The 112,814-nt window shown below is 74.1% G+C and carries 108 protein-coding genes, 2 tRNA genes, 1 other RNA gene and 1 pseudogene (2 of these 112 only partly in view); 55 read left to right on the forward strand and 57 right to left on the reverse strand.

Annotation, left to right across the window (positions count from 1 at the left end; all coding sequences use genetic code 11):
• On the forward strand, positions 1 to 26 hold the end of the coding sequence (locus OKX07_RS17260) for an aminotransferase class V-fold PLP-dependent enzyme (RefSeq protein ID WP_265629222.1). Its footprint begins 1,060 nt before the window's first position; 26 of the gene's 1,086 nt are visible here — the last part of the coding sequence; the start codon falls outside the window, past its left edge; it ends in the stop codon at positions 24 to 26.
• 78 nt (positions 27 to 104) lie between these two features.
• Positions 105 to 842 carry an SIR2 family NAD-dependent protein deacylase gene (locus tag OKX07_RS17265; RefSeq protein ID WP_265629223.1) on the forward strand — a complete coding sequence of 246 codons (738 nt, stop codon included), beginning with the start codon at positions 105 to 107 and terminating at the stop codon, positions 840 to 842.
• A 56-nt stretch (positions 843 to 898) separates the two neighbouring features.
• Here OKX07_RS17265 and OKX07_RS17270 read toward each other — a convergent pair whose 3' ends face one another.
• Positions 899 to 1,462, reverse strand: coding sequence for an alpha/beta family hydrolase (locus OKX07_RS17270; protein ID WP_265629224.1), 564 nt, complete (start codon positions 1,460 to 1,462; stop codon positions 899 to 901).
• 235 nt (positions 1,463 to 1,697) lie between these two features.
• Here OKX07_RS17270 and OKX07_RS17275 point away from each other — a divergent pair, with 235 nt between their 5' ends.
• The 11 genes from OKX07_RS17275 (at position 1,698) to OKX07_RS17325 (ending at position 10,870) form a co-directional block, all read left to right on the forward strand.
• Entirely contained in the window at positions 1,698 to 2,669 is a 972-nt protein-coding gene (locus OKX07_RS17275) for an AAA family ATPase (RefSeq protein WP_265631950.1), read from the forward strand.
• A gap of 3 nt (positions 2,670 to 2,672) precedes the next feature.
• Positions 2,673 to 3,638 carry a DUF58 domain-containing protein gene (locus OKX07_RS17280; protein ID WP_265629225.1) on the forward strand — a complete coding sequence of 322 codons (966 nt, stop codon included), beginning with the start codon at positions 2,673 to 2,675 and terminating at the stop codon, positions 3,636 to 3,638.
• Positions 3,625 to 4,122: a hypothetical protein gene (locus OKX07_RS17285; RefSeq protein WP_265629226.1), complete on the forward strand. Its 498-nt coding sequence runs from the start codon at positions 3,625 to 3,627 to the stop codon at positions 4,120 to 4,122. The genes OKX07_RS17280 and OKX07_RS17285 overlap by 14 nt, the downstream gene beginning before the upstream one ends.
• Positions 4,116 to 5,102, forward strand: a complete 987-nt coding sequence (locus OKX07_RS17290; protein ID WP_265629227.1) for a VWA domain-containing protein — start codon at positions 4,116 to 4,118, stop codon at positions 5,100 to 5,102. Before OKX07_RS17285 ends, OKX07_RS17290 begins: the two co-directional genes overlap by 7 nt.
• Complete coding sequence (locus OKX07_RS17295; RefSeq protein WP_265629228.1) at positions 5,099 to 6,166, forward strand: VWA domain-containing protein; 1,068 nt, start codon at positions 5,099 to 5,101, stop codon at positions 6,164 to 6,166. The genes OKX07_RS17290 and OKX07_RS17295 overlap by 4 nt, the downstream gene beginning before the upstream one ends.
• Positions 6,163 to 7,386 (forward strand): hypothetical protein, encoded by a 1,224-nt coding sequence (locus OKX07_RS17300; protein ID WP_265629229.1) that lies wholly within the window; start codon positions 6,163 to 6,165, stop codon positions 7,384 to 7,386. Before OKX07_RS17295 ends, OKX07_RS17300 begins: the two co-directional genes overlap by 4 nt.
• Before the next feature lie 151 nt (positions 7,387 to 7,537).
• Positions 7,538 to 8,308: an HAD hydrolase family protein gene (locus OKX07_RS17305; RefSeq protein WP_265631951.1), complete on the forward strand. Its 771-nt coding sequence runs from the start codon at positions 7,538 to 7,540 to the stop codon at positions 8,306 to 8,308.
• A 100-nt stretch (positions 8,309 to 8,408) separates the two neighbouring features.
• On the forward strand, positions 8,409 to 8,729 hold the full coding sequence (locus OKX07_RS17310) for an ArsR/SmtB family transcription factor (RefSeq protein WP_265629230.1): 321 nt from the start codon (positions 8,409 to 8,411) through the stop codon (positions 8,727 to 8,729).
• Positions 8,729 to 8,989, forward strand: a complete 261-nt coding sequence (locus OKX07_RS17315; protein ID WP_265629231.1) for a hypothetical protein — start codon at positions 8,729 to 8,731, stop codon at positions 8,987 to 8,989. Before OKX07_RS17310 ends, OKX07_RS17315 begins: the two co-directional genes overlap by 1 nt.
• On the forward strand, positions 8,986 to 9,966 hold the full coding sequence (locus OKX07_RS17320) for an NAD(P)-dependent alcohol dehydrogenase (protein WP_265629232.1): 981 nt from the start codon (positions 8,986 to 8,988) through the stop codon (positions 9,964 to 9,966). Before OKX07_RS17315 ends, OKX07_RS17320 begins: the two co-directional genes overlap by 4 nt.
• Before the next feature lie 37 nt (positions 9,967 to 10,003).
• Positions 10,004 to 10,870: an aldo/keto reductase gene (locus tag OKX07_RS17325; RefSeq protein ID WP_265629233.1), complete on the forward strand. Its 867-nt coding sequence runs from the start codon at positions 10,004 to 10,006 to the stop codon at positions 10,868 to 10,870.
• A 4-nt stretch (positions 10,871 to 10,874) separates the two neighbouring features.
• Here OKX07_RS17325 and OKX07_RS17330 read toward each other — a convergent pair whose 3' ends face one another.
• The 6 genes from OKX07_RS17330 to OKX07_RS17355 all read right to left on the reverse strand — a co-directional run bounded on the left by OKX07_RS17330 (position 10,875) and on the right by OKX07_RS17355 (position 14,972).
• A complete protein-coding gene (locus OKX07_RS17330) occupies positions 10,875 to 11,633 on the reverse strand; it encodes a PIG-L deacetylase family protein (protein WP_265629234.1) in 759 nt (252 codons plus the stop codon).
• An 817-nt stretch (positions 11,634 to 12,450) separates the two neighbouring features.
• Positions 12,451 to 12,888, reverse strand: a complete 438-nt coding sequence (gene dtd, locus OKX07_RS17335) for a D-aminoacyl-tRNA deacylase (RefSeq protein WP_265629235.1) — start codon at positions 12,886 to 12,888, stop codon at positions 12,451 to 12,453.
• A 16-nt stretch (positions 12,889 to 12,904) separates the two neighbouring features.
• Complete coding sequence (locus OKX07_RS17340) at positions 12,905 to 13,891, reverse strand: asparaginase (protein ID WP_265629236.1); 987 nt, start codon at positions 13,889 to 13,891, stop codon at positions 12,905 to 12,907.
• On the reverse strand, positions 13,888 to 14,229 hold the full coding sequence (locus OKX07_RS17345) for a DUF2516 family protein (protein WP_265629237.1): 342 nt from the start codon (positions 14,227 to 14,229) through the stop codon (positions 13,888 to 13,890). Before OKX07_RS17345 ends, OKX07_RS17340 begins: the two co-directional genes overlap by 4 nt.
• 52 nt (positions 14,230 to 14,281) lie before the next feature.
• The gene (locus OKX07_RS17350; RefSeq protein ID WP_265629238.1) at positions 14,282 to 14,707 is read right to left on the reverse strand and encodes a type II toxin-antitoxin system VapC family toxin; all 426 of its coding nucleotides are present in this window, start codon (positions 14,705 to 14,707) and stop codon (positions 14,282 to 14,284) included.
• A gap of 4 nt (positions 14,708 to 14,711) precedes the next feature.
• On the reverse strand, positions 14,712 to 14,972 hold the full coding sequence (locus tag OKX07_RS17355) for a type II toxin-antitoxin system Phd/YefM family antitoxin (RefSeq protein ID WP_265629239.1): 261 nt from the start codon (positions 14,970 to 14,972) through the stop codon (positions 14,712 to 14,714).
• 298 nt (positions 14,973 to 15,270) lie between these two features.
• On the opposite strand from OKX07_RS17355, the gene OKX07_RS17360 reads away from it, so the two are divergent.
• Positions 15,271 to 15,624: a hypothetical protein gene (locus OKX07_RS17360; RefSeq protein WP_265629240.1), complete on the forward strand. Its 354-nt coding sequence runs from the start codon at positions 15,271 to 15,273 to the stop codon at positions 15,622 to 15,624.
• Between the two features lie 363 nt (positions 15,625 to 15,987).
• Here OKX07_RS17360 and OKX07_RS17365 read toward each other — a convergent pair whose 3' ends face one another.
• From OKX07_RS17365 to OKX07_RS17380, 4 genes are all read right to left on the reverse strand, one after another.
• Complete coding sequence (locus OKX07_RS17365) at positions 15,988 to 17,103, reverse strand: FUSC family protein (RefSeq protein WP_265629241.1); 1,116 nt, start codon at positions 17,101 to 17,103, stop codon at positions 15,988 to 15,990.
• A 17-nt stretch (positions 17,104 to 17,120) separates the two neighbouring features.
• Entirely contained in the window at positions 17,121 to 18,338 is a 1,218-nt protein-coding gene (locus tag OKX07_RS17370; protein ID WP_265629242.1) for a YgfZ/GcvT domain-containing protein, read from the reverse strand.
• 1 nt (position 18,339) lies between these two features.
• Positions 18,340 to 18,942, reverse strand: a complete 603-nt coding sequence (locus OKX07_RS17375) for an FABP family protein (protein WP_265629243.1) — start codon at positions 18,940 to 18,942, stop codon at positions 18,340 to 18,342.
• Between the two features lie 299 nt (positions 18,943 to 19,241).
• Positions 19,242 to 19,976, reverse strand: coding sequence for a hypothetical protein (locus OKX07_RS17380; RefSeq protein ID WP_265629244.1), 735 nt, complete (start codon positions 19,974 to 19,976; stop codon positions 19,242 to 19,244).
• 211 nt (positions 19,977 to 20,187) lie between these two features.
• On the opposite strand from OKX07_RS17380, the gene OKX07_RS17385 reads away from it, so the two are divergent.
• The 3 genes from OKX07_RS17385 to OKX07_RS17395 all read left to right on the forward strand — a co-directional run bounded on the left by OKX07_RS17385 (position 20,188) and on the right by OKX07_RS17395 (position 23,454).
• Positions 20,188 to 20,913, forward strand: coding sequence for a winged helix-turn-helix transcriptional regulator (locus OKX07_RS17385; RefSeq protein ID WP_265629245.1), 726 nt, complete (start codon positions 20,188 to 20,190; stop codon positions 20,911 to 20,913).
• A gap of 167 nt (positions 20,914 to 21,080) precedes the next feature.
• Complete coding sequence (gene nhaA / locus OKX07_RS17390) at positions 21,081 to 22,514, forward strand: Na+/H+ antiporter NhaA (RefSeq protein ID WP_265629246.1); 1,434 nt, start codon at positions 21,081 to 21,083, stop codon at positions 22,512 to 22,514.
• Between the two features lie 10 nt (positions 22,515 to 22,524).
• A complete protein-coding gene (locus OKX07_RS17395; protein ID WP_265629247.1) occupies positions 22,525 to 23,454 on the forward strand; it encodes an alpha/beta fold hydrolase in 930 nt (309 codons plus the stop codon).
• Here the strand turns inward: OKX07_RS17395 and nth are convergent.
• On the reverse strand, positions 23,444 to 24,142 hold the full coding sequence (gene nth / locus OKX07_RS17400) for an endonuclease III (RefSeq protein ID WP_265629248.1): 699 nt from the start codon (positions 24,140 to 24,142) through the stop codon (positions 23,444 to 23,446). The genes OKX07_RS17395 and nth overlap by 11 nt on opposite strands.
• A 127-nt stretch (positions 24,143 to 24,269) precedes the next feature.
• Here nth and OKX07_RS17405 point away from each other — a divergent pair, with 127 nt between their 5' ends.
• Entirely contained in the window at positions 24,270 to 24,674 is a 405-nt protein-coding gene (locus OKX07_RS17405) for a hypothetical protein (protein ID WP_265629249.1), read from the forward strand.
• A 125-nt stretch (positions 24,675 to 24,799) separates the two neighbouring features.
• Positions 24,800 to 25,477: a Crp/Fnr family transcriptional regulator gene (locus OKX07_RS17410; protein WP_322746799.1), complete on the forward strand. Its 678-nt coding sequence runs from the start codon at positions 24,800 to 24,802 to the stop codon at positions 25,475 to 25,477.
• 42 nt (positions 25,478 to 25,519) lie between these two features.
• On the opposite strand, the gene OKX07_RS17415 is transcribed toward OKX07_RS17410, so the two are convergent.
• Genes OKX07_RS17415 through OKX07_RS17425 form a run of 3 tightly spaced genes read right to left on the reverse strand, consistent with a single transcriptional unit; the run spans position 25,520 to position 26,543 of the window.
• A complete protein-coding gene (locus OKX07_RS17415) occupies positions 25,520 to 26,041 on the reverse strand; it encodes a RidA family protein (protein WP_265629250.1) in 522 nt (173 codons plus the stop codon).
• The gene (locus tag OKX07_RS17420; protein ID WP_265629251.1) at positions 26,041 to 26,199 is read right to left on the reverse strand and encodes a hypothetical protein; all 159 of its coding nucleotides are present in this window, start codon (positions 26,197 to 26,199) and stop codon (positions 26,041 to 26,043) included. The genes OKX07_RS17415 and OKX07_RS17420 overlap by 1 nt, the downstream gene beginning before the upstream one ends.
• 26 nt (positions 26,200 to 26,225) lie before the next feature.
• Entirely contained in the window at positions 26,226 to 26,543 is a 318-nt protein-coding gene (locus OKX07_RS17425; protein ID WP_265629252.1) for a WhiB family transcriptional regulator, read from the reverse strand.
• A 192-nt stretch (positions 26,544 to 26,735) separates the two neighbouring features.
• Here OKX07_RS17425 and OKX07_RS17430 point away from each other — a divergent pair, with 192 nt between their 5' ends.
• The 3 genes from OKX07_RS17430 to OKX07_RS17440 all read left to right on the forward strand — a co-directional run bounded on the left by OKX07_RS17430 (position 26,736) and on the right by OKX07_RS17440 (position 30,350).
• Positions 26,736 to 29,246: a transglycosylase domain-containing protein gene (locus tag OKX07_RS17430; protein ID WP_265629253.1), complete on the forward strand. Its 2,511-nt coding sequence runs from the start codon at positions 26,736 to 26,738 to the stop codon at positions 29,244 to 29,246.
• Positions 29,243 to 30,229, forward strand: a complete 987-nt coding sequence (locus OKX07_RS17435) for a metallophosphoesterase (RefSeq protein WP_265629254.1) — start codon at positions 29,243 to 29,245, stop codon at positions 30,227 to 30,229. Before OKX07_RS17430 ends, OKX07_RS17435 begins: the two co-directional genes overlap by 4 nt.
• A 47-nt stretch (positions 30,230 to 30,276) precedes the next feature.
• Positions 30,277 to 30,350, forward strand: a tRNA-Pro gene (locus tag OKX07_RS17440).
• Between the two features lie 61 nt (positions 30,351 to 30,411).
• On the opposite strand, the gene OKX07_RS17445 is transcribed toward OKX07_RS17440, so the two are convergent.
• Positions 30,412 to 30,840 carry a hypothetical protein gene (locus OKX07_RS17445; protein WP_265629255.1) on the reverse strand — a complete coding sequence of 143 codons (429 nt, stop codon included), beginning with the start codon at positions 30,838 to 30,840 and terminating at the stop codon, positions 30,412 to 30,414.
• Positions 30,841 to 30,921: 81 nt separating this feature from the next.
• On the opposite strand from OKX07_RS17445, the gene OKX07_RS17450 reads away from it, so the two are divergent.
• From OKX07_RS17450 to OKX07_RS17460, 3 genes are all read left to right on the forward strand, one after another.
• Positions 30,922 to 32,064: a sensor histidine kinase gene (locus tag OKX07_RS17450; RefSeq protein WP_265629256.1), complete on the forward strand. Its 1,143-nt coding sequence runs from the start codon at positions 30,922 to 30,924 to the stop codon at positions 32,062 to 32,064.
• On the forward strand, positions 32,061 to 32,726 hold the full coding sequence (locus OKX07_RS17455) for a response regulator transcription factor (RefSeq protein WP_265629257.1): 666 nt from the start codon (positions 32,061 to 32,063) through the stop codon (positions 32,724 to 32,726). Before OKX07_RS17450 ends, OKX07_RS17455 begins: the two co-directional genes overlap by 4 nt.
• 82 nt (positions 32,727 to 32,808) lie before the next feature.
• A complete protein-coding gene (locus OKX07_RS17460; RefSeq protein ID WP_265629258.1) occupies positions 32,809 to 33,525 on the forward strand; it encodes a DUF2306 domain-containing protein in 717 nt (238 codons plus the stop codon).
• 113 nt (positions 33,526 to 33,638) lie between these two features.
• On the opposite strand, the gene OKX07_RS17465 is transcribed toward OKX07_RS17460, so the two are convergent.
• The 10 genes from OKX07_RS17465 to OKX07_RS17510 form a co-directional block, all read right to left on the reverse strand.
• Positions 33,639 to 34,613 carry a DUF4097 family beta strand repeat-containing protein gene (locus OKX07_RS17465; protein ID WP_265629259.1) on the reverse strand — a complete coding sequence of 325 codons (975 nt, stop codon included), beginning with the start codon at positions 34,611 to 34,613 and terminating at the stop codon, positions 33,639 to 33,641.
• Positions 34,610 to 35,281 carry a LuxR C-terminal-related transcriptional regulator gene (locus tag OKX07_RS17470; RefSeq protein ID WP_265629260.1) on the reverse strand — a complete coding sequence of 224 codons (672 nt, stop codon included), beginning with the start codon at positions 35,279 to 35,281 and terminating at the stop codon, positions 34,610 to 34,612. The genes OKX07_RS17465 and OKX07_RS17470 overlap by 4 nt, the downstream gene beginning before the upstream one ends.
• On the reverse strand, positions 35,269 to 36,627 hold the full coding sequence (locus OKX07_RS17475; RefSeq protein WP_265629261.1) for a sensor histidine kinase: 1,359 nt from the start codon (positions 36,625 to 36,627) through the stop codon (positions 35,269 to 35,271). The genes OKX07_RS17470 and OKX07_RS17475 overlap by 13 nt, the downstream gene beginning before the upstream one ends.
• 188 nt (positions 36,628 to 36,815) lie before the next feature.
• Positions 36,816 to 39,389 (reverse strand): glycoside hydrolase family 48 protein, encoded by a 2,574-nt coding sequence (locus OKX07_RS17480; protein ID WP_265629262.1) that lies wholly within the window; start codon positions 39,387 to 39,389, stop codon positions 36,816 to 36,818.
• Between the two features lie 361 nt (positions 39,390 to 39,750).
• A complete protein-coding gene (locus OKX07_RS17485; RefSeq protein WP_265629263.1) occupies positions 39,751 to 40,602 on the reverse strand; it encodes an ABC transporter permease in 852 nt (283 codons plus the stop codon).
• A gap of 1 nt (position 40,603) precedes the next feature.
• Positions 40,604 to 41,563, reverse strand: a complete 960-nt coding sequence (locus OKX07_RS17490; RefSeq protein WP_265629264.1) for an ABC transporter ATP-binding protein — start codon at positions 41,561 to 41,563, stop codon at positions 40,604 to 40,606.
• Between the two features lie 98 nt (positions 41,564 to 41,661).
• Positions 41,662 to 42,429, reverse strand: a complete 768-nt coding sequence (locus OKX07_RS17495) for a hypothetical protein (protein ID WP_265629265.1) — start codon at positions 42,427 to 42,429, stop codon at positions 41,662 to 41,664.
• A 52-nt stretch (positions 42,430 to 42,481) separates the two neighbouring features.
• Positions 42,482 to 43,225 (reverse strand): hypothetical protein, encoded by a 744-nt coding sequence (locus tag OKX07_RS17500; protein ID WP_265629266.1) that lies wholly within the window; start codon positions 43,223 to 43,225, stop codon positions 42,482 to 42,484.
• Positions 43,222 to 44,151 (reverse strand): ABC transporter ATP-binding protein, encoded by a 930-nt coding sequence (locus tag OKX07_RS17505; RefSeq protein ID WP_265629267.1) that lies wholly within the window; start codon positions 44,149 to 44,151, stop codon positions 43,222 to 43,224. The genes OKX07_RS17500 and OKX07_RS17505 overlap by 4 nt, the downstream gene beginning before the upstream one ends.
• Positions 44,148 to 44,576: a GntR family transcriptional regulator gene (locus OKX07_RS17510; RefSeq protein ID WP_265629268.1), complete on the reverse strand. Its 429-nt coding sequence runs from the start codon at positions 44,574 to 44,576 to the stop codon at positions 44,148 to 44,150. The genes OKX07_RS17505 and OKX07_RS17510 overlap by 4 nt, the downstream gene beginning before the upstream one ends.
• 198 nt (positions 44,577 to 44,774) lie before the next feature.
• On the opposite strand from OKX07_RS17510, the gene OKX07_RS17515 reads away from it, so the two are divergent.
• The 6 genes and pseudogenes from OKX07_RS17515 (at position 44,775) to OKX07_RS17540 (ending at position 50,912) form a co-directional block, all read left to right on the forward strand.
• Entirely contained in the window at positions 44,775 to 47,558 is a 2,784-nt protein-coding gene (locus tag OKX07_RS17515) for a beta-L-arabinofuranosidase domain-containing protein (protein ID WP_265629269.1), read from the forward strand.
• Between the two features lie 166 nt (positions 47,559 to 47,724).
• Complete coding sequence (gene sigK / locus OKX07_RS17520) at positions 47,725 to 48,327, forward strand: ECF RNA polymerase sigma factor SigK (RefSeq protein WP_265629270.1); 603 nt, start codon at positions 47,725 to 47,727, stop codon at positions 48,325 to 48,327.
• Positions 48,324 to 49,154, forward strand: a complete 831-nt coding sequence (locus OKX07_RS17525; protein WP_265629271.1) for an anti-sigma factor domain-containing protein — start codon at positions 48,324 to 48,326, stop codon at positions 49,152 to 49,154. The genes sigK and OKX07_RS17525 overlap by 4 nt, the downstream gene beginning before the upstream one ends.
• Before the next feature lie 181 nt (positions 49,155 to 49,335).
• Positions 49,336 to 49,461 (forward strand): hypothetical protein, encoded by a 126-nt coding sequence (locus tag OKX07_RS17530; RefSeq protein ID WP_265629272.1) that lies wholly within the window; start codon positions 49,336 to 49,338, stop codon positions 49,459 to 49,461.
• A gap of 101 nt (positions 49,462 to 49,562) precedes the next feature.
• Positions 49,563 to 49,982: pseudogene (locus OKX07_RS17535) on the forward strand (recombinase family protein); the annotation flags it as partial.
• Between the two features lie 393 nt (positions 49,983 to 50,375).
• Positions 50,376 to 50,912, forward strand: coding sequence for a nuclease-related domain-containing protein (locus OKX07_RS17540; protein ID WP_265631953.1), 537 nt, complete (start codon positions 50,376 to 50,378; stop codon positions 50,910 to 50,912).
• A gap of 195 nt (positions 50,913 to 51,107) precedes the next feature.
• Here the strand turns inward: OKX07_RS17540 and OKX07_RS17545 are convergent, their stop codons facing one another.
• Positions 51,108 to 54,116, reverse strand: coding sequence for a tetratricopeptide repeat protein (locus OKX07_RS17545; protein ID WP_265629273.1), 3,009 nt, complete (start codon positions 54,114 to 54,116; stop codon positions 51,108 to 51,110).
• Positions 54,082 to 54,459 carry a hypothetical protein gene (locus tag OKX07_RS17550; protein ID WP_265629274.1) on the reverse strand — a complete coding sequence of 126 codons (378 nt, stop codon included), beginning with the start codon at positions 54,457 to 54,459 and terminating at the stop codon, positions 54,082 to 54,084. Before OKX07_RS17550 ends, OKX07_RS17545 begins: the two co-directional genes overlap by 35 nt.
• A gap of 449 nt (positions 54,460 to 54,908) precedes the next feature.
• Between OKX07_RS17550 and OKX07_RS17555 the strand changes: the two genes are divergently transcribed.
• On the forward strand, positions 54,909 to 56,108 hold the full coding sequence (locus tag OKX07_RS17555) for a hypothetical protein (RefSeq protein WP_265629275.1): 1,200 nt from the start codon (positions 54,909 to 54,911) through the stop codon (positions 56,106 to 56,108).
• 2,075 nt (positions 56,109 to 58,183) lie between these two features.
• Here OKX07_RS17555 and OKX07_RS17560 read toward each other — a convergent pair.
• Positions 58,184 to 58,855, reverse strand: coding sequence for a fasciclin domain-containing protein (locus OKX07_RS17560; RefSeq protein ID WP_265629276.1), 672 nt, complete (start codon positions 58,853 to 58,855; stop codon positions 58,184 to 58,186).
• Positions 58,856 to 59,057: 202 nt separating this feature from the next.
• Here OKX07_RS17560 and OKX07_RS17565 point away from each other — a divergent pair, with 202 nt between their 5' ends.
• The gene (locus OKX07_RS17565) at positions 59,058 to 60,974 is read left to right on the forward strand and encodes a cytochrome c biogenesis protein DipZ (protein ID WP_265629278.1); all 1,917 of its coding nucleotides are present in this window, start codon (positions 59,058 to 59,060) and stop codon (positions 60,972 to 60,974) included.
• 67 nt (positions 60,975 to 61,041) lie between these two features.
• On the opposite strand, the gene OKX07_RS17570 is transcribed toward OKX07_RS17565, so the two are convergent.
• Both OKX07_RS17570 and OKX07_RS17575 read right to left on the reverse strand, forming a co-directional pair.
• Entirely contained in the window at positions 61,042 to 61,881 is an 840-nt protein-coding gene (locus tag OKX07_RS17570) for a helix-turn-helix transcriptional regulator (protein ID WP_265629279.1), read from the reverse strand.
• A gap of 59 nt (positions 61,882 to 61,940) precedes the next feature.
• Positions 61,941 to 62,705, reverse strand: a complete 765-nt coding sequence (locus OKX07_RS17575; RefSeq protein WP_265629280.1) for an SDR family NAD(P)-dependent oxidoreductase — start codon at positions 62,703 to 62,705, stop codon at positions 61,941 to 61,943.
• Between the two features lie 277 nt (positions 62,706 to 62,982).
• On the opposite strand from OKX07_RS17575, the gene OKX07_RS17580 reads away from it, so the two are divergent.
• From OKX07_RS17580 to OKX07_RS17595, 4 genes are read left to right on the forward strand one after another with little or no spacing between them, the layout of a single operon-like run.
• Positions 62,983 to 63,591 carry a hypothetical protein gene (locus tag OKX07_RS17580; protein ID WP_265629281.1) on the forward strand — a complete coding sequence of 203 codons (609 nt, stop codon included), beginning with the start codon at positions 62,983 to 62,985 and terminating at the stop codon, positions 63,589 to 63,591.
• A 38-nt stretch (positions 63,592 to 63,629) separates the two neighbouring features.
• Positions 63,630 to 64,721: an amidoligase family protein gene (locus OKX07_RS17585; protein ID WP_265629282.1), complete on the forward strand. Its 1,092-nt coding sequence runs from the start codon at positions 63,630 to 63,632 to the stop codon at positions 64,719 to 64,721.
• Positions 64,718 to 65,299 (forward strand): SigE family RNA polymerase sigma factor, encoded by a 582-nt coding sequence (locus OKX07_RS17590; protein ID WP_265629283.1) that lies wholly within the window; start codon positions 64,718 to 64,720, stop codon positions 65,297 to 65,299. The genes OKX07_RS17585 and OKX07_RS17590 overlap by 4 nt, the downstream gene beginning before the upstream one ends.
• Positions 65,296 to 66,063: a hypothetical protein gene (locus OKX07_RS17595; RefSeq protein ID WP_265629284.1), complete on the forward strand. Its 768-nt coding sequence runs from the start codon at positions 65,296 to 65,298 to the stop codon at positions 66,061 to 66,063. Before OKX07_RS17590 ends, OKX07_RS17595 begins: the two co-directional genes overlap by 4 nt.
• A 92-nt stretch (positions 66,064 to 66,155) precedes the next feature.
• Here the strand turns inward: OKX07_RS17595 and OKX07_RS17600 are convergent, their stop codons facing one another.
• Positions 66,156 to 66,626 carry a MarR family winged helix-turn-helix transcriptional regulator gene (locus OKX07_RS17600; protein ID WP_265629285.1) on the reverse strand — a complete coding sequence of 157 codons (471 nt, stop codon included), beginning with the start codon at positions 66,624 to 66,626 and terminating at the stop codon, positions 66,156 to 66,158.
• Between the two features lie 78 nt (positions 66,627 to 66,704).
• Between OKX07_RS17600 and OKX07_RS17605 the strand changes: the two genes are divergently transcribed.
• The 5 genes from OKX07_RS17605 (at position 66,705) to OKX07_RS17625 (ending at position 74,656) form a co-directional block, all read left to right on the forward strand.
• On the forward strand, positions 66,705 to 68,969 hold the full coding sequence (locus OKX07_RS17605) for an LLM class flavin-dependent oxidoreductase (RefSeq protein WP_265629286.1): 2,265 nt from the start codon (positions 66,705 to 66,707) through the stop codon (positions 68,967 to 68,969).
• Between the two features lie 501 nt (positions 68,970 to 69,470).
• On the forward strand, positions 69,471 to 71,516 hold the full coding sequence (locus tag OKX07_RS17610) for a serine hydrolase domain-containing protein (RefSeq protein WP_265629287.1): 2,046 nt from the start codon (positions 69,471 to 69,473) through the stop codon (positions 71,514 to 71,516).
• 26 nt (positions 71,517 to 71,542) lie between these two features.
• Positions 71,543 to 72,823, forward strand: a complete 1,281-nt coding sequence (locus OKX07_RS17615) for a sensor histidine kinase (protein WP_265629288.1) — start codon at positions 71,543 to 71,545, stop codon at positions 72,821 to 72,823.
• Entirely contained in the window at positions 72,820 to 73,485 is a 666-nt protein-coding gene (locus OKX07_RS17620) for a response regulator (protein ID WP_265629289.1), read from the forward strand. The genes OKX07_RS17615 and OKX07_RS17620 overlap by 4 nt, the downstream gene beginning before the upstream one ends.
• 268 nt (positions 73,486 to 73,753) lie before the next feature.
• A complete protein-coding gene (locus tag OKX07_RS17625; RefSeq protein WP_265629290.1) occupies positions 73,754 to 74,656 on the forward strand; it encodes a cutinase family protein in 903 nt (300 codons plus the stop codon).
• Between the two features lie 75 nt (positions 74,657 to 74,731).
• On the opposite strand, the gene OKX07_RS17630 is transcribed toward OKX07_RS17625, so the two are convergent.
• Positions 74,732 to 75,787, reverse strand: a complete 1,056-nt coding sequence (locus OKX07_RS17630) for an aspartate-semialdehyde dehydrogenase (protein ID WP_265629291.1) — start codon at positions 75,785 to 75,787, stop codon at positions 74,732 to 74,734.
• A 1-nt stretch (position 75,788) separates the two neighbouring features.
• Positions 75,789 to 77,054 carry an aspartate kinase gene (locus OKX07_RS17635; RefSeq protein ID WP_265629292.1) on the reverse strand — a complete coding sequence of 422 codons (1,266 nt, stop codon included), beginning with the start codon at positions 77,052 to 77,054 and terminating at the stop codon, positions 75,789 to 75,791.
• Positions 77,055 to 77,215: 161 nt separating this feature from the next.
• Between OKX07_RS17635 and OKX07_RS17640 the strand changes: the two genes are divergently transcribed.
• The 3 genes from OKX07_RS17640 (at position 77,216) to OKX07_RS17650 (ending at position 80,877) form a co-directional block, all read left to right on the forward strand.
• Positions 77,216 to 78,514: a cellulose binding domain-containing protein gene (locus OKX07_RS17640; RefSeq protein WP_265629293.1), complete on the forward strand. Its 1,299-nt coding sequence runs from the start codon at positions 77,216 to 77,218 to the stop codon at positions 78,512 to 78,514.
• Positions 78,515 to 78,673: 159 nt separating this feature from the next.
• Positions 78,674 to 79,735, forward strand: a complete 1,062-nt coding sequence (locus tag OKX07_RS17645; protein ID WP_265629294.1) for an ABC transporter ATP-binding protein — start codon at positions 78,674 to 78,676, stop codon at positions 79,733 to 79,735.
• Positions 79,732 to 80,877 (forward strand): ABC transporter permease, encoded by a 1,146-nt coding sequence (locus OKX07_RS17650; protein ID WP_265629295.1) that lies wholly within the window; start codon positions 79,732 to 79,734, stop codon positions 80,875 to 80,877. Before OKX07_RS17645 ends, OKX07_RS17650 begins: the two co-directional genes overlap by 4 nt.
• Before the next feature lie 100 nt (positions 80,878 to 80,977).
• Here OKX07_RS17650 and OKX07_RS17655 read toward each other — a convergent pair whose 3' ends face one another.
• The 7 genes from OKX07_RS17655 to OKX07_RS17685 form a co-directional block, all read right to left on the reverse strand.
• Positions 80,978 to 81,559 carry a DUF5063 domain-containing protein gene (locus OKX07_RS17655; protein WP_265629296.1) on the reverse strand — a complete coding sequence of 194 codons (582 nt, stop codon included), beginning with the start codon at positions 81,557 to 81,559 and terminating at the stop codon, positions 80,978 to 80,980.
• Positions 81,560 to 81,584: 25 nt separating this feature from the next.
• Positions 81,585 to 82,184: a recombination mediator RecR gene (gene recR, locus OKX07_RS17660; protein ID WP_265629297.1), complete on the reverse strand. Its 600-nt coding sequence runs from the start codon at positions 82,182 to 82,184 to the stop codon at positions 81,585 to 81,587.
• Between the two features lie 328 nt (positions 82,185 to 82,512).
• A complete protein-coding gene (locus OKX07_RS17665) occupies positions 82,513 to 85,350 on the reverse strand; it encodes a DNA polymerase III subunit gamma and tau (protein ID WP_265629298.1) in 2,838 nt (945 codons plus the stop codon).
• Between the two features lie 79 nt (positions 85,351 to 85,429).
• Entirely contained in the window at positions 85,430 to 86,788 is a 1,359-nt protein-coding gene (locus tag OKX07_RS17670; protein ID WP_265629299.1) for an FtsX-like permease family protein, read from the reverse strand.
• The gene (locus tag OKX07_RS17675) at positions 86,785 to 87,669 is read right to left on the reverse strand and encodes an ABC transporter ATP-binding protein (RefSeq protein ID WP_265629300.1); all 885 of its coding nucleotides are present in this window, start codon (positions 87,667 to 87,669) and stop codon (positions 86,785 to 86,787) included. Before OKX07_RS17675 ends, OKX07_RS17670 begins: the two co-directional genes overlap by 4 nt.
• 137 nt (positions 87,670 to 87,806) lie before the next feature.
• An RNA gene (gene ffs / locus OKX07_RS17680) (signal recognition particle sRNA small type) lies at positions 87,807 to 87,903 on the reverse strand.
• A gap of 76 nt (positions 87,904 to 87,979) precedes the next feature.
• Positions 87,980 to 89,110, reverse strand: a complete 1,131-nt coding sequence (locus OKX07_RS17685; RefSeq protein WP_265629301.1) for a hypothetical protein — start codon at positions 89,108 to 89,110, stop codon at positions 87,980 to 87,982.
• A 138-nt stretch (positions 89,111 to 89,248) separates the two neighbouring features.
• Here OKX07_RS17685 and OKX07_RS17690 point away from each other — a divergent pair, with 138 nt between their 5' ends.
• Positions 89,249 to 90,544 (forward strand): amidohydrolase, encoded by a 1,296-nt coding sequence (locus tag OKX07_RS17690; RefSeq protein ID WP_265629302.1) that lies wholly within the window; start codon positions 89,249 to 89,251, stop codon positions 90,542 to 90,544.
• A gap of 182 nt (positions 90,545 to 90,726) precedes the next feature.
• Here the strand turns inward: OKX07_RS17690 and OKX07_RS17695 are convergent, their stop codons facing one another.
• Entirely contained in the window at positions 90,727 to 91,470 is a 744-nt protein-coding gene (locus tag OKX07_RS17695; RefSeq protein WP_265629303.1) for an AAA family ATPase, read from the reverse strand.
• Between the two features lie 51 nt (positions 91,471 to 91,521).
• Complete coding sequence (locus tag OKX07_RS17700) at positions 91,522 to 91,890, reverse strand: hypothetical protein (RefSeq protein ID WP_265629304.1); 369 nt, start codon at positions 91,888 to 91,890, stop codon at positions 91,522 to 91,524.
• 18 nt (positions 91,891 to 91,908) lie between these two features.
• Between OKX07_RS17700 and OKX07_RS17705 the strand changes: the two genes are divergently transcribed.
• From OKX07_RS17705 to OKX07_RS17725, 5 genes are all read left to right on the forward strand, one after another.
• Positions 91,909 to 92,958 carry a zinc-binding metallopeptidase family protein gene (locus OKX07_RS17705; protein ID WP_265629305.1) on the forward strand — a complete coding sequence of 350 codons (1,050 nt, stop codon included), beginning with the start codon at positions 91,909 to 91,911 and terminating at the stop codon, positions 92,956 to 92,958.
• A 4-nt stretch (positions 92,959 to 92,962) separates the two neighbouring features.
• Positions 92,963 to 94,186 (forward strand): NAD(P)/FAD-dependent oxidoreductase, encoded by a 1,224-nt coding sequence (locus tag OKX07_RS17710; RefSeq protein WP_265629306.1) that lies wholly within the window; start codon positions 92,963 to 92,965, stop codon positions 94,184 to 94,186.
• Between the two features lie 519 nt (positions 94,187 to 94,705).
• Positions 94,706 to 95,620, forward strand: a complete 915-nt coding sequence (locus OKX07_RS17715) for a hypothetical protein (RefSeq protein ID WP_265629307.1) — start codon at positions 94,706 to 94,708, stop codon at positions 95,618 to 95,620.
• Between the two features lie 60 nt (positions 95,621 to 95,680).
• Positions 95,681 to 96,541, forward strand: a complete 861-nt coding sequence (locus tag OKX07_RS17720; RefSeq protein WP_265629308.1) for a hypothetical protein — start codon at positions 95,681 to 95,683, stop codon at positions 96,539 to 96,541.
• Complete coding sequence (locus OKX07_RS17725) at positions 96,538 to 97,122, forward strand: hypothetical protein (protein WP_265629309.1); 585 nt, start codon at positions 96,538 to 96,540, stop codon at positions 97,120 to 97,122. The genes OKX07_RS17720 and OKX07_RS17725 overlap by 4 nt, the downstream gene beginning before the upstream one ends.
• A 265-nt stretch (positions 97,123 to 97,387) precedes the next feature.
• Here OKX07_RS17725 and OKX07_RS17730 read toward each other — a convergent pair.
• Positions 97,388 to 97,472: transfer RNA gene (locus OKX07_RS17730), tRNA-Ser, on the reverse strand.
• A gap of 209 nt (positions 97,473 to 97,681) precedes the next feature.
• Between OKX07_RS17730 and OKX07_RS17735 the strand changes: the two genes are divergently transcribed.
• Complete coding sequence (locus OKX07_RS17735) at positions 97,682 to 98,785, forward strand: TIGR03364 family FAD-dependent oxidoreductase (RefSeq protein ID WP_265629310.1); 1,104 nt, start codon at positions 97,682 to 97,684, stop codon at positions 98,783 to 98,785.
• A 26-nt stretch (positions 98,786 to 98,811) separates the two neighbouring features.
• Positions 98,812 to 99,465, forward strand: coding sequence for a phosphonatase-like hydrolase (locus OKX07_RS17740; RefSeq protein ID WP_265629311.1), 654 nt, complete (start codon positions 98,812 to 98,814; stop codon positions 99,463 to 99,465).
• 43 nt (positions 99,466 to 99,508) lie between these two features.
• Here the strand turns inward: OKX07_RS17740 and phnE are convergent, their stop codons facing one another.
• The 3 genes from phnE to OKX07_RS17755 form a co-directional block, all read right to left on the reverse strand.
• A complete protein-coding gene (gene phnE / locus OKX07_RS17745) occupies positions 99,509 to 101,236 on the reverse strand; it encodes a phosphonate ABC transporter, permease protein PhnE (protein WP_265629312.1) in 1,728 nt (575 codons plus the stop codon).
• Positions 101,237 to 102,043 (reverse strand): phosphonate ABC transporter ATP-binding protein, encoded by an 807-nt coding sequence (locus tag OKX07_RS17750; protein ID WP_265629313.1) that lies wholly within the window; start codon positions 102,041 to 102,043, stop codon positions 101,237 to 101,239. It abuts the gene before it with no gap.
• A gap of 84 nt (positions 102,044 to 102,127) precedes the next feature.
• Positions 102,128 to 103,057 carry a phosphate/phosphite/phosphonate ABC transporter substrate-binding protein gene (locus OKX07_RS17755; protein WP_265629314.1) on the reverse strand — a complete coding sequence of 310 codons (930 nt, stop codon included), beginning with the start codon at positions 103,055 to 103,057 and terminating at the stop codon, positions 102,128 to 102,130.
• A gap of 229 nt (positions 103,058 to 103,286) precedes the next feature.
• Between OKX07_RS17755 and OKX07_RS17760 the strand changes: the two genes are divergently transcribed.
• Positions 103,287 to 104,465, forward strand: coding sequence for an MFS transporter (locus OKX07_RS17760; RefSeq protein ID WP_265629315.1), 1,179 nt, complete (start codon positions 103,287 to 103,289; stop codon positions 104,463 to 104,465).
• On the opposite strand, the gene phnN is transcribed toward OKX07_RS17760, so the two are convergent.
• From phnN to phnG, 9 genes are read right to left on the reverse strand one after another with little or no spacing between them, the layout of a single operon-like run.
• The gene (gene phnN, locus OKX07_RS17765) at positions 104,462 to 105,076 is read right to left on the reverse strand and encodes a phosphonate metabolism protein/1,5-bisphosphokinase (PRPP-forming) PhnN (protein ID WP_265629316.1); all 615 of its coding nucleotides are present in this window, start codon (positions 105,074 to 105,076) and stop codon (positions 104,462 to 104,464) included. The two genes, OKX07_RS17760 and phnN, sit on opposite strands and share 4 nt — an antisense overlap.
• Positions 105,073 to 106,251 carry an alpha-D-ribose 1-methylphosphonate 5-triphosphate diphosphatase gene (locus OKX07_RS17770; RefSeq protein ID WP_265629317.1) on the reverse strand — a complete coding sequence of 393 codons (1,179 nt, stop codon included), beginning with the start codon at positions 106,249 to 106,251 and terminating at the stop codon, positions 105,073 to 105,075. The genes phnN and OKX07_RS17770 overlap by 4 nt, the downstream gene beginning before the upstream one ends.
• Complete coding sequence (locus tag OKX07_RS17775) at positions 106,251 to 106,925, reverse strand: DUF1045 domain-containing protein (RefSeq protein WP_265629318.1); 675 nt, start codon at positions 106,923 to 106,925, stop codon at positions 106,251 to 106,253. Before OKX07_RS17775 ends, OKX07_RS17770 begins: the two co-directional genes overlap by 1 nt.
• Positions 106,922 to 107,665, reverse strand: a complete 744-nt coding sequence (phnL, locus tag OKX07_RS17780; protein WP_265629319.1) for a phosphonate C-P lyase system protein PhnL — start codon at positions 107,663 to 107,665, stop codon at positions 106,922 to 106,924. The genes OKX07_RS17775 and phnL overlap by 4 nt, the downstream gene beginning before the upstream one ends.
• Positions 107,666 to 107,669: 4 nt before the next feature.
• Positions 107,670 to 108,470 carry a phosphonate C-P lyase system protein PhnK gene (gene phnK, locus OKX07_RS17785; protein ID WP_265629320.1) on the reverse strand — a complete coding sequence of 267 codons (801 nt, stop codon included), beginning with the start codon at positions 108,468 to 108,470 and terminating at the stop codon, positions 107,670 to 107,672.
• Positions 108,467 to 109,339, reverse strand: a complete 873-nt coding sequence (locus OKX07_RS17790; RefSeq protein WP_265629321.1) for an alpha-D-ribose 1-methylphosphonate 5-phosphate C-P-lyase PhnJ — start codon at positions 109,337 to 109,339, stop codon at positions 108,467 to 108,469. The genes phnK and OKX07_RS17790 overlap by 4 nt, the downstream gene beginning before the upstream one ends.
• On the reverse strand, positions 109,336 to 110,457 hold the full coding sequence (locus tag OKX07_RS17795; RefSeq protein ID WP_265629322.1) for a carbon-phosphorus lyase complex subunit PhnI: 1,122 nt from the start codon (positions 110,455 to 110,457) through the stop codon (positions 109,336 to 109,338). Before OKX07_RS17795 ends, OKX07_RS17790 begins: the two co-directional genes overlap by 4 nt.
• Positions 110,457 to 111,107: a phosphonate C-P lyase system protein PhnH gene (phnH, locus tag OKX07_RS17800; RefSeq protein ID WP_265629323.1), complete on the reverse strand. Its 651-nt coding sequence runs from the start codon at positions 111,105 to 111,107 to the stop codon at positions 110,457 to 110,459. The genes OKX07_RS17795 and phnH overlap by 1 nt, the downstream gene beginning before the upstream one ends.
• Positions 111,104 to 111,589 carry a phosphonate C-P lyase system protein PhnG gene (phnG, locus tag OKX07_RS17805; RefSeq protein ID WP_265629324.1) on the reverse strand — a complete coding sequence of 162 codons (486 nt, stop codon included), beginning with the start codon at positions 111,587 to 111,589 and terminating at the stop codon, positions 111,104 to 111,106. The genes phnH and phnG overlap by 4 nt, the downstream gene beginning before the upstream one ends.
• Positions 111,590 to 111,744: 155 nt before the next feature.
• On the opposite strand from phnG, the gene phnF reads away from it, so the two are divergent.
• Positions 111,745 to 112,506, forward strand: a complete 762-nt coding sequence (gene phnF, locus OKX07_RS17810; RefSeq protein WP_265629325.1) for a phosphonate metabolism transcriptional regulator PhnF — start codon at positions 111,745 to 111,747, stop codon at positions 112,504 to 112,506.
• 13 nt (positions 112,507 to 112,519) lie between these two features.
• Here phnF and OKX07_RS17815 read toward each other — a convergent pair whose 3' ends face one another.
• On the reverse strand, positions 112,520 to 112,814 hold the 3' end of the coding sequence (locus OKX07_RS17815; protein WP_265629326.1) for an LmeA family phospholipid-binding protein. The gene runs 401 nt beyond the window's last position; the window shows 295 of its 696 coding nt (coding positions 402–696); the start codon falls outside the window, past its right edge; its stop codon occupies positions 112,520 to 112,522.

The following is a 112,814-nucleotide window of genomic DNA, read 5'->3' on the forward strand; positions in this document are numbered from 1 at the left end:
GGGTCGCCGCGGCCCTGGCCGCCTGACGCCCGACGCGACCGCGCGCGTCCTACGCTCACCGGGAGCGCCCGGCCCGCCCGGGTCCCGACGCCGAGGAGGCGCCCGTGCCGCACCACGACGACCCCCCGACCGTCACCGTCCTGTCGGGTGCCGGCATCTCGACCGCGTCGGGCATCCCCGACTTCCGCGGGCCGCAGGGCGTCTGGACGCGGGACCCGGCGGCGGCGGACCTGCTCGACATCGGGCCGTACGTGCGGGACGCGGACGTCCGCAAGCGCGGCTGGCAGGCGTGGGCGGGGCACGCCGTGTGGGACGCACGGCCGACGGCGGCGCACCGCGCGCTGGTCGACCTGGAGCGGGCCGGCGCGCTGATCGCCGTGCTCACGCAGAACTTCGACGGTCTGCACCAGGCCGCGGGCAGCGCACCGGACCGGGTCGTCGAGCTGCACGGCTCGCTGGCCACCACGTCGTGCCTGCGCTGCCGGGAGACGGTCCCGACGCGCGACGTGCTCGCGCGGCTGCCCGCCGAGCCGGACCCGCGCTGCACGGCGTGCGGCGGGGTGCTGAAGCCGGACGTCGTGTACTTCGGTGAGCTCCTGCCCGACGACGCGATGTCACGGGCGATCGCCGCCGCGACGGACGCTCACACGTTCGTCGCGGTCGGCACGACGCTCACCGTGCACCCGGTCGCCGGGCTCGTGCCGCTGGCCGTGGGCGCGGGCGCGCGGCTCGTCGTCGTCAACGCCGAGCCGACGGCGTACGACCACCTGGCCGACGAGATCCACCGCGCCCCCATCGACGAGGCCCTCCCGGCCCTGGTCGCGACCCTCCTCGAACACTGACCGTGAGAGCGAGGAATCCGGGCGTACGAGTCCCGTATTCCCCGCTCTCACGCTCGTCAGGTGAGCCAGGCGCGGACGGCGGCGACGACCGGGGCGTCGGCGGGGCCGTGCGTGCCGGGGACGACGACGAGGGTCGTCGGGCCGGCCAGGCTCGCGAGGTGCGCCGCCAGCTCGTCGGGTGTGCCGAACGGGTCGGACGCGCCGCTCACGGCGAGCACGGGGACGTCGACGCGCGGCAGGTGCTCGACGCGCAGCGTCTCGGGCTTGCCCGGCGGGTGCAGCGGGTACGACAGCAGCAGCAGGCCCGCGACGGGCAGACCGTCGGCGACGGCCATCGAGCACATGCGCCCGCCGAACGACCGCCCACCGATCACGAGCCGCCCGGTCGGCACCCCCAGCTCCGCCGCGAACGCTCCGGCCTCGTCACGCACCCGCGCAGGCGCGGCAGCGGCTCCGCGCGGCAGGTCGACGCGTCGCACCGGGACGCCGACCGCCGCCAGAGCCGCGTCGAGCACGACGAGCGTGCGGTTGTCGCGCGTGGCCCCGGCGCCCGGCGTCAGCAGCACGCCCGCGACGTCGACGGGTCCCGACCCCGCCCGCAGCACCCGCACGTCCGCCATCCCCCCATCCTCCCCACCCGCGAGAGAGCAATCCAGCCCACGGCCTCCGAGCTGGACTGCTCTCTCGCAGGGAGGGGGGTGAGCTGGATTGCTCTCTCGCCCACCGGGGGGTGGGGTGGGGCACCGGTGGGCACTGCACGACGCACCCGTACGGGTGAGACATCACCCTGTGCGCGTGCTCGAACCGTCCGGACCCGCGGGTAGCGTGCCCGCCGTGAGCCGCGACACCGTGTCCATGTCCGACCGGAACCGAGCCGGTGCGCTGTGCGAGCGCATCGAGGGGGTCTTCGACCAGCGCGTCGTGGGGCAGACGCAGCTGCGCACGTCGCTCGTCGTCGCGCTGATGTGCGGGGGCCACGTGCTGCTGGAGTCGGTCCCGGGCCTGGCCAAGACGACGGCCGCGCAGACGCTCGCCGCCGCGGTGTCGGGCTCGTTCCACCGCATCCAGTGCACGCCGGACCTCATGCCGTCGGACATCGTCGGGACGCAGGTCTTCAACTACGGGACGTCGACGTTCACGACGCAGCTCGGCCCGGTGCACGCCAACGTCGTCCTGCTCGACGAGATCAACCGGTCGTCGGCCAAGACGCAGTCCGCGATGCTCGAGGCGATGCAGGAGCGGCAGACCACGATCGCCGGCGAGGTCCACAAGGTGCCGTCGCCGTTCATGGTCCTCGCGACGCAGAACCCCATCGAGGAGGAGGGCACGCACGTCCTGCCCGAGGCCCAGATGGACCGGTTCCTGCTCAAGGAGGTCCTGGACTACCCGGCACCGGAGGAGGAGGTCGAGATCCTCGACCGCATCTCCGACGGGCGCATGACGCGTGCGCTGCGCAACGACGCGCTGACCCTGGACGAGGTGGCGTGGCTGCAGCGCGTCGTCGACCAGGTGTACGTCGACCGGTCCATCCGGCGGTACGTCGTCGACCTGGTCGCCACGACGCGCGGTCGCGGGCCCGTGCAGGTCCCGGGCCTGGACCGGCTGGTGCGGATGGGCGCGAGCCCTCGTGGGTCGATCTCGCTGATGCGCGTCGCGCAGGCCGTCGCGCTGCGGGCCGGGCGCGCGCACGTCGTCCCCGAGGACGTGCACGCGATGCGCAACGCCGTGCTGCGCCACCGCATCGTGCGGACGTACGACGCGATCGCGGACGACGTGTCGACCGAGTCGATCGTCACGTCGGTGTTCGACGCCGTCCCGGCGCCCTGACCCGTGCCCGCCCGCTCCCGTCTCGCGCTGGTGCGCGCGCGCCTGCACCTGCCGACGGTGCGGCGTGCCACCGGCCTGCTCGACGGGCGGCACCGCGCGGTCTGGAAGGGTCACGGCGACGAGGTCGACGACCTGCACGTGTACACGCCGGGCGACGACGTGGGCGACATCGACTGGCGGGCCTCGGCGCGCTCGGCGCAGCCGGTCGTCAAGCGCTACGAGGCGACGTCGAACGTCGCCCTGGTCCTGGTCGTCGACACGGGCCGGCACATGTGCGCGACGTCGGCGGGCGGTGAGCCCAAGCAGGAGGTCGCGCAGCTCGTCGCGGACGTGGTCGCGCACCTCGCCCACCAGCGCGGGGACCGGGTCTCGCTCGTCGCGGGCGACGCGGGCCGCGTCGTGGAGGTGCCGGCGGGCGCGGGCACGACGCACCTGGAGGTGCTGCTGCGCCGCCTGGAGCGCACGTTCGACGCCGACGCCCCCGAGGGTGACCTCACGCGCCTGCTGGACCGGGTGCTGCGCCGCACCGCGCGCCGGTCGCTGGTCGTCGTGGTCACGGACGAGGCGCGGCCGGGTGCGGCCGACGAGCGCGCGCTGGCGCGGCTGCGCACGCGGCACGAGGTGATGGTCGTGCAGGTCGTGGACGCGGACCTGTTCGCGGGGAGTCTGGGACCGGCGCCGGGCACGCTCGCGGGCGCGTCGACGGCCACCGACCGCGGCCGGCCCGTCGTCGTGCCGCCGCGGGGCCGGGCCGTGCGGGACGTCGTCAGCGGGTGGTCCCTGCCCGCGTACCTGCGGGGGCGGCGCGGCGTGCGGGAGGCCGTCGCGGCGGCCCGCATCGCGCGGCACGCGGAGGTCCAGCAGCGCACGCGGCGACTGCGCGTGACGTCGGTGAGCGTGGAGAGCACGCACGACGTGCTGGACGAGATGGTCGCGCTGCTGGGGAGGGCGCGTCGTGCCGGGCGCTGAGCTGGTCGACCCGATCCCCTACGCCGGGTACTGGCCGTGGGTGGCGCTCGCGATCGTCGTCGCGGTGGTCGCCTGGTACGTGTGGGCGGTGCGCTCGACGCGCGCGCCCGCGGACGCCCCGACGCCGGCCGCGGCGCCGACACGGGTCGTCCGCCCGACCGCGCGCGTGCAGTCCGACCCGTACGCCGCGCTGCGCGGCACGACGCTCGCCCGTCTCGACGAGGTCGAACGCCGGTACCGCGCGCGGGAGATCGACATGCGCGGCGCGAACCTCGAGATCCGGTGGGCGCTGCGGGAGTTCGCGACAGGCCGCACGGGCGTGGACACCACGGCGATGACGGCGTCGACGGCCCGCCTGGACCGCCGCACGCGGCCGCTCGCGACGCTGCTGGAGAACACGTCGGTCCCGACGTTCGCCTCCACGTCCCGCACGCGGGTCACCCGGACCCTCGACCAGGCCCGCAAGCGGGTGCGCGCATGGTGACGCGCGCGGGCCTCGAGGTGCCGTGGCTGGTGCCGGCGGTCCTCGCCGTCGTCGTCGCCCTGGTCGTGGGGCTGCTGCTGCGCGACCGGCGCGGGACGACGCCCGTGGCCAACACCGACGACCTGCGCCGCGTGCCCGCGCTGCGCGCCTGGCGCGTGCGGTACCGGGTCCTGCGGGTGGGCGTCGTGCTGGCCGTGGCGGTGGCGGCGGTCGCCGCGGCGGTCCTCGCGGCGCGTCCCGTGACCGTGCAGGAGCGCACGCGGGAGCTCGCGAACCGCGACATCGTCCTGTGCCTCGACGTGTCAGGCTCGATGCTGGAGTACGACGAGCGGGTCGTCGCGACGTTCGAGCGGCTCGTCGAGGGCTTCACGGGTGAGCGCGTGGCCCTGTCGGTGTTCGACTCGACGTCGTCCACGGTGTTCCCGCTGACGGACGACTACGAGCTGGTGACGTCCCAGCTGCGCGCGGCGCGCGAGGCGTTCGCCGGTGAGGACGCGGGCACGGAGATCTTCCGCGGCACGTCCGGCATCGAGGGGCAGGCGTCGCTCGTCGGCGACGGCGTCGCGTCGTGCACGCTGCTGTTCGACCAGTTCGACGATGCGCGGTCCCGCTCGATAGTCCTCGCGACCGACAACGAGGTGTGGGGCACCCCGGTGTACTCGCTGCCCGCGGCGGTCGACCTCGCGACGTCCCGCGGCGTCGTCGTGTACGCCCTGTACCCCGACGAGGACGAGCGGTTCTTCAGCGCGTCGACGGCCGCCGAGCTGCGGATCGCCGCGGAGGGCACGGGCGGCACGTTCGCCGCGGTCGCGGACCCCGGTGCGGTGCCGACGATCCTCGACCGCGTGAAGGACAGCCAGCTCGCGGCCATGCAGGTGGACCCCGAGCAGGTCGTCACGGACGACGACGACCCGTGGGTGTGGCTGCTCTACGTCACCGGCCTCGCGGTCGTGGTCCTGGCCTGGCGGGTGCGCGCATGAGCGCCCGCGCGGTGGTCCCGGTGGCGCTGGTGCTCCTCACGGCGCTGCCGGTGCTGGCGCTGTGCGTCGGGCAGGCGCTGGGCCTGCAGGTGGGGCGCGGGGGCGTCCGTCGGTCCGACGCGCCGCGTGCCGGTGCGTGGACGTGGTGGCGGCGCGCCGTGCTCGTCGTGCTGCTGGCGGTCGTCGGCCTGACGCCCACGGTCGCCGCGACGCAGGCCGGCGGTGCGCGCGTCGGCATCCAGCTGTGGTTCGTCGTCGACCGCACCGGCTCCATGGCGGCCGAGGACTGGGGCCCCGGCGACGACGTCGTGCGGGCACCCGGCCTGGAGCCGGTCCCCGCCGTGCAGCGCCTCGACGGCGTGCGGCACGACGTGGTGGCGCTGACCCGCGACGTGCCCGGCGCCTTCTACTCGGTCGTCGCGTTCGCCGACGAGGCCGGCACGCAGCTGCCCCTGACCGACGACGCGACGGCCGTGCGCGCGTGGGCGCAGACCGTGACGCAGGAGGTCACCGCCGGGTCGGCGGGCACGACCCGCGACCGCGCGCTCGACGTCCTGGAGCGCTCGCTGCAGGACGCGCAGGACCGCGACCCCGGGATGGTGCGGCTCGTGTTCTACCTGTCCGACGGCGAGCAGACGACCGAGGTCGACGAGCCGGGCTCGTTCACGCGGATCGCGCCGCTCGTCGACGGCGGCGCGGTGCTGGGCTACGGCACCGCGGCGGGCGCGCCCATGCGCGTGTTCGACGGCACCGTCGACCCCGACGCGCCCTACATCCCCGACCCCGACGACCCGTCCCGCCCGGCGCTGTCCGTCGCCGACGAGACCGCGCTGCGCGAGGTCGCAGCCGAGCTGGGCGTGCCGTACGTGCACCGCGACGGCCCGACGAGCACCGCGGACCTCGTCGCGGGCGTCGACGTCGACGCGATCACCGCCGACGGCCGCACCGACCTGAGCTCACGTCGCGACGTCGTGTGGCCGTTCGCGCTGCTCGCGGGCGTACTGCTCGCCGCCGAGGCGTGGACGTGGGCGCGCGCGTCGAGCCGGCTGCGGGGACGACGATGAGCCGCCGCGCCGACGCCCGGCGCGTCCGCCGCGAGGCCGCCGACCAGCAGGCCGCCGCCTGGGCCGCGGCCGCCGAGACGAGCCGCCGCACCGCTGCCACCAAGGGCCGCGGGAAGCAGCAGACCAACGCCCAGCGTCGTGCCGCGAAGCGGGCCCGCCTCCAGGCCATGCCCCCGCACGCGCGGCGCCGACGCCGCCTGCTGCAGTGGAGCTGGCTGCCGGCGCTGCTGCTGCTGGCCTTCGCCTGGAACGTCGCGGCGGTCGGCCCCGGGTACCGCGAGGCGCGGGAGGCGTACGACGAGGGCGATCCCTGGGAGGCCGGCGAGGCGTTCGAGCGCGTCGACGGCTGGGCCGTCGTCGAGGGCTGGAAGGGCGCGTTCAACACCGGGACGGCCTACTACCGCGCGGAGCGGTACACCCGGGCGGTCCAGTACCTCGACGAGGCCCTGGCGACCGTGCCCCTCGCGCACCGCTGCGACGTCCAGACCAACCGCGCCCTCGCGCTGCAGGCCCACGAGAAGGACGCACGGGCGAACGCCGAGGAGCAGCTGGCCGAGACGCAGGCCCTCGCCGAGGCGTTCGCCGCGCAGGAGGCCGGCGAGCCGTACGACGCGCAGGTCCTCGAGCCACCGTACGAGGGTGCCGATGCGCCCGTGGTCGCCGACGTGGCCGACGAGCTGCGGTACGCGGGCTACCTGTTCCGCTTGGCCGCGGACGACGCGGCGCTCGCTGCCGAGGCGCTGGCGGACCCGGCGTGCACGCCTCCCCCGTCGGCAGGCGGCGGCGGGGGCGAGGACGAGGAGCAGGGCGAGCAGGGCGAGGACGAGGAGCAGGGCGGCGGCGAGGGCAGCGAGGGCGAGCAGGGCGAGGAGCAGGACGAGGAGCAGCAGGAGGGCGGTGCCGGCGGCACCGACCCGCAGACGGCTGCCGAGGAGCGCATGCAGGACCTGCTCGAGACGGCCGCCGAGGTCGAGCGCCTCGCGCAGGCCGCGGCGGACGGCACCCTGGAGGGCACCCCGACGCTCGGCGACGGCGAGCAGGAGACGCAGGACCCGGCCGAGGCCGAGGCCGAGCGCCAGGCGCAGCTCGCCGAGCGTAACGGTCAGGGCGGGGGCGGGGCGGGGCAGGAGTCCCCGGGTCCGGGCGAGGGGTCCGGCTCGGCGCCCGGCGGCGGCACCGAGCCCGGGACCGGCGGGGGCGGCGGCGGGCGCAACTGGTGAGCCGTCGGGTGCGGGGGTCCCGGGTGCGCGGGTCCTGGGTGCGCGGGTCGCGGGTGCGCGGGTCCCGGGTGCGAGGATCGGACCCGTGACCGACCTGCCCGACCTGCCCCGCGTCGACGTCGTCCCCGACGTGCGGCTCGTCGCCGTCGACATGGACGGATCGCTGCTGGACGACGCCAAACGCGTCGACCCGTCGTTCTGGCCGCTGCTCGACACGCTCGTCGCGCGCGGCATCGCGGTGTGCCCGGCGAGCGGGCGGCAGTACGCGACGCTGCGCCGGGAGTTCGGCCGCGACGACCTCGTGTACATCGCGGAGAACGGTGCTCTCGTCGTGCGCGGCGGTGGGGCGCCGACGGTCGACGGGCTCGACGCGGACGTCGCGCGGGACGTCGTGCGCGAGGTGCGGCGCCTCGCGGCGGGCGGCGCGGACCTGGGGGTCGTGCTGTGCGGCCTGCGCAGCGCGTACGTCGAGCGCACGGACGCGGCCTTCCTGGCGCAGTGCGAGCCGTACTACGCGCTGCTGGAGCGGGTGCCGGACCTCGACGTCGTCGACGACGTCGTCCTCAAGGTCGCGGTCTACGACTTCGGTCCCGCGGCCACGGGGGCCGGCCCGGCGCTGGCGGGCTTCGGTGACGTCGCGTCGGTCCTGGTCAGCGGCGCGCACTGGGTGGACGTCATGAGCCCGACGGCCGACAAGGGGCACGCGCTGCGCGAGGTGCAGCGGGCGCTGGGTGTCACGCCGGAGCAGACGGTCGCGTTCGGCGACTACCTCAACGACGTCGGCATGCTCGCGGCGGCCCACTGGTCCTTCGCGATGGACAACGCGCACCCGGACGTGCGGGCGGGCGCGCGGTTCGTGGCGCCGTCGAACGCCGAGAACGGCGTCGTCCGCACGTTGCGCGCGCTGCTGCACCTGTCCTGAACGAGCCCCCGGCGACCCCTTGTCGACCTCAAGGCACAGGTGTAGCTTTGACACGTAAGCAAACGCTGACAGGTGTAACGCTGACAGATGTAGAGGCCAGATGACACAGCAGAGCGACGGCGACCACCTCGTCGCGGTGCTCGCGGCGCTCGCGCACCCGGTGCGGCTGCGGATCGTCGCGCAGCTCGCCCAGGGCCGCGACTACGTCAGCCACCTGGCGCGGGAGCTCGGCATCAGCCGCCCGCTCCTGCACATGCACCTGCAGCGTCTCGAGGCTGCCGGGATCATCACCGGCAGCCACGAGATCTCCGACGACGGCAAGGCGCTGCGCTACGTCGAGCTCACCGAGCTCGACCTGCACCTCACCCCCCGGCTCGTGGCGGACGCCGCGGCCACCCTCACCCCACCGGAGGACGCCTGATGGACTGGCCCACCGTGATCCTCATCCTCGGCGTGCTGGCGATCGCCACGTTCGTCGCAGTCATCGTCGTCGCGACCCGCAACGAGTCGCGCCGCCTCGACATCGACACCGAGCGCAGCGAGGAGATCCGCCGCCTCGTGACGCGCTACGAGGAGCTCGCCACCGGGACGCGCGACGCGCAGCAGCGCGCCGCCGCCGACCTCGCCGAGCTGCACACCCGCGTCGTCGGCGTCGAGAAGCTGCTGAGGAGCGTCGAGTGACCACCACCGCGGCACCGACCACCACCGACGCCCTCGTCACGACCGCGTACGGCCCGGTGCAGCGGGTCGTGCGGCACGACACCGTCCCCGTGCGCGCGCTGCGCCGGGGCGAGGTCCTGGTCCGCACCGCCGCCGTGTCGCTGAACGCCGCGGACCTCCTGATCGCGCACGGCGAGCCGCGGGTCGCCCGCCTGGCGTTCGGGGTCGGACGACCCCGGGAGGCGGTGCGCGGGCGCGACCTGGCCGGCGTCGTGGCCGTCGTCGGACCCGACGTCACCGCGTGGGAGGTCGGTGACCGCGTCGCCGCCGAGATCCCCGGCGCGCTGGCCCGCCTGGTGCCCGCACGCGCCGACCGCCTCGCGCGCGTCCCCGATGACGTGTCGTGGACGGACGCCGCGACCGTGCCGCTCGCCGGGGTCACCGCGCTGCAGGCGGTCCGCAAGGCGGGCGTCCGCGCCGGGGACCGCGTCCTGGTCACGGGCGCCGCGGGGGGTGTCGGCTCGTTCGTCGTGCAGCTGCTGCGCGCGGCGGGCGCCGACGTGGTCGGCGAGTGCCGTCCCGAGACCGCAGCCACCGTCGTGGGCCTCGGGGCCGAGCCGCTCGACCGCGGCACACCCCTGGGCGTCGGCACGTACGCCGCCGCGATCGAGGTCGGCGGCGGGCGCACGCTGGGTGAGCTGCGGCGCGCCGTCGTCCCGGGCGGCACGGTCGTCCTGGCCTCCGGGCACGCGCCCGGACCCTTCGGGGTGCTCGGGCGGCTCGTCGGGGCGCCCGTGCTCTCCCTGGTCGTCCCGCAGCGGCTGCGCCCGCTCGCGGCGTCGTCCCGGCCCGCCGACGTCACCGAGCTGCTGGGCGCCGTCGCCGCCGGGACCCTGCGTCCGCTCGTCGGGGCGACCGTGCCGTTCGAGCGCGGGGAGGAGGCCTTCGCGCTGCTCGACACCGGTGGCGTGCGCGGCAAGGTCGTCGTCACGTTCTGAAGGTGCGGGCGTGCGCACCGCGAGGTGTCATGGGGACATGCACACACGCTTCCTCAAGGACGTCCCCGTCAGCGCGATCGGCCTGGGCGGCATGCCCATGAGCATCGAGGGCCGCCCCGACCGGGACCGCTCGATCGCCACGATCCACGCCGCACTGGACGCGGGAGTCACCCTGGTCGACACCGCCGACGCGTACCACCTGCACGCGGACGAGGTCGGCCACAACGAGGAGCTCATCGCCGAGGCGCTGCGCTCGTGGGGCGGCGACACGTCGCGCGTCGTCCTGTCGACCAAGGGCGGGCACCTGCGCCCCGGTGACGGGTCGTGGACGCTCGACGGGTCCCCCGAGCACCTGCACGCCGCGGCGCGGGAGTCCGCGCGTCGGCTCGGCGTCGAGCAGATCGGCCTCTACCACTTCCACCGTCCCGACCCGCAGGTGCCGTACGCCGAGTCCGTCGGCGCGATCGTCGAGCTGCTCGACTCCGGGCTGATCCGGCTCGCCGCCATCTCCAACGCGGACCCCGACCAGATCCGGCTCGCGAACGACCTGCTGGGCGGGCGACTGGCCGCGGTGCAGAACCAGTACTCCCCCGCGTTCCGCTCCTCGCAGCCCGAGCTCGACCTGTGCGCCGAGCTCGGCATCGCGTTCCTGCCGTGGAGCCCGCTGGGCGGCATCGCGAAGGCCGGCGACCTCGGGTCGCACTTCGACGCGTTCGCGCAGGTCGCCGACGCCCACGGGGTCAGCCCGCAGCAGGTCGCGCTCGCGTGGGAGCTCGCTCAGGCCGACGTCGTCGTCCCGATCCCGGGGGCCTCGCGACCTGCGTCGATCCAGGACTCCGTGCTCGCGGCGGACCTGCAGCTCACTCCCGACGAGCTCACGGCGCTCAACGCCACCGCGGCCTGACGGGTCAGTCCGTCCCGTCGAGCGCCGGCGGCGGCGCCTGCAGGTCGATCGCCCGCAGCGCGACCGCGTGCTCGACGCCCAGCGCCCGTCCCTGCGCGCGGGTGACCGCGGGGATCAGGTCGGCGGGGGCGGGGTGCCACGGCAGCAGCGCGAGGTACTCGCGGTGCGCCTCGAGCGACGCGATCGCGCGCTGCAGCGGCGCACCCGAGACGTCGACGGCGTGCGTCGGGTGCGGATCCTGCGCCACGAGCACCCAGCGCACCGAGCACGGTTCGAGGCCCGCGTCGAGCAGGTCGGTGAACACCCAGCGGTTGCCGGCGTCGCGCACCGCGTCGACGGCGGCGAGCCCCGCCGCGCGGTGGTCCGCCTGGTTGAGGCCGTACGGCAGCACCTCCGCCCAGGACGTGGTGAGGACCGCGTCCGGGCGGAAGCGCCGGATCGCGGCGGCGATGTCGTGGCGCAGGTCCAGGCCGTAGACGAGCACACCGTCCGGGTGCTCCAGGAAGTCGACCTGCGTGACGCCGACCGCGAGCGACCCGGCGACCTGCTCGCGCACGCGCAGCTCCGCGGCGCGCGCCGGCTCGACGCCGTCCATGCCCGCCTCCCCGCGCGTCAGCAGCAGGTACGCGACCTCGATGCCGCGCGCGGTCCACGCCGCGACCGCCGCGGACGTGCCGTACTCGAGGTCGTCGGGGTGCGCGACGACGCACAGCACGCGGGTCAACGCGTCGTCGGGCAGGTGCGGCAGGCTCGTCTCGACCATCCCCCCACGCTAGCGAGATCCCTCGGTCTCGCGAGACCGAACGAACCGGGCCCACCGGCACGGGACCCCTCGGTCTCGCGAGACCGACGGAACCGGGCTCACCGGTGCGGGATTTCTCGGTCTCGCGAGACCGAAGAAACCGGGCTCACCGGCACGGGACCCCTCGGTCTCGCGAGACCGAGGGAACCGGGCTCACCGGTGCGGGATTTCTCGGTCTCGCGGGGGGGCGTGGCGCCGGGTGGGTCCCGCCCCTCGGACGCTGTCCTCCGAGCGGTCGCCACCTCGCCGACCGGGGCCACCCGGACGGGTGATTGCGGTCCGTGTGTCCACACATCCGGTCCACAGGCCTGTGTCTGGCGGGTGGGTTCGCAGGTCGGCCTGTGGACGACGCTGTGGACGGACCGGTGGACGAAACCGGCACCCCCGACCCCCTTGTGACCCCCGGGTGACAGGGCTAGAACTGGGTGATCGGCCCTGATCGATCGCACCACCAGCGGGAACGCTCCCCAGGGGGCAGGACCGCGGCGACGGACGATCGCCGGGGACGGACCGACCGGAGAACGCGCGACCCCTCGGCGGGGCGACCCGCTGACCTGTGGATGACGCTGCAGGGCTCGCACCGGCACCGGCAGGTCGATCATGGTCGTCCCGCTCGCGGCGGACCGGTTCGCCGGCCCACCGGGTGCCGGGGCGGAGCCGCGTCGTCAACGGCGGCGTCGGTCACCGGGTCACCGGTGACCCATGACCCATGGTCACCGGAGGCCCCTCGGACGCCCTGCTCCGAGGGGCCTCCGCCGTGCCCCCGGCGTCCGGCCGCTCAGACCGTCGGCACCGACTCCACGAGGATCGTCACCGGGCCGTCGTTGACGAGCTCGACGGCCATGTCGGCCCCGAACCGCCCCGTCGCGACCTCGAGCCCGCGTCCGCGCAACGCCGCGACGACGGCGTCGACGAGCGGCTCCGCGACCGCGCCGGGCGCCGCCGCGTTCCACGTGGGGCGCCTGCCCTTGCGCACGTCGGCGTACAGCGTGAACTGGCTGACGACGAGCACCGGCGCCCCGACCTCGACGGCCGAGCGCTCGTCCCGCAGGATCCGCAGCTCGGCGATCTTGCGGGCGACGACCTCGACCTGGGCGGGACCGTCGCCGGGGGTCACGCCGACGAGGGCGAGCAGCCCGGGACGGTCGATCGCGCCCACGACCTCGCCGTCGACGCGCACGGCCGCGCGCGTCACGCGCTGCACGACCGCCCTCACGCGCGCGTCCGCCCCGTCACGCGTGCGGCCCGAACGTCGCGCGGACCGCACCCACCGGCTGCCCGTGCCCCAGCACGGGAGTCCGACCGACGTCCGCGACGAGCGCGGGGTCGACGCCCGCGAGCGCGAGAGCGGCCGCCAGCACGGCGGCGCGCGGGCGGCCCGACCCGTCGAGCACCTTGAGCGCGACCGCGCCGCCGTCCGCGAGCCCGGCGGCGTAGACCCCGTCGGCGCCGTCCTTGGCGACGAGACCCGGCACGGCCGACATGAACGCGGTGACGTCGCGGCCGCTGCCGCCGACGTGCCACGGGTGGGCTGCCATGGCCCGCCCGACGCGCGCCGGTGCGGACCCGTCCTGCCCGGCGGCGGCCGCAGCGGCCACGGTCCCGAACGCCCGCGCGAGCCCGCTGAGCGTCGTCGACAGCAGGGGCGCACCGCAGCCGTCGACGGTGACGTGCTCGACGGGCGCACCCGTGAGCTCGGCCGTCGCCGCGACGACGGCCCGCTGCAGCGGGTGCGCCGGGTCCAGGTACGTGCCCGTCGCCCAGCCGGCGGCGCGGCACGTCGCGAGCATGCCGGCGTGCTTGCCGGAGCAGTTCTGCGTGAGCGGGGCGGCCCCGTGGCCCTGCGCGCGCCGCTCCCACGCGGCGTCGGGGGCCAGCGGCCAGTCGGGGGTGTTCTGCAGGTCGGCCTCGGTGAGCCCGGCGCCCGCGAGCAGGCCGCGCACGACGTCGAGGTGCCCGTCCTCGCCCGAGTGGCTCGCGCAGACGAGCGCGAGGTCCGCGCCGGCCACGTCGAGCCCGTGCCGCAGCATCGCGACGGCCTGCAGGGGCTTGAGGGAGGACCGCGGCCAGATCACGACGTCCGGGTCCCCGAACGCGTGGCGCACCGACCCGTCGGGCGCGAGCACGACCACGTGCCCCAGGTGCACCGACTCCACGAGCCCGCCGCGGTGCACGAGCGCCAGGGGCACCGCCCCGGTGGCGACGTCGGGCGCGCTCACCACCCGCCCCGCGTGGGACCGCCGCCGCGGCGGCGCGAGTACGGCGCGACGGCCGGGCGCACGTCGACGAGGTAGACGATCGCCGCGGCCGCGCTGACCAGCGCGAGGAAGCTGGGGAAGTCCAGCGGCAGCCCCAGGGGCGGCGGGATCGAGATGAACGCGACGACGGTGGCGACGACCAGCACCCACGTCCAGAACGTGCGCGTGCGCTTGCCGGCGGTCGTGAAGGCCGCGGCGGGCCTGCGCAGACAGTCGACGAGGGCCCACGCGGCCAGCGCGAAGATCGCGACGTAGAAGACGAGGAACAGGACGACCTGCGTCCACCCGATGATGCTCACGCGCCAGAGCCTACGAGACGCCGCAGGCACCGGCCGGGTCCGCGCGTCCTGCTCACCCGCGCGGCAGGACCGTCAGCCCCTCGGCGCGCGCCGCCGCCGCGAGGTGCTCGTCCCAGACGAGGACGAGCAGGTCGTCCGACCGCAGGGTCAGCGCGGAGGCGAGGTGCACCGCGTCCGCGGCACGCAGGGCGTGCACGTCGACGAGCCGCGCGGCCTCGTCGAGCACCGCCGACGACGTCTCGACGAGCCGCAGCCCGGGTCGCAGCCGGTGCCACGCGGCGGACGCGGTGCGCGTGTCGTCGTCGTCGAGCAGGCCCGCGCGATGCCCCGACGCGAGCACCGAGCGGACCTCGGCGTCCGCGAGCCGGGACGTCGCGACCAGGTCGGCGCCGTCCCAGACGGCCGCGACGAGGTCCGTGCCGGGCTCGGCGACGCACAGCTTCACCAGCGCGCTGGTGTCGAGGTACGCGAGGGCCATCGGCTCAGCGGCGCAGCCGACGGACCAGGCCGGACACGGACCGCGCCGGGTGAGCGGCGCGATCGGGCTCGGCGGCCGGACGTTCCGCGGCGGCGGGCGTCAGCAGGCCGTCGCGCTCGAGCTGCGCGACGAGGTCTGCCGACCCGATGCCGACGAGCCGCGCGACGGGGACGCCGCGCTCGGTGACGACGACGTCCTGCCCCGCGCGTGCCGTCTCGATCCACTGCCTGAGCTCCGCGCGCAAGGCGCTGACCGCGACCTCCATGGCCCGACGCTACCGGCCCGCCACCCCGCACCCGCCACACCACACCGCGACCGGAACCCCACTCACCGCATCGGGCACCGGAAAGTGACCCAGGTTCCGGTCGGCGGGGGTGGGGGCGGCGGGGACGTCAGCTGTGACCGTCAGCACCAACTGGCGGAGTCCTAGCAGAGCTATCTGGCGGGACGGCAGGTCGGTAGCGTCTGGCGCTCCAGCGCAAGATCGGCGACGGCGGAGACAGATACTCAGTGGGCCACGCCGGGAAAGCGGCTGAGCGCTCACGGTTCGACGAGGAGGCGAAGTGCGGCGTCAGGCGATCGTCCCGTGGTGCGCGTTCGTCTGGCTGCTCGCAGGCTGCGGTGGCGTGAACGACTCAGCGTCGCTTGCGGCTGAAGCCTCCCCAGCGGTTCCTTTCGAGCTCCTCACCCACTGCGGTGTGCACGAGCTCAACACCGATGACGAGCGCTTCTTCGAGCGTGTCGACGGTCCTCTGACGGACGGCAACGGGAATCCGCCGCCCGGGTGGGGTAACCCGTTCCAGAGCGGACAGCTCGTGATTGTGGACGACTCCGCCGTGTTCACGGATGACGTCGGCCACCGCGAGGAGTTTCGGCTGCGAGAGGGTGCGACCGACTTCCTGCAGATCTGCTCGTAGCCAGCGAAGACAGGCGTGCGAGCCGCTCGGAGTCAGTGGCCGATGAGGAGTGCTTCGCGGGCGGCTTCGACGACCTCGGGCTGACGGCGCTGACGTGGTTGATATCGCGGATGCGATTGATCTGAGTGAGGAGTCGGTCGACGAGGCGGAAGGTGCCGCCGGTGTGACGCGGGCGACTGTCGTGATGGCGGCGGTCTGGGCCAGGTCGTCGCCGTCGGTCTGCTGATCCGATTGGCCCCGCAGTTCTAGTGCCGAAGGTCACAGGCGTCGGCGGCGAGTGGAACCCCACTCACCGCATCGGCCACCCGAACGGGACCCAGGTTCCGGTCGGCGGGGGTGGGGCGGCGGCGGGGGCGGCGCGCGTCAGAGCTCCGGGAGGGCGGTGCGGGCGGCGCCGGGGTCGCAGCCGGCGGCCTCCAGGAGGTCGACGACGAGCGAGCGCAGCAGCAGCGCCAGCGACTGGGTCTGCCAGTCGGCGGGCGCGAGCGTGTGCGGGTCGAGGGTCGCGGCGACCTCGAGCAGCCGCACGCGTGCCGGGTGCGGGTCACGGCCGGAGCCGAGGGCGAGCGCGAGGTCGTCGGTCCCCCGTCCTACCTCGCCGACCACGTCGGCCAGTCGGGGCAGCCCGGGCGCGACGTGCCCCTCGTCGACGGCCGCGACCGAGCGGCGCGCCAGCACGCGCGCGTTGCGCATCGCGCGGTCGAGCAGCACCGACTCCACGACGAGCCGGTCCAGCTCGCCGCGGTGCCGCCGGTGCGCGGGCGCCAGACGCACCAGCTCGGCGGCCGACCGTGCCGACTCGCGCCACTCGTCGAGCGCGGGCTGCGACGCCCGTCCCGTCAGGAGCGCGGCCTCGACGTCCTCGACGGACCGGGTCCGCAGCCCGCGCGCCAGGGCGTCGAGCACCCCGGCGAGCTCCTCCACCGCGGCCCGCGCGAGGGTGCGCGGGTGCCGGCGCGGGTCGGTGGGTGTGAGCAGCGCGAACGCGAGCGCGACGAGACCCCCGACGACCGCGTCGACCCACCGCCCCACCGGCCCCCCGCCGATCTGCGGCAGCCCGACGATGACGATCGCCTGCACGCCGGCCTGCGTGGTGAGCAGCGCGCCGCGGTCCAGGAACCGGCCGATCAGCGCGGACACCGCCAGGACGAGCGCGAGCTGCCACAGCCCGGACCCGATGACGTGCACGACGAGGTCCCCCGCGGCGACGCCGATCGCGACCCCGCCGGCCAGCTCGGCGACGCGCCGCACGGAGCGGTCGCGCCCGAAGCCCAGCGCGACCCACGCGGCGACGGGCGCGAAGAACGGCATCTCGTGCCCGAAGACGTGCAGGCTGATGCCGTACGCGATGCCCGCGGCCGCGGACGCCTGCAGGATCAGCCCCCACGACGCGCGCACGCGCGCCCACCCCGCCCGGACGCGGGACCCGACCTGCAGGCGCAGCGCCGCGAACGACGGCAGGGCGGTCGGCGCGCTCACGCCCTACGCCCGGGCCGTCACGAGCCGAGCATCGGGTGCTGGCCGAGGCCGCGGGTCAGCGGCCCGCGCGCGGCGGGACGGTCCGCCGACACGCCCTCGCCCCGCACCACGACCTCCTGGCCGGCCGAGATCGCACCGCCGTCGCTGTCGACGAGCAGCACGGCGTCCTCGGGGACGGACCTCTTGACGACGGCCAGCGCGACGGGACCCAGCTCGTGGTGGCGCGCGACCGACGTCACGTGCCCCACCTGCCGACCCTGCTCGGCCGCCTCGGCACCGCCGGCGGTCGGTGCGGCGGCGGACGGCAGCCGCACGGCCGCCCCGACCTCCGGCACCAGGTGGCCCGACCCGTCGAGGTGCAGCAGGACGAGCCGGCGCGGCGGCTTGCCGAGGTTGTGCACCCGCGCCACGGTCTCCTGCCCCCGGTAGCAGCCCTTGGCCAGGTGCACCGAGGTGCGCAGCCAGTCGAGCTCGTGCGGGATCGTCCGGTCGTCGACCTCGTGCGACGTGCGCGGCCGCCACGCCTCGATGCGCAGCGCCTCCGACGCCCACGTGCCGGCGAGCGGCCAGCCGGTGGCCTCGCGCGCCCGCACCTCCTCGACCAGCCGGTCGCGCGGCACCAGCACGAGGCGCCAGCGGCGGTCGACCCCGGGGTGGGCGTCGTCGTCGGGTCCGTACCGGGTGCCGCCGGGTGCGGTGCGCGGCCACGGGTCGCGCCAGGTGACGGGTTCGCCGTCGGCGCCCTCGGCGTCGACGGGCTCGGCGAGCGCCGCCCACGCGTCGGTGACGTCCGCGACCTCGACGCGCAGCATGAACCGCATGCGGTCGAGCCACGCGGCCAGGGCCGGTGCGGTCTCGGTGAGCAGCCAGGTCGTCGTGCCGTCGTCCACGACGCCCGCGGCGTGCTCGACGTGGCCGTGCGGGTCGAGCACGAGCAGCTCGGTGGACGTGCGCGGGGGCAGCGCGGCGACGTCCTGCGACGTCAGCGAGTGCAACCAGGTGAGGCGGTCGGGCCCGGTGACGGTGACGACGCCGACGTGCGACTGGTCGACGACCGCGCCGCCGCGGGTCAGGGCCCGCTGCTCGGCCGTCGGGTCGCCGTAGTGCCACGCGACGCCCGCGTCTGCGCCGGCCGCGGCGACCGCGCCGCGCCGCGCGAGCAGGGGGCTGCGGTGCCGCGGTGCGGGGGCCGCGGCCACGCCACCCGTCGTGCCGTCCTGCAGGTCGTCCACCATGTCAGTCCTCCACCCGGACGAGACGACCCGACGCGTACGACTGCATCGGGTGGCCGAAGGCGGCCAGGTCGTGCGCCCACATCAGGTCGCCCTCGACCAGGCCGTACAGGCGCCGGCCGGCGTTGACCTCGGCGCCCGTCGCGGTGTGCGCGACCAGGTCCGACGCCAGGTCGATGCGGCCGTTGCCGACCATGCCGACGTACACGGCGACGTGGCCGGACGGGTCGGCGAGCAGCAGCTCGACCGGGTGCTGGTCCGGTGAGAGGTCGGCGGGGCGCTCCGGCGGCACGCGCCAGTACCCGGACTCCGTGGACCACACCGGGTCGGCGGTCGGGTCCGGCAGGGTCGCGGGCGGGGAGTCGGGGTCGACGGCGACGAGGGCGTCGGGGTCGATCGCCGCGACGTCGTCCGGCGCGACGACGAGCCGGATCGTGGTGCGATAGGCCAGGTACGGGCCGCCGTCGTGGGTGACCTCGAGGTCCTGCGTGAAGGCGCGCTCCTCGATGCCGGGGTACCCGACGACGCCCTCGCCGCGCCAGCGTCCGACGAGCCAGGCGAGCGGGTAGACCTCGGGTGCGAGCCCCTCGGGCAGCACGAACGGCACGTAGCCTCCTCGGCTCGGGCGCGCGTCGGCGACGTGCCGACGCTCACGGACGGGGACGACCGGTGGGTCGCCCACGGGGCGCAGGTCAGCGCCGAGCCGTCAGCGCTGCCCCTTGTACAGGCGGTAGGCGACGAAGCACGCGAACCACCCGATCGTCAGGGTGGCCAGCACGAGCAGACCGATGAAGAAGCCCTCGAGCGCAGTCATGCACCGATCCTAACGACGCAGCGGCGCGGAATCGTCCCGGGAGGGCGCGGCCCGGGGTGTGACGCGGTCGTCGGTCGGGCGTCGGACGAGCGTCAGGCGGCGAGGACGCGCCCCGCGACGTACACCAGCAGCCCGCTGACCGTCACCGGCAGCACCGTCACCGCGAGCGACGGGATGCGGTGCCGCAGCGCGGGGAACCGGTCGAACAGCGCGTGCATCGCGACGACGAGCACCCCGACCCCCACGCCCAGCACGGTGCCCGCGAGCAGCTCCACGGACGGCAGGACCCACCCGACCAGCGTCCCGCCGCCCGTGGCGGCCGCGACGGTGATCACGTAAACGAGCCAGGTCCTGCCGCGCAGCGCGACGGCGGCCGACCCCAGGGCGAGCGCCACCGCGCCTGCGACGACCAGCTCGCGGCCGCCCTCGAGCCGCGCCGTCGCCACCCACCCGGTGACGCACGACGCCAGCACGGTGCCCGCGACGGTGCCGGACACCGACTCGACCATGCGCAGCCGGCCGTCGCGGCGCAGCAGCTCGTTGACGAACGCCAGCACGACGGCGCCGGCGAGCACGAGGGCCATGTGCTGCAGGTACGGCTGCTCGGCCGTGAACGTCACGGCCGCGACGGACCCGAGCCCGCCGAGCGCGACGACCGCGCCCGCACCGGGCCGGAACGGCAGTGCGGCCAGCGCGGGCCACCCGACCGTCAGCACCAGCACCAACGCGCCGCTGACGCCGGCGAGCGGCAGCACACCGAGGTAGCCCGCGACCGCGACGACGGCGGCGAGGACGGCGGTGAGGACGGAGCGCGTCTCGACGCTCATCGCGGACCTCGTCGGCCGACGAGCCGTCGCCGCCGCGACCGGTCGGGGCGCAGGCGGGGCTGGACGTCGTCGTGGAGCACGCGGGCGATTCTCGCAGACGAGGCGGCTCCCCCCTGCCGGACCACCGGACGGGTGCAGTCCGCGAGCCCCCGGCACACCCGGGGCCTACCACGCGGTAGCGTGTGCCCACTCGCAGCCAGGAGGTGATCAGGTGGCGGATCTGCTGCTGCTCACGCCTGCGTCCGGAGGTTCGGCACAGGTGCTGCCCGCGCTGGGGCTCCTGTCCCACCGCGTGCGGGTGCTTCCCGTCGAACCGTCTGCACTCGTGGACGCCCCGGACGCGGACATCGTCGTGCTCGACGCGCGCCGTGACCTCGTCACCGCACGGACGACCTGCAGGCTGCTGCGCGCCACCGGACTGACGGTGCCGCTGGTCCTGGTCCTCACCGAGGGCGGCCTCACCGTCGTCACCGCGGAGTGGGGCGCGAACGACATCATCCTCGAGCACGCGACACCTGCCGAGGTCGAGACACGCTTCCGCCTCGTCATGGAGCACGCCGCGTCCTCGTCGTACGACAACGCGCCGCAGGAGATCTCGTCGGGTGAGCTGACGATCGACGCCGGCGGGTACACCGCGCGGCTGCGCGGCCGGCCCCTGGACCTGACGTACAAGGAGTTCGAGCTCCTCAAGTACCTCGTGCAGCACCCGGGCCGCGTGTTCACACGCGCCCAGCTGCTGCAGGAGGTCTGGGGCTACGACTACTACGGAGGCACGCGGACGGTCGACGTGCACGTGCGACGTCTGCGCGCCAAGCTCGGCCCCGAGCACGAGCAGCTCATCGGCACCGTGCGCAACGTCGGCTACCGGTTCGACCCGCCCAAGGAGCGTCGTCAGACGGACGACCGCACGGACGTCCCGGAGCCCGCGGGCGCCTGAGGCGACACCCGCACGCCTGGACGCGCGCGACCGTGGGTCACCGGGCGGGGGGCACGTGCCGGTCGGTAGCATGGGCTCCTGGTGCGCCGGGAAGTCTGGTCGGCAACGAGTCGAGCGACCCCGAATCCCACGACCCCGTGTCGAGCCACCCTGCGAGAGGTACACCTGTGCCCACACCACCGCCCTCCCCCGCACCTGCCGCCCCGGAGCGCCCCGCGCGGACGCTGTTCTCCGCCCTGACCCCCGGCGGCGAGCGCAACCTCGCCGACACGCTGCGCGACGAGCGCACCGGCGGGCTGCTGCTCCTCGCCGGTGCGGTCGCGGCGCTCCTGTGGGCCAACGTCGCGCCCGACTCGTACGCCGCCGTCAGCGGGACGGTCGTCGGCCCGGCCGCGCTGCACCTGGACCTCGACCTCGCCCACTGGGCCTCCGACTTCCTGCTCGCGATCTTCTTCTTCGTCGTCGGGCTCGAGCTCAAGCGCGAGATCGTCGTCGGTGAGCTGCGTCACCTGGCCACGGCGGCACTGCCGGCGGCCGCGGCGATCGGCGGCATGGTCGTCCCTGCGGGGATCTACCTCCTGCTCAACACCACGATGGCCGGCGGCGCACCGCAGGGCTGGGCGGTGCCGACCGCGACCGACATCGCGTTCGCGGTGGGGGTCCTCGCGATCGTCGGGCGCGGTGTGCCCGTCGCGCTGCGCGCCTTCCTGCTGACGCTGGCCGTCGTCGACGACCTCCTCGCCATCGCGATCATCGCGATCGGCTACACCGACACGGTGACGATCGGCCTGATGCTCGGCTCGTTCGTGTGCATCGCCGTCTTCGGGCTCGCCCTGCGCCGCGGCGTGCGCTCGCCGTTCCTGCTCGTCCCGCTCGCGCTCGCCTCGTGGGCGCTGCTGCACGCGTCGGGCGTGCACGCGACGATCGCCGGCGTGCTGCTCGGGTTCGCGGTGCCCGCGCTGCCGGGGTCGGCCGTGCCCGGGTCCGCGTCGGTCGACGACGCGGACCACTCGCTCGCGGAGCGGTACGAGCACCTCTGGCGGCCAGTGTCCGCTGGCTTCGCCGTGCCGGTCTTCGCGCTGTTCGCGGCCGGCGTCACGGTCCAGGTCGCGACGATCGGCGCGACGTTCACCGAGCCGGTGGGCCTCGGCGTCATCCTCGGCCTCGTGCTCGGCAAGCCGCTGGGCATCACGCTGGCGACGTTCCTGGTGGCCCGGTTCACGCGTGCACGGCTCGCGCCCGGCCTGGGCTGGTGGGACGTGATCGGCGTGGGCATGCTCGCGGGCATCGGCTTCACGGTGTCCCTGCTGGTCGGGTCACTCGCCTTCGGGACGGGGACCGTGCTCGACGACCACGTCGTCGTCGGGGTGCTCGCGGCGTCCCTGCTCGCCGCGCTGGGCGGCGGCGCCGTGCTCGCGTGGCGCGGACGCCTGCACGCCGCACGCGCGGGCGGCACCACGGAGCCCGACGCCACCGACCGCGCCGAGCGGAGCGCGGTCGACCCGCAGTCGCCCCCGGTGGTCCAGGACACGGCCGTGCCGGCGCCGGGCGGGACGGCGTCCGACCACCAGCCGGACCACGAGCCGGGGGCGACCGGGTAGGTTGCACCCGATGACCCCCGTCGACTCCGCGGCGCTCCTGATCGAGGGGCCCTGGCAGCACCGCTTCGTGACCGCCAACGGCGCACGCTTCCACGTCGCGACGACTGGCCCCCAGGACGCGCCGCTCGTGCTGCTGCTGCACGGCGTCCCGCAGCTGTGGTGGGCGTGGCGCCACCAGCTGCCCGTGCTCGCCGCCGCCGGGTACCGCGTCGCCGCGATGGACATGCGCGGCACCGGAGGGTCGGACAAGCCTCCCCAGGGCTACGACGTGCCGACGCTCGCGGCCGACGCGGCGGGCGTCGTGCGGTCGCTGGGCGCGGGCTCCGCGGTCGTCGTGGGCACGGGCACCGGCGGCGACGTCGCGTGGGCCACGGCCGCGTACCACCCGGACGTCGTGCGGGCGATCGGCGTGCTCGCCGCGCCGCACCCCCTCGACGCGGTCACCGTGCCGCGCACCCCGCCCGGCCCGGCGGCCGCGGCCGTCCTCGCGTTCGCGCAGCTGCCGTCCCTGCCGGAGCGCGCGATGACGCAGGGCGACCTCGTGGAGCGCATGCTCACGCACTGGGGCGGCGTCCCGGGGCTGCCCGCGCGCGACGCCGTCGACACGTACCGACGCGCCGTGCGCGTGCCGTTCGCGGCGCACAGCCAGCTCGAGCAGGTGCGGTGGCTCGTCCGGTCGACCCCCCGGCCGGACGGCAGCCGCTACCGGGCGCGGCTGCGCGCCGCGCGTCCCGTGCCCGTGCTGCAGGTGCACGGCCTGCGCGACGGCATCCGGCCCGCGTCGGACGCGGCCCTGCGCCCGGGGACGGCGCACGTGGCGCGGACGTACCGGTTCGAGCTGCTGCACGGCGCCGGCCACTACCTGACGGACCAGGCGCCCGGCCTCGTGGGGGAGCTGCTCGTCGACTGGCTGACCGAGGTCGACGCCGTCAGTCCTTGACCATCTCCGCCGCCAGGACGGGGTCCGTCTCGCCGATGCCGAACGACGGGCACAGGGCGGCGACGGGGCACGCGCCGCACGCCGGCCGACGGGCGAAGCACGTCCGCCGGCCGTGGAAGATCAGCCGGTGCGACGCCATCGTCCACTCGCGGCGCTCCAGCAGCTCGCCCAGGTCGGCCTCGATCACGGCAGGGTCGTCGCTCGTCGAGTAGCCGAGGCGGTGCGCGACCCGGTGCACGTGGGTGTCCACCGTGATCCCCGGCACGCCGAACGCGTTGCCGAGCACGACGTTCGCGGTCTTGCGCCCCACACCGGGCAGCGTCACCAGGTCCTCGATGCGCTTCGGCACCTCGCCGCCGAAGCGCTCGACGAGCGCGTTGCCGATGCCGGCGACGGCCCGCGCCTTGGCGCGGTAGAACCCCGTCGGGTGCAGCACGTCCTGCAGCTCGGCCTGGTTGGCCGTCGCCATCGCCGCGGCGTCGGGCCACCGCGCGAACAGCTCGGGGGTCGTCATGTTGACCCGCACGTCGGTGGTCTGCGCGGACAGCACGGTCGCGATCAGCAGCTCGAACGGGGTCCGGAAGTCCAGCTCGCAGCGGGCGTCGGGGTACCGGACGGCCAGCGCACGGTCGACCCGGCGGGCTCGACGCGTGCGGGCGAGGGCGGTCTCCTGCACGATGGCGTCCACCGGGCGAGCCTAGCCGCCCTTGCGGTGCGTCCCGACCGGTGCGCCTGTTGCGCCTGGCGGGTGAACGGACCGTGAGGATCGGCGTTCGCCGGTCAAGTGCCGACCACAACGGGCCGAACCACCATGTATGACGTCTCGCGTCGAACCCCTGCACGACCTGCGGCTGGAGCGCCGCGCGCTGCGCGCCGAGCGTGACCGCGTCAGCTGGTGGCGGCGCGTCGTGCGCGCACGGATGGACCTCGCCGTCGCGTCCGCGGCCACGCCCGGCCCCCTGGGCGAGCAGGTCGCGTTCGCGCTGCCCCTCGACGTCTGTCTGCAGGTGCCGCGCGCGGGCGACCTGCGCGACGTGCTGCCCCCCGCCGTCTCGGGTCACGAGCTCGGTCTGCTGCCCGAGCTCCGGGACCTCGACGCGCGTCTCGCCGCGTACGCCGAGGGTGTGGAGGGTGCGTTGACGAACGCCACGTCACGCCTGGTCGAGCGGCTCGCGGACGACCCGGCGGCGGTCCTGCGGGGGAGCACCGCGGCGGGCTGAGCGACTTCGCTGCGCCTCGACGCGCGCAGCGGCCGCGATGGGGCAGACTGGCAGCGGGCGTCCGGCCCTGCTGCCGGACACGACGCGCGCCCGCGCTGACCGCGGGAAGAGGGGAAGGGACCGCCGTGGCGGAGGACATCGTGCTGACGGCGCCGCTGTTCGCGGGCATGGACGAGGAGTCGTCCGAGGCGCTCATCGCCTCGATGAAGCTGCTCGACCTGGTGCGTGGCGACGTGCTGTTCCACGAGGGCGAGCCGGGAGACCGGCTCTACCTGGTGCGCGACGGCAAGATCAAGCTGGGACGGCGGTCCAACGACGGCCGCGAGAACCTGCTGGCGGTGCTGGGCCCGGGCGAGATGTTCGGCGAGCTGTCCCTGTTCGACCCGGGCCCGCGGACCGCGACGGCCACGGTCGTCGCGGACGCCGTCGTCCTGGAGCTGGGGCACCACGACCTCATCACCTGGCTCGCGGACAAGCCGACGGTTGCCGAGCACCTCCTCCAGGCGCTCGCGCGGCGCCTGCGCCGCACCAACGAGGCGCTCGCCGACCTCGTGTTCTCCGACGTGCCGGGCCGCGTGGCCAAGGCGCTGCTCGACCTGTCGACGCGGTTCGGCCAGCAGGTCGACGAGGGTATCCGCGTCGCTCACGACCTCACGCAGGAGGAGCTCGCACAGCTCGTCGGCGCGTCGCGCGAGACCGTGAACAAGGCGTTGGCGGACTTCGCCGCGCGCGGCTGGGTGCGGCGTGAGGGCCGCGCCGTCGTGCTGCTGGACGTCGACCGGCTCGAGCGCCGGGCGCGCTGAGCGGCGCGCCGGCCTGCCCCGGGGGCATCGGCCGGGGTGACGTCAGTCGGTCTCGACGACGATCTCGATCTCGACCGGCGAGTCCATCGGCAGCACCGTGACACCCACGGCCGAGCGTGCGTGCACACCGGCGTCGCCGAGCACGTCGTGCAGGAGCAGGCTCGCGCCGTTGACCACGGCGGGCTGCGCGGTGAACGCGGGGTCGCTCGCGACGAAGCCGACGACCTTGACGACGCGCCGCACCCGGTCGAGGGCCGCCGCCGGGTCGACCGGGCCACCGCCGTGCGCGGCCGCCTCGGCGGCGAGCAGCGCCCCCACGGCCGCCAGCGCGTTCAGCGCCGCGGTCCGGGCCTGCGCGGTCGCGGTGGCCTGGTCGACGTCCGTACCGACCTTGCCGGTCACGGGCAGGGCCCCGTCGACGAACGGCAGCTGCCCGGACGTCCACACGTGGGCGCCGCTGCGGACGGCGGGGACGTACGCCGCCAGGGGGGCGGCGGCCGCGGGCAGCGTCAGGCCGAGCTCGGCCAGGCGCGCGGCGACGCGGCCCGGTCCGGCGTCCGGCATCAGGCGTTCGTGGGGCGCTTGAGGTAGGCGACGAGCCCGGCGTCGGGTCCCTGGATGACCGTCACCAGCTCCCAGCCGTCGGAGCCCCACTGGTCCAGGATCGCCTTGGTGGCGTGGATGATGAGCGGAACGGTGGCGTACTCCCACTGGGTCGACATGGGCACCACCCTAACGGTGGTAGCGCTCACACCGTCCCGCCGAGCGAGACCAGCGTGGGCTCGCTCCCACCCAGCTCGTCGCGCCACGAGACCACCTCGGGCCGACGGCGCAGCAGGGCGCGGCGCTCGCGCTCCGTCATGCCGCCCCAGACACCGAAGTCGGCGCGGCTGTCCAGGGCGTCGGCGAGGCAGTCGAGCCGGACCGGGCAGCCCAGGCACACGGCACGGGCCTCGCGCTGCGCCGCGCCCTCGACGAACAGCGCGTCGGGCGCCTGCTTGCCCTGACCGCACGACGCCTGCGTCGTCCAGTGCCCCTCGTACCCCTGCGCCCCCTGGCCTGTCACGTCTGCCTCCGCGTGTCGCTCCCTGCGTGTCGCCGCCTGGACGGTATCGGCACGAGGGAGGTCCTGACGAGACCCCGGACGGGTCTTTTCCGCCGTACGGCCGTACCGATCGGTGTGCAGGTCCCGTAAAGGACCGGCACGAAGCCTCCTGCGGCTCCCGCGCTGTCAGGTGCCCCCGGTACCCTCGCAGGCATGCCGACCTCTGCCCGCGCGCGCGGACGCCGGATCAGCGCCGTCCAGGCGCTGGCCCTGCTGCTGTCCTTCTGCCTCGTCGCCACGATCGGCGGCGTCCTCGCCGCCGGCCTGGTGCTGCCCGGCGTCGCCGTCGCCAACGGCATCACGGGGATGTCCGTGACCGCGTTCGACGACCTGCCGAGCGAGCTCGAGCAGCGGCCGCTGCCGGAGAAGTCCGAGATCCTCGCAGCCGACGGGACGCTGCTGGCGACGTTCTACGACCAGAACCGCATCGTCGTGCCGCTCGCCGAGATCGCGCCGATCATGCAGCAGGCCGTCATCGCGGTCGAGGACCGCCGGTTCTACGAGCACTCCGGCGTGGACCCCGCGGGCATGCTCCGCGCCGCCGTCGCGCAGGCGGCCGGTGACACGCAGGGTGCGTCGACGCTCACGCAGCAGTACGTGAAGAACGTCTTCCTCGACGCGGCCGAGCGTGCCGAGACCGACGAGGAGAAGGCGCGCCTGCGCGCCGAGGCCAAGGTCAGCAAGGGCCCCGAGGGCATCGCCCGCAAGCTCCGCGAGGCGAAGATCGCCATCACGCTGGAGAAGACGATGTCCAAGGAGGAGATCCTCGAGAAGTACCTCAACATCGCGGCCTTCGGCGCGTCGGTGTACGGCGTCGAGTCCGCCGCGCGGTACTTCTTCAGCAAGTCGGCCAAGGACCTCAACTACCTCGAGGCCGCGACGATCGCGGGGATCACGCAGTCCCCCAGCGCGTGGGACCCGGTCGGCCCGGCGGACGAGACGCCCGAGCAGGACACCGAGCGCTACGCGGACTCCAAGAAGCGCCGCGACAAGGTGCTGGGTGACATGCACCGCGACGGCTACATCACGGCCGAGGAGCTGGCCGCAGGCCTCGCGACACCGGTCGAGGCCACCCTGATCGTGTCCCCGCTGCGGCAGGGCTGCATGTCGGCCAACGACACCGTCCCCGGTTCCGGGTTCTTCTGCGACTACGTCACCAAGGTCATCGCCAACGACCCCGCGTTCGGCGAGACCTCCCAGGCCCGCCTCAACCTGCTCTACAAGGGCGGCCTCACCATCACCACGACGCTCCAGCCCGGTGAGCAGGCCGTCGCCGACGCCGAGGTCAAGAACGGCATCCCGATCGACGACCCGTCGGGCGTCGCGAGCGCGATCGTGTCGGTCAAGCCCGGGACGGGCGAGATCACCGCGATGGCGCAGAACCGCAACTACTCGGCCCTGCTGGTCCAGAACCCGGGCGAGACGTCCGTCAACTTCAGCACGAGCTACCGGTACGGCGGGTCCGGCGGCTTCAGCCCCGGCTCGACGTTCAAGGTCTTCACGCTGCTCGAGTGGCTCAAGCAGGGCAACGCGCTGCAGTCGTCGGTGAACGGCACGCGGCTGCAGTACAACATGAACGAGTTCACCGCCGGGTGCGTCGGCCGGCTCACGGGCCCGCCATACAAGTTCGGCAACTCCGAGGGCGGTCGCGCCATCCAGCAGAGCGTGCTCGACGCCACGAAGAACTCGGTGAACTCCGCCTTCGTCAACATGGCGACCCAGCTCGACCTCTGCAACATCATGAACGGCGCCGCCGCCCTGGGCGTCACCAAGGCGGGCAACCCCGCGGCCAACGACCCGACGCTCAACACGCCCGCCGGCGACGTCCCGTTCGACCCGCTGCCCGGCAACGTGCTCGGGTCGCAGTCGACGTCGCCGCTGCAGATGGCCAACGCGTACGCGACGTTCGCGTCGAACGGCACCTACTGCAAGCCGATCGCCATCACCAGCGTCGTCGACGCGACCGGTACCGCGCTGCCGGTCCCGACCGCCGACTGCCAGGCCGGTGCGGTCGACGCCCGGTACGCCTCGGCGCTCAACTACGCGCTCAGCAACGTGTGGACGGGCACGGCGAGCAGGGTCGGCGCGCCGCCGTTCCCGGCTGCCGGCAAGACCGGGACGACGTCCGACAACGAGTACAACTGGTTCGTCGGGTACACCCCGCTGCGTGCCACCGCGGTGTGGGTCGGTTTCAGCGACGGCATGCGGTCGATGAACCGGCAGACGATCAACGGCACGTTCTACCGCTCGGGCCCGTACGGGTCCTCGATCGCCGCACCCACCTGGAAGCGGTACATGGAGCAGATCCTCGCCGGCGCGGAGAACCCCGGCTTCGCCGCCGCGGCCGACCGCGAGATCAACGGCGAGCGCGTCGGGGTGCCGTCGGTCCTCGGTCGCAGCGAGCAGGACGCCCGCGCGACACTCGAGGGCGCCGGGTTCCGGGTGTCCGTCTCGGGTGCGCAGGTGCAGTCCCCGTACCCGGCCGGCACCGTGGCGGAGCAGTCCGCCACCTCCGCCACGCGGGGTGCGAGCATCACGCTGACGCTGTCCAGCGGGCAGCCGCCGCAGCCGCAGCAGCCGGGGCCCGGGCAGGGCGGCTTCCCCGTCGGCCCGGGGAACAACAACGGCGGGGGCCAGGTACAGCCTCCCCGCAACAACGGATGACCCACGCCCCTGCCGGCATCGGCAAGCCCGGTGCCGGCGGCAGCGCCCTGCGTGCCGTCGGCGGCCTCGCGCTGGCCGGTGCCGCGGCGCTCGCGTGGGCGTCGCTCGTCGAGGTCCGCTGGTACGCCCTGCGCCAGGTGACGGTGCCCGTGCTGCCGCCGGGGCAGGAGCCCCTGCGGATCCTGCACGTCGCCGACCTGCACCTGACGCCCGGGCAGCGCCGCAAGGTCGACTGGGTGCGGGACCTGGCGACCCTCGACCCGCACCTCGTCGTCGACACGGGTGACAACTGGGCGCACCTGGACGCGATGCCGGCGCTGCTCGACGCGCTGGAGCCGCTGCTGGGCCTCCCCGGCGCCTTCGTGCTGGGCTCCAACGACTACTTCGCCCCGGCGTTCAAGAACCCCGCGCGCTACCTGCTCCCCGACGCGCGCAGCACGCCCCCGCGCCCCCCGACCGAGCTGCCGTGGCGCGAGCTGGTCACGCGGCTGACGTCGGCCGGGTGGGTCGACCTGTCGAACCGGCGCGACGCGCTCGAGGTCGACGGTCGTCGCCTGTCGCTCGTCGGCACGGACGACGCGCACCTCGAGCGCGACGCGATGCCCCCGGCGGGCGGCCCCGACGACGTGCGCACGTCGGACGGGCGCTCCCCCGCCGTCGACCTGCACGTCGGGGTCACGCACGCCCCCTACCGGCGCGTCCTGGACGCGATGCACGCCGACGGCGTCGACCTGACGATCGCGGGACACACCCACGGCGGGCAGCTCGCCCTGCCGTTCGTCGGCGCGCTGACCACCAACTGCGACCTCGACCTGAGCCGCGCCAAGGGTCTGCACGGCTGGCCGGGCGCCCGCCCGGACCGCGCCGACGGCGCCGGGTCGTCGTGGCTGCACGTCTCCGCGGGCCTCGGCACGTCCCCGTACGCACCCGTGCGCTTCGCGTGCCGCCCGGAGGCGACGCTCCTGACGCTCACGTCGCCGTAGCGCATTTCGTCTCCGGGGACCCTGTCGGCTATCCTTGCCAGGCTCCACGGGGTGTGGCGCAGCTTGGTAGCGCGCTTCGTTCGGGACGAAGAGGTCGTGGGTTCGAATCCCGCCACCCCGACAGTGACAAGGCCCCTGATCGGCTGATCAGGGGCCTTCGTCGTGCGTGGACACGTCGTCGGCTACGGGGCCTGGACGCCCGCCGCACGGCCGCGCCGGCGGCGCACCGCCGCCGCGACGACGGCGACCACGCCCGCGCCCGCAGCGGTGCCGGCGAGCACCAGCAGAGCGCCGACGACCCAGAGGCCGGAGGAGTCGGTGGGCGCCTGGGTGAGCGACCACGCCGCCGTGAACGCCACGGCGACGGTGACCACGGTGCGCCACCTGCCGAGCATGCGCACCGCCAGGACGGTCACCAGGACGAGGCTGACGAGGCAGCCCACGACCTGCCACGCCTCGTACGGCCCCGTGACGGCTCCCGTGCCGGGGTCGGTCTGGTACTCCGTGTCCCAGCCCATCCAGGCGAACCAGCACGCGGCGCTGAGCGCTGCGACCACGGCGACGCGTGCCGCGGTGCGTCCGCGGGCGGGAGCGGTGGGGGTCGACGTCACGCGCAGGAGTCTGGCAGACCCCTGCCCACGCTCGTCCTTCTGACCGATCTGCTGGCGCCGCGCCTGACGTAGCGTCAGGCCGTGCCCTCCCAGCTGCGCGCCGCGTGGACCGATGCGGCTCCGCCGCGACCCCCGACCCGTCGGGGGCAGGAGGCGGTCGTCGTCGGGCTCCCGGCCGCGGCCGTCGTCCTCGAGGGCGTCCTGCGTCCCGAGCTCGACGCGTACCCGTGGGCGGTGGCCGCGGTCGCGGGCCTCGTCCTGACGCTGCTGTGGCGCCGCACCCGCCCGTTGCCCGCGCTCCTCGTCGCCGTGCTCGGGATGTCGGTGGTCACCGACGCCGCCGGCGTCCCCGACCTCTACAGCAGCGTGTTCGTGCTCGGCCTCGTCTACGCCGTGGCGCGGTGGGGGTCAGGACGCGCCGCCCTCACCGGTGGCGCGGCGATGCTCGGCTACGCGGCAGTCGTCTCCGTCGTCGACGGTCAGACGGCGGGCGACACCGTCGGCGGGCTGGCGGTCGTCGGCGCGAGCCTGACGCTCGGCGCGGCCATGCGCCTGCGCGACAAGGCCCGTCGCCGTGCGCTGCACGAGGTGCGCCTGCTCGAGCGGGAGCACCTCGCGCGGGACCTGCACGACACGGTCGCGCACCATGTCTCGGCGATCGCGGTGCGCGCCCAGGCCGGCCTCGCCGTCGCCCCGCAGGACCCCTCGGCGGCGGCGCAGGCACTCGTGGTCATCGAGGCGGAGGCGTCCCGTGCGCTGGCGGAGATGCGCACGATCGTCCGGGTCCTGCGGCGCGACGCGTCGACCTCCGACGCGTCGACCTCGGACGCACCGGCGTCCCCGAGCCCGCGCCTGGGCGACGTCGCCGACCTCGCCGACGACACGAGCGTCCCGCAGGTGCGGGTCACGCTCGTCGGCCCCTTGGCTGAGGTGACGGCACCCGTCGGTGCGGCGCTCTACCGGATGGCGCAGGAGGCGGTGACCAATGCGCACCGCCACGCCCGGGACGCGACCCTCGTCGCCGTCACCGTGCGCGTCGAGGCGCGGGTGGTGCACCTCGACGTGCGCGACGACGGCACACCCGCGTCCCGGGGAGAGGGCTACGGGCTCGTCGGGATGCGGGAACGCGCGGCGCTGCTGGGCGGGTCGTGCACCGCCGGCGTCGGACCCGCGGGGGGATGGGTCGTCGCTGCCACCCTGCCCCGCACCTGGCCGCCGTCATGAACGTCCGGGTGCTGCTGGCCGACGACCAGGAGCTCGTGCGCACCGGGCTGCGGATGATCCTCGACGCGCAGCCCGGGATCGAGGTGATCGCCGAGGCGCCGGACGGCCGGCGGGCCGTCGAGCTCGCACGGGCGCTGCGACCCGACGTGTGCCTGCTCGACATCCGCATGCCGCACCTCGACGGCATCGCCGCGACCCGCGAGCTCGCCGGGCCGGACGTGGTCGACCCGCTGCCCGTCGTCGTCATCACGACCTTCGACCTCGACGAGCACGTGTACGACGCGCTGCGTGCCGGCGCCCGCGGGTTCCTGCTGAAGGACGCCGGGCCGCAGCTGCTCGCCCAGGCGGTCCACGCGGCTGCGGCCGGCGACGCCCTCATCGCGCCCGCCGTGACCGCGCGGCTGCTGCGCACCTTCGCGGCCACCCCCTCCGCGCGGCGGGTCCCCCAGCCGCTCGAGCCGCTCACCGACCGTGAGGAGCAGGTGCTCCTCGAGGTGGCCACCGGGCGGACGAACGAGGAGATCGCCGGCCGGCTCTTCATCAGCCTGAGCACCGCCAAGACCCACGTCGCGAACCTGCTGACCAAGCTCGGCATGCGCAACCGGGTCGAGCTCGCCCTGTGGGCGTACGAGACCGGCCGCCTCGCCGCACGGCGCGACTGACCCCGCCTCGGCCGAAAGGACGAGCGGTGGACCGGCCGACGTGCCGATCCGGCCGACCGGCCGCACCCGCCACGCTCGTCGTATGACGACGACCGCGGCCCCCACCCCTCCGCCGGGCGGAGCGACGCCCCTGCGACCTACCGGCTCCCCGCGCACCGGCCGGTCGGGACGTGCGGGGCGCCGTCGGCGTCGGGCACCCGCGTGGGTGGTGCCGACGTCGCTCATCGCCTTCAGCTTCATCCCGATCGCCGTCGGCAGCGTGCGGATGGTCTCCCTGACCGGGGCCGTCGACGTCAGCGACACCCTCGGCGCGGCACCCGCACCGGTGCCCGCGCTCGTCGCGCACGTCGTCGGGATCACGATCTACGTGGTCCTGGGCGCGCTGCAGTTCCACCGGGGGCTGCGTGCCCGTCGACCGCGCTGGCACCGCTGGTCCGGCCGCGTCACCGCGCCCGCCGGGATCGTCGCCGCGGTCAGCGGGGTGTGGCTCGCGCTCGCCGCCGTCGGGCCGCACGCCAACTCCGTGCTCGTGGTGACGCGCGTCCTCGTCGGGGCGGGGATGGTCGTGGCGCTCGTCCTGGGCGTGCGGGCGGCGGTCGGGCGGGACTTCCGGCATCACCGCGCGTGGATGGTGCGCGCCTACGCGCTCGGGCAGGGCGCCGGGACGCAGGTCGTGGTCGTCGGGGTGGTCGGCAGCGCGATGGGCGGTGCGCTCACCCCGCTCGTCGAGGCGGTGCTGTTCGCCGCCGCGTGGGGCATCAACCTCGCGATCGGCGAGTGGTCCATCCGCCGCGGCTGACGGGCACGAGCTGGAGAAGTGTGAAGCGTTGCTGCCGGATCCCGGCAACAACGCTTCACACTTCTCCGCTCGGCGGCCGGCGGCCGCGGGCGCGGCAGCGGGCGCGTCGCGCGTCAGCCCTCCGGGCCCAGGTAGGCGATGTCGCCGTCGACGGACACGAGCTCGACGCGGACGTCCGCGTCGGGGTCGGTCGGACCCTCGACCCGTTGCCGGCCGTTCGTCGTGATCGTCAGCGCGACGGGCTCGCCGTCGCCGTGGACCGTGATGCCGGCGTCCACCGCGCGGACCCCCACGTCGCCGCCCACGCCGGCGACCCGCACGTTGCCGTCGACGGTCTGCGCCACCAGGGAGCCGCGCACGTCCCGCACGTCGAGGCGCCCGTCCGACGAGCGCACGTCGACGTCACCGGCCACCCCCGCGACGGACACGGCGCCGTCGACCGCCCGGACCCGCACGTCGCCGCCCGCGTCGACGACGCGCAGCTCACCGTCGGACACCTGGACGACCACGTCACCGCCCACGCCGTCCACGGTCACGCGGCCGTCGACGGACCGCAGGTCCACGTCGCCGGCCACGCCGTCGACGCTGACCTCACCGTCGGCGGTGCGCAGCTCGACGTCACCGGCGGCGCCCTGCACGCGGATCGTCCCGTCGGTCGCGCGGATCACCACGTGCGTGCCCTCCGGGACCTCGGCCGTCAGGCTCGCGGTGCACGGCAGCGACACGAGCAGGATCCGGCACTCGTGCCGCACGACGGTCCGGTCGCCCGTCGTCGTGACCTCGTAGCGCGGGCTCGACCAGGCGTACTCCGCGACGCGGCCCACGACGACCTCGTCGACGTCCGCCGCCACGACCTCGACGCCGCCGTCCGCGACGAGCTCGACGACGTCCGTCGGCTCCAGCGTCGCGGACGCGGACGACGTCGTGGTGAACATCCACGCAGCGAGCTGCACCGCGCCCTGCGCCAGGACCACCACCGCGAGCGTCACACCGACCCCCGTCAGGACGCGCCCGGCGGTGCTGCGCCGCGCCCGGGGGGCGCCGGGGGCCGCGGCCGCCGGCGGGTGGGTGGGCTGGGTGTCGATCATGGTCGTGCTCCGTTCGTCGGGCCGTCCTCGAGCCACCGCAGGACCGCGAGGACGCGGCGGTGGTCGTCGGAGTCGGGAGGCAGGTCGAGCTTGGTGAGGATGGACGTCACGTGCTTCTCGACGGCGGCGCCGCCGACGACGAGCCGGTCGGCGATCGCGGCGTTGGAGCGGCCCTCGGCCATCAGCGCCATGACCTCCCGCTCCCTCGGGGTGAGCACCTCGTCGACGCTGCGGCGCGACCGCGCCAGGACCTGCGCGACGACGTCGGGGTCGACGACCGTGCCGCCCCCGGCGACGCGGGCCAACGCGGCCAGGAAGTCGTCGACGTCGGCCACGCGGTCCTTCAGGACGTACCCCAGGCCGCGGGCGTCGGAGGCGAACAGCTCACGCGCGTACCGCTGCTCGACGTACTGCGAGAGCACCAGCACGGGCAGCCCGGGGTGCAGCCCCCGCAGGTGGACGGCGGCCCGCAGGCCCTCGTCCGTGTGGGTCGGGGGCATCCGGACGTCGGTGACCAGGACGTCGGGCAGGTCCGCGGCCGGGTCGCCGAGCACCGCCACGAGCTCGTCGGCCGTGCGGTACCCGGTGACGTGGTGGCCCTCGGCGACGAGCAGCCGGGTCAGCCCGTCGAGCAGGAGGACGGAGTCCTCGGCGATCACGATGCGCACGGCACCTCCACGGTGAGCACGGTGCCCCGACCGGCGGGGCTGGTGAGGTCGAACGTGCCGTCGAGGGCCTCGACGCGGCGGCGCAGGCCGTCCAGCCCGCCACCGGGTGCGGCCTGGGCCGCGCCCGTGCCGTCGTCGCTGACCTCGATGCGCAGACGGTCGCCGCGCACGGTGGCGCGGACGCCGGCACGCGTCGCACCGGCGTGCTTCGCGACGTTGGTCAGGGCCTCGGCGACGACGAAGTACGCGGCTGCCTGCGCCTGCGGGCCGACGGACGTGCCGAGCCCGTCGGCGTCGACGTCGACCGGGACGGGGCAGCGGGCGGCGAGCGCGGACAGCGCCGCGTCCAGGCCACGGTCGGTCAGGACGGCCGGGTGGACGCCGCGGACGAGGTCCCGCAGCTCGGCGAGGACCTCCTTGACCTCGCCGTGGGCGGCGTCGACGGCCGCGACCGCGACCGCGGGGTCGTGCGCCGCGGCGCGCCGGGCGACGCCCAGCTCCACGCCCAGGGCGACGAGTCGCTGCTGCGCGCCGTCGTGCAGGTCCCGCTCGATGCGCCGACGCTCCTCGTCGGCGGCCACGACGGCCGCCGTCCGCGTCTCGTGCAGGTGCACGGCGCGCCCCTCGGCGACCGTCGCGCGCTGCTCCGCGGCGCGTGCCGCGCGCTCCGCATCGGCACGCGAGCGCCCGCCGAGCAGCAGCCTGCCGAGCCGCACCTGCGCGAGCGTCGTCAGCTGCAGGACGAGCGCCGCGAGCCAGACCGCGGCCACGGCGACCGGCGCCAGCAGCGCGAGGTGCGGCACCGACACCCGGTCGGTGAACGGCGTCACCGGCACCACGAGGGCACTGGCCACGAGCGCGAGGGCGAGGCTCGCGGCCGTCCACGTGAGTGCGCACGTCAGGGCGGCGTGGGCCACGGCGGCCCACGCCTGGCCGTCACGCAGCCACGCCCACCACGTCCGCGGGTCGTACGCCCGGCCCGGACCGGGGCGCGGCTCCGGGACGACCACGCCGAGCTGCGTCCGCAGCCGCGCCCGCTCGACCGCGCCGTAGCCGCGGGCGAGGACGAGCGTCAGGACCAGGAGCGGCACGCCGACGACCACCACGAGCAGGCTCACACCGACCATGACGCCCGTCAGCAGCACGATCGACGCGGCGAGGCTCACGAAGCCGGCGATGACGGCCTGCCCGATGCCGGCCCAGGTCGCAGCCGACACGGGGGCCAGCGCGAGCGCGCGCCCGCCGGTGAGCATGGGTGCCACGTGGCGCACGTCGAGGGCGAGGGGCACGTCGTGCGGGTCTGCGGTGGGGACGTCCGCGTGGACGACCGGGGGTGGTGAGGTCATGGCACGACGGTAGGCGCGGGCGGTGGCCCGGCGCAGCGGTGCTCCCCCCCGTCCTCGGGGTAGGGGTCTCCCTACCCCGACGACGAGGGGCCGGCCCCAGGCGCGTGCCCGGGACCGGCCCCTCACCCGTCGAGCATGGGGTCACGACGGGATCTGTCGGCCTGTCGGCCGATGACTCAGCTGATCGTTCAGCCGACGGTGCAGACGTTGCCGTTCAGCGTGAAGCGCGTCGGGGCGGTGTTCGTGCCCGAGTGCGACCCGTTGAAGCCGATGTCCACGGTCCCGCCCACGGCCAGCGACCCGTTCCACGCCGCGTTGGTGGCCGTCACCGTCGAGCCGGACTGCGTCCAGTTGGCGCTCCAGCCCTGCGTCACCCGCTGGCCGTTGGCGTACGCGAAGCTGAGGTTCCAGCCGTTGAACGACGTCGGGCCGTTGTTGGTGACCCGGACCGACGCGGTGAAGCCGGTGTTCCAGCTGCTGGCCTGGTACCGCACCGTGCAGAGGTTGCTCGGCTGCTGCGTCTGGGTCGGCGTCGGCGTCGGGGTCGGGGTCGGGGTGACCGTCGGCGTCGGGGTCGGCGTCGGCGTGGGCGTGGGCGTCACGGTCGGCGTCGGCGTCGGCGTCGGCGTCGGGGTGACCGTCGGCGTCGGCGTCGGGGTGGGCGTCACGGTCGGCGTCGGCGTCGGGGTCGGCGTGGTGCCGTCCTCGAAGAGCCGCGCGTAGTCCGAGAGCGCCCCGGCGATGGCCGTCTGCGCCCAGAACCGGTGGTACTCGAACGACGGGTCGGCCCCGCCGTTCAGCGCCGTCTGGATCTTCGCCCACTGCGGGTCGTCCTTGTAGAACGACCGGATGTCGAGGAACGACACGCCCGGCTCCACGACGTCACCGTTGGGCATGGTGCCCGACCAGCCCGGAGGGATGTACACGCCGTTGCCGCCCGCGACGTACTCGTCGTCGAACCGCTGGTAGTCCTTGCGGGTCTCGACCGAGGACACACCCAGCGAGTCCTGGTTGTTGTCCCAGATCGCGTCGAGCAGGTCCTTGGCGGTGTCACGCGCCGCGGTGTTGCCCGACTTGGCCGCGTAGAACAAGAGGGCACGGGCGGTGTCGCCGGCGACGCCGACGTCCTGGCCGGAGCTCTTCATCGTGACGGTCAGACCGGCGTTGGAGCCCGGGTTGGTCGGGTTCCAGGTGTCGGGCTTGCCCGACCAGGTGAGCTCGGACGGGACGGACCAGTCCGCGCCGTCGGTCTCGATGTGGTCGACGACCCACGCGGCCCACTTGTCGAGGACGGCCTTCGCCTTGGCGTTGCCCGTCTCGTAGTAGAGCTCGGCGAGCCGCTGCACGCCCCACGCCTGCATGCCGAACCACTGGTTCGACGGCGGGTCGTTGTAGACGGGCGCCTCGGTGTAGGCCATGCCGTAGAACGTCGGCGTCCCGGCCGGGGGCTGCGCGTACGCACCGTCCCAGCTGTTCGTGACGCCACCGGCGATCGGGCCGTTGGCCGACTGCAGGAAGGTGTAGAGCTCGACCTGACGCTCGAGCGCCTTGGTCCAGTCCGCCTTCGCCGTCGCGGACTTCGGGGTCAGGCCCGGGTCGCTCGACAGCGCGTACGCCGCGAACGGGTTCTGGTAGCCGAAGTGCGCGTGCGACGAGCCGATGCGCCACGCCCAGCCCGAGCTGGTGTCGGTCGCGCCGCCCCATGCCATGTACCAGGACAGCAGGTAGTGCGCGCTCTCCTTGCCGGAACCGGCGGGGCAGCTCGGCGAGGTGCAGCCGATGGTCTTGAAGTACTTGTCGAACAGCGTGTAGCGCAGGTAGTCGCCCAGCTTGGCGGCCTTGGCGACGACGGACGCGACGTCCGCCGCCTTGCCCTGCTCGGTCGCCCACTTCTTGGCCCAGTAGATGGCCTCGACGGCACGCGCGTCGGCGTCGGACGCCGACGTGTACTTCCACTGCTTGGCGTACGTCGCGTCGCCGGTGAACAGGTCGAGGTACCCGTTCTCGCCGCCGTACGTGAAGTCGTCGCAGGTGGGGTGCGGGACGGTCTCCCACACGGACTCCTGCGGGCCGCGCTGGAAGGTGTTGACGAGCGACATGCCCTCGTGGTCCGGGCCGAGCTGGCAGCCCGCGCCGGGTGCGGCACCGAAGCCGTAGATGTTGTCGACGTCGCCGAGCCAGTGCATCTGGTAGATGTCGTTGTTGCCGTAGGACGACCGCAGCTCTGCCGCGATCGGGTCCTTGCCGACGCTGCCGCTGCTGCCGATCTGCGACGGGTAGTTGCTCGGGTGGTTGTACTCGGAGGCGTAGCTGGCGGGGGCGTCGGCCTTGTAGAAGGAGTTCGTCGGCTGATCCGCCTGCTGCGGGATCATGTACGTCTCCATGTTGGTCCACGCGTCGTTCAGCGGCTTCCAGTCGCCCGTCGCCTGGCCGTACAGCGCCTCGAGCCACAGCCAGTAGCTGTACGCCTCGGACGTCGTCATGTGCCCGTAGTCCGGGGCCTCGACCATGAGGGTCTCGACCGCGTGGTAAGGGATGCCCTGCGGGCTGAAGTACCCGTTGGACGGGTCCTTGATCTTGTCGTACTGCTCGAGGAACCGCTCCGCGAACTCGGAGTCGACCGGGACGGCCGCGGGGGCGACCGCGGACGTCGGCCCGGAGAGGGCGTAGGCAGCCTGTGCGCTGCCCGCGGCCACGAGCGACGTGGCTGTCAGGACGGCCCAGGCCGCTCTGACGGCACGCCGTCGGGTGGTTGAGGTCATCTTCCGTACCTTTCTTGGCGTCGACCACGCGCGGCCTCGGTGCCGGCGTGGAACCTGCCGTCGGCCTCGGTGCCACCGGCAGTCCTGCACGAAAGAACGGACCACGATCACCGGTGCGCAGCACTGCGCTCCCGCGGCTCGCGGTCTGGTCGTCGCTCACTCTCATCACGCGCACAGGACGCGTCCAGGCCGCGAAACGCTTAGGGAGAGCAGCTGGTGGGAGCGCGACCAGACACCTTCCCCGCCGACCGGGACGTGGCTCCCCTTCCCGAGGTCGGGAAGGGGAGCCACGTTCCGGTCGACGGGGGTTGGGGGGCGGGGAGGGTGGGGAGGGTGGGCGGGGTGTCGGGGTCGGGGACGGTCAGGTCCAGCGGAAGAGGCGGACCGCGATCGGGGTCGCGATGACCGCCCACGCCGCCATGACGAGCATCTCGCCCGTCGGGAACGGCTGGCCGACCCACGCGGCCGTCATCGCCTGCGTCGCCGCCCCCAGCGGGGTGTACCCGGCGATCGTCTGCACCACGTCCGGCATGAGCGGCAGCGGCAGCCACACCCCGGCGAAGAACAGGGACACGAAGTACAGCGTCATGCCCCAGCCGTTGGCCGCCGCGGCCGTCGGCGCGAGAGCCGCGACGAGCGAGCCGAGCGCGAACGCCGCCAGCACCGCCAGCAGGAACGCCAGCGCGACCGTCAGCGGGTCGGCCGGCATCGAGATGCCCAGCACGACGAGGCCCGAGCCCACGGCCAGCAGCGCCGCCGCCACCAGTGCCACGAGGTTGACGACGACCTGCGCGACCAGCAGGCGCGCCGGCCCGACGGGCGTCGTCGACAGGCGCCGCAGCACGCCGCGCTGCCGGTACGTCGCGACGACGGCCGGGAACGTGGACAGCGCGACCGTCGCGACGGCCAGGCTCAGGACGATCGGGGTGTACCCGGTGATCGCCGTGACCTTGCTGAGCAGCGGGTCCTCCGCGTCGTACGGCTCGTCCGCCCACGGCATCACCAGGCCCAGCACCGTCAGCAGCAGCGCCGGGAAGCCGAGGGCGAAGAAGAGCACGGACGGGTCGCGCACGAACAGCCGCGCCTCGACGAGCGCGATCCGGGCGAAGGCGCCCCCGCGGCCGGAGCGCCGCGGACCGCCCACCGCCGGGGCGAGCGGGCTGCGCCGTGCGTCGGACGGCGTGGGGTTCGTGGTGGGGGTCGGGGTCGTCATGTCACACCTCCGAGGTGGCCGTGGCGGGCTGCGGGACGGCGACGGCGTCGCCGGTGAGGGAGACGAACGCGTCCTCCAGGGACGCGCGCTCCAGACGGACGTCGTGCGTGCGCACCCCGGCGCGGTCCAGCGCGACGAGCACGTCCTGGACGACCGTGCCGCCGCCGCGCACCACCAGGGCGCGGTCCTCGACGGTCGCGTCGCGCACGTCGGGCACGCCGCGCAGCGCACCCAGCAGGACGTCGTCCGCGACGGGCTCCTGCGGGCGGACGTGCAGCACCTGCTCGCCGTGCGCGAGCGCGACGATCTCGGCGGGCGTGCCCACGGCCGCCACGCGCCCGGACGCGATGAGCGCGATCCGGTCGCACAGCCGCTCGGCCTCCTCCATGAGGTGCGTGACCAGCACGATCGTCACACCGGCGTCGCGGATCGCCTCGACGACGGCCCACGTCTCGCGCCGCGCGTGCGGGTCCAGGCCGGTGGTCAGCTCGTCGAGGATGGCGAGCTGCGGGCGGCCCACCAGCGCGAGGGCCACCGACAGGCGCTGCTTCTGCCCGCCGGACAGGTCCTTGAACGACGTGTCCTTCTTGGCGCCCAGACCCAGCAGGTCCAGCAGGTCCGCGGGGTCGGCGGGGTCGGCGTAGAACGACGCGTACAGGTCGAGCGCCTCACGGACGCGCAGCCGGTCCGGCAGCGCGGACTCCTGCAGCTGCAGGCCGACCTGCTCGTGCAGCGCGGCGCCGTCCGTCGTCGGGTCGAGCCCGAGCACGCGGACCGTGCCGCCGTCGGGACGCCGCAGCCCGGCGATCATCTCGACGGTCGTGGTCTTGCCGGCGCCGTTGCGCCCCAGGACGCCGTAGATCTCGCCGCGCTCGACCGTCAGGGACACGTCCCGGACCGCGTGCGTGCTGCCGTACGACTTGCGCAGGTGCTCGGCCTGGACGACCGGTGGTGTGCTCATGGAGGCCTCCTGGTGGGTGAGGTGCGGCGCCGGGGCGCGTGGGTGTGCGGTGCCGCGGGCCGCGCCGGGGGCAGGCTCCGTGGGGACGTGGTGCGCGGCTACGGGGTGGCGGGGCGCACCACGGTGCGGGCGGTGACGGCCGCGTAGGCGACCGCCGCGAGGGTGATGACGAGCACGCAGCCGAGCAGCCAGGGTGCGGCGGCCGCCCACGAGTCACGTCCGGCGGGGACGTCGGCGAAGCCGCCGAGCAGGGCGAGCACCAGCGGGATCGGGCCGACGGTCAGGGGCAGCGCGAGCGTGCCCCACCACCCGCCGACGCGCTGGTACACGACGCCCACGAGCAGACCGGACACCTGGGCGACGACGAAGGTGAGCGTGAGCTCGGTGAGCAGGAGCCCGGCCGGGGACCCCTCGTCCGCGAGCACCGCGTCGGCCACGCGCCAGCCCCAGCCCACGGCGTGGTGGAGCTCCCGCTCGAGCGCCGCGAGGGCGGTCAGCACGGCGGCGTACGCGAGGCCGGTGCCGGCGGCGACGACGAGGGTCGCGCGGGCGAACGTCCGGCGCGTCATGCCGGCCGCGACGTGCACCCGCTGGTACGCGGCGACGACGGTGATGGCGTACGCGAACGGGAACCAGATCGCCCCCTGCCGGGAGTACAGGACGACGGCCGCGTCGAGCTCGCCGTGGATGCGCGCCAGCACCAGGGAGAAGACGACGAAGAAGGGCAGCACGACGGCCCAGAACCACACCAGGTAGAGCAGGGCGTGCCGGCCGAGCCGGTGCACGGTGTGCGCGACGGGGCCGCGTCGGCGGCGCTGTGCCGGGGGCGGGGCCAGGGACGGGGCCGGGGGCGGCGCGGCGGTCATCTCTCCTCCTTCCTGCTGCGGGCGGCCGGCGTGGGTGGTCACGACGTCGCGGTCACGACGTCGCGGTCACGGGTGCGCGCCCGGCAACGGACGCGAAGACCAGGGCCGTCAGGACGGACAGCGCGACACCGAGCCCCGCCGCGAACCCCAGGGCCTGCAGGTCGCTCACGGTCGTCCAGACGCCCGGCAGGGACATCAGGCGCAACCCGGGGGCGTACAGCAGCACGAGCAGGGGGCCGACCGTCAGAGGCAGCGTGAGCGTGCCCCACCAGGCCCCGCCGCGCAGGTACACGACCCCGACGACCAGGCCGGACAGGTTGGCGAGCACGAACGGCACGGCCAGGTCGACGAGGAGCGCCCACGCGGGCGCCGACGCGTCGGCGAGCTGGACCTCGGTGATGGTGGACGTCCAGCCGAGGGAGTCGTGCACGGCACGCTCGATCAGCACCAGCGACGTCAGGAGGACCGCGTACACGATGCCGGCGACCACCTCGACCACGAGCGCGGCCCGGACGAACGTGCGCCGCGTCATCCCCGACGCGACGTGCACCCGCAGGTACGCGTTGACGAGCATGATGCTCAGCGAGAACGGGAACCAGGTGCACGCCTGCCGCGCGTACACGGCGATCGAGACGTCCGTGCTGCCGTGCGTGGCCCAGCCGACGACGTTGGCGAGGACGATCACGACGACCGCGATCAGCCAGAACCAGCGGGCCAGCTGCAGCAGCGCGGCGGCGAGCCGGCGGACGGTGTGGGCCGTGGGCGACGGTCGGGTCGCCAGGACGGTGGTGGTCATCGTCCCGCCCCCTGCTGCGTGGCGGACGTGCCGTCGGAGGTGCGCTGCGGGTCCGTGAGGTGGACGAACAGGTCCTGCAGCGGGACGGGCCCGAGCTCGAGGCCGGCGTCCCGTGCGCGGCGCGCCTCGCCCTCCGCGAGCGCGCCGCGCACGGTGGTCTGGGTGGTGCCGCCGAGGCGCTGGGTCGCCAGGATGTCGCGCCCGGCGACGAACCGCTCGACGGCGTCCGCGGGCCCGGTGACGGACAGCCCCTCGGCGCGCAGCGTCTCGGCGTCCTGCACGACGAGCACCCGGCCGCGGTCCAGCACGACGACGTCCTCGAGCAGCCGCTCGATCTCGCCGATGAGGTGGCTGGACAGGATCAGGGTGCGGGGGTGCGCTGCGTAGTCGGCCAGCAGCGCGTCGTAGAACGCGTACCGGCTGGGCGCGTCGAGGCCGAGGTGGACCTCGTCGAGGATCGTCAGCGGGGCGCGGGACGCCAGCCCGAGGACGATGCCGAACGCGGACTTCTTGCCCCGGGAGAGCTTCGACGGCTTGCGCTTCGGCTCGAGCTCGAACAGGTCCATGAGCTCACCCGCGAGCTCGTGCGAGAACGCCGGGCGCGCACCGGAGACGTACGCGAGGTTGTCCCTCAGCGGGTAGTCGTCGAGCACGTCGCCGGACTCCCGCACGAAGCACACGCCAGGCACCACGCGCTCGTTCTCCCACGGGTCCTCGCCGTCGACGAGCACGCGACCGGCGGTGGGCCGTCGGAACGCGGCGAGCAGGGACGCGAGGGTGGACTTGCCGGAGCCGTTGCGGCCGAGCAGGCCGGTGATGGTGCCGGGGCGGACGGTCAGGGTCACGTCGTCGAGCGCGACGACGTCGCCGTAGCGCTGCGTGACGCCCTGCAGCTCGACGCCCCAGCCGGTGGTCGTCGCGGTCATCGTGCATCTCCCTGAGGTGGTGTGGGGGCCGGTGCGGGGGCGGGGGACGTGCCGGGGGACGTCGGCCGCGACGCCGCGCGGGCCCGCAGGCGGGCCACGACGTCCTCGACGTCGATGCCGAGCACGCCGGCCGCATCGGCGACGGGGTCCACGGTGTCGGCGAAGAAGGACTCGCGGGCGTCGGCGAGCAGGCGCTCGCGGGCACCCGGCGCGACGAACATGCCGACGCCGCGACGCTTGTAGAGCACGTCCTCGTCGACCAGCTGCGCGAAGGCCTTGGCGGCGGTGGCGGGGTTGATCCGGAACGTGGTCGCGTACTGCGTGGTCGACATGACCTGCTCCTCGGCCGTCAGCGCGCCGGAGAGGACGTCCTGGCGGATCTGGTCGGCGATCTGCAGGTAGACGGGGTCACGTCCGTCGAACATGGCACCCTCCCTGCTGGTTCGGTGGTTCGTTACTCGACTAATGAACCATAGAACCGCGACGGTGGCAAGACCCGCGGCGACGGGGACGTGTGAAGCGTTTCGACGTTCCGCCCGGCGTTTACGCGGGTGACCTGACCGCCTAGCGTCGCCCGCGCACCGTTGTGATCGTTCACATCACCTCGACGGAGAGGTTCGACGATGTCCCAGCAGCCCGGACGACCCCCCGCACCACGCCCCGGGACGGCGGTCTCCCGCCGACTCCTCCTGCAGATGGCCGGCGTCGCGGGCGTGGCCGCCGCGGCCGGCCCCCACCTGGGCCCGCTCCCCCGGGCCCTGGCCGCCGAGCTGGCCCTGGCCCGCGCCGAGATCGGTACCCGGGCCCGCCCCTTCGAGCTCGGCCAGGTGCGCCTGACCACCAGCCGCTGGACCCAGAACCAGGACCGCACGCTCGCCTACCTGCGCAGCGTCGACGTCAACCGCCTGCTGTACAACTTCCGCGCCAACCACCGGCTGTCGACGCAGGGCGCCCAGGCGCTCGGCGGCTGGGAGGCCCCGAACTTCCCGTTCCGCAGCCACAGCCAGGGCCACTTCCTCACCGCGTGGGCGCAGGCGTGGGCGGTGCTGGGCGACACGACGTGCCGCGACAAGGCCACGACGATGGTGGCGGAGCTGGCCAAGTGCCAGGCCAACAACGGCGCCGCCGGGTTCACCACCGGCTACCTCTCCGGCTTCCCGGAGTCCGACTTCAACGCCGTGGAGACCGGGAGCGGGAACGTCTCGTACTACGCGATCCACAAGACGCTCGCCGGCCTGCTGGACGTCTGGCGGCTGCTGGGCAGCACGCAGGCGCGCGACGTCCTGCTGCGGTTCGCGGGCTGGGTGGACGCCCGCACCGGCCGGCTGTCGCAGTCGCAGATGCAGGTCGCCCTGCGGGTGGAGTTCGGCGGCATGAACGCGGTGTTCGCCGACCTCTACCTCATGACGGACGACCGGCGCTGGCTCACCGTGGCACAGCGCTTCGACCACGCCTCGGTGTTCGACCCCCTCGCCGCGAACCGCGACCAGCTGAACGGGTCGCACGCCAACACGCAGGTGCCCAAGTGGGTGGGTGCGGCGCGCGAGTACAAGTCCACCGGCACGACGCGCTACCGGGACATCGCCGGCAACGCCTGGGCGATCACCGTCGGGGCGCACACCTACGCGATCGGCGGCAACAGCGAGGCCGAGCACTTCCGTCCCCCCAACGCGATCTCGACGTACCTCGACCACGACACGGCTGAGCAGTGCAACACCTACAACATGCTCAAGCTCACGCGCGAGCTGTGGACGCTCGACCCCGACGACGCGCGCTACTTCGACTACTACGAGCGGGCGCTGCTCAACCACCTGCTCGGCGCGCAGAACCCGTCCGACCCGATGGGCGGCTTCTCCTACTTCACGCCGCTGCGTCCCGGCGGCCGGCGCGGCACACCCACCTCGGGCCCGGCCTGGGGCGGCGGCACGTTCTCCACGCCCTACACGACGTTCTGGTGCTGCCAGGGCACCGGGATCGAGACCAACACCAAGCTCATGGACTCGATCTACTTCTCCGAGGGCACCACGCTCACGGTCAACCTGTTCATGCCGTCCACCCTGACGTGGACCGCCCGGAACGTGACGGTCACCCAGGCCACGACGTACCCCGTCGGGGACACCACGACCCTGACGATCGGCGGGAGCCCGTCGGGGTCCTGGACGGTCCGGGTGCGCATCCCGGCCTGGGCCACGGGCGCCTCGCTGACCCTGAACGGAGCGGCGCTGGACGTCGCGGCCGCTCCGGGGTCGTACGCGTCGGTCACCCGCACCTGGGCGGCGGGCGACGCGCTCTCGGTCCGGCTGCCGATGACCGTGCGGGTCGAGCCGACCAACGACGACCCGGGCGTGGGCGCGGTCTTCTTCGGTCCCACGGTGCTGTCCGGCAACTACGGCGACCGCGCGCTGTCCGGGCCCCCGGCCCTCGACGTCGCGTCCGTCACGCGCGCCGGCGCGGGGTCCCTCGCGTTCACGGCACGGGCCGATGGGCAGGCCGTGAACCTCGGCCCGTTCTACGACGCGCACGGGCACAACTACACCGTGTACTGGCGCACCGACGGGCAGGGCGGGGGCACGCCGACGGGGACGTCGGGGCCCTACCGCCTGGTCAACGTGGCCAGCGGCCTCGTCCTCGGCATCGCCGGCATGGCGACGACCGACGGCGGACTGGCGCTGCAGTGGGGCGACAACGGGTCCGCCGACCACGACTGGGTGCTCGTGCCCGACGGCGACTCCCTCAAGCTGCGCAACGTCCACAGCGGCAAGGTGCTGGGCGTCGAGAACATGTCGACCGCCGACGGCGCGCGCGTCCTGCAGTGGGGCGACACGGGCACGGCCGACCACCGCTGGGGGCTGGTCGACGCGGGCGACGGCACCCACCGCGTCCGCAACGTGCACACGTCCCGGGTGCTCGGCATGCAGGGCAACGGGACGGCGCAGGGCGCGCAGGCCGTCATGTCGGGTGACGACGGGAGCACCGACAACCGCTGGCGCGTCGTGCCCACGGGGGCGCGGCGCATCCAGAACCGCAACAGCGGCCTGATGCTGGGCGTCACGGACATGTCGTCCGCCGACGGCGCGCGCGTGCTGCAGTGGGCCGACACCGGCACGGCGGACCACCTGTGGACGGCGACGCTCGGCAGCGACGGCCTGCTGCGGGTGCGCAACCAGCACACCGGCAAGCTCCTCGCCGTCGACGGCACCGGCAACGGCGGGCGCGCGATCTCGACCACCGACACCGGCGCGACCACCCAGCGGTGGCGGCTCCGGTACGGGTCCGGCGGGTACTTCCGGCTGCAGAGCGCGACGGGCCGCGTGCTCGGCGTCGACGCGATGTCCACGACCCAGGGCGCCCAGGTGCTGGTGTGGGACGACAGCGGCACCGCTGACCACCTGTGGCGGTTCGTCTGACGGCCCATCCGTTCGGGTGTGCGCTCCGAACCACACCCGACCACCGCGCCGACGAGCCGCCGAGCCGGGACGACCGACACTGCGAGCACCCATGCACCCCACCCCAGCGCCTGCTCTCCGGTCCCGCCGCGCCCGGCCCGCGGTCACGTGGGGCACACTGGCGCTCGTGACCACGACGCCCGGGGGACCGCCCCGCCTCGCCGGCGCGGCGGGGGTCGACGAGCCCGCGACGCTCGAGGCCCTCCTCGTGCGCGTCGGGACCGGCGACGAGACGGCCTTCGCGCAGGTGTACGACGCGCTCTCGTCGCGGGTGTTCGGCACCTGCTTCGCAGTCCTGCGCGACCGCGACCACGCCGCCGAGGTGCTGCAGGAGGTCATGGTCGAGGTGTGGCGCACCGCCGCGCGCTTCGAGCCGGACCGCGGCTCCGCCCGCACGTGGGCGCTCACGCTCGCGCACCGGCGGGCGGTCGACCGGGTGCGCGCCGTGCAGGCGCAGCGGACGCGTGACCAGCGCGTGCTCGACGAGCAGGTGGAGCGCCCGTTCGACGTCGTCTCCGAGGAGGTCGAGGACAGCATGGAGCGGGCCCGGGTCCGGCGCTGCCTCGAGGGGCTGACGCCCACGCAGCACGAGGCGGTCGTCCTCGCCTACTACGGCGGTCGGACCTACCGCGAGGTCGCCGAGCAGCTCGCGGCTCCCCTCCCGACGGTCAAGACCCGGATCCGCGACGGGCTGCTGCGCCTGCGCGACTGCCTGGGGGTGGCGGCATGAGCGCGCACGACGACCGCGACGCCGGGCAGCCGGACGTGCGGGACCTGCTCGGGGCGTACGCGCTCGACGCGGTCGACGACGTCGAGCGCCGCGCGGTCGAGCGGCTCGTGGCGAGCGACCCGGACGCGGCGCGGGAGCTCGCCGAGCTGCGGGCGACCGCGGCGCTGCTGGGCTCCGCCGTGCAGACAGCCCCGCCCGCCGACGTCCGGGGTGCGGTGCTCGAGGCGATCCGGCGCGAGCCGCAGGATCGTGCGGCGCACGGCGACGGGCGTGCGGTGCGGATCGACGACGAGCGGGCCACCGCCGCAGTGCCCGACACCGCAGGTGTCGTCTCCGGGGATCCCCGGCGGGTGACCGACCTGGCCACGCGTCGCCGTGCACCGCGGCCCCACTGGCTCGCCGTGGCCGCGATCGCGGTCGGCGCCGCCGCCGTGCCGGCCGGCGTCGCCTGGCAGCAGGCGCAGGAGGCGGACCGTGCGCGGGAGCAGGCACAGGTCCTCGCGGCGCTGCTCGCCGAGCCGGGCACCGAGGTGGTGCGCGGCGAGGTGGAGGGCGGCGGCACGGCCGTGGGTGTCCTCGGGACGGACCGGGCGGTCTTCACCGCGACGGGCCTCGACGACCCCGGCGCCGGCCGGGAGTACCAGCTCTGGGTCATCCGGGACGGCGTCGCGGTGCCCGACGTCGTGATGCCCGACGCGTCGGGCGAGGTCCGCGCCGTGACCGACGCCTTCGCGCCCGGTGACGCGCTCGCGGTCACCGTCGAGCCGAGCGGCGGGTCGCAGGAGCCGACGACCGACGTGCTGGTCGTGCTCGCCGCCGAGGTCTGAGGCCCGACCGAGGGTACGGGCACCTGGTCCGGGCGTTCCGCCGGGTCGTCGACCGCACCGCCGACCTCGCGCTGCCCGCCGGGGTGCCCGGCGCGGCCGCTCACCGGCCCGCCGGCGAGCAACTTGCCCCCAGCCCTCGTCACGCTGCACCAGCACCACGACCGCCCGTCCATCCCGATGCATGGCGCTGCCCGACCCGAACCGCGAGGGGGCGTACCTCCTGAACGGCGCCGCCGCCGAGAGCGGACTGAACAAGGCCCTCCTCGACGGCGGGTTCGGCGAGTTCCGCTGCCAGCTTGAGCACTAGGCGAAGTGGCACGGCACCCCGATAGTTTGCCAGGCTGAGCTTCAGTACGACGGCATCGTCAGGTTGAGGTACACCACCCGCCCCCAGCTCTCCGACCTCACGCGTTCGTGCGCGACGGCGACACGGTCGTCGTCCACTCGATGGACCGTCTCGCCCGCTATCTCGACGACCTGCGTCATCTGGTGCGGAACCGACCGCCAAGGGCGTGCGGGTCGAGTTCGTCAAGGAGCACCTGACGTTCACCGGCGAGGACTCCCCCCTGCCCAACCTGCTGCTGCCGGTCATGGGCGCGTTCGCCGAGTTCGAGCATGCCCTGATCCTCGAGCGCCAGCGCGAGGGCATCGCCGCGGCCAAGCAGCGCGGTATGTACACCGGGCGTCGACCTGCCCTCACCCCCGAGCGCGCGCAGCAGTTGCGAGACCGCCGCCGCCGGCGAGCAGAAGTCCGCGCTCGCCAAGGAGTTCGGCATCAGCCGCGAGACGCTCTACAACTACCTGCGGTCGGCGTCCACGGCCGGCTGACTGCGACCCCGACGACACATCCGCTGGAGGTCCACTTCACACCGGCTCGAGCCGATGAGTGGGCATGGAACAGCTGCAGGTGGTGCGCTGGCGCACCACGGCAAGGACCGGTTGTACGTCAACCAGGCTGATGGTCAGCGTCTGGGCTGGCACGACCTCCTCGACGGCACCGACCATGCCGACGCCCCCGGACCATCTCGCTGCCGTGCGGGCTGCGGCGGCCCGCTGGCGCGCCGAGCGCGTGCCAGCGACCCTGCGTGGTGACCAGAATGAGCAGCACAACGCCGTCGCACCCGGCTGGTCCGACCTGACGGGCCGGGCTCCTGGCCAGATGGCACTCGCGCAGGCGGACGCCGTGCGAGCGGCCGCACCCAAGCGAGGCTTCTGGGCACGATATTCGGACCTCCGCCCGAGGACCGAAGCTGGCGCGTCGGCGCCCGCGGTGAGCAGATCGTCGGCCAGGAGCTCGCCCGACTTGTAGCCAGCGACCCGCGCTGGACGTGCCTTCACGCCATACCCGTGGGCGTCGACGGCTCCGACATCGACCACGTCGTCATCGGCCCCGCCGGGGTCTTCACCCTGAACACCAAGCACCACCCCGTCGGACGCATCTGGGTCGGTGCACGGACCGTCATGGTCAACGGCACCCGCGTGCCCTACCTACGCAACGCCCGCCACGAGGCCGACCGGGCCTCGCGGCTCCTGACCACTGCTGCCGGCTTCCCCGTCGACGTCCAGGGCGTCGTCGTCGTGGTCGCCTCGTCGCTGACCATCAAGGAGCACCCGGCCGACGTTGCCGTCATCGGGCGACGCCAGCTGCGCCGCTGGCTCGGCTACCAGCCCGAGCACCTGGCACCCGAGACGGCCGCCGCAGTGCACGACGTCGCTCGCCGCTCGACGACCTGGTCCCCGACCCGAGGCGGTAGGTAGACGAGCGCAGCGGCCACGCCGCGCGCAGCAACCGGCCACGGGTTCCGGCCCCATCGGCCCGGGCGTGTCGCGTGGCCAGATCCATGTGGCCGCAGACGGCCGTTTACCGGCGGAACCGGCCGAGCGTTCGGCGTTGTCGACATCCGACAAGTTGCACTCGAGTTCGCCGGGAACCTTCGATCTGGCGAGCGCCAGTCAGCCATTCAGCTCGGGCTTTGGCCTTTGCCTCTGAGCGTAGGCCAGGTTGCTGCGCGCGCTCAGGGTGTGGGGGTGGTCCGGGCCGAGCACCCGCTCCATGTCGGCCAGGTTCTGCTTGTACAGCGGCACCGCCCGCGCCAGATCCCCACCCGACGCGTACGCGCCGGCCAGGTTGTTGCGCGAGATCAGGGTGTCGGGGTGGTCCGGCCCGAGCACCCGCTCCATGTCGGCCAGGTTCTGCTTGTACAGCGGCACCGCCCGCGCCAGATCCCCACCCGACGCGTACGCGCCGGCCAGGTTGTTGCGCGACGTCAGAGTGTCGGGGTGGTCCGGGCCGAGCACCCGCTGCCGGTCGGCCAGGTTCTGCTCGAACAGACGCACCGCCCGCACCAGATTCCCACCCGCCCTGTACGCGTAGGCCAAGTTGTTGCGCGCGTGCAGGGTGTGGGGGTGGTCCGGGCCGAGCACCCGCTCCACGTCGGCCAGGTTCTGCTTGGACAGGCGCACCGCCCGCGCCAGATCCCCACCCGACGTGTACGCCCCGGCCAGGTTGTTGCACGACATCAGGGTGTCGGGATGGTCCGGGCCGAGCACCCGCTCCATGTCGGCCAGGTTCTGCTCGTACAGCGGCACCGCCCGCGCCAGATCCCCACCCGACTCGTACGCGTGGGCCAGGTTGTTGCGCGAGATCAGGGTGTCGGGGTGGTCCGGGCCGAGCACCCGCTGCCGGTCGGCCAGGTTCTGCTCGAACAGGCGCACCGCCCGCGCCAGATCCCCACCCGACTCGTACGCGCCGCCCAGCTTGTTGCGCGAGATCAGGGTGTCGGGGTGGTCCGGGCCGAGCACCCGCTCCATGTCGGCCAGGTTCTGCTCGAACAGGCGCACCGCCCGCGCCAGATCCCCACCCGACTCGTACGCCCCGGCCAGGTTGTTGCACGACATCAGGGTGTCGGGGTGGTCCGGGCCGAGCACCCGCCGCCGGTCGGCCAGGTTCTGCTCGAACAGACGCACCGCCCGCGCCAGATCCCCACCCAGTTCGTACGCGCCGGCCAGGTTGTTGCGCGACCTCAGGGTGTCGAGGTCGTCCGGGCCGAGCACCCGCTCCATGTCGGCCAGGTTCTGCTCGTACAGCGACACCGCCCGCGCCAGATCCCCACCCGACGCGTACGCGCAGGCCAGGTTGTTGCACAACATCAGAGTGTCGGGATGGTCCGGGCCGAGCACCCGCTCCATGTCGGCCAGGTTCTGCTCGTACAGCGGCACCGCCCGCGCCAGATCCCCACCCGACTCGTACGCGTGGGCCAGGTTGTTGCGCGACGTCAGGGTGTCGGGGTGGTCCGGGCCGAGCACCCGCTGCCGGTCGGCCAAGCTCTGCTCGTACAGCGGCACCGCCCGCGCCAGATCCCCACCCGACTCGTACGCGCCGGCCAGGTTGTTGCACGAGCTCAGGGTGTCGGGGTGGTCCGAGCCAAGGCGTGCCTCGACAAGGCGGGCGAGTGATGTCCAGTAGGCGATCGCTGCGTGGACGAGCCCAACGTCGCCCATGGAAAGTCCACAACGGAACAGGGCGAGGTGTGCGCCGTCGGTCGCGGTGAGCAGTGCGTCCGGGCTGAGCGCGAGCAGGGTGCGGGAGTTTGCTCGCAGTGACTCCGCCATCGCGGTGTCCTTCTCGATCGCCGGCCACGCTTCGAGCAGCCCATCGGCGGCCGTGCGGGTCACCGCGGCGATGGTTGTCGGTGCGGGGAGGTCGGCGAGGATCGCGCGGCCGGTCAGGTTGTGCATGCGCACCGCCATCGGGTCCGACGGTGCTGGTCGGTGGTCGAGCAGGGACAGCCGGTGCAGCGCACGCAACGCTGCCCGTGCGTCCTCGGCGGACACCTCCTCGCGCCCGGTGCTGGCCGCCAGGAGCTCACAGGCGGCCCGCCCGGTGAGCACTCCTTCCGGGATACCGGACGGGTTCAGGCCAGCGACCAGGCACCCCATCGGTGCCGCCAGCCCGGCGGGTCTGATCTGGTCGGCGGCGTCCATCGCCAGGCGCCAGGTGCTCGCCACCGTCCTGGCGTACCCGTCCGCGTCGGCGTCCTGCGGGAACACCTCGTCGAGCCCTCGTAGCCGGTCGGCGAGCCGCCGGCGGTAGGCCGCGGTACTGATCGCGTCGTTGATCATCACCGCCGCGGCCTGTGCCAGGGCCAGCGGCAAGTTCCCCAGGTCCGCGGCCAGCTCGTTGACCTCCACGAGCGCGTCCGGCGGCAGGTCATCATACGACGGACCCAAGCGCTCGGTCAGGTAGGTTCGGGCCTCCTGGTCGGAGTAGACCCCGACCGGAACGACCGTGCGACCCCCACCAGACAGCGAAGCGTCACGCCGCCGGGTCGTGACCAGGACCCGCCCTTGCCCCTCAGGCCACAGCCCGGTGAGATCAGCGGGATCCTGCAAGTCGTCCAGCACCACCAGCCACGACCGGTCAGCTCCTGCCAGGAACCCTAGAAACGCTTCCGCGCGCGCCTCGGCCGCTTCCTCACGGTCGGCCAGATCCAGGCGCACGGCCGCCTCCGCGTATGCGTCCAGCACCGCCGCCCGGGTGCCGGCCAGTACCCACACACGCAGGTCGGCGTCGCAGTGGTGAAACTGACCCGCAGCGATCTGTGTCTTGCCCACCCCACCACCGCCGGCGACCACCTGCCGCAGCACCACCGTCCCGGCGGCCGCGTCCAGCACGTCCAGGACCGCGGTGCGCTCCTGGTACGCCGAGGCCAGCCCTGGCGCACGCCCCACGACCACCGGCCAGTTCACCGCCCGACGGGGCATCACCTGGTGGAGATGCTCGATGTTCTGGTGCTCGACGTGGGTGTTGTCACCGATGACGCCTACTCTCGCCCCAGCACCGACGTCGACGTACTTCCCGCCCTGTGCGTCGGTCCCATCTCTTACTGGCATTGCTAGGCTCCGTTCAGCTGCGAGGACGCCACTTCTAGAAGTTCTGAGTGCCGACGTGAGCGTCGTCACCGACGATGCCGACCTTGCCGCCGTCCGAGACCCGCACGCTGTACTTCGTGGCAACCCCAGCGGCCTGCGCCTGATCGAGCACCTTCCGCGCGGCCGCGAGAACCTCCTCGTCCGTCGTCGCGCCGGTCGCGCCCAGCTCCTCGGCCAGCGGCTCCTGGTACGTGGCGGGGTCGTCCTCGAACCTCCGTAAGGTCTCCTGCGCCTTCTCGTCACCCCCGAACCGCCGCACTATCAACTGCCGCAGCCCGGCGTACGCATCCCTCAACGCCGACGTCGCCACATCCCCAGCCCCACTCGCTAGACCCGCCACCAGCGCCGCAACCACCAACTCCACCGCGACCACCCCCACTCCTCCTCGACGAGCCAGCCTCATCGACTCTTATGCAGAGCACATCGCGACGACCCACGTACACACAAGCCCCCACCTCGTGTCGACCTTGACGGACCCGGTGAGCCGTGTAGCTCTCCAGGTCGCCCGTACGATCGGGGGCGCGCAGAAGTAGGAGGCCGTGGGCGACCGAAACCCGTGGCCCCGCGCAGCGGCGGCAGAAACCTTCCGAACGACGGCGCACCAGTAGCGCACCTCCCGACGGAAGGTGGCCTAGATAGCGGCCGTTTGAGTGCACGTCTCGTGCCGCGCACTGGTGGTGCGACGCTCGACCGCACGCGTCGGTGATCGTCCGGGCGAGCGCTTCGCGCTGCCGTGGCCTCGACGGTTGAGGGCTCGTGGGGTCGGTCTTCACCCACAGCGCCTCGCTGCACTCCCGACTTGCGCGCTGCTACGTTACGGGCATGGCCGCCGAGGGAGTCGATGCCCGGCCTGCCGACGAAAGAGGTTACGTCTACGTGCGGCTCACGGGTGAGCGGTTCGAGGCGGAGGGCATGCCGGCTGACGCCGCGGTCGAGTTGAAGTCACTGGCGGAACTTCTCTTCCAACTGGCCCGTCAGACTTGGCTCGACGAGCATCCGGGCCGCCAGCGTGTGCCGCCGGCCTTCGATGATCTGTTCGACCTACGGCTCGTCTCGATCGGTGAAGGCAGCGCCGTCCCGCAGCTGGTCCTCCACGTCCCGGCGGGCTTCGACCCCATGGATGACGGGGACGACATGCTTCCCGCGATGCACCGCGCACCGGCGATGTTGGTGAAGGCGCTGGAGACGGCTCGCGACGACTTCACCGTGCCGGCGACCTTCCCCAGTAGAGAGGTTGGACGCCTCGCGCGAATCGGGAAGTCGCTCGGCGAGAACGAGAGCATCCACATCGGCGTCCCGCGACCCGATGCCGAGGCAGCCCCAGCTCCATCGCCGATCGAGGTCACGTCAGAGGTGCGTGAGACGCTGGCGCTCATCGACATGGCGTTCAGGGCCGATCCCGAGCCCGAGCCCACCGTGCTGGAGGGTGTCGTCACGGAGTTCGACAGTGGAGAGCAGTCGTTCCATCTCCGCGTCATCGGCAGGCCCGGCCTGACCCGTTGTCAACTCGTCGCCGGGGACACCACTCTGGCAAGGGCGGTCATTGACGTTCTCGCGGAGGACGGCGTCACCGCCCCCGATGTGCGCGTACAGGGCTGGGCTGTCGCCGTCGGCTCTGGGCGCGTCAAGGTCCTTCACCAAGTGACAGACGTTGAGGTAGTCCGCACGACCGAGGAAAAAGCACTCATGACGCGACTCGACGAGCTGACGGCTCTCACCGATGGCTGGTGGGGCCCGAGCAGTCGCGCCGTCGTGCCCGGCGTCGCCGAGGCGACACGAGGCGTCCTCCCGGGACTGGCACGTCTCAGCACTCCTCCGCTGATCGTTCCTCAGCCCGACGGCTCTGTCGTCATCGAGAGCGAGGTCGCTGGAAGCCACTTGACCGCAGCCATCGAGGAGGACGGCACAGCGATGTTCCTCTGCGTGGACGACCCCGCCGCCGATCAGCCGGACGAGCTCGTAGCAGCGTTCAACGCAGAAGCGCTCGTGCGCTTCCTCGAGCAGGGGGTCATCGATGCCTAACCCCACCGGCCCTGTCATCAGCAACACCGACGAAGTGCTGCGGCGCAACGTGCCGAGGGTTCTGTTCGACGCCTCAGGCGTCCTGTCCAAGACGGCCTTCATGCCCTCATCCCACGACGGCATGATGTCCACTCTCCGGGCAGCAGTGCCCCCGGAAGAGGCCGCCGCTCGCTGGGAAGGCACGTCCGACCTCGCTGGGACGTGGCCGGTGCTGGTCGGAGACGCGGACGCGAACGGACTGCCGTGCTACGACGACGGGGGTCACCCCTGCGGCTGCGGCTGTGGGGAGGCGTACCCGCCTGACCACGCCAGCACCGACCACCGCAACCTTGGCAGCCGCGGCGCACAGCTCCGAGCGGCTCGAGCACTCCGTGACATCGCGACGACTGCGGGCCCGCTCCACGTCATTTGACCACTTCCGCAGGTCGAGATGCCGTCCCCGCCGGGCGCGCCACTGCTGCGCCTACGGCCATGCCCCCCGCACCTGTACGTGCGGGGGGCATGGCGTCGGAGGGCTCATCAGCCCTTGCCGAGGGTGGAGCCGGCCTTGCTCTTGGCGGACTTGCTCGAACCGTTGGATGCGAGCTTGCTGCCAGCCTTGGACAGCGCTGACTTCGACGGCTTGCCCATGTCGATCACCTCCTGCCGTGGGTTTCGAGACCGAAGCGTCCCAGCGAGCTCTAGACAGGCTGGGAACGAACCACACCAAGGCGCCGAGCATGCAGCTCGGCGCCTGACCGCGTCAGCCGCGGCGGGTCGTGGTCGTGGTCGTCGTCGTGATCTTGATGCGGATCGGTCCGCGCTGGACCGTCCGCGTGCTGCGGCGAGTACTCATGCCGGCTCCCTCCTCTCGTGGGCGTCGACACCAACGTCCATGAGGAGGGGTGCCCTAGAGGGCCCTGACGACTCCTGCTAGCCTCGAGTTTCCGCTCTCCAACGGAACCCGACGCCCTGACATCGATGCGCAAGCCCCGATGGCGGGGCGTCGCTATTTGCAGAATACATGGACCTGGGCGCTCGTCAAGTTGCTGCTGTGTGTTGTTTACAAGTCGTCCCGCCACCGAGTCGAGTCCGTGGTTCGCAATGGCCCGTCATGCAGCCGTGCGTAGCACACGGCACCGACACTCCCCCTTTCGCCCACACGCTGAGCGCACGAGTCCTCTAGTGCGACGGTCGCAAGGGGTGGGGTTGTACGCACTGGTCACCTACCACATATAGGGGTTGGGTGGGGGCAGGATGGGTCGGGGGCCCCGCGTCCACAGCCGTGTTAACAGCTTCCACGCTCAGCACGTGGGTGTGTGCACAGTTCTGTGCACACAACACGGCGAGTTATGCACCACTGCGTCCACAGGAGATCTTGCGCGCGCGCAACGGCTTGCGCTTCACGCAATAACCTGTTTAGGAACCGCAGTACCCGTCTTTCGTCCACCTGGGCGACGAGGCCGCCGCCTCGAGCCCGGTCGTGACTGAGCGGAGGTCCTCATCGGGCGATGGTCAGTCGCCCCAGTCCGCGGCCGCAGGGCGCACGGACGCTGGCTGACGCCGCGGGCGCGGGGGGTCTCACAGCCATAGCGCGCTGTCGGCGGAGCACGGCTGCTGCGCGAGGCGCCCGGGGGCGTCCGCGATGTCGGACCCGGGGTCCCTCGGCGACGGCCCGCCGCAACACGTCGTCGGGCTCGGGCGGCAGCAGCCTGGGCTGGCCGATGGGGCGGCCTGCTGGCGTGCGCGCGCCATGCCAGCGCGGCTGAACTCGCCGCGTCGGGCCCGGTCGTAGCCGCCCAGCGAGCGAAGACCGCGACGACGCCGTCGCGGCCCTCACCGGTGGCGTCGATGGTGCCGCCTACAGGGCTGATGCACGAGTAGGCGTAACTCGCCCGTGGCGCCGCAGGCGCCGCTGGAAGGCTGTGCACCTTGCGCCGGAACTCCGGCGGGTATCCACCACGTCCCGCAAGGCCCTCTTCCAATGGTCGAGTGGCACAAGAATCAGCAACCCGACTCCACGGAACCCACCACACCACCGACGACGAGGCCCCCGCTCCGTTCCCTGAGCGGGGGCCTCGTCGGTCTGGCAGGTGTCAGCTCGTGGGCATGAGCACCGAGTCGATGAGGTACACCGTCGCGTTCGCGGTGTGGACGCCGCCGCAGACGACGTTCGCGCCGTTGACCATGAGCATGTCGCCCTCGCCGGTCACCTCGACCATGCCGCCCTGCACCGTGGTCTGCTCGCCGACGACCATCTCGGGCGAGAGCTGCCCGGGCACGACGTGGTAGGTCAGGATGTCCGTCAGCATCGCCGAGTCCGTCTTGAGCGTCTCGATCGTGGCGGCGTCGATCTTGGCGAACGCGTCGTCGATCGGCGCGAACACCGTGAACTCGTCACCGTTCAGCGTGTCGACGAGGTTCACGTCGGGGTTGAGCTGGCCGGAGACCGCCGCCACGAGCGTCGTGAGCAGCGGGTTGTTCGACGCGGCGACCGCGACGGGGTCCTGCGACATGCCGACGACCGAGCCCGGACCGTCCGGGACCGCCGTGGCGTAGTCGGCACAGCCGGCACCGACGAGGTCGGCGGCGGGGTCGGCCATCATCTCGTCCTCGGTCTCCATGGGCTCGGGAGCCATGGTCTCCTCGGACATCGTGGCGTCGGCGGCCGGCTCGGCGGCCGGCTCCGAGCTGCACGCCGCGAGGCCGAGCGTCGTGACGGCGAGGAAGCCGAGTGCGGCGAACCGGGTGCGCTTCATGGTGTTCATCGATGTGTCTCCCTCGTGTGTCCGGTGCGACGAGCTGTGCACCGGTGCTGGTGAGCCCGCTCCAGCGGGGCCTTCGAGGGGGGTTCGGAGCGCGTCGGGGGGTGGATGGCTCGGATCGGAGAAGTTTTTTCGCGGCACCTCGCCCGGGTACCTCGGGGGCTGCGCGACCCATCCGCGACGGGCCGGGCGCCGAACGCAGGGCATGGACCTCTTCACGCTCGCGCTCATCGGACTCATCGGCGGTGTCATCACCGGGATCTCGCCGTGCATCCTCCCGGTGCTGCCCGTCATCTTCTTCTCGGGCGGCGTGCAGAGCGCCCGCAGGCCGACCGTCCGCTCGGGGCGCACGTCGGCGCCCGCGCTGTCGCCGCTGGGCGTCGCGGGGCTCGCGCAGCCGTCGTTCAGCACAGCGGCGGCAGGGCCTCGCGCCGGTGCGGCGGCGGCCGTCGCCGTCGACGACCGTGCGGTGCCGGTCGACGGCCCCACGGAGCCGGACGGCAGCCCCCGCGCACGCGGGTGGCGGGTGAGCGAGACGTGGCGGCCGTACCTCGTGATCGCCGGCCTCGTCACGAGCTTCACGTTGTTCACGCTCCTCGGGTCCTTCGTGCTCACGCTGCTCAACCTGCCGCAGGACCTGCTGCGCTGGTCCGGCATCGTCGTGCTCGCACTTCTCGGCGTCGGCCTGCTCGTCCCGCGGTTCGAGGCGCTGCTGGAGCGGCCGTTCGCGCGGCTCGCACCGCGCGGGAACAAGAACGCCAACCGCAGCGGCTTCCTGCTCGGCCTCGGTCTCGGTGCCGTCTACGTGCCGTGCGCGGGTCCGGTGCTCGCGGCGATCACGGTCGCCGGGGCGACGGGCGAGATCGGCGTGGGGACGGTCGTGCTGACGGTGACGTTCGCGCTCGGGGCAGCCCTGCCGCTGCTGGTGTTCGCGCTCGCCGGGCGGCGGGTCGCCGAGCGGGTGCGCGCCTTCCGTACCCACGAGCGCAAGATCCGGGCGACCGGCGGCGTCCTCATGGTCGCCCTCGCCCTGGCCCTCGCGTTCAACCTCACCGACGCGATCCAGCGAGCCCTGCCCGGGTACACCGAGGCGCTCCAGGAGCGTGTCGCGGCCAACGAGACCGTGCGCCGCGAGCTCGACCTCGGGGGCCTCGTGACGGACGAGAACGCGCAGCTGTCACAGTGCACCGACGGCGCGGTCGAGCTCGAGGACTGCGGCCCTGCACCCGAGCTGCGCGGCATCGACACGTGGCTCAACACGCAGGACGGCGCCCCGGTGACGCTCGCGGACCTGCGCGGGCAGGTCGTGCTGATCGACTTCTGGGCGTACTCCTGCATCAACTGCCAGCGCTCCGTCCCGCACGTGACCGCGTGGGACGAGGCCTACCGCGACGCAGGCCTGACCGTCATCGGCGTGCACACCCCCGAGTACGCGTTCGAGCGCGAGACGCGCAACGTCGTCGACGGCGCGCGCCGCCTCGGCATCGAGTACCCGGTCGCTCAGGACAACGCGTACGCGACGTGGACCGCCTACCGCAACCGGTACTGGCCGGCGCACTACCTGATCGACGCCGACGGCGTCGTCCGGCACGTCTCGCAGGGCGAAGGCGGGTACGAGACGACCGAGGGCCTGATCCGCGAGCTGCTGCGCGACGCCGACCCGGACGTGCAGCTGCCCGAGCCGACCGACGTGGTCGACACGACCCCCCAGGACGCGGAGATCACGCCCGAGACGTTCCTCAGCGTCGGCAAGCGGTTCAACTTCGGCGGCGACGACTACCGCGAGGGCGCCGCGACGTACACCCTCCCCGACGACCAGGCGCCCGACACGTTCGCGTTCGGCGGCGAGTGGACCACCGACTACCAGGCGGCCACGGCCGGTGCCGACGCACGCCTGCGCCTGACGTTCACCGCACGCGACGTCTACATCGTGCTCGGCGGTGAGGGCACGGTCACCGCGACCGTCCGCGACGAGGGCGGGCGCGTCGTCGAGCGGTCGACCGTCGACGTCTCCGGGGCCCCGACGCTCTACCCCCTGCTGGACGGTGACGACGTGGTGACCGGCACGGTCGACGTCGAGGTGGGCCAGGGTCTCGCGGCCTACTCGTTCACCTTCGGGTGAGCCCGACGTGATCAGGCTCTGACGCAGGCCCCGGCGCCAGGTGGCACCCGCCACCTGGCGCCGGACCTCAGTGCAGGACCGGACGCGGGCCGAGGGACGCCAGCAGACGGAGCTTGTCGTCGTCGGGCGTCCCCGGGGTCGCGGTGAAGACCAGGAGCACCTGGGCCTGCTCGACGTCGACGAGCTTCTGGCAGTCGAGCAGCATCTCCCCGAGCTCGGGGTGCACCAGGCGCTTGCGGGGCTCGTGCCGCAGGCCGACCTCGTGCTCGGCCCACAGCCGCGCGAACTCCTCGCTGCGGGCGAGCAACGACTCCACCACCTGGGACGCCCGGGACCCGGGGCCCCGGCGTGCGAGCGCGGCGCGCAGGTCGGCCACGAAGATACGTCCCCGCACGTCGTGGTCCTCCGACGGGTAGACGTCGCGAGAGTCGGGCCGGCTGAACCAGCGGTGCACCACCGCGCGGTCGAGGCCGGTCAGCGCCGAGTCGTCCCCCAGCAGCGCGGCTGCGGCGGCGTTCTGCGCGAGCGTCTCGCCGAGGTCCGTCATCACCTGCGCGGGGGTGTCGCGCAGGCCGTCGAGCACCCGCATGAGCCCCGGCGCGACGTGGTCGCGCCGCCCGACGCGCTCCGGCGCAGGCCGCCCCGCGAGGCGGAACAGGTGGTCCCGCTCGGCCAGCGAGAGCCGCAGACCCCGCGCGATCGCCCCGAGCATCTGGTCCGACGGCTGCGGCCCGCGCGCCTGCTCCAGGCGCGACCAGTAGTCGCTCGACATGTCGCACAGCAGCGCGACCTCCTCACGCCGCAGCCCGGGCGCACGTCGTCGCGAGCCGCGCGGCAGGCCCACGTCCTCGGGCTGCAGCGCCTCGCGCCGCGTGCGCAGGAAGTCCGCGAGCTGGAGCCGGTCCACGCGGGCAGTCTTCGCCCGTGGGGGGTGCGCCGCAAGGGCCGACGCGTGCGGCACCGGCGTCACAGGCGGATGCCGCCCGACGCCTCGATGCGCTGGCCCGTCACCCAGCCGAGGCCGGACGACGCGACGGCCGCGACGACGGAGCCGATGTCCTCCGCCTCGGCGACGCGCGCCAGGGCCGTCTGCGACGCGAGCACCGCGCGCAGCCCGTCGGTGTCCCGCACCGCACCGCCGCCGAAGTCGGTGGCCACCGGCCCCGGCGCGACGACGTTCACGGTGATGCCGCGGTCCCCGAGCTCGAGCGCCCAGTAGCGGGTCAGCGCCTCGACGGCCGCCTTCATCGCGCCGTAACCCGCGTGCCCGCCGGGCTGCACGAACCGCGCGAGCCCGCTCGAGACGTTGATGACGCGCCCGCCGTCGGCGAGCAGCGGGACGAGGGACTGCGTGAGCAGGAAGACGCCGCGCACGTGCACGTCGAACAGCGACTGCAGGTCGGTGGCCGTGGTCCCGCCCAGCGGCGTCGGCAGGGCGTGGCCCGCGTTGTTGAGCAGCACGTCGAACGTGTCGCGGCCCCACGCGCTCCCGAGGGTCTCGGTCACGCGCGGGGCGAACCCGTCGACGTCGGCCAGGTCGGCCGTGTCGAGGCGCAGGGACACCGCACGCCGGCCTACCGCCTCGATCTCGGCGACGACGGCCTCGGCCTCGTCGGCGTGGCTGCGGTAGGTGAGCACGACGTCGGTGCCGGTGCCGGCGAGCGCGAGGGCGCTCGCACGGCCCAGGCCGCGGTTGCCGCCGGTGATCAGTGCGATACGGGAGTCGGTCACGGTTCGTCCTCCTGGCCGGCCGCCCCGGTGGCGACCTCGTGCGACGAGCGTCGCGCGCACCCCCGCCACGCGGAAGGCAGTGCGGATCCAGGGAGTGCCGCTCCCTGGATCCGCCGCACCCGGCGCATCCACCGCACGGCGCATCCGGCGCGTCGACGCCGACGCGAACCGCCACCGACGTGACGTACGTCACCATCTCCGCGGCCCACGGCCTGCACACATCCGCGCCGGGAGGCGTCCTAGGAGCGTACGAACTCTCACAAACCCGGAGGTACCGATGAACGCCAGAACCACCCGCTCCCGCCGTCGCCGCACCGTCGCGATCAGCGTCATCGCCGCGACCCTGACCGTCGCCGGTGTCGGCGGCGGCGTCGCCCTCGCCGCACCGGAGTCCGCCGCCGGGCAGGTGCTGGGCGCCGCGCTCGACGAGCTCGGCGTCGACTGGTCGGGCATGCCGGACAACTACACCAAGGAGCAGTACCTCGCGTTCTGGGGTGCCGGGTACACCCCCGAGGACGCCGAGGCGCTGCAGGCGCTGTGGGGCACGGACTGGACCGAGACCAAGGCGCGCGCGGGGCAGATGATCCTCGACGGCGAGACCGTGCCCGTGCCGCCCAGCGGCACGACGGCCGGCGACCCGGGCGACGACACCGAGCGCACGAGCGACCCGGGCGACGGCACCGAGGAGCCCGGCAGCGAGACGGGCGACGGCGACGTGGCCCTGTACACGGCCGCCATCGACGCCGGGTACACCCCGGAGGACATCGACGCTCTCGCCGCGCTGTGGCAGACCGAGTGGATGGAGACGAAGGCGCGGGTCGGCCAGGCGGTCATCGACGGGCAGACTCTCCCCGTGGCCCCCGGCAGCTCCGTCGCCGGCTCCTGACCCCGTCGCACACCCGGACCGCCGAGGAGAGGACCGACGTGGACCAGCTCACGCTGCGTGCCGGCTTCGAGATCGAGCTGCTCGCGCCCGCCGGCTCCGACCGGCAGGCGCTGGCGGTCGAGCTGGCCTCCCGGCGCGGCGGCTCCGTGATCCGCGGCTTCCACCAGGACAGCGAGCCGTCCACGGTCCCCGGCGTGGGCGTGTTCCGGCACCTGTCCCCCGCGTTCGACGTCGCCGACGCGGGCGGCCTGCCGGTGGCACGGCTGGTCGACGACATCACGATCGAGGCGGACCTCGCCCCGGTGCCCGGCGTGCAGGCGCGCGCCGGGCACCGGGGCTGGTACCGGGTCCTGTCGGACGACGCGCGCCTGCTGCGGATCATCGCCCGGCACGCGGACCCGGACGCACCGCTCGCCACCGTCCTCGACCCCGTCGCCGCGCTCGTCGGGGTCAGGGCGGACGTGTACCCGCGGGCCGCGCGCGTCAACGACCCGACGGGCGCGACGATCGCCGTCGCGCTGCCCCTGCCCCCGGGGCGCGAGCGGCCGTGCGAGATCGTCACCCCGCCGTACGTCACGGGGCACCTCGACGCGCTGGAGGCGCTGCTGCGCCCCGCGCGGGAGCTCGGCTTCACGGTGCCGCAGGAGGCTGCCGTCCACGTGCACCTCGACGCCGCGCCGTTCCGGCAGCCGGCGGCGTTCGCCAACGTCGTGCGGCTGTTCGCGCACTGGCGCGAGCCGCTGTGGGCGGCGCTGGGGACCAACCCGGCGTGCCGGCGCCTCGCACCGCTGCCGGCCGCGCTGGTCGCGCTCGTCGAGCAGCCCTGGTCCGACGACGCGGACGGCACCGGGTGGGACCACCTGGCCGCCGCCGCACGCGGCGTCGGGCTCACCAAGTACGCCGACGTCAACCTCGTGCAGGTCGTGGCCGCCCGCCCGCTGCGCGACACCGTGGAGGTACGGATCCTGCCCGGTGACGTCGACAGCCACGCGATCGTGCGCCGCGCCCACCTCGTCGAGCGGCTGCTGCTCCGCTGCCTGGAGGGGACACCGCTGCCGGCACCCGGTGCGGACGCGGTGCACGACCCGCACGCGGCCCTCGTCGACCTCACCGCGGGGGTGCCGGCATGACCACCGCGCTGCGGGCCGTGGGCACCGAGGACTCCGGCACGGCCCCCGTGGCCGTCGTCGACGCACCGCTGCGCGCGCACGACCTCGACGAGGTCGTGCGCGTCTACCTGCCGGGCCTGCTGCGGTACGCCACCGTGCTGACGGGCGACGGGCACGTCGCCGCGGACCTCGTGCAGGAGGTGCTGCTCCGCGCGCACGTGCGGTGGCGGCGGATCTCCCTCATGGAGCGCCCCGACCTGTACCTGCGGCGCATGGTCACCAACGAGCACCTGTCGTGGCGACGGCGCTGGCACGTGCGCACCGTCCGCCCGGCGACGGACGAGGTCCTCGCCGCGCACGCCGAGGTGTACGCGGACCACGCCGACGCGGTGGCGAAGGACGACACCCTGTGGCGGCACCTGGCGACCCTGTCGCCACGGCAGCGCACCGTCCTGGTTCTGCGGTACTTCGAGTGCCTCACCGACGCCGAGATCGCGACCGTCCTCGGCACGTCGAGCGCCACCGTACGCTCCCACGCCGCCCGCGCGCTGGCGACCCTGCGCACCACCGACCTCACCACCCCACCGGAGACGCGATGAGCCAGAACCGCGGGGCCGCCGACGACCACGTGCCCCCCACCCCCACCGACGAGCTCGCGGCGCACCTCGCGCGGTCCCTGCAGGCGCACGCCGCGGTCCACACCCCGGACCCCGCCGTCGTGGCGGCGCGTCTGCGCGCCGCAAGCAGCGGGCGCGAGGGCGTCGTCGTCCCGCTGCGCCGGGGTGGCCGCGTCGTCGCCGCGACCGTCGTGACGGGCACCCTGGCCGTCGCCGGGGCGGGGGCCGCCGCGGCCGCCAACCCGTACTCCGGCGTGGCGCGCGCCGTGGAGGGCGTGGCGCAGGCCGTGGGCGTCGACTGGTCCTTCATGCCCGAGGGGTACGACCGCGAGCAGTACGAGGCGTTCTGGGGCGCCGGCTACGGCGTCGCGGACATGGAGGCCCTCGCCGAGCTGTGGCAGACCGACCTCATCGAGACGAAGGCGAGAGCCGGCCAGATGCTGCTCGACGGCCAGACGCCGCCGGTGCTGCCCGGTTCGGTGCCGGAGACGGGCGACGGCCAGCTCGACCGTCCGGGCTACCGCCCGGATGTCTCGGGCGTCCCGGGCGACCGCCCGGTCGACGAGCTGAGCGACGTCGAGGTGCGGGCGTGGGCAGCGTTCTGGGACGCCGGGTACACCGAGGCCGACCTGGAGGCGCTCGTCGCCCTGTGGCAGGACGACGTCGAGGAGGTCAAGACGCGCGCGGGCCGGATGGTGCTGGACAGCGAGCCGCTGCCGATCGCCCCGGGCTCGACGGCCCCGTGAGGGAGCCCGGGACCGCCGCCGGCTGACCGGACCGGACGGTGCCGACCCCGGCGTTGCAGCGGTCGGCCGACCACTGCGGGGCGCCTCGCGGGTCAGCCCCCGACGAGGGCGCAGCGGTCCTCGTCGGGCGACGCGGGACCGGTGGCGCGCGCGAGCAGCGTGCGCAGGACGTCGCGCTCCTGCGGGGCCAGGCCGTGCAGGACGTCGGCCTCGGCGGCGGCGATGCGCCCCTCGACGTCGGCGAGCGCGGACCGGCCGGCGGCGGTCGCGGCGATGCGGCGCACGCGGCGGTCGGCGGGGTCGGCGCAGCGCTCGACGAGGCCCGCGTCGCACAGGTCGTCGAGCAGGTAGGTCATGACGGTGCGGTCGATGCCCAGGTGGGCCGCGAGCGCGGCCTGGGTGGGCGGGGTGTCGACGGCGACGACGGCGCGCAGCAGGTGGTAGCCGCGCGGGCCGGCGGGGATGCCGTCGAGGACGGCACCGACGGCCGTGCGCCACCGGGCCAGCAGCGAGCCGAGCTGCCAGCCCAGGTCGTCGGCGGGACGCGTCGTGGTGTCGGTCACGCCCACAGCATACTGCGTGACGACAGATCGTCTGCTGTGCATATGATCTATGCAGCACACGATCACGGAGGCACCGTCATGACCGACCACGGGCACGAGCTGCAGCTCGGCACGTTCCTCACGCCGCAGAACGCCGACCCGCAGGCCCCGGTGGACCTCGCCGTGCTCACGGAGCAGGCGGGCCTCGACCTCGTGACCTTCCAGGACCACCCCTACCAGCCGTCGTTCCTCGACACGTGGACCCTGCTGAGCTGGGTGGCGGCGCGCACCGAGCGCGTGCACCTGGCGGGCAACGTGCTCAACGTGCCGCTGCGCCCGCCGGCCGTGCTCGCACGCGCCGCCGCGAGCCTCGACCTGCTGTCCGGCGGACGCGTCGAGCTCGGGCTGGGCGCCGGCGCGTTCTGGGACGCGATCGAGGGCATGGGCATGCCCCGGCTCACGCCCGGCCAGGCCGTCGACGCGCTCGACGAGGCCATCGACGTCATCCGCGCGCTGTGGGACACCGACGGCCGCGGCCCGCTGCGGGTCGGCGGCAAGCACCACCGCCTCGTGGGCGCCAAGCGCGGCCCCGCGCCCGCGCACGACATCGGCATCTGGGTCGGCGCGTACAAGCCGCGCATGCTGCGGCTCGTCGGACGCAAGGCCGACGGCTGGCTGCCCTCGCTGGGCTACCTGCAGCCGGGCGACCTCGCCCGCGGCAACGCCGCCATCGACGAGGCCGCGACCGCCGCAGGGCGCGACCCGCGCGAGATCCGCCGCCTGCTGAACATCAGCGGCACCTTCCGCCCGGCGCCCGGCGACGGCCTCGACGGCCCGCCGGAGCAGTGGGTCGACGAGCTCGTCCGGTACGCCCTCGAGGACGGCATCGGCACGTTCGTCCTGGGCACCGACGACCCCGGGACGATCCGCACGTTCGCCGAGCGCGTCGCCCCGGCCGTGCGCGACCAGGTCGCGGCGGCGCGGGCGTCGTCGGGCACGGCCGTCGGGGCGGTCCGCAGCCCCGTCGCGCTGGCGAAGCGCGTCGACGGCATCGCCTACGACGCCGTCCCCGCGGACGTCACCGCCGTCGAGCCCGGCGACCGCGCCTACGCGGGGCTGCGCTCGACGTACATGCGGCGCGGCGCACCCGGCGTCGTCCTGCTCCCCCGCACGACGCCCCAGGTGGTCGACGCCCTCGGCTGGGCGCGCGAGCAGCGCGGGCCGCTGGCCGTGCGCTCCGGCGGGCACGGCATCTCGGGCCGCTCGACGAACGACGGCGGGGTGCTGCTCGACGTCGGCGCCCTCGACGCGGTGACCGTCGTCGACGAGGCCGCGCGACGCGTGCGCCTCGGCGCCGGCGCCACGTGGGGCGCGGTCGCGGCGGCGCTGGCGCCGCGCGGGTGGGCGATCTCGTCCGGGGACTACGGCGGCGTCGGCGTCGGGGGGCTGGCGACGACCGGCGGCATCGGGCTGCTGGGGCGGTCGTACGGGCTGACGATCGACCACGTCGTCGCGTACGAGGTGGTGACCGCCGACGGCACCGTGCACGTCGTCGACGCGCAGCGCGAGCCCGAGCTGTTCTGGGGGCTGCGCGGCGCGGGAGGCAACCTGGGCGTCGTCACGTGGGTCGAGATCGAGGCCGCCGAGGTGCCCGACGTGGTCTCCGCGACCATGACGTTCGACGCCACCGACACCGCCGGGCTCGTCGAGCGGTGGGCCCGCACCGTCCGGGACGCGCCGCGGCAGCTCACGAGCTTCCTGCACCTGCAGGCCGGCGGCGGGGGGCGGCAGCCGCTCGCGCAGGCCATGTCCGTGTGGGCCGACGACGACACGACGTCCGCGATCGCCGCGCTGGAGGAGCTGCTCGGCGCCGGTCCCGTGCTCGACCAGCGCGCCACGCTCACGCCGTACTCCGGCGTCGTCGGGCCCGTCGCCAAGCACCACGACGGGGGCGCACCGCCCGTCTCCCGGTCCGGGCTGCTGCCCACGATGACGCCGGCCGTCGCCGCGGACCTCGGGGCGCTGCTCGGGTCCGGTGAGGCGATGCTCGTGCAGCTGCGCGCCACCGGCGGGGCCGGCAACGACGTCGCGCCCGACGCGACGGCGTACGCGCACCGGCACCAGGAGCTGGTGGTCAGCGCGTTCGCGGGACGCGGGAGCCGGTCGGGCCTCGACGGCGCGTGGGACCGCCTCGCCCACCCCCACCTGGACGGGCTGTACCTCTCGTTCGAGACCGACCCGCGCCCCGAGCGGCTGCTCGAGGCGTTCCCGCAGCCGACCCTGGACCGGCTGCGCGCGCTCAAGCGCACGTACGACCCGGACCACGTGTTCGACCAGAACTTCCCGATCGACCCGCGGGGGTGATCCCGCTTCCTCCCCGAGGCGGATTGGCAGCAGCTGCTGCCACATCGCCCGACGTCCACCTCGTGCTGGGACCGACTGCTCGCCGCGCTTCACCCTCTCCGTCCGGAAGCCCCTCTCGCGCTCCTTCGCGCGAGACCTGACGTCTGCCTGACGTCGCCGCGCTCCCGTCGCCCTGTGCTGACCGGCAGCTCTGCAACAGCTGTTGCAGAGCTGCCGGAGCCCACTGATCGGACGGCAACCGTAGGCGCGTCCGCCGCACGGAGCCTGACGTCCAGCGCGGCCGGCACTGTGGCGACAGCTGTCGCCACACTGCCAGCCGTCAGTTCTGACCCCAGATACGCCGCGCGACGGACCCCGCCGCCGGCCCACCTCCCCCAAAGGTCGCAAGCCGGGTTCCCCGCTGCGCCCGATGCACCCGGACCCCCGCGTTGACCAGCATGGATGCAGGTCGCGAGCCCCCATCCGGAGACGTTCCGGACGCTCGCGACGAAGGAGGTCGACATGGGCACGCCCCCCCGTCCGCCCGCTCGCAGTGCCGCGCTCGCCGTCGCCGGGGCGGTGCTCGTCACGACCCTGACCGCGTGCGCCGGCGCCGCCGGTGCGGCACCGGAGCCGCGTACCCCCGAGCCCGCGTCGACCGCCGGCCTCACGCAGGCCGACGTCGACGCCTGGCTCGACGAGACGATCCCCGACGCCCTCGAGGAGGGGCGCATCGCCGGCGCGACCGTGTCGGTCGTGCACGACGGCGAGATCCTCACCGCCCGCGGCTTCGGTGAGGCCGACGTCGCCGCGGGCACGCCGGTCGACCCGGACGGCACGCTGTTCCGGGTCGGGTCGGTGTCGAAGATGTTCACCGCGACGGCCGTCATGCAGCTCGTCGAGGACGGCCGGGTCGACCTCGACACCGACGTCGAGCAGTACACCGACCTCGGGCTGGACCTCGAGCACCCGGTCACCCTGCGGCACCTGCTCACCCACACGCCCGGGTTCGAGGAGCGCATCGCGGGCCTCATCGGCACCCCCGGGTCGTCGGCGGACCTGCGCGCGAGTCTCGTCACCGACCCGCCCGAGCAGGCGTTCGTCCCCGGCACCACACCGGCGTACTCCAACTACGGCAACGCGCTCGCCGGGTACGTCGTCGAGGCCGTCAGCGGGCAGCCGTTCGAGGAGTACGTCGCCGACCACGTCCTGGCGCCTACCGGCATGACGTCGTCGTCGTTCGCGCAGCCGCTGCCCGCCGACCTCGCCCCGCACGCCGCGCTCGGGTACGCGACGTCGGACGACGCGCCGACGCCGTTCGAGGTCGTCGGCCAGCCGCCGGCAGGAGCACTGAGCGCCACCGCCACCGACATGGCGCGGTTCATGCTCGCGCACCTCGGCGAGGAGCCCGGTGCGCAGGGCGGCGAGCCGATCCTGTCCGACGCCACCCGGGAGCTCATGCAGCAGCCCGCGCTCGACGCCGACAGCCTCGGCGCGCTCGCCGACGGCCCCCGCATGGGCCTCGGCTGGTTCGACGAGTCCCGCCACGGGCACCGCGTCGTCGGGCACGGCGGCGACACGACCGCCTTCCACTCCCACCTGCAGCTGTGGCCCGACGACGCCACGGGCCTGTACCTGTCGCTGAGCAGCACGGGCGCCGGCGGCGCCGCGTACCTGCTGCGCGACAACCTGCTCGACGGGTTCGCCGACCGGTACTTCCCCGCGGACGGTGCGGCCACCTCCAGCACCGTCGACGACGCGACCCGCGCCGAGCACGCGCAGTCGATGGCCGGCGCCTACGAGAGCACGCGCGGGTTCCACTCCACGTTCCTCACCGCGCTGGGGCCGGTGCAGCCGACCCGCGCGGAGGTCGTCGACGGTGACCGCGTCCTGTTCACCCCCGGGCCCGGGCAGCCCGGGCCGGCCGTGTACGAGGAGATCGAGCCCTGGGTGTACCAGCAGGTCGACGGTCACCGCGTGCTCGCGGTGCAGACGGACGACGCGGGTCGCGTCGAGCTCGTCGGGCACGACTCGGCGATGTCGATGACCCCGGTCGGCGCGGCCCGCTCGGCGGCGGTGCCGGTGCTCGTGGGTGGCGTCGCGGTGCTGCTCCTGGCGCTGCTCGCCTGGCCCGTCGGGGCGGCCGTCCGGGCCGTGCGTGCACGCCGGGCGTCGCGCGCCACGTCGTCCGACACCACGTCCGGGACGTCGTCCGGCCCGGCCGCCGTCGGCGCCTCCCCGACGACCCACCGGGGCCTGCGCCTGCCTCGCACGCTGACCCGCATCGCGTCCGCCTCGGCCGTCCTCGCGCTGCTGGGCTGGGCCTACGTCGTCGTCACGCTGATCGGGCTCCAGCCCGTGCCGTCGCTGCTGCTGCGGGGCGTACAGCTGCTCACCGGGGTCGGCGTACTGGGCCTGCTGGCGGCCGTGTGGCGGCTGGTCGCGGAGCTCCGCACCGGGACCGGCTGGTTCCGCGTCGCCGGGGCGTCGCTCACGGTCGCGGCCTTCGCCGCGGTCTCGTGGTCCGCCAACCTGCTGCTCCTGACCTCTCCCGACATCACCTACTGAGCCGGCGGCACGGGAGGATGTCCGTCATGGAGACCGCCCGGGCCGTCGTCCCCGAGGCGTGGTGGGCCGAGCGCCTGTCACGCCTCGGGGTGCGCGGCCCCCTCGCGCGCGACGTTCTGCTGTCCGCCGTCGTCGCCGTCGTCATGCTGGGGATCACGCTCGGGACGGTCGCCATCGCTCCCGACGGCGACGCCCCGACGGCCCTGGTGCCGGTGCTGCTGCTCGTCGTCGTGCAGGCCTTCACGATCGCGCTGCGGCGCGTCCGGCTGCCGCTCGCGGTAGCAGGGGCCGTGGTGACGCAGGTGGCGCTCGTGGCGCTCGCACCGGAGATGTCGGTGCGGAGCCTGGCGCCGTTCGTCGTCGCCGCGACGCTGGGGACCACGCTGCCCGCAGGCCGGGCCCTGCGGTGGGCCGCCGCGGTCGCCGGGGTCGAGGCGACCGCGACCGCGGTCACGGTCGTGATCGTCGGCGCCAGCGGTGAGGCCGCGCTCAGCCACGCGCTGTCGGCGGCGCTCGTGTGGCTCGCGTCCGCGCTGGTCGGGACGTACGTCGCGACGCGGCGCGAGCACCTGCGGCTCGTGCAGGAACGTGCGGCCGACCTCGAGCGCGAGCGCGACGCCCGGGTCCGCGCGGCGATCGTCGACGAGCGGGCCCGCCTGGCCCGCGAGCTGCACGACGTCGCCGCGCACCACCTGTCCGGCATGGTCGTGCAGGCGGCGGCGGTCGAGCGGCTCGTCGGACGCGACCCCGACGCCGCGCGGGCCGGTGCCGTGTGGCTGCGGGACCAGGGCCGCGAGACGCTCGACAACCTGCGGCAGGTCGTCGGGCTGCTGCGCGGCGACGACGCCCCCGACGGGACCGCGCCGCTGCCCGGGCTCGCGGCGCTCGGCACGCTCGTCGGCGCCGCGCGGGACCTGGGCGACACCGTCGAGGTCGCGGAGGTCGGCACCGGCGCACCGCTGCCGCCGCTCGCGGACGTCTCGCTCTACCGGGTCGCGCAGCAGGCACTGACCAACGCGCGTCAGCACGCGCCGGGCGCGCCCGTGCGGGTGCGGGTCGAGCGCACACCCGGCGTCGTGGCGCTCGAGGTCGTCAACGGCGCGCCCGCACGGACGGTGCGGCCGGCGCGGGGGACGCGCGGCGGGGCCGGGCTCGCCGTCATGCGGGAGCGGGCCGCGCTCGTCGGCGGCACCCTCGACGCGGGCCCGACGGACGACGGCGGATGGCGTGTGCGGCTGCGGGTGCCGGTGGACGAGCTGCCCGTCAGCGGGGCACGGAGCGACGACGACGGGACGGTGGGCGTGTGATCCGGGTGGTGCTGGTCGACGACCAGGCGGTGGTGCGCGCGGGGTTCCGCGTGCTGCTGGAGGACGTCGGCGACCTGGAGATCGTCGGCGAGGCGGCCAGCGGCCCGGAGGCCGTCGCGGTCGTGCGGCGGACGCACCCGGACGTCGTCTGCATGGACGTGCGCATGCCCGGGGGCGACGGGCTGACGGCCACGCGGCAGATCGTCGCCGACCGCGACCGCGACGGCGCGACCCTGCCGGCCGTGCTCGTCGTGACGACGTTCGACCTCGACGAGTACGTCTTCGGGGCGCTGGAGGCCGGGGCCGAGGGGTTCGTCCTGAAGGACTGCGACCCCGAGGACCTGGCCGACGCGATCCGGCGCCTGGCCCGCGGGGACGGCATGCTCGACCAGTCGGTCACGCGGCGCGTCATCGCGGAGTTCGCGCGCCGCCGCCCCGCACCCACTCCTGGCGCCGAGGCGGACCTGCTCACCCCACGCGAGACCGACATCGTCCGGCTGCTCGCGCAGGGCCTGTCCAACGCGGAGATCGCCGACGCGCTGTTCGTCGAGCCGTCCACGGTGAAATCCCACCTGGGCCGCGCGATGACGAAGCTGGGCACCCGCGACCGACTGCAGACGGTCGTCTGGGCCTACCGCACGGGCCTGGCCACCCCCACCTGACCCGCTCGCCCCACCCCACCGCGAGAGGTCATTCCAGCCCGCGGAACCGGGGCTGGAAATGACTTCTCGGCACCCCGGGGGCGGTGTCGCGGTGGCGATGTGACCCGCCCTCTCCAGCGCGCGTGACTCGTCACTCGTCTGGAGGGTTATCGGATCGTGACCTGTCATGAGAACCCTCTAATCGGACATTCTGGGCGCGCCGGTGACCGTCCCACCGGTCGGCAGGTCGTCGTGGACCTGCTGCCGTCCACGTCTGCGAGGCCCCTCCGTGCAGCTCCCCCGTCCCCGTCGCGTCCTGGCCGCCACCGTGGCCGCCGTCGCGGCGCTCACCACCGTCACCACTGCGGCCACGGGCGCCGCCGCGGCGACCGCCTGTCCCGACGTCGAGCTCGTGTTCGCCCGCGGCACGGGCGAGGCCGCCGGGCTGGGCATCGTCGGCCGCCCTCTCGAGCGGGCGCTGGCCGCCGAGCTGCCCGGCCGCAGCGTCGTGGCCACCGCCGTCGACTACGCCGCGAGCTCGTCCCAGGCCAGCGCCGGTCCCGGCTCGGGCGACATGGTCGCGAAGGTCCAGGCCCGGGCCGCGGCGTGTCCCGCGACGCAGTTCGTCCTCGGCGGGTACTCGCAGGGCGCGACCGTCACGGACCTCGCCCTCGGGATCCGGACGGGGGTCACGGCGGGCACCGCACTGCCCGCCGACCTCGCCCCGCGCGTCGCTGCCGTCGTCGTCTACGGCAACCCGCTCGGGCTCAGCCGTCGCACGATCGCGCAGGCCGCCCCCACGTTCGCCGCGCGCGCCGTCGAGTTCTGCAACTCCGGCGACCCCGTCTGCGAGTCCGGCGGCGGGCGGTTCTCGGCACACCTCACCTACGCCACCAACGGCACCGTCACGCAGGGGGCGCAGTTCGCCGCGAGGCTCATCGGCTCCGGCGCGCCCGTCCCGACCCCCACCGGGACGGCGGCCCCCACCCCTGCCCCGACGACGCCTGCCCCGGGCGCCGGGTGCGTCACCGCGAGCACGCGGCAGCACGTCCGCGACGGCCGCGCCGTCGCAGTCTGGCTGCGCACGTACGCGCGCGGGTCCCGCGACGCCCTCGGCCTCCTGAGCAGCCGCAACGAGGTCGCGCTGCAGCTCTCCGACGCGGACACCTGGAGCCTGGTGGCCTCCTGCTGACCCGCCCCCGCACACGAGAGGTCGATCCCGCCCCGTCCCCCGGGGCAGGATCGACCTCTCGGCGTCTGGGTCGTGTCAGGCGATGGCGAAGCGGCGGGTGGCCAGGACCTCGGCGATCTGGACCGCGTTGAGCGCCGCACCCTTGCGCAGGTTGTCGCTGCTGATGAACAACGCGAGCCCGCGACCGTCGGGCGCACCCTCGTCCTGCCGCAGGCGACCGACGAACGACGGGTCCTGACCGGCGGCGACGAGCGGCGTCGGGACGTCGGCGAGCTGCACGCCCGGCGCCGTCGACAGCAGCTCGGTCGCACGCTCGACCGTGATCGACCGGGCGAACTCCGCGTTGATGCTCAGCGAGTGACCGGTGAAGACCGGGACGCGCACGCACGTGCCCGACACCAGCAGGTCCGGGACGCCGAGGATCTTGCGCGACTCGTGCCGCAGCTTCTGCTCCTCGTCGGTCTCGTGCAGCCCGTCCTCGACGATCGACCCCGCGAGCGGGATCACGTCGAACGCGATCGGCGCGACGTACTTCTCGGGTGCCGGGAACGCGACCGCAGCGCCGTCGTGCACCAGCGCGAGCGTGTCCTGCTCGACGGCCGCCCGGACCTGCGAGTCCAGCTCGCGCGCACCGGCCAGCCCCGAGCCGGACACCGCCTGGTACGTCGAGACGACGAGGCGACGCAGCCCGGCCTCGTCGTGCAGCACCTTGAGGACCGGCATCGCGGCCATCGTCGTGCAGTTGGGGTTCGCGACGATGCCGATCTCGATCTCGTCGAGCGCCTCGGGGTTCACCTCGGACACCACGAGCGGCACGCGCGGGTCGCGGCGCCACGCCGAGGAGTTGTCCACGACGACCGCACCCGCGGCGGCGAACCGCGGCGCGTGCTCCTTGGACGTCGAGCCACCCGCGGAGAACAGCGCGATGTCGATGCCGGACAGGTCGGCCGTCGCGACGTCCTCGACGACGACGTCGTCACCGCGCCACGGCAGCGTCGTGCCCGCCGAGCGCGCGGAGGCGAAGTACCGGATCGACGCCACGGGGAAGTCCCGCTCGACCAGCAGCCGGCGCATCACGGCGCCGACCTGACCGGTCGCCCCGACGACTGCGACCCTCAGACCCTCAGCCATGTCAGCGCCCCGTCCCGCCGTACACGACGGCCTGGGTCTCGGCGGCGTCCAGCTCGAACGCCGTGTGCACGGCCCGCACGGCCTCGTCCAGCGAGTCCGCGCGGGTGACGACGGAGATGCGGATCTCCGACGTCGAGATCATCTCGATGTTGATGCCGGCCTCGGACAGCGCGGCGAACAGCCGGGCCGAGACGCCCGGGTGCGACTTCATCCCTGCACCGACGAGCGAGAGCTTGCCGATCGTGTCGTCGTACTGCAGGGACTGGAACCCGATCGTCGGCTGGTCGGTCGTCAGCGCGGACGTCGCGCGCGCACCGTCCGTCGCCGGCAGCGTGAAGGAGATGTCCGTCAGCCCCGTCGCGGCCGCGGACACGTTCTGCACGATCATGTCGATGTTGACGCCGGCGCCGGCGACGACCTCGAAGATGCGCGCGGCCTTGCCCGGCACGTCGGGTACGCCGACGACCGTGATCTTGGCCTCGGTGCGGTCGTGCGCGACGCCCGCGATGATCGGCTGCTCCATGCTGGGGTCCTCCTGGTTGGTCACGAGCGTGCCGGTGTGCGTCGAGAACGACGAGCGCACGTGGACGGGCACGTCGTACCGGCGGGCGTACTCGACGCAGCGGGGCATCAGCACCTTCGCCCCGCTCGCCGCCATCTCGAGCATCTCGTCGTAGCCGACGCGGTCCAGCTTGCGGGCCGTCGGCACGATGCGGGGGTCGGCGGTGAACACCCCGTCGACGTCGGTGTAGATCTCGCACACGTCGGCCTTGAGGGCCGCGGCCAGCGCGACGGCCGTGGTGTCGGAGCCGCCGCGACCGAGCGTCGTCACGTCGTTCGTCGACGGGTTGACGCCCTGGAAGCCGGCGACGATCGCGACCTCGCCGCGCGCGATGGTGTCCTTGATGCGGCTCGGCGAGACGTCGATGATCCGGGCCTTGCCGTACACCTCGTCGGTGATGACGCCCGCCTGCTGACCGGTGAACGACTTGGCCTCGACGCCCAGGTTGTTGATCGCCATCGCGAGCAGCGACATCGAGATGCGCTCGCCCGCGGTCAGCAGGATGTCCATCTCCCGCACCGGCGGCAGCGGCGTGACCTGCTGCGCGAGGTCGATGAGCTCGTCCGTGGTGTCCCCCATGGCCGAGACCACGACGACCACGTCGTGCCCGGCCTTCCGCGTCTCGACGACCCGCTTCGCGACGCGCTTGATGCTGGCGGCGTCGGCGACGGACGAGCCACCGAACTTCTGGACGATGAGAGCCACGGCTTCGGGACGCTTCCGGTGGGCGGGCGGGGAACCCCGTGAGTGTAGGCCGGGCCCAGGATGCGGACGCCCGGTATTCCGTATGACGGACGGCCGTCCGAGTCCGGGACGAAAGGGTTCGGGGACTGCCGCACCGGCCGGTCGCACGCGAGTGTGCCCACATGACCCCACTGCGACCTGCCCCGCGCCTGCGCGCGGCCCTCACCGCGGCCGTCGCCGCCATGCTCGCCCTCGGCGGTGTCGTCCTGGCCGTCCAGGCCCAGGCCGCCCCCTCGTGCACCGTGGGCGGGACGGGGACCACCTGGCCCGGGGGCTTCGTCACCGAGGTCCGCGTGACCTCGGGTGAGGCCCTCTCGTCCTGGACCCTCACCTGGACGACCCCCCACACCGTCACCAACGCGTGGAGCGCGAACGTCCAGCAGACCGGGACGACCGTGACCGCCACCAACGCGCCCTGGAACGGGCAGGTCGCCGCCGGCGGCGTCATCTCGTTCGGGATGCAGGGCACCTACGCGGGGTCCACGTTCGTCAGGACCATCGACTACCGCCTCAACGGCGTGCTGTGCGCCGGGCAGACGCCCCAGACGCCGACGCCGACCTCGAACACCCCCACGCCCACCCTGTCACCGACGCCCACGCCGTCACCGACGCCGACGCCCACGCCGTCGCCGAGCGACACGCCGTCGCCCACGCCCACGCCCTTCCCGACCCCGACGGCGACGCCCACCCCGACCCCCACGCCCACCCCGACCCCGACTCCCACGCCCACGACCGACCCCGGCGACTGCACCAGCGCGTTCTGCGACGGCTTCGAGTCCCAGACGGGCACCGCACCGGCCGCACCGTGGACCATCGTGCAGCCCGACTGCTCGGGCACCGGCACCGCGAGCATCGACTCCTCCGTCGCCCGCACCGGCACCCGCTCGCTGCGCGTCGACGGCGCCGTCGGGTACTGCAACCACGTGTTCGTGCAGGCGACCGGCGCCGTGTCCGGCACCGGCCCCACGTACGTCCGGTTCTGGGTCCGTCACACCACCGCGCTGCCGACGTCGCACGTGACGTTCGTGGCCCTGAAGGACGCCAACGACAGCAACAAGGACCTGCGCATGGGCGGCCAGAACGGCGCGCTGCAGTGGAACCGCGCCGGCGACGACGCGACCCTGCCCGAGCAGAGCCCGTCGGGCGTCGCGCTCAGCAAGCCCCTGCCGACCGGCCAGTGGTCGTGCATCGAGGCGCTCGTCGACCCGGCCGGCCGGCTGACGACGTGGCTCGACGGCACGCAGGTCACGGGCCTGACCGCCGACGGCACGCCGACGCACGACGTCGACGGCCAGTGGCACAACAAGCCGTGGACGCCGCGCCTGCTCGACCTCAAGCTGGGGTGGGAGAGCTACGGCGACGGTGCCGACACCCTCTGGTACGACGACGTCGTCGTGGCGTCCTCCCGCACGGGCTGCTGACGGAGCCGGATCGCCCTCTCACCGGACGCGGGCTGGGGCTGGATCGCCCCCTCACGTGAGAGGGCGATCCGGCCGTCACACCACGGTGCGACGGCCGGCCGCAGGCGGTCCACCTGCGGGTGGACCCGCGTCGGCGCCCCGCGCTCCTAGCGTTGCCCCATGCCACCCGACGACTCCCCCGCGCAGCCCGGCGGTCCCGCACCCGACACGGGCCCCGGCCCCGAGGTCGGCCCCACGACGGCTGCGGCCGTCGCCCTCGCACCCCGCCCCCTCGGCATCGAGGTCACCGGCCTGCGGCGCGCGTTCGGGGCGGTCAAGGCCCTCGACGGCGCCGACCTCGTCGCCCGTGCCGGTGCCGTGACCGCGCTCGTCGGGCCCAACGGCTCCGGCAAGACGACGCTCCTGCTGGTCCTGGCAGGTCTGCTGGTGCCCGACTCCGGCCAGGTCCGTATCGCCGGCATCGACCCCGTGACGGACAGCGCCGCCGCGCGGGCCCGCACCGGGTGGATGCCCGACGCGTTCGGCACCTGGGACTCCCTGACGGCCCGCGAGGTCCTGGCGACGTTCGCCGACGCCTACCGCGTCGGCCGCGCGACCGCCGCGACCCGGGTCGACGAGCTCCTCGAGACCGTGCACCTCACCGAGTACGCCGACCAGCCCGCCGCGGTGCTGTCGCGCGGCCAGAAGCAGCGCCTCGGCCTGGCGCGCGCGCTCGTGCACGACCCGCAGGTGCTGCTGCTCGACGAGCCGGCCAGCGGGCTCGACCCGCGCTCGCGCGTCGACCTGCGGATCCTGCTGCGCCGCCTCGCCGACGAGGGCCGCACGGTCCTGGTGTCGTCGCACGTGCTGACCGAGCTCGACGAGATGGCCGACGACGCGGTGTTCCTCTCGCGCGGCCGCACCGTCGCCGGGATGTCCGACGCGGACGTCGCGAGCGGGCGCCGCACGTGGCACGTGCGCACGCTGTCCCTGCCGGCGCTGACGGGGTGGCTGGACACCGCCGGCGTCGCGTACCGGCTCGACGGTGCGATCCGACCCACCGACGTGTCCCCCGACGGCGTCGCCCCCGCGGGCGGCGTCCTCGTCGACGTCGACGGCGAGATCGGCGCGGTCGCCCTGCTGCGCGACGTCGTCGCCGCCGGAGTCCCCGTCGTGTCGTCGGCGCCCGCCGCCGGTGCGCTCGAGCAGGCGTACCTCGCCCTGGAGGAGGAGCGGCGATGACCGCGACGACCACCCCGCAGACCCCGCAGACCGCACCGACCGCCACCCGCGCGGTCGGCACCTGGACCCTCACGCGGCACGGCGTGCGCACCGTCACCGCCCTCGAGCTGCGTCAGCGTGTGCGCTCGTCGCGCTGGAAGGCCGCGCTCATCGTGTGGTTCGTCGTCGTGGGGGCGATCACGCTCCTCGCGGGCGGCGCCCTCACACTCTTCGACGACTCCGCCGCCACGTCCGACGAGGCCGGCGACGTGCTCTTCATCGTCGTCACGGCCCTGGTCCTCGGGCTCGGCCTGCTCGTGACGCCGACCCTCACGTCGACGGCCGTCAACGGCGACCGCGCCGCCGGAACCCTCGCGACCCTGCAGGTCACCCTGCTCTCCCCGGCGGAGATCGCGGCCGGCAAGCTGCTCGCCGCCTGGCTGAGCGCGTGCGCGTTCCTCGTCGTCAGCCTGCCGTTCTTCGTCATCGCCCTGGTGATGGGCACCGTCCCCGTCGCGACGCTGCCGCGCGTCGTGCTGCTCACCGCGCTGCTGCTGGCCGCCGTGTGCGGCATGGGCCTGGGCTGGTCGACGCTCGCGGCCCGCCCGGCCGGGTCGACCGTCCTGACGTTCGTCACCGTCGCCGCGCTCACGGTGTTCACGCCGATCTTCTTCGGGCTGACCTTCCCGTTCCTCAGCACCACCCAGGAGGTCCAGGTCTACGGCGTCCCGGACGACTACTGGATGGAGATGGACGACGAGAGCGGCATGCCCGCCGACGAGCCCGTCTGCGAGCTGAGCGTGCAGGAGCGTGACATCGCGCGGACCGAGTGGACGTGGTGGCTGCTGGCGATCAACCCGTTCGTCGTCGTCGCCGACGGCGCCGTGCCGGACTCCGCGTCGAGCACCGGGTCGTCCGCCGCGTTCACCAGCGGCACCACGCAGGCGCTGCGCGACCTGCGCCTCGGTACGGCCGAGATCATCGACGAGTGCTGGCAGGACGACGACACGTCCGACGTCGTCCCCGTCCGCACCGGCGCCGGACCGGTCTGGCCGTTCGGCCTCGCGGTGAACCTGCTGCTCGGCGCCGCCGGGTTCGTCGTCGCCGTCCGACGCCTGCGGATCCCGCAGCGCACCCTGGCGCGCGGCACGCGAGTGGCCTGACGCGCCCCACGACGCCGCCCGCCGGCCGCGTCCGCCCCCGCCCGCCGGTCATCGCCTCCGGTGGGCGGTCAGGCGGCGGTCGGCGGGCGGACCAGCGCGCTCAGGGCTGCAGCGCGTCGTACTCCGCCTCGGCTGCGACGTCGTCGTCGACGTCCAGACGCACGTGCGCGAGGATCGTCTGGATCGCGCGCAGCGTGCTCGCCGCACGCTCGCCCCAGTCGGCCAGGTAGCTGAACTGCCACCACCACAGGGCCTCCAGCACGTGCCCGCGCTCGTGGTGCGCCAGGCCCTGCGTGACCGCCCCGACGATCGCGACGAGGTCACCGGAGATCGACGCCTCCTCGACCTGCGGCCCGAGCAGCGGGTCGATGACCTCGACGTACTCGTCGATGCCGTCGAGCAGGTTCGCGAGGTTGGCGCGCAGCGGCTCGAGGTCCGCGTCCGGGCCGACGTCCGGCTCGAACCGGGACGGCGGGACGACGTCCGTCGTCGCACCGAGCCGCGCACCGGCCGCCAGCAGGTCCGACAGCGCGAGCAGCAGCAGCGGCAGGGACGCCTCCGGTGCCGATCCGGCAGCCACCTCGGTGACCGTCGTGAGAAACCCCCGCGACTCGGACGCGACCGCGTCCGCGATGTCCTTCAGGTCCGCGTCCGCCACGACATGCGCGTCGTCGGTGCTCATGAGCTGCCTCTCGTCGTCGTCCACGTCACGCGCTCAGGCGCCGTCGGCCCTCGAACGCCCGACCCAGGGTGACCTCGTCCGCGTACTCCAGGTCGCCGCCGACCGGCAGCCCCGAGGCCAGTCTGCTCACGGTCAGCCCCATCGGCACCAGCAGGCGTGCCAGGTACGTCGCCGTCGCCTCGCCCTCGACGTTCGGGTCGGTGGCGAGGATGACCTCGGTGACCGTGGCGTCGGCGAGGCGCGACATGAGCTGCGCGATGCGCAGGTCGTCCGGCCCGACGCCCGCGATCGGGTTGATCGCGCCGCCGAGCACGTGGTACCGCCCCCGGAACTCGCGGGTCCGCTCGATCGCGACGACGTCCTTGGCCTCCTCGACCACGCAGATCACCGCGAGCGAGCGGCGGGGGTCCCGGCAGATGCGGCACTGCGGCTCCTGCGCGACGTTGCCGCAGATCTCGCAGAACACCACGCGCGCCTTGACCTCGGTCAACGCGTCCGCCAGCCGACGCACGTCGGCCGGGGCCGCCGCGAGGATGTGGAACGCGATGCGCTGGGCACTCTTGGGGCCGACCCCGGGCAACCGCCCGAGCTCGTCGACCAGGTCCTGGATCGCGCCTTCGTACACCCCGCCAGACTAGTTCCCCGCGGCGCCGGCACCGGCGCCGGCGCCCGGTGGCGGTCGGCGCGAGGGGGCTGGGTCGCGGTCGGCACGGGGTGCGGGGTTGGTGATGCCCGGCGCCACCACGCCTGCACGCCTGACCCGGACGCGAGCGAGAACGCGGCCGTGGAGTTCACCCGGTCGCGGCCGGCACGGGGTGCGCAGGGTTCGTCGTGCGCAGGGTTCGTCGTGCTCAGGTTCGTCGTGCTCAGGTTCGTCGTACGCAGGGTTCCTCCTGCGCCGCGTGACCGACCCCGCACCTCACGCTGGTCGCGTGGTGCGACGGGCCGGTGCGTCAGATGCCGTCGATCTGCTCGTCGATGACGCGCCCGCCGAGGACCTGCGCGACCAGCGGCGCCCCGACGAGGCCGGACTGGCCGATCGGGGGGTCGTCCGGGGACGGCTCGTCGGGCTCCAGGTTGCGGCCACGCGACTGCGCCGCGGCACGTGCGGCGGCCACACCGCGCTCACGGGCGGTGCCCCGCGCGGGGCCTGCCGCACTCGCCGCGTCCGCTTCGCCGGGCGCCGGCCGGGCGCCGGTCGCACCCGTGGTGTCGGTCGCCCGTGTCGGGCCGGTCGCGCCGGCGGGTGCGTCCGTGCGGCCGTCGCCGGCCGCGGGCGGTGCCGCGGACCCGGTGCGGTGTGCCGCGGTCGGCGCGCCCGAGGGCCCGGCAGACGGGCGACGCGCGGGCGGCGCACCGTTGCGCCACGGGTCGTCGGGCTCGTCGCCCGGCGGGATGTCGTCGTCGGGGTGGACCACGACCGGTGGTCCCCCGCGGTCGGCGTCGGTGGGGGCATCCGGTCGGCCACCTGCCGGTCCGTTGCGTGCGCCCCCCGGCTCGTCTCCCGGGCCGGACTCCCAGGGTGGGACGGTGCGGGGGCCGGCACCGGATGCGGAGCCGTCCGTGGTCGCGGCCTCGCCGGGAGCGTGGCCGCCTGTGCCGGACGGGTCGGCGGCGGGACGCGGCGTGGTGGACCCCGCACCGGCGTGCGTCGGGCCGGCCGGCCGGTCGCCCCCACGTCGTGCGGGGGCGTCGACGGCGGGCGGCGGGGCGGTGCGGGGTGCAGTGCGGACCGGCTCGCCCCACGAGGCCGCGGCGCGCTCGGGCGACATCGCGCCCGGCTGGTCGGGCACGTCGGACGCCGACGCCGCCTGCGCGCTCGTCCCGCCGGGCTCGTCGAGCACCGCCTCGACGCGGGCCGTGACCCCGAGCGTCTCCGAGAGCGCCCGCGCGACGACCTCGCCGTGGTTGCTGTTGCGGAACGTCGTGACGAGGCCGGGCTGCGCGAACCCGAGCCGCAGCGTCGTGGCGTCGAGCTCGAGGATCTGCGCGTGCTGGTTGACCAGCGCCCACGACGGCAGCCGCAGCCGTCGCAGCGTCGTCAGGACGTCGGGCCACCGGCGCCGCAGCATCTCGGTGTCCGCCGCGGCGGCGACCGCGCCGGGGGCCGGGGGGGCGGCAGCCGCGGGGCGCTCCGGTGCGCTGGGCGCGACGGACGCGGGGGGCGCCTCGGCCGTGGGGGGCGCCTCGGCCGCGGGGTGCGAAGCGGCCGTGGGCGCCGCTTCGGGGCGATCCTCGAACGGGGAGGACGCAGCCTGTTCGGCGGGCACCGGCTCGCTCGCACGTGGCTCGGTCGCGCGTGGCTCGGTCGCGCGTGGCTCGGTCGCGCGTGGCTCGGTCGCGCGAGGTGCCGTCGCGCCCGGCGGGGGCGTCGGGCGCTCGGCCGTGCCGCCCGTCGGCCCGCCCTGCGGAGCGTTCACCATCGGCGCATCCACCGGTGCGGCGGCGTCGGGCACAGGCGCGTCGTGCCCGCCGACACCCGCCGACGCAGCCTCCCGCTCGGGCGGCTCCGCCGCCGCACCCGGCGACGCGCTGCCCGCCGCGGGGACGCTCGTCTCCGGGGGGGTGCCCGCGGGGCGGCCGGACACCATTCCACCCGGCACACCCGGGACCTCCGCCGCTGCCCCGCCCACCGGCAGGCCGCGCTCGAGCCGGTCGAGGCGCGCACCGTGGCCGGACCGGGAGTCGTCGACGCTCGGCAGCAGCAGCCGGGCCATGAGTAGCTCGAGGTGCAGCCGCGGCGACGTCGCGCCGACCATCTCGGTCAGCGCGGCGTTGGCGAGGTCGGCCGATCGCGAGACCTCCGACATGCCGAGGTGGGTGGCCTGGCGACGCATGCGGTCGAGCTGGTCGGCCGGGACGTCGCGCAGCACGGCGCCGGCGGCCTCGCCGGACGCGGCGATGATGATGAGGTCACGCAGCCGCTCGAGCAGGTCCTCGACGAAGCGTCGCGGCTCGTGGCCCGTCGCGATCACGCGCTCGACGACGCGGAACGCGGACGCCCCGTCGCGGGCGGCGATGGCGTCGACGAGGTCGTCGAGCAGCGACGTGTGCGTGTAGCCGAGGAGCGCGACCGCGCCCTCGTAGTCCAGTCCGGCGGGGCCGGAACCGGCGATGAGCTGGTCGAGCACCGACAGGGTGTCGCGGACGGACCCGCTGCCCGCCCGGACGACGAGCGACAGCACGCCGGCGCCGACGGTCACGCCCTCGGTGGCGCACAGCTGCTCGAGGTACGGCACGAGCACGTCGGGCGGTACGAGCCGGAACGGGTAGTGGTGGGTGCGCGAGCGGATCGTGCCGATGACCTTGTCGGGCTCCGTCGTCGCGAAGATGAACTTCACGTGCGGCGGCGGCTCCTCCACGATCTTGAGCAGCGCGTTGAAGCCCTGCGGGGAGACCATGTGGGCCTCGTCGAGGATGAAGACCTTGTACCGGTCGCGCGCGGGGGCGAACGTCGCGCGCTCCCGCAGCTCACGGGCGTCGTCGACGCCGCCGTGGCTGGCCGCGTCGATCTCGACCACGTCGAGCGACCCGCTGCCGCCGCGCGCGAGCTCGAGGCACGACGGGCACACGCCGCACGGGGTGTCGGTGGGGCCCTCGGCGCAGTTGAGGCAGCGGGCGAGGATGCGCGCGCTCGTCGTCTTGCCGCACCCGCGCGGACCGGAGAACAGGTAGGCGTGGTTGGACTGCCCGGAGCGCAGCGCCTGCCGCAGGGGTGCGGTCACGTGGTCCTGCCCGATGACCTCGGCGAAGGACTCGGGCCGGTACCTGCGGTACAGCGCTGTCGTCACGCCCCGAGCCTAAGCGTCACCGCCGACACGGCACGCCGCCTCGGCGACCCGGACCTGACGCCCCGGGGCGGGACGGGGGTCAGTCCGCGCGGACGACCGTGTCCGCCAGGACGCGGTGCAGCAGCGGGCGGGACGACTCCGTCGCCGCCAGGACCAGGCCGACGCCGACGGTGAGGCTGACGAGCAGGAGCAGGAGCCCCGACGGGTCCGTGACCGCGGCCATGCCGAACAGCGGGAAGAACATCACCAGCGCCGCGGCCGCCGACCCGACGGACACGACCAGCAGCGGCACCAGCACCTCGCGACGCCGCACGCGGTCGAACAGCTCGACGGGCACCCCGGCGAGCCGCGCGAGCGCGAGCTCCCGCCGCCGGTCCAGCACCGCGGCGGCCTGCGCGATGCCCGCGGACACGGCCGCGAGGACGAACGCGATCGCCAGCGTGAGCAGCGCACCGGTCAGGATGTCCGCGGTGACCATCGCGGACACCGGGTCCTGGCCCGGCTGCGTGAGCGCCGGCACCACCGCGAGGCATCCCGCGACGAACGACGCGAGCCCCAGCCCGCCGACGACGCGCCACACGGCCCGGGGGTCGTCGAGCAGCCGACGCGCCGCGAGCAGCTGCTCGGGTGTGCGGGCGCGCCGCAGCCGCACCCGGCCCAGGACGCCCAGCAGCCACGGCCCGACGGCGTTCATCGTGAGGAACGCCACCGCGAGGCACGTCAGCAGCGCACCGACGAGCAGGGCGGCGAGCATCTGCCCGAACGCGGACACGGCCATGAAGGCCCCGACCGCCAGGACGGCGACGACGACCCGCGCGGCCCTCAGCCGGGGTCGCGCCTCCCGCCGCGCGACGCCCAGCGGGGACACGACGACGCGTCGCAGCGACACCGCCCCGCTGACGCCGGCGAGCAGCGGCACCGCGAGCCAGGCGAGCAGCACGGCGGGCACGCCGACCCACAGCTCGCCCGCGGTGAACGGCCGACCCTGGAACGGGACCTGCGTCCACACCGGCAGCAGCGCGCCGTACAGGACGGTCCCGGCGACCGCACCGGCCAGGCCCTGCAGCGCGGTCTCGACCAGCGTCAGGCCGAGGACCTCGCGCGGCGTCGCGCCGACGAGCCGCAGCGCCGCGAGCCGTGCGTCGCGCCGCGCGACGCCGAGCCGTGCCGCGGCACCGCCGAGCGTGGCCAGCGGCACCACCAGCAGGATCGTCGCGGTGACCGCGAGCGTCACGTAGAAGCCGCCGGCCTCCCGGTCGACGTCCGTCACCGGCTGCGCCGCACGCGCCATGAAGCCGAGCAGCGCCGCCACGACGGACAGCGTCAGCGCGGTCGACACCGCGAACGCGGTGACCGCGAGGACCGTCGTCGTGCGGCTGTCGCGGCCGCCCGCGCGCTGCAGCCGCGGCGCGAGCGCCAGGACCGGGTTCAGGCTCACCGCGCACCGCCCGTGCCGAAGACGTCGGCGACGCGCGCCGCGCCGAGGTCCGCGGGCAGCGGCCGCCGCCCCGCCGCGCGCTCCCCCGGCCGCGGCCCGACCCCGCCGGTCGTCGTCGAGCCGGGTGCCACGACGAGCCCGTCCCGCATGTCGATGCGCCGGTCGCACCAGGCCGCGACATCGGCGTCGTGCGTGACGACGACGAGCGACGCGCCCACCGCACGCGTCGACTCGACCAGCAGCTGCATGACGTCGTGCCCCGTCGACTGGTCGAGGGACCCCGTCGGCTCGTCGGCGAACACCACCTCGGGGCGCGTGACGAGGGCGCGCGCCACCGCGACGCGCTGCGCCTGACCGCCGGACAGCTCGCCCGGCCGACGCCCGCCCTCGACCCCGAGCCCCAGCGCCGCGAGCCACCGGTCGGCGGCCCCCTCCGCGTCCGCGCGGGACGCGCCCGTGAGCATCGCCGGCAGCGCGACGTTCTCGCGCGCCGACAGCTCCGAGAGCAGCTGGCCGAACTGGAAGACGAACCCGTAGCGCCGACGGCGCAGCAGCGACCGCTCCTTCTCGGACAGCCCCTGCACCTCCTGCCCGCGCAGCATCACGACCCCGCCCGTCGGCACGAGGATCCCGGCCAGCACGTGCAGCAGCGTCGACTTGCCGGAGCCCGACGGCCCCATGACGGCCAGGGACTCGCCGTCCGCGAGGTCGACGTCGACGCCCGCGAGCGCCGGGGTCTCACCGAACCGGTGCACGAGGCCGCGGGCCGCCAGGCGTGGCGTCGCACCGGCCCAGGCGGACGTCGCGGGCGCGTCGAGCGGGCGGGCGTCGTGGGATGCGGGGGCGGGCGGGCCGGGCGAGGTGGGGGCCGGGTGCGTCATGCCCCCAGCGTGCGGGGGTGCGGGGTCCCGGGGCGTCCGGCGACGGACCCGTCCGCTCGCGCGGGGACTGCGACCGCGGGGGGACCCGGCGGGCGGCGGCGCCCGCCCCGGGTCGCACGCCGACGCGTCGTCGGGCATGCAAGGACCCCCCGCACACCCGCCAGAGCTCGCCTGCCCTTGCTGCCTTCCGGCCCTGGGGGAGTTCAGCGAGATGACGCCGTACGAGGGGTCTGTGCACCACTTTAGCCCAGGACCCGGGACGACCGTGACGGCCGGCGGGCCTCCACGGGCGGACCGGGCGGGCGCGTCGTCAACGACCCACCGGGGGGAGCCGCTGCGTGGGCGGCCCGTCGTCGCCGTCCTGCCGGGCGATGCGCTCGGTGGCCGGGCCCCCGGCCTGGGGGGTCCGACGCACGCGCGCGGTGCCGCTCGACGTGACGCTGCGGCGCGGCGGGCGCGACGCGGGAGGCAGGCCGGAGTCGGCCGAGGGCGCGGGCTGCACGGCCCCCGCCGACGCGCGGGGCGGGACGCCGCCCGTCGTGCGTGCGGAGTCGCGGCGCGGCGCCGGTGCGGTGCGCATCGGCGCGGTGGGTGCGGGCTCGACGACCTCGGCGTCCACGACGTCCTCGGTGCCGGCCGGGCGGGCGGGCTCGGGCTCGGCCTGCGGGGCGGGCTCGGGCGCCGGGGGCGGCGTCGGGGCGGCCGGGGTCGGGGCGGCGGGCGTGGTCGCGGCAGAGGGCACCGCGCGCTGCCCGGCGGCGCCGCGGGCCGGGTCGTTGGCACCCCACTCGGGCCAGTCGGCGAGCGCGTCGTCGTCGTCGGGCGCGGTGGCCTGCGTCGGGACCTCGCTGACGGTCGGCGTCGCACCGGTGGCCGTGACGGGGCCACGTGCGGTGGCGTCGGCGGGGCCGGCGGACCGGTCGACCGGCGCGGTGGCGTCCGTGCGCTCGACGGGCGCCGGCAGGAGGCGCGCGGCGCCCCACAGCCCGAGGCCCAGGACGACGGTGTACGTGCCGCCGAGCACCAGCAGCACGGCGACCGCGACGCGCTCCGGGACGTCCAGCGACAGCGCGAGCACGACGCCCAGCACCGTCACGACGACGCCCCACACCCACGCCACGACCGCGAGGCGGTGCACGACCCCCGGGTGCCCGCGGCGCAGCGCGACGACCGTGCCGAGCGCGCCCACGAGGGTCGTCACCAGCGCGACCGCGGTGACGACGAGCCACGTCGCAGCCCCCTGCACGGCGAGCACCAGCAGCCCGACGAGCACCATCGCCACGGCGGGCAGCGTCAGGAGGCCGAGCACGACGCCGGCGAGCGGCGCGCGCCACGCATCGCCCTCCCAGCGGTCCGCCCACCGGTCGGACGTCACGTCGGGGGCGGGGCCGGAGGCGTACGGCGGGTGGTCCTCGGGGCGCTGCGGCCGGTCGTCAGTCATGGGACCACGCTAACGAGCGCGGGACGATCCGGACATGCGTCCGCCTCCGTCCCGGCCGACCTGCACCGTCCCCTCACACGACGTGGCGCGCGCAGGGCGTCCGGCGCCCGGCCGCCGCGGCGGGCCATGATGGTCGGCATGCCGACCCCGAGCACCGCCCGCCCCGAGCCGATCCGCGCCGCGTCGTCGCCCATCCGGACGGCACGGGGGTCCGTCGCGGTCGTCGGCGGGTACGTCGTGTCCGTGGCGTCCGCGCCGCTCGACGGGGCGACCGTGCTCGTCGAGGACGGCGTGGTCACGGCCGTCGGCACCGACGTCGTCGTGCCCGACGGGGTCCGGGTCGTCGACGCCCGCGGGCGGTGGGTGCTGCCGGGGTTCGTCGAGGCGCACGCGCACATGGGCGTGATGGAGGAGGCCGAGGGCTGGGCCGGCGACGACACCAACGAGAAGACGGGGCCCAACGGTGCGGCGCTACGTGCGATCGACGGGATCAACGTCGAGGACGAGGGGTTCCGGGACGCGCTGGTCGGCGGCGTGACGTCGGCCGTCGTCAAGCCGGGGTCGGCCAACCCGATCGGCGGGCGGACGGTGGCGATCAAGACGTGGGGCGGGCGGACCGTCGACGAGCAGGTGATCCGGCACGACGTGTCCGTGAAGTCCGCGCTCGGGGAGAACCCGAAGCGCGTGTACGGCGAGCAGAAGAAGCTGCCGTCGACGCGCCTGGGCGTGGCCGCGGTGATCCGGCAGGCGTTCCTCGACGCGCAGGGCTACGTCGCGCGTCGCGACGCCGCGGCCGCCAAGGGCGAGCCGTTCGACCGCGACCTCGCCAAGGAGACGCTCGCGGCCGTGCTGGCCGGTGAGCTGGCGTGGGACCAGCACACGCACCGCGCGGACGACATCGCCACGGCGCTGCGCCTGGCCGACGAGTTCGGGTACCGCCTCGTGATCAACCACGGCACCGACGCCGCCGCCGTCGCGGACGTGCTGGCCGAGCGGGACGTGCCGGTGATCTTCGGGCCGATGTTCACGTCACGCTCCAAGGTCGAGCTGCGCAACCGGTCGATCGCGCACCTGGGCGTGCTGGCGCGCGCGGGCGTGCGGGTCGCGATCACGACCGACCACCCGGTCGTGCCGATCAACTTCCTGGTGCACCAGGCGTCGCTGGCCGTGAAGGAGGGGCTGGACCGGGACACGGCGCTGCGCGCGCTGACCGTCAACCCCGCATCGTTCCTGGGCCTGGACGACCGGGTGGGGGCGCTGACGCCGGGGCTCGACGGGGACGTCGTGGTCTGGTCGGGCGACCCTCTGGACGTGAACTCGCGCGCCGAGCACGTCTTCGTCACGGGCACCGAGGTCTACACGTGGGACCCGGCGGCCCGCGGCGGCCTGGGCGAGGGCCGCGTCCGCGAGCGCGGGGAACGCTTCACCCCCTGACCACTCACTCCCGGCCCCGCCCCGCCCGCGAGAGGGCGATCCAGCACTGTCGGTCTCAGCACTTGGACCGCGCCGGTACCGAGACCGGGCTGAGTCGTCGTCTGGCGGCCAGAAGACCACTCAGGCCGGTCTCGATCCGCCGCCGTCCCAGGACGTGGACACGGGACCGGGGCAGGGCCGCGTCAGTCCGTCAGGACGTGACGCAGGTACCGCTGCGGGTCGTCGAGGAACCCGCGCCACCCCGTCACGAGATCCAGGTCCTCCCAGGCGCACTCGCGGAGCCCCCACTCCCCGACCTCGTAGATGGTCGCGCCGGGCAGCGCCGCCAGCAGGGGCGAGTGCGTCGAGAGGATGACCTGCGAGTCGCGTCGGACGAGGTCGTGCAGGTGCTGCAGCAGCGCGAGGCTGCCGGTGAACGACAGTGCCGACTCGGGCTCGTCGAGCACGTACAGGCCGGGACGCATCATGCGGGACCCGATGAGCTCGAGGAACGACTCCCCGTGCGACAGCTCGTGGAAGTCGGGGTCGAAGCCGCCGGGGTGCTCGTCGAGGTAGGTGTAGAAGCCGTGCATCGTCTCGGCCCGCAGGAAGAACCCGCGCCGGGGCGCGCCGGCGCCCCGGACCAGGCTGATGTCGTGCGCGAAGCCCGACTCGGTGGGGCGCGTGCGGTGCATCGAGCCGGTCGACCCGCCCTCGGCGGCCATGCCGAACGTGGTGGCGATGCCCTCCACCAGCGTCGACTTGCCCGCCCCGTTGTCGCCGACCAGGATCGTCGCCGCCGTGAGGTCCCACCCCTGCTCCAGCACCTGCCGGACCGCGGGGATACCCAGGTGCCAGTCCCCGCCGCGCTCCCCGTCGAGCTTGGGGTCCCCCGCCTCGACGCGGCGCACCGGCAGCATGCTCCACGGACCCGTGCGCGCCACCATGCGCCCAGCCCACCACGCGCCACCGACAGCGGGCATCGCCCGCGGGGACGATCACGCCGTCGGGCCGACGACCGCTCCCCGGTGCGGACGCGGCGTCGGACCGGCGACACGTTCCCGCAGGGTGGGCACGCCCGGGCCGTCGAGCTCGTCCACGTACGTAGCCCGGCCGGCCATGCTCATGACGAGGGCGAGCGTCGTCCCGGTGACGAGCGGGCCGTCACCGGCGCGGAACGGGCCGTCGTCGGCGCGCAGCCCCAGCCCGGCGACGTGCCTGCGGCTGTCGACGGTGAAGTCGCGCCGGGCGAAGAAGTCGGCGACGGGCGTCAGGGCGTCGACGCTCGGCGTGCGCGTGAGCCCCAGGGGCCGCCGGATGTCGTGGGCGTGCACCACGACCTCCCCCAGCGTCGGGCTGACCGGCACGTGGACTACCGTCGGCGCGTGCGCCTCTTCCGCTGCCCCCGGTGCCGGGCCGTCGCGTTCATCGAGACCGTGGTGTGCGACGCGTGCGGGCTGCAGATGGGCCTGCACCCGCCGACCCTGTCGATGCGACCCGCGCCCGAGCAGGGTGGCGACGTCGAGGGCACCTGGTGGTTCCCGTGCTCCAACCGGAGCTGGCGCTGCAACTGGCTCGCGGCGGCCGACTCGGGCTCCGGGCAGTGCGTCTCCTGCCGGCTCACGCGCACCCGGCCCGACAACGCCGACACCCTCGCACTGGAGAAGCTGGCCACCGCGTCCGCCGACAAGCGCCGCCTGCTCGTCCAGCTCGCCGACCTCGGGCTGCCGCTGACCCCGTGGCACGAGAAGAAGGGCGGGCTCGGCTTCGACCTGCTCTCGTCGCGGTCCTCGGGGAACCGGGTGGTCATCGGGCACGCGAGCGGCATCGTCACCATCGATCTGGCGGAGTCCCTCGACGCGCACCGAGAGGCCCTGCGGATCAGCCTGGGCGAGCCGTACCGCACGATGCTGGGCCACTTCCGGCACGAGGTCGGCCACTACTACCAGTGGGTCCTCGTCGAGCAGACCGACTGGATCGCCGAGTGCCGCACCCTCCTCGGTGACGAGCGCACGTCCTACTCCGACGCCGTCGCGCGGCACTACCGCACGGGGGCGCCGCGGGACTGGAACGAGGGCTACATCTCGGAGTACGCGACCATGCACCCGTGGGAGGACTTCGCGGAGTGCTTCGCGCACTACCTGCACCTGACGAGCACGCTGCAGACTGCGGCGAGCGGCTCGCTGACCGTGCGCATCGAGGGCGTCCCGCACCTGCCCGACGGTGACGTGACCCCCCGGTCCAGCTATGCCGACGCGACGATGGACGAGATCCTCGCGGACTGGATCCCCCTGGCGACCTTCCTCAACCGGGTCAACCGCGCGATGGGCAAGGGCGACCTGTACCCGTTCGGGATCGTCGCGCCGGTGGCCCGCAAGCTCGACTTCGTGCACCGCGTCGTGACGGCGTCGCGCGTCGAGACCCCGTTCGGCTGAGCGGGTGACGACGAGCACGGCGACCGTCGTCGGCGGAGGGCCGGCGGGACTCATGGCCGCCGAGGTGCTCGCTCGGGCCGGCGTCGCGGTGACGGTCTACGACCGGATGCCGTCGGTGGCCCGCAAGCTGCTGCTGGCCGGCCACGGCGGGCTGAACCTCACCCACTCCGAGGACCTCGGGCCGTTCCTCGCGCGGTACGGCGGATCGGCCGACCGGATCGCGCCCGTGCTCGCGGCGTTCTCGCCGCACGACCTGCGTGACTGGTGCGCGGGGCTGGGCGAGCCCACGTTCGTCGGGTCCAGCGGACGGGTGTTCCCCCGGGCGTTCCGCGCGACGCACCTGGTGCGAGCCTGGTTGGCGCGCCTCGCCTCGCTCGACGTGGGGATCACGACCCGGCAGCGGTGGACGGGCTGGTCGCCGGACGGCGCGCTGCGGTTCGTCGCCGGCACCACCGACGAACCGACGGAGAACAGGAGCGACGTCGTCGTCCTCGCGCTCGGAGGAGCGTCCTGGCCCCGGCTCGGGTCGGACGGCGGGTGGGTCGCACCGCTCGAAGCGAGGGGGGTGGCCGTGGCACCGCTGCGGCCGGCGAACGTCGGGGTGCGCGTCGACTGGAGCCCGTGGTTCGCGGACCGGTTCGAAGGGACTCCGCTCAAGCACGTCGGGCTGTCGACCGGCGGACGGGCCACCCGCGGTGACGCGATGGTGACCCGCACCGGCCTCGAGGGCGGACCGGTCTACGCGATCGGCGCGGCGATCCGCGACGCCCTCGACGCCGACGGGCGGTGCGTCGTGGAGGTCGACCTGCGCCCCGGCGTGCTCGTCGAGCAGCTCGCCGAGCGACTGGACCGCCGTCGGCCCAAGGACTCCGGGTCGACCTGGCTGCGTCGCTGCCTCGGCCTCGACCCGGTGGCGGTCGCGCTGCTGCGCGAAGCCCCTGACGGCCCGCTGCCGACCGACCCGGCCGACATGGCGGCGCTGGTCAAGTCAGTGCCGGTGGTGGTGACCGGAACCATGCCGATCGAGCGGGCGATCTCCACCGCGGGCGGTATCGCGTGGTCGGAGGTCGACGAGTCGCTGATGCTGACCGCCCTGCCCGGCACGTTCGTCGCGGGCGAGATGCTCGACTGGGAGGCGCCGACCGGCGGCTACCTCCTGCAGGCCTCGTTCAGCACAGGGGTGGTGGCGGCGCGGGGCGCGCTGGCGTGGCTGGCAGCGCGGCCGTAGCCCTCTGCCGCAGTCGGGCACCTCGGACGAGGAGGCACCTGTGTCACGGTGCACGACGGCGGTCGCGACCTTGGGCACCTCATCGCCATGATCCTCGTGACCGCTGTGGCACGCGGCGCGTCCGGCCTCGGTCGGTGGGGCGGTGCGCAGCAGGGGCGGGAGATGTCGGCAGCTGCCGTCCGCGTGCGAGCAGCCGCTGCTGCGGGCACAAGCCACGGCCGTCGGCGGAACCTGTTATGGGACGGTGAGTACGAGTCGGCGGGAGGTGTTCGTCAGGTGGCCGTGCTGCCGGACGCCGACGCGGCGACGCCGCGGGCGACGAGGTGGCCGCGGCCAGGCAATCGCCCCAACGTGTCCCGGATACGTGGGATGAGAAGTTTCGGAACTGGTCAGTTCGGGTCACGGGATCCGGGACATGTCTTCACGCGCGGCGTTGCCATGCACGGCACGCCCCCGGCGGTGACCCGTCATCGGTCACTTTCGGAACGGGGAGAGGTCGCTCGCTGGCAGGATGGCCCCGTGGCCGATCACACCTTCTACAGCGACCGAGTGAACGGTCCGCAGGCAGCGATCAACGACGCTCTGCCTGCCGCGACGTTGCGCGGCCTGCTGGGCCTGCTCAACACCAAGATCACCGCGAACTGGTTCGCGCGAGTCTTCCCGGAGCGTTGCCCGGACGGCCAAGGCGTCTGCGACACGGACCTCGGCGCACTGTCGGCGAACCTGCAGGCGCTCGTGCCGGGCGCGCCCTGGCCACTCCTCCACCCGGATGCCGCCGCGACCGATGAGGTGGTGTTCGACCTCGTCGAGTACGCCGCTGCTCGGGTCGCAGAACCCGTGGAGCGTCAGTTCCACCCCTACTTCGGGCACTACGAGCTCGGTTTCAAAGAGGACGCGGGAGCCGAAGCGTTCCGGTCGGAGGTGAATTCCATTCTCCAGCGTGGGCGGACGACATACGAGCTCCGCGACAACGGCGAGATTCATCGGCGCGGTACGCCCGAGATTCAGACCGTGCTCGCTGGCTTGAACCCCGCGTCCGGTGACGACCGTCTCGACGAGCTCATCGTCGAGGCCCGCTCGCTCTACACGTCGCATCGCCCAAGTGAGCGTGCCGTCGCGCTAGAACGGCTTTGGGATGCGTTCGAGCGGCTGAAGACGATCGACCTGCCCGGCGGCGACAAGCGGCAGTCCGTGCAGGCGCTCCTGGGCAATCTCGATGCTGCCTGGCGCGACACCGTCGAAGCGGAGATGAAGTCGCTGACCGACATCGGCAACCAGTACTCGATCCGTCACCATGAGACGCGTACAACGCCCGTGCCGGAGGACGGCGCAGCCGACTACCTATTCGCGCGGATGGGGGCGCTCATCACGCTGCTGCTCACAGCGAGCCGTCGGATCGTCCCCCCTGAGCCGAAGTACCCCTGGGACGAATAGGGGCGCATGGTGGACGCAACTGCGCTCGAGGACTGGGCGACGAGGTGGCAGAACACGGCCGTGTTCGTCGAGGCGTCCGCTGCCGTGCTGACCGCTGTCGTGGCGGTGGTCGCTGCTGTTTACGCGTCCCGACAGGTGAGGCTCGCTCGGCTCGACCGTGACGACCGCAACCGTCCGTTCGTGACCGTGACGCTGCGCCCGAGCCACGGGATCGTGGCGAGCATCGTGATCCGGAACGAGGGCGCAACCATGGCCCGGAACGTGAAGCTTGCGTTCGACCCGGAGTGGGAGTCGACAAACCCGAAGCGGACCGGGATTCGTGACGCGAAGCTCTGGCGCGAGGGGATGCCGAATCTCGCTCCGGGCCAGGAGATCGTGATCTTCGCCGACACGTTCCCCGACAGATTCGACTCGGAGCTCCCCCACGCCTACACCGTGACGGTGAGCTGCGACGGTCGGCAGCGTCGCTTCGGACGCAAGCCCTTCCGTTTGACCGAGCAGTACGTGCTCGACTTCGACATCTTCTACGGCTACTCGACCGCGACCGTCTACGAGATCCATGACATCGCCGACGCTCTCCGCGGCATCCGCTCCACGGTCAAGTCCTGGAGCGAGACAGCAGGAGGCCGTCTCAGCGTCGTCGCCCGTGACGGCGATGCCCAGGACGCGACCGAACGACAAGCGGACGAAGCCTGGCGCGCGGCTCACCGGGAGCCAACAGTCGAAGCCCCAGCTCCCGAATCGGACACGCTAACCACCGCGGACTTGTCGTCGACCGTGAACGCGCAGGCACCGATCAGCCGACCGCGAGCAGTTCGCCGTCCGAAGCGCGCCCCCCGACGAGACGAACCAGACACCGCCGCAGAACTCGCAGTCGATCCCGACGTCGGAGACGCAGGCCAGAGTTCGGAGCCCGTGTGACCCACCACCGTGAACAGCGCGACCTGAGCATGGCGGAACCCGCCGAGGATGAATGGGGCGTTCCGAACCTCATCTTCGGGCTGCACCCGGAAGCCTTCTGGGGTGGGATGGGGCGCGTCGCGTCGCTGTCGGCGCTATTCGAGGACCGCCTGCTGGTGCTCCTGACAGCGCTTCGCGGAGAGCCAGCCGACGCGTCGCCGCCTCCAGCGATGGGCACCCTCCTGAAACGGCTTGAGGACGAGCGTGACGCCCGAGCGGGCATGGCGGGGTGGAGCGACTTCGGCACGTACCTCGCCCGGGCACGACGCTGCGTGACGTACCGGAACGACCTCGTCCACAGCGTCTGGCCGGTTCAGCCGGGCGGGCTAGTCCTCTTCGGGCACCGTCTGCGAGCACTTCCTCGTGATCAGCGGACCGAGGATAGTCCGGCCGCAGAGCGACTGGTCGTCAACACGACGATGGACGAGCTCCGATCCGTGGTCGCCGAACTCGTTGCGCTCACAGACTGCGACTTTCGCCGCTGGTTCTCGCTCGCGAATACTCCGGTCCCGCCACTAACGGATCGCAACGAGGTCGGCTGACCTGGCGCTGGGCCTTCCGGCGGACCAAGACGGTCACGTGGGCGATGATTCGGCCGAGGCAGGGCGATCCGCTCAGCTCTCCGCTGGTCGCGCACGCCTCACGGCGGCGGACGCCAGCACGGATCGTGGAGTCGCAGCCGAGCCGACGCCGACGTACGCAAGAACTGCTACCAAGACTGCTACCGCCACCCCGCCGGCCACCCGCCCCAGCCCACAACGAAGGGCCCGCCACCCACATCGCTGCAGGTCACGGGCCCTTCGGCTGCGGAGGATGGGGGATTCGAACCCCCGAGGGCTTTCACCCAACACGCTTTCCAAGCGTGCGCCATAGGCCACTAGGCGAATCCTCCTGGTGCTGCGCGTCCGGGCGAGCGGGCGCACCGCGGGTAGGAGTCTAGCGGAGGAGCGCGCCCGCTCCGCACCGCCGCCCGGTCCGGCCGGACCCGTCGTCCCGGTCCGCCGTCCTGCCCGCCGCCCGCGCCGTCTGCCCGCCGACTGTTCACCTGCTCGTGGCCGACGTCGCCCGTGGCGCACGCGCGAGCGTGTCACCGTCCTGCGTGTGACCGCCGTCGTGGACCTCGTCGTCGTCGGTGCCGGGATCGTGGGCCTGGCCCACGCCGTGGAGGCGAGCGCCCGCGGAGCGTCCGTGGTGGTCCTCGACCGCGACGACCGCGCCGTCGGGGCGTCGGTGCGCAACTTCGGTCACGCGTGCATCACCGCGCAGGACGGTGAGGCGCTCGCGTACGCCCGGCGTGCGCGCGGCACCTGGCTGCAGCTGGGGCGGACCGCCGGCTTCCGGGTCGACGAGTGCGGGACCCTCGTCGTGGCCCGGACCGGCGAGGAGATGGCCGCCCTCGACCAGCTCGCCGCGGAGCGCGGCCCTGCGGAGGTCGACCTGCTCACCGGTGAGGAGGTCGCCGCCCGGGCGCCGGTGACGGGCGCTCTGGGCGGGGCCCACCTGCCGGCCGACCTGCGGGTGGACCAGCGCGCCGCGGCCGGACGGATCGCCGCCTGGCTGACGGAGCAACCCGGGGCTGCCGTCCGGTGGTCGACCCCGGTGCTGGGCGTCGAACCGGGGCTCGTCCGGACCGGGCGGGGTGCGCTGCGCGCGAGCCGCATCGTCGTCTGCGTGGGGCACGACGTCGACCGCCTCCTGCCCGAGGTCGCCGACCGGGCCGGGCTACGACGCTGCCTGCTCCAGATGCTGCAGCTGCGCCCACCGGCCGGGACCACCATCGCCCCGGCGTTGCTGACCGGCACCTCGATGCTCCGCTACCCGGCGCTGGCGCGCACCGAGGGCGCTCGGGCCCTGCGGGAGCGCTGGCAGCGCGAACGCCCTGAGCTGCTCGACGCCGGGATCAACCACATGCTCACCCAGCTCCCGAACGGTGACCTGGTCGTCGGGGACACGCACGCCTACGCCCGCACGCACGACGCCTTCTCAGCCGAGGCTCTCGACGACCTGCTGCTGGCCGAGACGCGAGCGCTGCTGGACCTGCCCGCGATGCCGGTGGTCCATCGCTGGCAGGGCGTCTACGCGGACGCGCCGGGCGAGTTCCTGCGCGCCCACGTCGCCGACGGGGTGACCGCCGTGGCCGTCACGTCCGGGATCGGCATGACCACCGCCCTGGGACTGGCCCCCGCCGTCCTCGACTCGTTCTGACCGCCGCCCTCACCTGGAGCACGCCCGTGATCGCACTCGCAGCCCTGGACATCGCCGGCACGACGGTGCAGGAGGGGGGCGCCGTCTACCGGGTCCTCGCCGACGTCGTGGCCGACCACGGCACCCCCGCCACGGACGCCGACCTGCGCCGGTGGATGGGGGCGGACAAGCGCGAGGCGCTGGCGGCCCTGACCGGTGACCCGGCGTCGACCGAGGACCTGCACGACAGGTTCGTGCAGCGCCTGCGGTCCGCCTACCTGCGCACCCCCCCGGTCCCGGTACCGGGTGTGCCGGAGTGCCTGGCGCGCCTGCGCGCGGCCGGGGTGAAGGTCGCGCTGACCACGGGGTTCGACCGCCAGGTCACCGACCCGCTGCTGGCCGCGCTGGGGTGGCGCGTCGGGGTCGAGGTCGACGCGGTCGTCTGCGCCTCCGAGGTCGCGGCGGGGCGCCCGGCACCGCACATGATCGCCCGGGCGATGGAGCTGACCGGGGTGTCCGACGCCCGCCAGGTGCTGGCCGCCGGCGACACCGTGCTGGACGTGCTCGCCGGGCGCGCGGCCGGGGCCGGGTGGGTCGTCGCCGTGCTCTCCGGCGCGCAGACCCGCGAGGAGCTCGTCATCGAGCACCCGACCCACGTGCTCGACGACGTCACCGGGATCCCGGCCCTGCTGGGTCTGTGAGCACTCCCCCGGGTCCGCAGGGCGGGAGGGCCGGAGGGAGGGCTCAGCGCAGCGCGCGGCGGGTCCACACCGCGAGGGCCTCGACGGCCAGCACGGTGACGAGCACGAGCAGGATGATGAACGCCACCACGTCGAACTCCTGGACCCTGCTCGCGTTGAGCAGGTAGAAGCCGATGCCGCCCGCGCCGACGATGCCGAGGAGCGTCGCCGACCGGATGTTGACGTCGAGCTGGTAGAGCACGTGGGCGATGAGCTGCGGGCCGACCTGCCACAGCGTCGAGCCGAAGAACACCTGGCTCCCCGTGGCACCCGTCGCGCGCACCGCGTCCTGCACCCGCACGTCGGTCTCCTCGAGGGAGTCGGCGACGAGCTTGCCGAGCAGGCCGACGGAGCCGATGGCCAGCGCCAGGGTCCCGGGCACGGGGCCGAGGCCGGTGATGACGATGAAGACGATCGCGAGGATCAGCTCGGGCAGGCCACGGACCACGACGATGACGACCCGGAAGAACTTCGCCACGCTCGCGTTCGGGGCGACGTTGCGCGCGGCGAGGATCCCGATCGGCAACGCGAGGACGAGACCCAGGAGCGTCGCGGCGAGCCCGATCTGGATCGTCACGAGCATCGCCTCGAGCAGCGTGTCGAGCAGGTCCTGCGGCGACGGCGGCAGGAATGCCGCCAATACCTGGGGCAGCGCCAGCAGGTCGCTGACCATCGTGGAGAAGTCCATGTCGGCGTACAGGGTGGCGACGGCGACGACGGCGACCGTCAGGGTGACGCCCGCGAACCGGCGGATGCGCTCGCCGTCCCACTGCGGCGCGACCCGGACGCGCCCCTGCCGGGTGCGCTGGGGCTCGGAACCGCCGCGGGGTGCGGTGACCCACCCGCCGGCGACCCGGTCCATGAACCCCACGAGGCCTCGCCGGTCGGCCGGGACACGCCCGAGGAGGGTCGCGCGGACGGCCCCGGACACCATCTCGACCACGATGCACAGCACCAGGATGATCAGCGCGAGGGCCATGCCGCGCTGGTACTGCATGGTGCGCAGCGCGTTGGCCAGCTCGAGGCCGATCCCGCCGACGCCGACGTAGCCGAGCAGCACCGACGTGCGCAGGTTGATGTCGAAGCGGTGCAGGGCGGTCGCGATGAGCTGCGGCATCACCTGCGGGATCACCGTGCTGGTGATCCACTGCGCGCGGCTGCCGCCGGCGGCGCGCACGGCCTCGGCAGGCCCGCCGTCCAGGTCCTCGATCGCGTCGGCGTAGAGCTTGCCGATCATGCCGATCGAGTGCAGGCCCAGCGCCAGGATGCCCGGCAGCGCCCCGAGGCCGAAGACGCGGAACAGCACGATCGCGAAGACGACGTCGGGCACCGCGCGGCACAGGACGATGACGGTGCGGGCGGCACCCTGCGCCACCGGTCCGCTCGTCGTGCTGGCCGCGGCGAAGATCGCGACCGGCAGGCTGAGGACGACGGCGATGACCGTGGCGACGACGACGATCGCGAGCGTCTCGGCCGTCATCACCAGCAGCTCGCCCAGCGGCGGGAAGTCGAGCGGGACGGTGCGCGCGAGGAAGAGCCCTGCGTTCTCGAGACCGCGCACCATCGACGCGACACTGATCTCCAGGGCGACGACCGACCAGATCGCCGCGCCCAGGAGGAGGACCAGCACGGTCCGGGCCGCGACGAGGTTCGCGCTCGTGCGCGGGCGCGGCGGCAGCGGGGTGCCGGAGGTGGCGGCGCCCGGCGCGGGCGCGTCCGTGACGACGGCCATCTAGACGGCTACCCCGACGCGCGCGCCCAGCGGGACAGGCGCGTAGATGCCGTCGACGTCGTCGTGCGACAGGCCCGCCGCGGCCTGGTCGAGCACCACGCGGCCGGCGTTCAGCCCGACGATCCGGTCGGCGAACTCGAGCGCGATCTTCACCTGGTGCAGGCTGCAGATGACCGTGAGGTTCTCCTCCCGGCTGATCTGCGCGAGCAGCTCGATCACGCCCGCCGACGACATGGGGTCGAGGGACGCGACGGGCTCGTCCGCGAGCAGCACGGTGGGACGCTGGATGAGGGCGCGCGCGATCGCGACGCGCTGCTGCTGACCGCCGGACAGCGTCCCCGCCCGCTGGAACGCCTTGTCGGCCAGGCCGACGCGACCGAGCTGGTCCATGGCGGCCTCGCGCACGGCGCGGGGGTAGCTCCACAGCCCGAACCGTGGCCCCCGCAGGGACCCGAGCTTGCCGGTGCACACGTTCTCGAGCACGGACATCGACTCGACGAGGTGGAACTGCTGGAAGATCATGCCGACGTCGTTGCGCAGGGTGCGCAGCGCGGCCGGGCCGGCCGCGTGCACCGGGGTGCCGAGCGTCCAGACGTCGCCGTTCGACGGCTTGACCAGGCCGTTCACGTGGCGCAGCATCGTCGACTTGCCGGAGCCCGACAGCCCGAGCAGCACGTTGATCTTGTTCGACGCGAAGGACACGGTCACGTCGTCGAGCGCGCGGACGCTCCCGAAGGTCTTGGTCACGTTCTCGAAACGGATCGCCCCGAGACCGGGCACGGTGGCGGACGCAGCGGCGGGGGGCATCGGTGGTCCTCGCTTCTTCTCGGATCGGTGGGGGGACGCAGGACCGGTGCGGACCGGGCCGGGGCCCGGTCCGCACCGGTGGGATCACACCTTGCAGGCCGGGGCCTGGGTGATCTCGCAGACCTCGCGGACGCCGTCGTAGAGCGTGTCCTCGACCGGGACGAAGCCGTAGCCGCTGTCCTCCGGCAGGGTGCAGTCGTCCTCCGACGTGCAGATGCCGGACTCGACCATGGCCGGGATGTTCAGGGAGTCCGCGAAGATCTCCTTGAGCTGCTCGAGCAGCTCAGCGGGCAGCTTGTCGCTCGCCACGTACGGGCTCCCGGCGATCATCTTCGACTCCCAGACGACCTCCAGCTGCCCCTCCTGGAGGCTGCCGGCCTCGATGAGCTCGTGGTCGACCATGGTGTCGTAGGCGAAGCCCGCGTCGCAGGTGCCGTCGGCGACCGACAGTGCCGAGGCGTCGTGGCCGCCCGCGAAGACGGGCGTGACGTCGTCCTCGGGGTCGATCCCGAGCTCGAGCAGACCGGCGCTCGGGTACAGGAGTCCCGAGGTCGAGGTCGGGTCGACGAAGCAGACGGTCTTGCCGGCGAAGCCCGCGAGGTCGGTGATGTCGCTCCCGGCCTTCACGATGCCGTACGACTGGTAGCCGGGCTCGTCCTCCGGGGCGTCGACGAGGGAGCCGAGCAGCTCGACGCCCGCGCCGCCGTCCTTCGCGACCATGTAGGAGAACGGGCCGAGGCCCGCGACCTGGACCTGGCCGGCGCGCAGCGCCTCGATGACCGCCGCGTAGTCGGTGACCTCCTGCAGCTCGACCTCGAGCCCGGTCTCCTCCTCGATCACCCGGATGATCGCCTCGTTGTCCTCCGCGATGCCCTCGGCGGACTCGCTCGGGATCTGCGCGAAGACGAGCTTCTCCGGCATCTCGACCGCCGCGGCGGTGTCCGTCGCGCCCTCGGTCGCGCCGGTCGCGCCGGTGGCGCCGGCTGCGCAGGCGGTGAGCCCGACGAGGATCACGACCCCTCCGAGAAATCCGCTGGCTCGGGTGCGAAGATCCATGACGCATTGCCTTTCGTGAGGCGGTGCCGACGACTGCCGGCGCTTGACGACAAGGCCGATGGTGCCGTCGTCCGGTGAACACCAGGGCCGCCGCAGGTGACCCGGACCGCAACGAGGAGGCGAACATCGGGCGCCATCGTCCGGACTCGCCGGACGGGTCCCCGAGAGTGGGGGTTATGGTCGCCCGGTGAATGCCACCGCGGTCCTCGCACCGACGAATCCACGCCGCCGCCTGGCGGCATTGTCGTTGGGCCAGCTCGTCAGCTGGGGGGTCCTGTTCTACGCATTCATCGTCGCCTCCCCGGTCATCGCGCAGGACACCGGGTGGTCGCTGTCGCTCGTGACCGGGCTCTACTCGCTGGGCCTGGTGGTCTCGGCCGTCGCGGGCGTCGCGGTGGGCCGCATCCTCGACCGCAACGGGCCGCGACGGATCATGACGGCCGGGTCCCTGACAGGCGCGGCCGGGTTGTGCGTGGTCGCGCTGGCCCCGTCCCCCGCGGTGTTCGCCGTCGGGTGGGGTGTCGTGGGCCTCGCCCAGGCGGCCGTGCTCTACCAGGCGGCGTTCACCGTCATCACCCACCGCTACCAGGAGCGGCGCCAGCTGCCCCTCCTGGTGCTGACGCTCGCCGGCGGGCTCGCCTCGACCGTCTTCGCACCCGTCGTGGTGGCGCTGCTCCGGGTCACGGACTGGCGCACGACCTTCCTGGTGCTCGCCGGGGTCCTCGCCGTCGTGACCGTGCCGCTGCACTGGTTCTCGCTGGAGCGGGCCTGGGTGCCGCACCCGCGCGGGGGGCACGCCGAGGTGCACACGGCGGGGACCGTCCTGCGCCAGCGGCGGTTCTGGATGCTGCTGCTCGCGACCACCGCGATCACGCTGTCGCTGTACACCGTGACCCTCAGCATCATCCCCCTGCTGCTCGAGAAGGGGATCTCCTACGAGCTCGCGGCGATCACGCTGGGCCTGGTCGGTGCGGGCCAGATCGGCGGACGCCTGCTGTTCATGGTGCTCCCGCGCCGGTTGCCGCCCTGGCTGCCGCTGGCCGCGGTCGCCCTCGCCTCGGCGGCCGTGCTGCTGGCGATCGCCCTGCTGCCGGGGCCGACGTGGCTGCTCGTGGCCGTGGCGGTCGTCGCGGGGGCGATCCGGGGCACGCAGACCCTGGTGCAGGCGAACGCGGTGAGCGACCGCTGGGGGTCGGCGAACTACGGCTCGATCAACGGTCTCTTCAGCGCGCCGCTGACGGTCCTGCTCGCGCTCACGCCCGCGCTCGGTCCGCTGTTCGCCGACGGGGTCGGGTCCTTCGCCGTGATGACGGCGATCCTGGCGGGGGTCGCCGTCATCGGCGCGCTCCTCGCGCGCGGCAGCTAGGGACCCGGGACCGCGCTCGCCCGGGTGCGCGCGAGCGCGGTCGCACCGTCGGAGGTGACCTGCGCCGAGTCCCGGACGCGCGTCACGAGCTGCACCAGCTGCGCGCTCGCCTGCTCGAGCGTGCCGTCGTTGACGATCTCGAGGTCGACGCGGTGGTCGGGCGCGGGGTCCCGCCGCGCGACCCTGGCCGCCGCGGCGGTCTCGTCCTCGCGACCGCGCGCGAGGATGCGCGCGAGGCGCACCTCGTCCGACACGGTGACCCGGACCACCCGCACGTCCGCGAAGAGGCCGGGCAGCTGCTGGAGGACTCCGCGCGAGAGGTTCGCCACGACCACGCCGCCGGCGGCCGCGACGTCGAGCACGTGCGCCCCGATGCCGTACGCGAGGCCGTGCGCGCGCCACGTCAGCGCGAGCTCGCCGCGCCGCTCGGCAGCGGCGAGCTCGGACTCGCTCACGGGCTCGTGGTCCTCCCCCGGCCCCGCGGGGCGGGTGATCCGACGCCGCGGGAAGACGATCCCGGCGTCGTCGGCCAGGGCCTGCCGCGCACGCTCGAGGATCGCGTCCTTCCCCGACCCGCTCGGCCCGACGACGGCGACGAACGCACCCGTCACGCGACCCGCCGGCCCTCGCGCCACACGCCGCGCACGATCGGCACGGGGGTGCCCAGCGGGTGGTGCTCGCTCGGCGCCCCCTCGTACGCGTGCACGCGCACGACGTCGGCCCGCTTGCCCGCCGCGATCACGCCGCGGTCCTCCAGGCCGGCCGCACGCGCCGGGTTGCCGCTGACCAGCGCCGCGGCCTGCGGCAGGGTGACGTCGCCGCGCGCGACGAGCAGGAAGACCGCCTGCAGCGTGCTGGCCGGGACGTAGTCGCTCGACAGGATGTCCAGCAGCCCCAGGCTCAGCAGCTCGGCCGCGCCGACGTTGCCCGAGTGCGAACCACCCCGGACGACGTTGGGCGAGCCCATGACGACGAGCTGCCCCGCGGCACGGGCCGCCCGGGCGGCCACGACGGTCGTCGGGAACTCCGAGATCCGCACCCCCGCGGCCGCGGCCTCGTCGACGTGCGCCTGGGTGGCGTCGTCGTGCGCGGCGATCGTGAGGCCCCGCTCACGGGCACGCTCGGTCATCCGGCGGCGGTTGTCCTCGGAGTACTTCTCCGACAGCACGTGCAGCTCCGCGACGTGCGCCTCGAACTGGGCGTTGCTCATGCTGTGCTTGCCGACCATGTAGGTGCGGAACGCCTCGACGTCGGCGTACTGGCGCTGGCCGGGCGTGTGGTCCATGAGGGAGACCATGCGGACCCGCTCGTGCCCGCCCAGCTGGTCGAACACCTCGACGACGTCCGGCGTCGCGACCTCGCAGCGCAGGTGCACGTAGTGGTCCGCGCGCAGCAGCCCCGCCTCGGCGGCGTGGATCACGGCCGGCACGAGGGTGTGCGCCTTGCCGCTCAGCCGGTTCTCGCCCGGGAGGCTGCCGATGCGCAGCGAGTCGAGCACCGTCGTCGTGCCCGACGCCGCCATCTGCGCGTCGTGCGCGATCACTGCCGGGATCGGGTCCCAGAACCGCTGGGGGCGCGGCTGGTAGTGGGCCTCGACCTGGTCGGTGTGCAGCTCGACGAGGCCCGGCAGCAGGTGGTCGGCGCCCATGTCCTCGCCGGGGACGCCGGGGACGTCCAGGTGCGGGTCGTCGGAGATCTCCGCGACGACGCCGTCCTCGATCCGCACGGATCCGTGGACGACCTGGTCCGCCAGGACGATGTGGGCGTTGCGCAGGACGAGGGGCATCAGACGGTCTCCAGGATCGACTCGGCGAAGGGGTGGACGGAGAGGACCTCGAAGGGGGCGCCCGGCTCGGGCTCGACACTGATCACGACCGCGGTGAGCGGCACGTCGATCCCGGTCAGCCCCGCGAAGTGCTCCTCCAGGGCGGCGTCGACCTCGGCTGCGCGCTCGGCGGGCACGGGGTCGGTGAGGGTGAGGTGGAAGCGGAACTCGTCGAGCACGTACGGGTAGCCCCACTGCTCGAACAGCTCGCGCTGGCGCGGCGTGAGCCGCTCGGGACGGCGGCGGCGGACGTCGGCGTCGCTGATCGGCGCACGGAAGTCCTCGAACTCGGCCAGGACGGCGGCGGCGAGCGTGTCGAGGGCGCCGTCGTCGGGCGCCGGGAGCAGCGCACGGAAGCCGTCGATCGGCGCGGCACGCAGGCCGGGGATCACGACCGGAGGGCGTGCCGCGGCGAACGCGTCGGCGGCCGCCCGCAGCTCGTCCTCCGTGCGCCCGTCGGCCAGGCGGATCGGCGACCGGAGCGTGGCGTGGAAGCCGTAACGGCGCGCGTCGGTCGTCAGGCCCTGGAGCTCGTCGCGGGCGTACCAGGCCTCGACCGCGGCGCGCAGCCGGTGCGCCTCGGCGGCGTCGGCGTCGTGGGCGCCGGGGACGGCGTACACGGCGTACCGCCTCACGCGGCGACCTCCTGGCGCGTCGAGGTGAACGCGTGCACGTCGACGGTCACGTCGGCGACCGCCTCGCGCACGTCGGCGTCGTGGAAGATCGCCAGCATCGCCGCCCCGGTGACCAGGCGCTCGCGGATCAGGTCGATCACCACCGCGCGGTTGCGCACGTCGAGCGACGCGGTCGGCTCGTCGAGCAGCAGCAGCGGCCGCTCGACGACGAAGCCCCGCGCGATGTTGACCCGCTGCTGCTCACCACCCGAGAAGGTGGCGGGCGGCAGGTTCCACAGGCGCTCCGGGACGTTCAGCCGTGCCAGCAGCGCGCCGGCCTGCTCACGCGCCGTCTCCCGGGGCACGCCGCGCTCGACGAGCGGCTCCGCGACCACGTCCAGCGCGGGGACGCGTGGCACGGCACGCAGGAACTGGCTCACGTACCCGACGGTCTCCCGCCGGGCGGCGAGCACCTGCCTTGGCTGCGCGACGGCGAGGTCCATGGTCGAGCGCCGGTGCCGCAGCAGGATGCGGCCCGAGTCCGCGCCGTAGCTGCCGAAGACCATCTTCAGGACCGTGCTCTTGCCGGCGCCGGACTCGCCGCCGAGGACCACGCAGGCCCCGCGCGGCACGTCGAAGGTCAGGCCGCGCAGCACGGGGAGCCGCTGGGAGTCCTGCAGGTGCAGGGTGAACGTCTTGTCGACGTCCTGGACGGACAGGGTGGCGTCGGGGGGCATCGGCGGGGTCGTGTCGTACGTCATGTGATCAGCCCTGGAGGATCGAGGAGACGAGCAGCTGGGTGTAGGCGGCCTGCGGGTCGTCGAGGACCCGGTCCGTCAGGCCGGACTCGATGACGAAGCCGTCCTTCATCACCAGCGTCCGGTGGGAGATGAGGCGCGCGACGGCGAGGTCGTGGGTGACGACCACGACCGCGAGACCGAGCTCGGCGACGAGCGAGCGGATCAGGTCGAGCAGGCGGGCCTGCACCGACACGTCCAGGCCGCTCGTCGGCTCGTCCATGAAGACCAGCCGCGGGCCGAACACGAGGTTCCGCGCGATCTGCACGCGCTGGCGCATGCCGCCCGAGAACGAGGCGGGCGTGTCGTCGATGCGGTCGGCCGGGATCTCGACGCGGCGCAGCCACTCGTCGGCCTCCGCCCTGATCGCGCCGTAGTGGCGCCACCCGTTCGCCATGAGCGGCTCACCGACGTTGCCGCCCGCGCTGACGTGCATCCGCAGCCCGTCCGTGGCGTCCTGGTGGACGAAGCCCCACTCGGTGCGCCACAGGCGCCGCACCTCGCGCTCGCTCAGCGTCGACAGGTCGAGCAGGCCGTCACCCGCGCCGTCGTCGTGGCGGACGGCCGTGCGGTAGCGGATCGACCCCTCGTCCAGCGTGAGCTGCTGCGCCAGGACGCCGAGCAGGGTGGACTTGCCGGAGCCGGACTCGCCCACGACGGCGAGCACCTCACCCGGCCACAGGTCGAAGGTCACGTCCCGGCAGCCGAACCGCTCGTCGTAGCGGTGCCCGGCGCCGGTCACGCTCAGCAGGGGCGTCTCGTCGGTCATGCGTTCACCTCGGCGGCCCGGTCGCCCTCGCGCGCCTGCGTGGTGCGCTCGCAGTGGTCGGTGTCGGAGCAGACGAACATCACGCCTCCGCGGTCGTCCATGACGACCTCGTCGAGATACACACCGGCAGATCCGCAGATCTCGCACGGCCGGTCGAACCGCTGTGGCTCGAAAGGGAAGTCCTCGAATCCCAGGCTCTCCACGTCGGTGTACGGCGGGATGGCGTAGATGCGCTTCTCACGCCCGGCACCGAAAAGCTGCAGCGCGGGGCTCCGGTGCATTTTCGGGTTGTCGAAGCTCGGGATAGGAGAAGGCGCCATGACGTAACGCCCGTTGACGAGCACCGGATAGTCGTACGTCTTCGCGATGTGCCCGTACCGCGCGATGTCCTCGTAGAGCTTGACGTACATCAGGCCGTACTCCTCGAGGGCGTGCAGACGCCGCGTCTCGGTCTCGCGCGGCTCGAGGAAGCGCAGCGGCTCGGGGATGGGGACCTGGTACACGATGACCTGACCGTCGACCAGCGGGGTCTCGGGGATCCGGTGCCGGGTCTGGATGATCGTGGCCTCGTCCGTGCGCGTCGTGCTGGCGGCGCCGGCGACCTTCTCGAAGAAGGCGCGGATCGACACCGCGTTGGTCGTGTCGTCCGCGCCCTGGTCGATCACCTTGAGCGTGTCGGACGGGCCGATCACCGCTGCGGTGACCTGGACGCCGCCGGTGCCCCAGCCGCGGGGCATCGGCACCTCCCGGGACGCGAACGGCACCTGGAACCCGGGGACGGCGACACCCTTGAGCAGGGCGCGGCGGACGACCCGCTTGGTCTGCTCGTCGAGGTAGCCCTCGTTGTAGACGATCCGTGGCGCGGTCATGCGTTCTCCTCGATCAGGGTCCCGCGTGCGGACGCGTCCGCCGAGGCCGCCTCGCGGGCCCGGAACTCGCGGCGCAGGCTGCGGATCAGCCCGAGCTCCGCCTGGAAGTCGACGTAGTGCGGCAGCTTCAGGTGCTCGACGAACCCGGTGGCCTGGACGTTGTCGGCGTGGGCGATCACGAACTCCTCGTCCTGCGCGGGCGACACCACGCGCTCGCCGAACTCCTCGCGGCGCAGCGCCCGGTCGACCAGCGACATCGACATGGCCTTGCGCTCGGCCCGTCCGAAGACGAGGCCGTAGCCGCGGGTGAACTGGGGGGCCTGGTCGGCGCTGCCGACGAACTGGTTGACCATCTGGCACTCGGTCACCTCGATGCGCCCGATCGGCACGGCGTGCCCGAGCTCCGGGACGTCGAGCTCGACCTCGACCTCGCCGACCCGCACCTCGCCGACGAACGGGTGGGTGTTGCCGAAGCCGCGCTGCGTGGAGTAGCCCAACGAGAGCAGGAAGCCCTCGTCGCCGCGGCTGAGGGCCTGCAGGCGCTCGGCGCGGCTCATCGGGAAGACCGTCGGCTCGCGGGTGAGGTCGCCCGGGTCCGGGTCGGTCCAGCCCTCGGCGGGCCGGTCCAGCTCGACGAGGGCGTCGACGCCGAGCAGGTCGGTGACGCGGGGCATCGGCTCGCCGGCCGGCGCGTCCGGGACCGGCAGCTCCGGGGTCTCGAGCTCGTCGGCGAGGAGACGGTGGGTGTAGTCGAACGTCGCGCCGAGCTGCTGGCCGCCGGGGATGTCCTTGAAGGTCGCCGAGACGCGGCGCTCCGGGGGCAGGCCGGCGGTGTCGACGGCGAGGGTGATGCCGAACCGCGGCAGCGTGGTGCGGTAGGAGCGCAGCAGGGTGACGGCCTCGAGCACGTCGCCCTGCGCCTGCAGCAGCGCCTTCGCGGCCAGGTCCGGGTCGTACAGCGAGCCCTCGGCCATGACGCGCGAGACGAGCACGCCCAGCTGGTCGCGGACCTGCACGTGGTCGATGCGCGGGACGTCGGCATCGCCGCGCCCGCGCTTGGCGAGCAGCGCGTGGGCGTGGGCGATCGCCTTCTCGCCCCCCTTGACGGCGACGTACATCAGGCGTCCCCTCTCTCGTCGTCGGCGTGCTCGTGCGCATGCTCGTGCGCGTCGCTCAGCGCGGTGGTGCGTGGCAGACCGCGCACCGTCGTCCCCGCGGCGAGGAGGACGTCGACGCCGCGCGGGAAGAGCGCGTGGTTCGCCTGCCACTGGGCGAGGAAGCCGGGCGGCAGGCCGGCGCCGTCCCACGTGGCGACCTCGGGGATGCCCGGTCCGGTCGCCACGAGCGCCTGGGTGCCGTGCGCGCCGGAGGTGTCGATCACGAGCGTCGCCGACCGGTGCGGCTCCTCGTCCGTCCCCTGCGCGAGGTCGCCCAGCGAGGGCGCCGCAGACGGCGAGGAGACGACGGCGAACGCGGCGTCCCCGGGCTCGTCGACGACCCGCGCGCCGGTGTGGAAGGCGATCCAGGCGCCGACCGCGGGTGCCGCCCGCAGCGCGGGATCGAGCCACACGGGCGTCTGCTCGTCGCACAGCGCCAGGACCACGGCTCCGGCGGTGGCGCCCAGCGGGGCCGGGGGCTCGACGACGACGCCGACGGGTTGGGCCGTCGTGGGGCGCGCGAGCGCCTCGAGCACGGCGCGGAACACCTGCTGCGCGTCGCGCACCGGGTGCGCGAACCCGGGCGTGCGGTGGGCGACCGACGTGCTCATGCGTGCTCCCTGGCGACGGTGAAGAAGTCGACGACCGTGCTCCGTGCGTCGCCCTGGGCGGCCGCGTCGCGCTCCGCCTGGGCGCGCTCGAGCGGCTCGATCACGTCGGTGAGGACCCGCGCGCGCTGCTCCGGTGCGGCCAGCAGGGCGTCGAAGACGGCGGCCAGGCCGGCGTGCTCGGGGTGGCTGCCGAGGACGTACGACGTGCCGCTCACCTCGCCCACGCCGGCACCGCTGAGCATCACCGTCGCCCGGGTGACGGTCGCCTCCCCGAGGTTGAAGCGGTCACCGGTGCCGCCGACCCGGCCCTGCACCATCACGAGGCCGGCCTCGGGGGCCCGCAGGTACGTGACCTCGGGCTGCTCACCCCACGCCGACCACAGCGCCGCCAGCTCGGCATGGGAGGAACCCGCGAGCACCCGCGCGGCACGACGGACGTCGTCGACCGACGGACCGCCTGCCACGCTGTCCTGGACCGTCATGATGCGATGCACCTCACGCCCGACATCCCCTCAAGTTGTCTACTGTTCTAGATAACTCACATGCTAGGCCGAGCCCACCAGGCGGAGAAGACCCAGCGGTCGACGCCCAGGGCACCAGACGATGAACTTCTGTGGACACCCGGGAGGGACACGCCGTGACGGATCGCACCACCGCCGCCCGCGCGCGCAGCGGCTACTCGGCCTGGCGCCTGATCGCCGAGGAGCTCCGCGTCGAGATCGGCGACGGCCGGCTGCGCGCGGGCGACCGCCTCCCGACCGAGCACACGCTGGCCGAGCGCTTCGACGTGAACCGGCACACGGCACGTCGGGCGATCGCCGTGCTCGCCGAGGACGGGCTCGTCGAGTCCCGGCGCGGCAGCGGCACCTTCGTCACCGGCGAGCCGGTGCGGCTGCACAAGATCGGGCTGCGCACCCGCCTGACGCGCAGCCTCGGCACCCGCGGCAGCGCCAGCGTGCTGGACAGCGCGGTCGAGGACGCCCCGGCCGAGGTCGCCCGGCGGCTCGCGATCCCCGGCGGCCGGGCGGTCCGGGTCGAGACGACCCGCTCGGTGGCCGGGCGGCCGATCTCCGTGAGCACGCACTGGTTCGACGTCGCGCGGCTGCCCGACATCGCCGTCACGCTGGGACGCGAGGGGTCGGTCACGGCCGCGCTGCGCGCGAGCGGCATCGACGACTACGTGCGGGCGTCGACCGTCGTCAGCGCGCGGCACGCCACGGCGTCGGAGGCCGCGCTGCTCGCCCTCGGGCCCGGCGCGATCGTGCTGGTGGCCGAGGCGCTCGACACCCTGCCCGACGGCACCCCGCTGCAGCACCTGGTGACGCGCTTCGCCGCCCAGCGCGTGCGCCTGGACATCGAGCACCCGACCCCGGGGAGCCCGCCGGCCGCGAGTCCCTGACCCTGCGGCACCGTCACGGCTCGATGCGCACGTCCGTGCCGCGCAGCCCCGCGCGGAACCCGTCGTCCTGGACGGTCACCTCGTGCAGCACCAGCCCGTCGGGCATGCCCTCGATCTCGTGCTCGATCGTCACGAGCCGGCGGGCGAGCGCCCCGAACGCGTCGGCGAGGAAGCCCGGGCCGCCGATGTCGATCGTCCGCGGCTCGATGACGAGGCGCCCCGCGCGCACCGTGACGGTCCCGGTCGCCTCGACGTCCAGCACCCGACCGAGGCCCTCGAACGACCGGTGCACGGCCGCCTGGTCCGGG

Source organism: Cellulomonas sp. S1-8, from assembly GCF_026184235.1.
In the GTDB taxonomy this organism is placed as follows: domain Bacteria; phylum Actinomycetota; class Actinomycetes; order Actinomycetales; family Cellulomonadaceae; genus Cellulomonas.

Excerpts from the sequence above, each read along its gene's own strand:
- OKX07_RS17580 (WP_265629281.1), top strand. The coding sequence starts at position 62,983 with ATGAACGCCAGAACCACCCGCTCCCGCCGTCGCCGCACCGTCGCGATC.
- OKX07_RS17430 (WP_265629253.1), top strand. The coding sequence starts at position 26,736 with ATGCCGACCTCTGCCCGCGCGCGCGGACGCCGGATCAGCGCCGTCCAG.
- OKX07_RS17405 (WP_265629249.1), top strand. The coding sequence starts at position 24,270 with ATGACGTCTCGCGTCGAACCCCTGCACGACCTGCGGCTGGAGCGCCGC.
- OKX07_RS17695 (WP_265629303.1), bottom strand. The coding sequence starts at position 91,470 with ATGGTGGCGCGCACGGGTCCGTGGAGCATGCTGCCGGTGCGCCGCGTC.
- phnK (WP_265629320.1), bottom strand. The coding sequence starts at position 108,470 with ATGACCGACGAGACGCCCCTGCTGAGCGTGACCGGCGCCGGGCACCGC.
- OKX07_RS17420 (WP_265629251.1), bottom strand. The coding sequence starts at position 26,199 with ATGTCGACCCAGTGGGAGTACGCCACCGTTCCGCTCATCATCCACGCC.
- OKX07_RS17290 (WP_265629227.1), top strand. The coding sequence starts at position 4,116 with ATGGTGACGCGCGCGGGCCTCGAGGTGCCGTGGCTGGTGCCGGCGGTC.
- phnG (WP_265629324.1), bottom strand. The coding sequence starts at position 111,589 with ATGACGGTCCAGGACAGCGTGGCAGGCGGTCCGTCGGTCGACGACGTC.
- OKX07_RS17555 (WP_265629275.1), top strand. The coding sequence starts at position 54,909 with ATGGCCGCCGAGGGAGTCGATGCCCGGCCTGCCGACGAAAGAGGTTAC.
- OKX07_RS17455 (WP_265629257.1), top strand. The coding sequence starts at position 32,061 with ATGAACGTCCGGGTGCTGCTGGCCGACGACCAGGAGCTCGTGCGCACC.
- OKX07_RS17380 (WP_265629244.1), bottom strand. The coding sequence starts at position 19,976 with ATGAGCGTCGAGACGCGCTCCGTCCTCACCGCCGTCCTCGCCGCCGTC.
- OKX07_RS17770 (WP_265629317.1), bottom strand. The coding sequence starts at position 106,251 with ATGCCCCTCGTCCTGCGCAACGCCCACATCGTCCTGGCGGACCAGGTC.
- OKX07_RS17480 (WP_265629262.1), bottom strand. The coding sequence starts at position 39,389 with ATGACCTCAACCACCCGACGGCGTGCCGTCAGAGCGGCCTGGGCCGTC.
- OKX07_RS17650 (WP_265629295.1), top strand. The coding sequence starts at position 79,732 with ATGACCGCGACGACCACCCCGCAGACCCCGCAGACCGCACCGACCGCC.
- OKX07_RS17370 (WP_265629242.1), bottom strand. The coding sequence starts at position 18,338 with ATGGTGGACGACCTGCAGGACGGCACGACGGGTGGCGTGGCCGCGGCC.
- OKX07_RS17530 (WP_265629272.1), top strand. The coding sequence starts at position 49,336 with ATGGCGCTGCCCGACCCGAACCGCGAGGGGGCGTACCTCCTGAACGGC.
- OKX07_RS17415 (WP_265629250.1), bottom strand. The coding sequence starts at position 26,041 with ATGCCGGACGCCGGACCGGGCCGCGTCGCCGCGCGCCTGGCCGAGCTC.
- OKX07_RS17630 (WP_265629291.1), bottom strand. The coding sequence starts at position 75,787 with ATGGCTGAGGGTCTGAGGGTCGCAGTCGTCGGGGCGACCGGTCAGGTC.
- OKX07_RS17510 (WP_265629268.1), bottom strand. The coding sequence starts at position 44,576 with ATGTTCGACGGACGTGACCCCGTCTACCTGCAGATCGCCGACCAGATC.
- OKX07_RS17690 (WP_265629302.1), top strand. The coding sequence starts at position 89,249 with ATGCCGACCCCGAGCACCGCCCGCCCCGAGCCGATCCGCGCCGCGTCG.
- OKX07_RS17495 (WP_265629265.1), bottom strand. The coding sequence starts at position 42,429 with ATGACCGCCGCGCCGCCCCCGGCCCCGTCCCTGGCCCCGCCCCCGGCA.
- OKX07_RS17465 (WP_265629259.1), bottom strand. The coding sequence starts at position 34,613 with ATGATCGACACCCAGCCCACCCACCCGCCGGCGGCCGCGGCCCCCGGC.
- OKX07_RS17640 (WP_265629293.1), top strand. The coding sequence starts at position 77,216 with ATGACCCCACTGCGACCTGCCCCGCGCCTGCGCGCGGCCCTCACCGCG.
- OKX07_RS17325 (WP_265629233.1), top strand. The coding sequence starts at position 10,004 with ATGCACACACGCTTCCTCAAGGACGTCCCCGTCAGCGCGATCGGCCTG.
- OKX07_RS17525 (WP_265629271.1), top strand. The coding sequence starts at position 48,324 with ATGAGCGCGCACGACGACCGCGACGCCGGGCAGCCGGACGTGCGGGAC.
- OKX07_RS17685 (WP_265629301.1), bottom strand. The coding sequence starts at position 89,110 with ATGACTGACGACCGGCCGCAGCGCCCCGAGGACCACCCGCCGTACGCC.
- OKX07_RS17500 (WP_265629266.1), bottom strand. The coding sequence starts at position 43,225 with ATGACCACCACCGTCCTGGCGACCCGACCGTCGCCCACGGCCCACACC.
- OKX07_RS17310 (WP_265629230.1), top strand. The coding sequence starts at position 8,409 with ATGACACAGCAGAGCGACGGCGACCACCTCGTCGCGGTGCTCGCGGCG.
- OKX07_RS17590 (WP_265629283.1), top strand. The coding sequence starts at position 64,718 with ATGACCACCGCGCTGCGGGCCGTGGGCACCGAGGACTCCGGCACGGCC.
- OKX07_RS17315 (WP_265629231.1), top strand. The coding sequence starts at position 8,729 with ATGGACTGGCCCACCGTGATCCTCATCCTCGGCGTGCTGGCGATCGCC.
- OKX07_RS17355 (WP_265629239.1), bottom strand. The coding sequence starts at position 14,972 with ATGGAGGTCGCGGTCAGCGCCTTGCGCGCGGAGCTCAGGCAGTGGATC.
- OKX07_RS17490 (WP_265629264.1), bottom strand. The coding sequence starts at position 41,563 with ATGAGCACACCACCGGTCGTCCAGGCCGAGCACCTGCGCAAGTCGTAC.
- OKX07_RS17330 (WP_265629234.1), bottom strand. The coding sequence starts at position 11,633 with ATGGTCGAGACGAGCCTGCCGCACCTGCCCGACGACGCGTTGACCCGC.
- OKX07_RS17275 (WP_265631950.1), top strand. The coding sequence starts at position 1,698 with ATGTCCGACCGGAACCGAGCCGGTGCGCTGTGCGAGCGCATCGAGGGG.
- OKX07_RS17655 (WP_265629296.1), bottom strand. The coding sequence starts at position 81,559 with ATGAGCACCGACGACGCGCATGTCGTGGCGGACGCGGACCTGAAGGAC.
- OKX07_RS17395 (WP_265629247.1), top strand. The coding sequence starts at position 22,525 with ATGACCCCCGTCGACTCCGCGGCGCTCCTGATCGAGGGGCCCTGGCAG.
- OKX07_RS17790 (WP_265629321.1), bottom strand. The coding sequence starts at position 109,339 with ATGACCGCGCCACGGATCGTCTACAACGAGGGCTACCTCGACGAGCAG.
- OKX07_RS17605 (WP_265629286.1), top strand. The coding sequence starts at position 66,705 with ATGACCGACCACGGGCACGAGCTGCAGCTCGGCACGTTCCTCACGCCG.
- OKX07_RS17675 (WP_265629300.1), bottom strand. The coding sequence starts at position 87,669 with ATGACGCACCCGGCCCCCACCTCGCCCGGCCCGCCCGCCCCCGCATCC.
- OKX07_RS17295 (WP_265629228.1), top strand. The coding sequence starts at position 5,099 with ATGAGCGCCCGCGCGGTGGTCCCGGTGGCGCTGGTGCTCCTCACGGCG.
- OKX07_RS17560 (WP_265629276.1), bottom strand. The coding sequence starts at position 58,855 with ATGAACACCATGAAGCGCACCCGGTTCGCCGCACTCGGCTTCCTCGCC.
- OKX07_RS17300 (WP_265629229.1), top strand. The coding sequence starts at position 6,163 with ATGAGCCGCCGCGCCGACGCCCGGCGCGTCCGCCGCGAGGCCGCCGAC.
- OKX07_RS17750 (WP_265629313.1), bottom strand. The coding sequence starts at position 102,043 with ATGCCCCCCGCCGCTGCGTCCGCCACCGTGCCCGGTCTCGGGGCGATC.
- phnL (WP_265629319.1), bottom strand. The coding sequence starts at position 107,665 with ATGACGTACGACACGACCCCGCCGATGCCCCCCGACGCCACCCTGTCC.
- OKX07_RS17565 (WP_265629278.1), top strand. The coding sequence starts at position 59,058 with ATGGACCTCTTCACGCTCGCGCTCATCGGACTCATCGGCGGTGTCATC.
- OKX07_RS17505 (WP_265629267.1), bottom strand. The coding sequence starts at position 44,151 with ATGACCGCGACGACCACCGGCTGGGGCGTCGAGCTGCAGGGCGTCACG.
- OKX07_RS17475 (WP_265629261.1), bottom strand. The coding sequence starts at position 36,627 with ATGACCTCACCACCCCCGGTCGTCCACGCGGACGTCCCCACCGCAGAC.
- OKX07_RS17270 (WP_265629224.1), bottom strand. The coding sequence starts at position 1,462 with ATGGCGGACGTGCGGGTGCTGCGGGCGGGGTCGGGACCCGTCGACGTC.
- OKX07_RS17595 (WP_265629284.1), top strand. The coding sequence starts at position 65,296 with ATGAGCCAGAACCGCGGGGCCGCCGACGACCACGTGCCCCCCACCCCC.
- OKX07_RS17460 (WP_265629258.1), top strand. The coding sequence starts at position 32,809 with ATGACGACGACCGCGGCCCCCACCCCTCCGCCGGGCGGAGCGACGCCC.
- phnE (WP_265629312.1), bottom strand. The coding sequence starts at position 101,236 with ATGGCCGTCGTCACGGACGCGCCCGCGCCGGGCGCCGCCACCTCCGGC.
- OKX07_RS17610 (WP_265629287.1), top strand. The coding sequence starts at position 69,471 with ATGGGCACGCCCCCCCGTCCGCCCGCTCGCAGTGCCGCGCTCGCCGTC.
- phnH (WP_265629323.1), bottom strand. The coding sequence starts at position 111,107 with ATGAGCACGTCGGTCGCCCACCGCACGCCCGGGTTCGCGCACCCGGTG.
- OKX07_RS17435 (WP_265629254.1), top strand. The coding sequence starts at position 29,243 with ATGACCCACGCCCCTGCCGGCATCGGCAAGCCCGGTGCCGGCGGCAGC.
- OKX07_RS17795 (WP_265629322.1), bottom strand. The coding sequence starts at position 110,457 with ATGTACGTCGCCGTCAAGGGGGGCGAGAAGGCGATCGCCCACGCCCAC.
- OKX07_RS17515 (WP_265629269.1), top strand. The coding sequence starts at position 44,775 with ATGTCCCAGCAGCCCGGACGACCCCCCGCACCACGCCCCGGGACGGCG.
- OKX07_RS17350 (WP_265629238.1), bottom strand. The coding sequence starts at position 14,707 with ATGGCCCTCGCGTACCTCGACACCAGCGCGCTGGTGAAGCTGTGCGTC.
- OKX07_RS17645 (WP_265629294.1), top strand. The coding sequence starts at position 78,674 with ATGCCACCCGACGACTCCCCCGCGCAGCCCGGCGGTCCCGCACCCGAC.
- OKX07_RS17305 (WP_265631951.1), top strand. The coding sequence starts at position 7,538 with ATGGACGGATCGCTGCTGGACGACGCCAAACGCGTCGACCCGTCGTTC.
- OKX07_RS17485 (WP_265629263.1), bottom strand. The coding sequence starts at position 40,602 with ATGACGACCCCGACCCCCACCACGAACCCCACGCCGTCCGACGCACGG.
- OKX07_RS17615 (WP_265629288.1), top strand. The coding sequence starts at position 71,543 with ATGGAGACCGCCCGGGCCGTCGTCCCCGAGGCGTGGTGGGCCGAGCGC.